The sequence below is a fragment of the Photobacterium sp. WH24 genome (genome assembly GCF_019204055.1).
Lineage (GTDB): Bacteria > Pseudomonadota > Gammaproteobacteria > Enterobacterales > Vibrionaceae > Photobacterium > Photobacterium arenosum.
Genome location: NZ_JAGSOZ010000005.1, coordinates 113406 through 228748, shown reverse-complemented (window position 1 = coordinate 228748; position 115343 = coordinate 113406). Strand labels below are relative to the sequence as shown.

The 115343-nt window shown below is 52.7% G+C and carries 103 protein-coding genes, 3 tRNA genes and 1 other RNA gene (2 of these 107 cut by a window edge); 62 read left to right on the top strand and 45 right to left on the bottom strand.

Features of this window, described 5'->3' with window-relative positions:
• The 3 genes from KCG43_RS08625 to tldD form a co-directional block, all read left to right on the top strand.
• Nucleotides 1–1496, top strand: partial view of a YhdP family protein gene (locus KCG43_RS08625; protein WP_370630672.1) — the end only. Its footprint begins 2413 nt before the window's first position; the window shows 1496 of its 3909 coding nt (coding positions 2414–3909); the start codon falls outside the window, past its left edge; it ends in the stop codon at nt 1494–1496.
• Nucleotides 1497–1578: 82 nt separating this feature from the next.
• A complete protein-coding gene (locus KCG43_RS08620; protein WP_192015856.1) occupies nt 1579–2409 on the top strand; it encodes a carbon-nitrogen hydrolase family protein in 831 nt (276 codons plus the stop codon).
• Nucleotides 2410–2413: 4 nt separating this feature from the next.
• Complete coding sequence (gene tldD, locus KCG43_RS08615) at nt 2414–3859, top strand: metalloprotease TldD (RefSeq protein ID WP_192015855.1); 1446 nt, start codon at nt 2414–2416, stop codon at nt 3857–3859.
• Between the two features lie 70 nt (nt 3860–3929).
• Here tldD and yjgA read toward each other — a convergent pair whose 3' ends face one another.
• Nucleotides 3930–4454 carry a ribosome biogenesis factor YjgA gene (gene yjgA, locus KCG43_RS08610; protein WP_192015854.1) on the bottom strand — a complete coding sequence of 175 codons (525 nt, stop codon included), beginning with the start codon at nt 4452–4454 and terminating at the stop codon, nt 3930–3932.
• A 117-nt stretch (nt 4455–4571) separates the two neighbouring features.
• Here yjgA and pmbA point away from each other — a divergent pair, with 117 nt between their 5' ends.
• Nucleotides 4572–5915: a metalloprotease PmbA gene (gene pmbA / locus KCG43_RS08605; protein WP_192015853.1), complete on the top strand. Its 1344-nt coding sequence runs from the start codon at nt 4572–4574 to the stop codon at nt 5913–5915.
• 67 nt (nt 5916–5982) lie between these two features.
• Here pmbA and mgtE read toward each other — a convergent pair whose 3' ends face one another.
• The 12 genes from mgtE to KCG43_RS08545 form a co-directional block, all read right to left on the bottom strand.
• Nucleotides 5983–7341: a magnesium transporter gene (mgtE, locus tag KCG43_RS08600; protein ID WP_192015852.1), complete on the bottom strand. Its 1359-nt coding sequence runs from the start codon at nt 7339–7341 to the stop codon at nt 5983–5985.
• Between the two features lie 281 nt (nt 7342–7622).
• Nucleotides 7623–7898 (bottom strand): HPr family phosphocarrier protein, encoded by a 276-nt coding sequence (locus KCG43_RS08595; RefSeq protein WP_192015851.1) that lies wholly within the window; start codon nt 7896–7898, stop codon nt 7623–7625.
• Nucleotides 7899–7900: 2 nt separating this feature from the next.
• On the bottom strand, nt 7901–8764 hold the full coding sequence (rapZ, locus tag KCG43_RS08590) for an RNase adapter RapZ (protein ID WP_192015850.1): 864 nt from the start codon (nt 8762–8764) through the stop codon (nt 7901–7903).
• Between the two features lie 22 nt (nt 8765–8786).
• Nucleotides 8787–9239, bottom strand: a complete 453-nt coding sequence (gene ptsN / locus KCG43_RS08585; RefSeq protein ID WP_192015849.1) for a PTS IIA-like nitrogen regulatory protein PtsN — start codon at nt 9237–9239, stop codon at nt 8787–8789.
• A gap of 1 nt (nt 9240) precedes the next feature.
• Nucleotides 9241–9528 carry a ribosome hibernation promoting factor gene (gene hpf, locus KCG43_RS08580; RefSeq protein WP_027253714.1) on the bottom strand — a complete coding sequence of 96 codons (288 nt, stop codon included), beginning with the start codon at nt 9526–9528 and terminating at the stop codon, nt 9241–9243.
• 28 nt (nt 9529–9556) lie between these two features.
• Nucleotides 9557–10999 (bottom strand): RNA polymerase factor sigma-54, encoded by a 1443-nt coding sequence (locus KCG43_RS08575; RefSeq protein ID WP_370630676.1) that lies wholly within the window; start codon nt 10997–10999, stop codon nt 9557–9559.
• 163 nt (nt 11000–11162) lie between these two features.
• Nucleotides 11163–11888, bottom strand: coding sequence for an LPS export ABC transporter ATP-binding protein (lptB, locus tag KCG43_RS08570; protein ID WP_027253712.1), 726 nt, complete (start codon nt 11886–11888; stop codon nt 11163–11165).
• Nucleotides 11889–11900: 12 nt separating this feature from the next.
• Complete coding sequence (lptA, locus tag KCG43_RS08565) at nt 11901–12401, bottom strand: lipopolysaccharide transport periplasmic protein LptA (protein WP_192015847.1); 501 nt, start codon at nt 12399–12401, stop codon at nt 11901–11903.
• Nucleotides 12382–12945: an LPS export ABC transporter periplasmic protein LptC gene (gene lptC / locus KCG43_RS08560; RefSeq protein WP_192015846.1), complete on the bottom strand. Its 564-nt coding sequence runs from the start codon at nt 12943–12945 to the stop codon at nt 12382–12384. The genes lptA and lptC overlap by 20 nt, the downstream gene beginning before the upstream one ends.
• On the bottom strand, nt 12942–13502 hold the full coding sequence (gene kdsC, locus KCG43_RS08555) for a 3-deoxy-manno-octulosonate-8-phosphatase KdsC (RefSeq protein ID WP_218384352.1): 561 nt from the start codon (nt 13500–13502) through the stop codon (nt 12942–12944). Before kdsC ends, lptC begins: the two co-directional genes overlap by 4 nt.
• A complete protein-coding gene (gene kdsD / locus KCG43_RS08550; protein ID WP_192015844.1) occupies nt 13502–14473 on the bottom strand; it encodes an arabinose-5-phosphate isomerase KdsD in 972 nt (323 codons plus the stop codon). The genes kdsC and kdsD overlap by 1 nt, the downstream gene beginning before the upstream one ends.
• 14 nt (nt 14474–14487) lie before the next feature.
• Entirely contained in the window at nt 14488–15456 is a 969-nt protein-coding gene (locus KCG43_RS08545) for a calcium/sodium antiporter (RefSeq protein ID WP_192015843.1), read from the bottom strand.
• Nucleotides 15457–15875: 419 nt separating this feature from the next.
• Here KCG43_RS08545 and mlaF point away from each other — a divergent pair, with 419 nt between their 5' ends.
• From mlaF to murA, 7 genes are read left to right on the top strand one after another with little or no spacing between them, the layout of a single operon-like run.
• Nucleotides 15876–16688 carry a phospholipid ABC transporter ATP-binding protein MlaF gene (gene mlaF / locus KCG43_RS08540; protein WP_218384349.1) on the top strand — a complete coding sequence of 271 codons (813 nt, stop codon included), beginning with the start codon at nt 15876–15878 and terminating at the stop codon, nt 16686–16688.
• A gap of 58 nt (nt 16689–16746) precedes the next feature.
• Nucleotides 16747–17529, top strand: coding sequence for a lipid asymmetry maintenance ABC transporter permease subunit MlaE (mlaE, locus tag KCG43_RS08535; protein WP_046220587.1), 783 nt, complete (start codon nt 16747–16749; stop codon nt 17527–17529).
• A 2-nt stretch (nt 17530–17531) separates the two neighbouring features.
• On the top strand, nt 17532–18011 hold the full coding sequence (mlaD, locus tag KCG43_RS08530; protein ID WP_218384347.1) for an outer membrane lipid asymmetry maintenance protein MlaD: 480 nt from the start codon (nt 17532–17534) through the stop codon (nt 18009–18011).
• An 11-nt stretch (nt 18012–18022) separates the two neighbouring features.
• The gene (mlaC, locus tag KCG43_RS08525; protein WP_192015840.1) at nt 18023–18658 is read left to right on the top strand and encodes a phospholipid-binding protein MlaC; all 636 of its coding nucleotides are present in this window, start codon (nt 18023–18025) and stop codon (nt 18656–18658) included.
• Nucleotides 18659–18660: 2 nt separating this feature from the next.
• Nucleotides 18661–18972, top strand: a complete 312-nt coding sequence (locus KCG43_RS08520) for a lipid asymmetry maintenance protein MlaB (RefSeq protein ID WP_192015839.1) — start codon at nt 18661–18663, stop codon at nt 18970–18972.
• 26 nt (nt 18973–18998) lie between these two features.
• On the top strand, nt 18999–19253 hold the full coding sequence (gene ibaG, locus KCG43_RS08515; protein ID WP_027253701.1) for a BolA family iron metabolism protein IbaG: 255 nt from the start codon (nt 18999–19001) through the stop codon (nt 19251–19253).
• A 10-nt stretch (nt 19254–19263) separates the two neighbouring features.
• On the top strand, nt 19264–20520 hold the full coding sequence (murA, locus tag KCG43_RS08510; protein WP_192015838.1) for a UDP-N-acetylglucosamine 1-carboxyvinyltransferase: 1257 nt from the start codon (nt 19264–19266) through the stop codon (nt 20518–20520).
• A gap of 85 nt (nt 20521–20605) precedes the next feature.
• Here the strand turns inward: murA and degS are convergent, their stop codons facing one another.
• The 3 genes from degS to zapG all read right to left on the bottom strand — a co-directional run bounded on the left by degS (nt 20606) and on the right by zapG (nt 23723).
• Entirely contained in the window at nt 20606–21670 is a 1065-nt protein-coding gene (gene degS, locus KCG43_RS08505; RefSeq protein ID WP_192015837.1) for an outer membrane-stress sensor serine endopeptidase DegS, read from the bottom strand.
• Between the two features lie 161 nt (nt 21671–21831).
• Entirely contained in the window at nt 21832–23202 is a 1371-nt protein-coding gene (locus tag KCG43_RS08500) for a Do family serine endopeptidase (protein ID WP_303457607.1), read from the bottom strand.
• An 83-nt stretch (nt 23203–23285) separates the two neighbouring features.
• Nucleotides 23286–23723 carry a Z-ring associated protein ZapG gene (gene zapG / locus KCG43_RS08495; protein ID WP_192015835.1) on the bottom strand — a complete coding sequence of 146 codons (438 nt, stop codon included), beginning with the start codon at nt 23721–23723 and terminating at the stop codon, nt 23286–23288.
• Between the two features lie 209 nt (nt 23724–23932).
• On the opposite strand from zapG, the gene zapE reads away from it, so the two are divergent.
• From zapE to sspB, 8 genes are all read left to right on the top strand, one after another.
• A complete protein-coding gene (gene zapE, locus KCG43_RS08490) occupies nt 23933–25036 on the top strand; it encodes a cell division protein ZapE (protein WP_218384345.1) in 1104 nt (367 codons plus the stop codon).
• Nucleotides 25037–25255: 219 nt separating this feature from the next.
• Nucleotides 25256–25684, top strand: a complete 429-nt coding sequence (gene rplM, locus KCG43_RS08485) for a 50S ribosomal protein L13 (protein ID WP_027253695.1) — start codon at nt 25256–25258, stop codon at nt 25682–25684.
• A 15-nt stretch (nt 25685–25699) separates the two neighbouring features.
• Nucleotides 25700–26092: a 30S ribosomal protein S9 gene (gene rpsI / locus KCG43_RS08480; protein ID WP_027253694.1), complete on the top strand. Its 393-nt coding sequence runs from the start codon at nt 25700–25702 to the stop codon at nt 26090–26092.
• Nucleotides 26093–26576: 484 nt separating this feature from the next.
• Nucleotides 26577–27167, top strand: a complete 591-nt coding sequence (petA, locus tag KCG43_RS08475; RefSeq protein ID WP_120513397.1) for a ubiquinol-cytochrome c reductase iron-sulfur subunit — start codon at nt 26577–26579, stop codon at nt 27165–27167.
• The gene (locus KCG43_RS08470) at nt 27167–28432 is read left to right on the top strand and encodes a cytochrome bc complex cytochrome b subunit (protein WP_218384343.1); all 1266 of its coding nucleotides are present in this window, start codon (nt 27167–27169) and stop codon (nt 28430–28432) included. Before petA ends, KCG43_RS08470 begins: the two co-directional genes overlap by 1 nt.
• Entirely contained in the window at nt 28429–29166 is a 738-nt protein-coding gene (locus KCG43_RS08465) for a cytochrome c1 (RefSeq protein WP_192015832.1), read from the top strand. Before KCG43_RS08470 ends, KCG43_RS08465 begins: the two co-directional genes overlap by 4 nt.
• Nucleotides 29167–29252: 86 nt before the next feature.
• Nucleotides 29253–29891 carry a stringent starvation protein SspA gene (gene sspA, locus KCG43_RS08460; protein ID WP_192015831.1) on the top strand — a complete coding sequence of 213 codons (639 nt, stop codon included), beginning with the start codon at nt 29253–29255 and terminating at the stop codon, nt 29889–29891.
• Nucleotides 29891–30385 carry a ClpXP protease specificity-enhancing factor gene (gene sspB, locus KCG43_RS08455; RefSeq protein ID WP_192015907.1) on the top strand — a complete coding sequence of 165 codons (495 nt, stop codon included), beginning with the start codon at nt 29891–29893 and terminating at the stop codon, nt 30383–30385. The genes sspA and sspB overlap by 1 nt, the downstream gene beginning before the upstream one ends.
• A 91-nt stretch (nt 30386–30476) precedes the next feature.
• On the opposite strand, the gene KCG43_RS08450 is transcribed toward sspB, so the two are convergent.
• From KCG43_RS08450 to KCG43_RS08435, 4 genes are read right to left on the bottom strand one after another with little or no spacing between them, the layout of a single operon-like run.
• Nucleotides 30477–31010, bottom strand: coding sequence for a BON domain-containing protein (locus KCG43_RS08450; protein WP_237794624.1), 534 nt, complete (start codon nt 31008–31010; stop codon nt 30477–30479).
• 2 nt (nt 31011–31012) lie between these two features.
• Nucleotides 31013–31603, bottom strand: a complete 591-nt coding sequence (locus tag KCG43_RS08445) for a phosphoheptose isomerase (protein ID WP_027253687.1) — start codon at nt 31601–31603, stop codon at nt 31013–31015.
• A 3-nt stretch (nt 31604–31606) separates the two neighbouring features.
• The gene (locus KCG43_RS08440) at nt 31607–31981 is read right to left on the bottom strand and encodes a YraN family protein (protein ID WP_192015829.1); all 375 of its coding nucleotides are present in this window, start codon (nt 31979–31981) and stop codon (nt 31607–31609) included.
• The gene (locus KCG43_RS08435) at nt 31959–33791 is read right to left on the bottom strand and encodes a penicillin-binding protein activator (RefSeq protein ID WP_218384339.1); all 1833 of its coding nucleotides are present in this window, start codon (nt 33789–33791) and stop codon (nt 31959–31961) included. The genes KCG43_RS08440 and KCG43_RS08435 overlap by 23 nt, the downstream gene beginning before the upstream one ends.
• A gap of 61 nt (nt 33792–33852) precedes the next feature.
• Here KCG43_RS08435 and rsmI point away from each other — a divergent pair, with 61 nt between their 5' ends.
• The 16 genes from rsmI (at nt 33853) to lpxC (ending at nt 52300) form a co-directional block, all read left to right on the top strand.
• On the top strand, nt 33853–34713 hold the full coding sequence (rsmI, locus tag KCG43_RS08430) for a 16S rRNA (cytidine(1402)-2'-O)-methyltransferase (RefSeq protein WP_192015827.1): 861 nt from the start codon (nt 33853–33855) through the stop codon (nt 34711–34713).
• Nucleotides 34714–34812: 99 nt separating this feature from the next.
• Nucleotides 34813–35194, top strand: an RNA gene (gene rnpB / locus KCG43_RS08425) — RNase P RNA component class A.
• Nucleotides 35195–35589: 395 nt separating this feature from the next.
• A complete protein-coding gene (rsmH, locus tag KCG43_RS08420) occupies nt 35590–36537 on the top strand; it encodes a 16S rRNA (cytosine(1402)-N(4))-methyltransferase RsmH (RefSeq protein WP_192015826.1) in 948 nt (315 codons plus the stop codon).
• Complete coding sequence (gene ftsL, locus KCG43_RS08415) at nt 36534–36854, top strand: cell division protein FtsL (protein ID WP_218384337.1); 321 nt, start codon at nt 36534–36536, stop codon at nt 36852–36854. Before rsmH ends, ftsL begins: the two co-directional genes overlap by 4 nt.
• On the top strand, nt 36854–38626 hold the full coding sequence (locus KCG43_RS08410; protein ID WP_218384335.1) for a penicillin-binding transpeptidase domain-containing protein: 1773 nt from the start codon (nt 36854–36856) through the stop codon (nt 38624–38626). Before ftsL ends, KCG43_RS08410 begins: the two co-directional genes overlap by 1 nt.
• On the top strand, nt 38613–40127 hold the full coding sequence (gene murE, locus KCG43_RS08405; RefSeq protein WP_218384333.1) for a UDP-N-acetylmuramoyl-L-alanyl-D-glutamate--2,6-diaminopimelate ligase: 1515 nt from the start codon (nt 38613–38615) through the stop codon (nt 40125–40127). The genes KCG43_RS08410 and murE overlap by 14 nt, the downstream gene beginning before the upstream one ends.
• Nucleotides 40128–41558, top strand: a complete 1431-nt coding sequence (gene murF / locus KCG43_RS08400) for a UDP-N-acetylmuramoyl-tripeptide--D-alanyl-D-alanine ligase (RefSeq protein ID WP_218384331.1) — start codon at nt 40128–40130, stop codon at nt 41556–41558.
• Nucleotides 41559–41560: 2 nt separating this feature from the next.
• On the top strand, nt 41561–42643 hold the full coding sequence (gene mraY, locus KCG43_RS08395) for a phospho-N-acetylmuramoyl-pentapeptide-transferase (protein ID WP_027253679.1): 1083 nt from the start codon (nt 41561–41563) through the stop codon (nt 42641–42643).
• On the top strand, nt 42644–43990 hold the full coding sequence (gene murD / locus KCG43_RS08390; protein ID WP_218384329.1) for a UDP-N-acetylmuramoyl-L-alanine--D-glutamate ligase: 1347 nt from the start codon (nt 42644–42646) through the stop codon (nt 43988–43990). It abuts the gene before it with no gap.
• Nucleotides 43984–45192, top strand: a complete 1209-nt coding sequence (gene ftsW, locus KCG43_RS08385) for a cell division protein FtsW (RefSeq protein WP_192015820.1) — start codon at nt 43984–43986, stop codon at nt 45190–45192. The genes murD and ftsW overlap by 7 nt, the downstream gene beginning before the upstream one ends.
• Entirely contained in the window at nt 45179–46240 is a 1062-nt protein-coding gene (gene murG, locus KCG43_RS08380; RefSeq protein ID WP_192015819.1) for an undecaprenyldiphospho-muramoylpentapeptide beta-N-acetylglucosaminyltransferase, read from the top strand. Before ftsW ends, murG begins: the two co-directional genes overlap by 14 nt.
• Before the next feature lie 16 nt (nt 46241–46256).
• Nucleotides 46257–47714, top strand: a complete 1458-nt coding sequence (gene murC / locus KCG43_RS08375) for a UDP-N-acetylmuramate--L-alanine ligase (RefSeq protein WP_192015818.1) — start codon at nt 46257–46259, stop codon at nt 47712–47714.
• Nucleotides 47715–48013: 299 nt separating this feature from the next.
• Nucleotides 48014–48766: a cell division protein FtsQ/DivIB gene (locus tag KCG43_RS08370; protein ID WP_218384327.1), complete on the top strand. Its 753-nt coding sequence runs from the start codon at nt 48014–48016 to the stop codon at nt 48764–48766.
• Between the two features lie 26 nt (nt 48767–48792).
• Nucleotides 48793–50049: a cell division protein FtsA gene (gene ftsA, locus KCG43_RS08365; protein WP_027253673.1), complete on the top strand. Its 1257-nt coding sequence runs from the start codon at nt 48793–48795 to the stop codon at nt 50047–50049.
• A 33-nt stretch (nt 50050–50082) separates the two neighbouring features.
• Nucleotides 50083–51267 carry a cell division protein FtsZ gene (ftsZ, locus tag KCG43_RS08360; RefSeq protein WP_027253672.1) on the top strand — a complete coding sequence of 395 codons (1185 nt, stop codon included), beginning with the start codon at nt 50083–50085 and terminating at the stop codon, nt 51265–51267.
• A 115-nt stretch (nt 51268–51382) separates the two neighbouring features.
• Nucleotides 51383–52300, top strand: coding sequence for a UDP-3-O-acyl-N-acetylglucosamine deacetylase (gene lpxC, locus KCG43_RS08355; protein ID WP_192015816.1), 918 nt, complete (start codon nt 51383–51385; stop codon nt 52298–52300).
• A 64-nt stretch (nt 52301–52364) separates the two neighbouring features.
• Here lpxC and KCG43_RS08350 read toward each other — a convergent pair whose 3' ends face one another.
• Nucleotides 52365–52823 carry a DUF721 domain-containing protein gene (locus KCG43_RS08350; protein ID WP_192015815.1) on the bottom strand — a complete coding sequence of 153 codons (459 nt, stop codon included), beginning with the start codon at nt 52821–52823 and terminating at the stop codon, nt 52365–52367.
• 402 nt (nt 52824–53225) lie between these two features.
• On the opposite strand from KCG43_RS08350, the gene secA reads away from it, so the two are divergent.
• Together secA and mutT are read left to right on the top strand one after the other, a co-directional pair.
• On the top strand, nt 53226–55943 hold the full coding sequence (gene secA, locus KCG43_RS08345) for a preprotein translocase subunit SecA (RefSeq protein ID WP_192015814.1): 2718 nt from the start codon (nt 53226–53228) through the stop codon (nt 55941–55943).
• Nucleotides 55944–56061: 118 nt separating this feature from the next.
• Nucleotides 56062–56460, top strand: coding sequence for an 8-oxo-dGTP diphosphatase MutT (mutT, locus tag KCG43_RS08340; protein ID WP_192015813.1), 399 nt, complete (start codon nt 56062–56064; stop codon nt 56458–56460).
• Nucleotides 56461–56498: 38 nt separating this feature from the next.
• Here the strand turns inward: mutT and yacG are convergent, their stop codons facing one another.
• The 7 genes from yacG to KCG43_RS08305 all read right to left on the bottom strand — a co-directional run bounded on the left by yacG (nt 56499) and on the right by KCG43_RS08305 (nt 62526).
• The gene (gene yacG, locus KCG43_RS08335; RefSeq protein ID WP_192015812.1) at nt 56499–56702 is read right to left on the bottom strand and encodes a DNA gyrase inhibitor YacG; all 204 of its coding nucleotides are present in this window, start codon (nt 56700–56702) and stop codon (nt 56499–56501) included.
• 7 nt (nt 56703–56709) lie between these two features.
• Entirely contained in the window at nt 56710–57474 is a 765-nt protein-coding gene (gene zapD / locus KCG43_RS08330) for a cell division protein ZapD (protein ID WP_218384326.1), read from the bottom strand.
• A 38-nt stretch (nt 57475–57512) separates the two neighbouring features.
• Nucleotides 57513–58124, bottom strand: a complete 612-nt coding sequence (coaE, locus tag KCG43_RS08325; RefSeq protein WP_218384325.1) for a dephospho-CoA kinase — start codon at nt 58122–58124, stop codon at nt 57513–57515.
• On the bottom strand, nt 58121–59008 hold the full coding sequence (locus tag KCG43_RS08320) for an A24 family peptidase (RefSeq protein ID WP_218384324.1): 888 nt from the start codon (nt 59006–59008) through the stop codon (nt 58121–58123). Before KCG43_RS08320 ends, coaE begins: the two co-directional genes overlap by 4 nt.
• 86 nt (nt 59009–59094) lie before the next feature.
• Nucleotides 59095–60330, bottom strand: a complete 1236-nt coding sequence (locus tag KCG43_RS08315) for a type II secretion system F family protein (protein WP_192015808.1) — start codon at nt 60328–60330, stop codon at nt 59095–59097.
• Nucleotides 60330–62030 (bottom strand): GspE/PulE family protein, encoded by a 1701-nt coding sequence (locus tag KCG43_RS08310; protein ID WP_218384323.1) that lies wholly within the window; start codon nt 62028–62030, stop codon nt 60330–60332. Before KCG43_RS08310 ends, KCG43_RS08315 begins: the two co-directional genes overlap by 1 nt.
• 1 nt (nt 62031) lies before the next feature.
• Nucleotides 62032–62526, bottom strand: coding sequence for a prepilin-type N-terminal cleavage/methylation domain-containing protein (locus tag KCG43_RS08305; RefSeq protein ID WP_304622553.1), 495 nt, complete (start codon nt 62524–62526; stop codon nt 62032–62034).
• A gap of 421 nt (nt 62527–62947) precedes the next feature.
• Between KCG43_RS08305 and glpT the strand changes: the two genes are divergently transcribed.
• Complete coding sequence (gene glpT / locus KCG43_RS08300; protein WP_218384322.1) at nt 62948–64309, top strand: glycerol-3-phosphate transporter; 1362 nt, start codon at nt 62948–62950, stop codon at nt 64307–64309.
• Between the two features lie 95 nt (nt 64310–64404).
• Nucleotides 64405–65463 (top strand): glycerophosphodiester phosphodiesterase, encoded by a 1059-nt coding sequence (gene glpQ, locus KCG43_RS08295; protein ID WP_237794642.1) that lies wholly within the window; start codon nt 64405–64407, stop codon nt 65461–65463.
• A 69-nt stretch (nt 65464–65532) separates the two neighbouring features.
• On the opposite strand, the gene nadC is transcribed toward glpQ, so the two are convergent.
• Nucleotides 65533–66429 (bottom strand): carboxylating nicotinate-nucleotide diphosphorylase, encoded by an 897-nt coding sequence (gene nadC, locus KCG43_RS08290; protein WP_218384320.1) that lies wholly within the window; start codon nt 66427–66429, stop codon nt 65533–65535.
• Between the two features lie 148 nt (nt 66430–66577).
• Here nadC and ampD point away from each other — a divergent pair, with 148 nt between their 5' ends.
• From ampD to lpdA, 5 genes are all read left to right on the top strand, one after another.
• Nucleotides 66578–67132: a 1,6-anhydro-N-acetylmuramyl-L-alanine amidase AmpD gene (gene ampD, locus KCG43_RS08285; RefSeq protein WP_218384319.1), complete on the top strand. Its 555-nt coding sequence runs from the start codon at nt 66578–66580 to the stop codon at nt 67130–67132.
• A gap of 321 nt (nt 67133–67453) precedes the next feature.
• Entirely contained in the window at nt 67454–68227 is a 774-nt protein-coding gene (pdhR, locus tag KCG43_RS08280; RefSeq protein WP_027253657.1) for a pyruvate dehydrogenase complex transcriptional repressor PdhR, read from the top strand.
• Between the two features lie 101 nt (nt 68228–68328).
• Nucleotides 68329–70992, top strand: coding sequence for a pyruvate dehydrogenase (acetyl-transferring), homodimeric type (gene aceE / locus KCG43_RS08275; RefSeq protein WP_218384316.1), 2664 nt, complete (start codon nt 68329–68331; stop codon nt 70990–70992).
• 13 nt (nt 70993–71005) lie between these two features.
• Nucleotides 71006–72904: a pyruvate dehydrogenase complex dihydrolipoyllysine-residue acetyltransferase gene (gene aceF, locus KCG43_RS08270; protein ID WP_218384314.1), complete on the top strand. Its 1899-nt coding sequence runs from the start codon at nt 71006–71008 to the stop codon at nt 72902–72904.
• 187 nt (nt 72905–73091) lie between these two features.
• Nucleotides 73092–74516, top strand: coding sequence for a dihydrolipoyl dehydrogenase (gene lpdA / locus KCG43_RS08265; RefSeq protein WP_192015800.1), 1425 nt, complete (start codon nt 73092–73094; stop codon nt 74514–74516).
• 211 nt (nt 74517–74727) lie between these two features.
• Here the strand turns inward: lpdA and KCG43_RS08260 are convergent, their stop codons facing one another.
• Complete coding sequence (locus tag KCG43_RS08260) at nt 74728–76641, bottom strand: methyl-accepting chemotaxis protein (RefSeq protein WP_218384312.1); 1914 nt, start codon at nt 76639–76641, stop codon at nt 74728–74730.
• Between the two features lie 115 nt (nt 76642–76756).
• Here KCG43_RS08260 and KCG43_RS08255 point away from each other — a divergent pair, with 115 nt between their 5' ends.
• From KCG43_RS08255 to KCG43_RS08220, 8 genes are all read left to right on the top strand, one after another.
• Nucleotides 76757–79015: a patatin-like phospholipase family protein gene (locus KCG43_RS08255; protein ID WP_218384311.1), complete on the top strand. Its 2259-nt coding sequence runs from the start codon at nt 76757–76759 to the stop codon at nt 79013–79015.
• A 215-nt stretch (nt 79016–79230) separates the two neighbouring features.
• On the top strand, nt 79231–81828 hold the full coding sequence (gene acnB, locus KCG43_RS08250; protein ID WP_192015905.1) for a bifunctional aconitate hydratase 2/2-methylisocitrate dehydratase: 2598 nt from the start codon (nt 79231–79233) through the stop codon (nt 81826–81828).
• 330 nt (nt 81829–82158) lie between these two features.
• The gene (locus KCG43_RS08245) at nt 82159–82527 is read left to right on the top strand and encodes a YacL family protein (RefSeq protein ID WP_192015797.1); all 369 of its coding nucleotides are present in this window, start codon (nt 82159–82161) and stop codon (nt 82525–82527) included.
• A 193-nt stretch (nt 82528–82720) separates the two neighbouring features.
• Complete coding sequence (locus KCG43_RS08240) at nt 82721–83059, top strand: P-II family nitrogen regulator (protein WP_120513354.1); 339 nt, start codon at nt 82721–82723, stop codon at nt 83057–83059.
• A 29-nt stretch (nt 83060–83088) separates the two neighbouring features.
• Complete coding sequence (locus tag KCG43_RS08235) at nt 83089–84318, top strand: ammonium transporter (RefSeq protein WP_218384310.1); 1230 nt, start codon at nt 83089–83091, stop codon at nt 84316–84318.
• A gap of 165 nt (nt 84319–84483) precedes the next feature.
• Nucleotides 84484–85497: a Fe(3+) ABC transporter substrate-binding protein gene (locus KCG43_RS08230; protein ID WP_218384309.1), complete on the top strand. Its 1014-nt coding sequence runs from the start codon at nt 84484–84486 to the stop codon at nt 85495–85497.
• Nucleotides 85498–85650: 153 nt separating this feature from the next.
• Nucleotides 85651–87279, top strand: coding sequence for an iron ABC transporter permease (locus tag KCG43_RS08225; RefSeq protein WP_192015794.1), 1629 nt, complete (start codon nt 85651–85653; stop codon nt 87277–87279).
• On the top strand, nt 87279–88316 hold the full coding sequence (locus KCG43_RS08220; protein ID WP_192015793.1) for an ABC transporter ATP-binding protein: 1038 nt from the start codon (nt 87279–87281) through the stop codon (nt 88314–88316). The genes KCG43_RS08225 and KCG43_RS08220 overlap by 1 nt, the downstream gene beginning before the upstream one ends.
• Nucleotides 88317–88325: 9 nt before the next feature.
• Here the strand turns inward: KCG43_RS08220 and KCG43_RS08215 are convergent, their stop codons facing one another.
• Nucleotides 88326–88934, bottom strand: a complete 609-nt coding sequence (locus tag KCG43_RS08215; RefSeq protein ID WP_192015792.1) for a TetR/AcrR family transcriptional regulator — start codon at nt 88932–88934, stop codon at nt 88326–88328.
• A 208-nt stretch (nt 88935–89142) separates the two neighbouring features.
• Between KCG43_RS08215 and hpt the strand changes: the two genes are divergently transcribed.
• A complete protein-coding gene (gene hpt, locus KCG43_RS08210) occupies nt 89143–89676 on the top strand; it encodes a hypoxanthine phosphoribosyltransferase (RefSeq protein WP_192015791.1) in 534 nt (177 codons plus the stop codon).
• Between the two features lie 66 nt (nt 89677–89742).
• On the opposite strand, the gene can is transcribed toward hpt, so the two are convergent.
• Complete coding sequence (gene can, locus KCG43_RS08205; protein WP_192015790.1) at nt 89743–90393, bottom strand: carbonate dehydratase; 651 nt, start codon at nt 90391–90393, stop codon at nt 89743–89745.
• 173 nt (nt 90394–90566) lie between these two features.
• On the opposite strand from can, the gene KCG43_RS08200 reads away from it, so the two are divergent.
• A complete protein-coding gene (locus KCG43_RS08200; protein WP_192015789.1) occupies nt 90567–91490 on the top strand; it encodes an ABC transporter ATP-binding protein in 924 nt (307 codons plus the stop codon).
• The gene (locus KCG43_RS08195) at nt 91487–92257 is read left to right on the top strand and encodes an ABC transporter permease (RefSeq protein ID WP_218384308.1); all 771 of its coding nucleotides are present in this window, start codon (nt 91487–91489) and stop codon (nt 92255–92257) included. Before KCG43_RS08200 ends, KCG43_RS08195 begins: the two co-directional genes overlap by 4 nt.
• A gap of 100 nt (nt 92258–92357) precedes the next feature.
• Here KCG43_RS08195 and panC read toward each other — a convergent pair whose 3' ends face one another.
• From panC to thpR, 8 genes are all read right to left on the bottom strand, one after another.
• The gene (gene panC, locus KCG43_RS08190; protein ID WP_192015787.1) at nt 92358–93233 is read right to left on the bottom strand and encodes a pantoate--beta-alanine ligase; all 876 of its coding nucleotides are present in this window, start codon (nt 93231–93233) and stop codon (nt 92358–92360) included.
• Between the two features lie 12 nt (nt 93234–93245).
• Nucleotides 93246–94040: a 3-methyl-2-oxobutanoate hydroxymethyltransferase gene (gene panB / locus KCG43_RS08185; RefSeq protein ID WP_192015786.1), complete on the bottom strand. Its 795-nt coding sequence runs from the start codon at nt 94038–94040 to the stop codon at nt 93246–93248.
• A gap of 25 nt (nt 94041–94065) precedes the next feature.
• Entirely contained in the window at nt 94066–94551 is a 486-nt protein-coding gene (gene folK, locus KCG43_RS08180) for a 2-amino-4-hydroxy-6-hydroxymethyldihydropteridine diphosphokinase (RefSeq protein WP_192015785.1), read from the bottom strand.
• Nucleotides 94548–95912 (bottom strand): polynucleotide adenylyltransferase PcnB, encoded by a 1365-nt coding sequence (gene pcnB, locus KCG43_RS08175; protein WP_218384307.1) that lies wholly within the window; start codon nt 95910–95912, stop codon nt 94548–94550. The genes folK and pcnB overlap by 4 nt, the downstream gene beginning before the upstream one ends.
• Before the next feature lie 81 nt (nt 95913–95993).
• Nucleotides 95994–96902, bottom strand: coding sequence for a tRNA glutamyl-Q(34) synthetase GluQRS (gluQRS, locus tag KCG43_RS08170; RefSeq protein ID WP_192015784.1), 909 nt, complete (start codon nt 96900–96902; stop codon nt 95994–95996).
• 82 nt (nt 96903–96984) lie between these two features.
• Entirely contained in the window at nt 96985–97434 is a 450-nt protein-coding gene (gene dksA / locus KCG43_RS08165; RefSeq protein WP_027253634.1) for an RNA polymerase-binding protein DksA, read from the bottom strand.
• Between the two features lie 137 nt (nt 97435–97571).
• Nucleotides 97572–98279 (bottom strand): DNA/RNA nuclease SfsA, encoded by a 708-nt coding sequence (sfsA, locus tag KCG43_RS08160; protein WP_192015783.1) that lies wholly within the window; start codon nt 98277–98279, stop codon nt 97572–97574.
• Entirely contained in the window at nt 98276–98896 is a 621-nt protein-coding gene (gene thpR, locus KCG43_RS08155; protein ID WP_218384306.1) for an RNA 2',3'-cyclic phosphodiesterase, read from the bottom strand. Before thpR ends, sfsA begins: the two co-directional genes overlap by 4 nt.
• A 127-nt stretch (nt 98897–99023) precedes the next feature.
• Here thpR and hrpB point away from each other — a divergent pair, with 127 nt between their 5' ends.
• A complete protein-coding gene (gene hrpB, locus KCG43_RS08150) occupies nt 99024–101516 on the top strand; it encodes an ATP-dependent helicase HrpB (RefSeq protein ID WP_218384304.1) in 2493 nt (830 codons plus the stop codon).
• Between the two features lie 64 nt (nt 101517–101580).
• Nucleotides 101581–104007 carry a penicillin-binding protein 1B gene (gene mrcB / locus KCG43_RS08145; RefSeq protein WP_370630675.1) on the top strand — a complete coding sequence of 809 codons (2427 nt, stop codon included), beginning with the start codon at nt 101581–101583 and terminating at the stop codon, nt 104005–104007.
• A 33-nt stretch (nt 104008–104040) separates the two neighbouring features.
• On the opposite strand, the gene KCG43_RS08140 is transcribed toward mrcB, so the two are convergent.
• The 4 genes from KCG43_RS08140 to KCG43_RS08125 form a co-directional block, all read right to left on the bottom strand.
• A complete protein-coding gene (locus KCG43_RS08140) occupies nt 104041–105309 on the bottom strand; it encodes an HD-GYP domain-containing protein (RefSeq protein WP_218384299.1) in 1269 nt (422 codons plus the stop codon).
• Between the two features lie 236 nt (nt 105310–105545).
• Nucleotides 105546–105621, bottom strand: a tRNA-Thr gene (locus tag KCG43_RS08135).
• 155 nt (nt 105622–105776) lie between these two features.
• Nucleotides 105777–105852, bottom strand: a tRNA-Asn gene (locus KCG43_RS08130).
• Between the two features lie 49 nt (nt 105853–105901).
• Nucleotides 105902–105977 (bottom strand) — tRNA-Phe (locus KCG43_RS08125).
• 417 nt (nt 105978–106394) lie between these two features.
• Here KCG43_RS08125 and KCG43_RS08120 point away from each other — a divergent pair.
• The 5 genes from KCG43_RS08120 to KCG43_RS08100 all read left to right on the top strand — a co-directional run bounded on the left by KCG43_RS08120 (nt 106395) and on the right by KCG43_RS08100 (nt 115093).
• Nucleotides 106395–108455 carry a prolyl oligopeptidase family serine peptidase gene (locus KCG43_RS08120; RefSeq protein ID WP_218384297.1) on the top strand — a complete coding sequence of 687 codons (2061 nt, stop codon included), beginning with the start codon at nt 106395–106397 and terminating at the stop codon, nt 108453–108455.
• Between the two features lie 132 nt (nt 108456–108587).
• Nucleotides 108588–110747: a TonB-dependent hemoglobin/transferrin/lactoferrin family receptor gene (locus KCG43_RS08115; RefSeq protein WP_218384295.1), complete on the top strand. Its 2160-nt coding sequence runs from the start codon at nt 108588–108590 to the stop codon at nt 110745–110747.
• Between the two features lie 11 nt (nt 110748–110758).
• Nucleotides 110759–113062, top strand: coding sequence for a proprotein convertase P-domain-containing protein (locus KCG43_RS08110; RefSeq protein ID WP_218384293.1), 2304 nt, complete (start codon nt 110759–110761; stop codon nt 113060–113062).
• Between the two features lie 7 nt (nt 113063–113069).
• Nucleotides 113070–114518, top strand: coding sequence for a DUF1566 domain-containing protein (locus KCG43_RS08105; protein ID WP_218384291.1), 1449 nt, complete (start codon nt 113070–113072; stop codon nt 114516–114518).
• Between the two features lie 11 nt (nt 114519–114529).
• On the top strand, nt 114530–115093 hold the full coding sequence (locus KCG43_RS08100; protein WP_218384289.1) for a DUF1566 domain-containing protein: 564 nt from the start codon (nt 114530–114532) through the stop codon (nt 115091–115093).
• Between the two features lie 71 nt (nt 115094–115164).
• Here KCG43_RS08100 and KCG43_RS08095 read toward each other — a convergent pair whose 3' ends face one another.
• On the bottom strand, nt 115165–115343 hold the 3' portion of the coding sequence (locus KCG43_RS08095) for a methyl-accepting chemotaxis protein (protein WP_218384287.1). It continues 1447 nt past the right edge of the window; the window shows 179 of its 1626 coding nt (coding positions 1448–1626); the start codon falls outside the window, past its right edge; it ends in the stop codon at nt 115165–115167.

The window sequence follows — 115343 nt, the reverse complement described above, 5'->3', positions numbered from 1 at the left end:
CGCCGTTAGCTGCTATCCGCAGTGAGCTGCCTTATCCGTTGGTTTTTACACCACAAAGTCCCACCAGTGCGGTGCTGACGGCTTCCGGCAATACTTCCCGGCTGGAAGCCAGCCTCACGGTGCCGGATGCTCAGTACCGGGCTGAGATTGCCTTGCAGTCACAACCGCGGATTGTACGCAGCGAACTGACAGTCGGCCTGGCCGAACGACGCAAACTGCCGGCAAAAGGCCACGGGATTCGTATTCAGGCCAATAGCATTGATGCCGACGCATGGGACAGCCTGGTACAAGAGATCATTGACAAGCAGCGGAACAGACCGGCAGCACAAACCGGTATTGAACTGCCATTACCTACGCGGATCAATGCCAGCATCCAGCAGCTTAAGCTGGCTGGGCTCAACTGGCACAATCTGGACTTGGCGGTACGCAAGCAGCCATCGCAGTGGCATGCGGTACTCGGCAGCCGCGAAGTCAGCGGCGAGCTTTTCTGGCCCGACTATAAGCCTCTGACGGTGAACCTGGAGCAGCTTCACCTCAATTTACCGGAAGATAAAAAGCCGCTGGAAACCCTGTCGGCTGAGCATAGGTATGTGCCGCAGCGAGCTATTCCACCTGTCACGGATTTTGACCGTAACATGATGGCTTACCTGCCGCAGATGAATGTCAAGGTTAAAGACTTGTGGCTGCAGGGATACCGGCTGGGCGCATTAAGTGGTCGGTTGCGACGCGATGCCCAGACGCTGATTCTGGAAGAGCTGCAGCTGGATTCCGGCACGACGTCGCTGAGTCTGGATGGCCACTGGACTATGAATCAGTACCAGAATGAAACACAGGTTGCCTTTGATATCGCCGGTGAGGACAGCTCTGAGCTGATGGGGCGGCTGGGGATCTCCGGCGGGATCCAGGATGCCCGCTTTACCAGCTACGCCTCGATTCAGTGGCAGGGGGCGCCATGGTCGATGCACCGTGAAACCCTGACCGGTGAACTCAAAACCGAAACCGGCAAAGGGGTGATCCGTGATGTAGGCGGTGCCGGCCGGATTCTGGGGTTATTCAGCCTGGATTCTATCATGCGCAAGATGCAACTCGACTTTACCGGGGTGTTTGATGACGGGCTGGCTTTTGACTACATCAAAGGGTCCGGGCGGATCGAAAATGGCCGCTTTGAAACGGACGATGTGGAAATGAAAGCACTGGCGGGCGATATGTACATTCAGGGAAGTGCTAATCTGGTTAATGAGACAGTGAATGCCAGAGTGAAATTTATTCCTGATCTGACATCCGGTATCCCGGTGCTGACAGCGTTTGCCGTCGCACCGCAGACGGCCATTGTCGTGTTTGCCATTTCGACCGCCCTGTCGCCTGTGGTGGATGTTTTTACCCAGATTAACTATGTCGTCAGCGGCCCGATAGAGTCACCCACAGTGACAGAACAGTCGCGCTTTACCGGTGAGTTTAAGGTCCCTGCCGCCCTGAAGCAGCAGGTTGAGCAATAATAAGCAAGGTGTTTCCGGCTTTGCCTGAGTGGTGAAGCTGAGGTAATAATAACAAGAAAATCAATTTGTAATGGAGTGCGTGATGGCTAGAGTGGGTGTAGTACAGATGAATTCCGGGCCTGATCCTGAACTGAATCTGCAACAGCTGAAAAAGAAGTTGAAGGGGCTGCAACTGCAGGGAGCGAAACTGATCGTCACTCCTGAAAACTGCCTGATTTTCGGTACACGTGCTGACTACGAACAACATGCCGAACCGCTGGGAGAGGGTGTGCTGCAACGCCAGCTCGCCGCACTGTCCCGCCAGCTGGGCATCTGGTTACTGATAGGATCTATGCCTATCCGGCGTGAAGACGGCAGCATGTCGACCACCGCCTTGCTGTTCGACGATCAGGGCCAGTTGCAGGCCCATTACGATAAATTGCACATGTTCGATGTTGAAGTCGCCGATCGTCACCACAGCTATCGCGAGTCAGACACCTTCCGGCCGGGAGAGGCGGTTAAGGTGGTGGAAACACCTTTCGGCAACATTGGACTGTCGATCTGTTATGATGTCCGCTTCCCACAGCTGTACAGTGCATTGCGGGCACAGGGGGCCGATATCATAGTGGTGCCAGCAGCGTTTACCAAAGTTACCGGCAAAGCACACTGGGATATTCTGCTGCGCGCACGCGCCATTGAAACCCAGTGCTGGATTGTCGCTGCCGCGCAGTGGGGTGAGCATAACCAGGGGCGGGAAACCTGGGGCCACTCGATGATTATCGATTCCTGGGGACAAGTCGTCGCCTGCCAGGAGCAGGGTACAGGTGTGATCACCGCAGATATCGATCTGGGTCTGAGCGCACAGATACGAATGAATATGCCATTGCTGCAACATAGCCGTTTTCAGGTGCAGCAGTGCAACACAGAAGAGTAAGGCAATGATGCTGGAAACCGTAGAACAGACCATGCTGGCCCAATCCGGGCTTGAGCGTGACGATCTCAGCCAGATTCTGGGGCTGATGGCCGCCCGGGACGTAGATTATGGCGATATTTATTTTCAGTCCAGCTGGCACGAATCACTGGTACTGGAAGACAGTATCATCAAAGACGGCTCCTTTAATATCGACCGTGGTGTGGGCGTTCGTGCGGTATCCGGTGAGAAAACCGGTTTTGCCTACTCAGATCAAATCAGTAAGCTGGCACTGACTCAGAGTGCCAAAGCGGCGCGCGGTATTGCCCGCAGTGGCGGCTCTGGTAAGGTACAGGCCTTTGCCTCATCGCCGGTAAAGCCGGTTTATGCCGGGGTCAATCCGCTGGAGAGCCTGGAGCGCCAGGAAAAAATTGCCCTGCTGCAGGAAGTGGATGCCTATATCCGTGCCAAAGAGCCCCTGGTGAAAGAAGTCTCTGTCAGTATTAACGGTGTCTATGAGCAGGTGCTGGTCGCCGCGATAGACGGCACCTATGCGGCAGATATTCGTCCCTTGGTGCGTTTTTCTGTCAGCGTGCTGATCGAGAAGAACGGCAAACGCGAAAGCGGCAGTGCGGGCGGCGGTGGCCGGTTCGGTTATCAGTACTTTATGACTGAAAACGACGGCAAGTCAGTCGCCTTGCAATATGCTGACGAAGCCTTGCGCCAGGCACTGGTCAACATAGATGCCGATCCGGCTCCTGCCGGTACTATGCCAGTGGTACTCGGTGCAGGCTGGCCGGGCGTCTTGCTGCATGAAGCCGTTGGTCATGGTCTGGAAGGCGATTTCAACCGCAAAGGATCTTCTATGTTCTCGGGCCAGATGGGGCAGCAGGTGACCTCAAGCCTGTGTACCATAGTGGATGACGGCACTCTGGCAGATCGGCGCGGCTCGCTGAGCATTGATGATGAAGGCACCCAGGGCCAGTACAATGTGCTGGTGGAAGGCGGCAAGCTCAAAGGCTACATGCAAGATAAGCTCAATGCCCGCCTGATGGGTGTAGCGCCAACCGGTAATGGCCGTCGTGAGTCTTATGCGCACCTGCCTATGCCCCGTATGACCAATACTTACATGCTGCCGGGCGAACATACGCCGGAAGAGATCATCGCCAGTGTCGAGAACGGGATCTACGCCCCGAATTTTGGCGGCGGTCAGGTCGACATTACGTCCGGTAAATTTGTGTTCTCAGCGTCGGAAGCTTACCTGATCGAAAAGGGTAAAATTACCCGTCCGATTAAAGGCGCGACCTTAATCGGCAGCGGCATTGAAGCGATGCAGAAAGTCTCTATGGTGGGTAACGATCTGGAACTTGACCGTGGGGTGGGCGTCTGCGGCAAAGCAGGGCAAAGCGTACCTGTTGGTGTCGGGCAGCCAACCCTGAAGCTGGCGTCGATGACAGTCGGCGGCACTCAGTAAGTGCATCTGTGCTGACTGAGGCCAATAAAAATGCCAGCGTTTGCTGGCATTTTTGATCATTGAGCGCTGATCAGTCTTTGATGTAGAGCGCTTTCAGTACCTGAAAGATTTCGCGGTAGGCTTTGGCCGGCTTGTTGGCGGCTTTTTCTTTAACGGCCATGCGCACCAGCTGACGCAGTTGCTGGCGGTCAGCATCCGGATGGGCCTCCATCACTTCATTGATCACGCTATCGCCGTCATCAATCATGCGGTCACGTAAAGACTCCAGCTTGTGCAGCTGAGCCGTTACCTGGGCATGTTTATTATTCAGCTTGTCCAGTGCAGCCTGAATTGGTTCTAGCTCAATGTTGCGCATCTGTTTACCGATAAACTGCAGCTGGCGGCGGTAAGCTTCCTGCTTAAATCGCTGGGCGTCTTTGATTGCCATACGAAGCTCGTCGCTCAGCGGGATTTTCGCTAATGCACCGGGTTTGAGCTTGACCAGCTCTTCGCCCAGCTTTTGCAGGGCTTCCATGTCACGTTTCATCTCGGATTTACTCACCCAGATGATTTCTTCTTCCTCTTCCCATGGGGCTTTTTTATTTTTACGGCTCATATCAGGCTCATGACAGACTTCAATGTCTCTATTTTATCAGTTTCAAGTTGAATTTGGGCGCATTTTAATTGCCTTGAGTGTTATCCTTAGGGGAAACCGTGTAAATAAAGTATGACTATGGATGTGAAACAACAAGTCGCCCAGCAGCGTAGCGAGCTGGAACAGGCGGTCGCCCGTGCTCTTGAGCTTGCCGGCCAGCAGGCTGATGCTGCCGAAGTGGCGATTAATAAATCCACAGGGATCAGTGTCTCTACCCACTTGTGTGAGGTTGAGAATGTCGAATTTAACAGCGATGGTGCGATGGGGATTACCGTCTACCGCGGCCAGCGCAAGGGCAGTGCGTCAACTTCAGATTTGAGTGAAGCGGCGATTGCACAAACCGTGGCAGCGGCGCTGGAAATCGCACGCCATACCTCGGAAGATCCCTACGGTGGGCCGGGACCGGCTGAGCTGATGGCCAAAAACATCCCGGATCTGGATCTTTTCTACCCGGATGAACCTGAGCCGGATCATGCCGCTTCTATCGCGATTGCCGCCGAGCAGGCTGCGCTGGATGCTGACAGCCGTATCAAGCAGAGTGACGGTGCCAGCTACGACAGTCACTATGGTATCCGGGTATATGGTAATACGCACGGTATGCTGGCCAGCTACCCGAGTAGTCGCCACAGTATCAGCTGTTGCGTGATTGCCGAGGGCAAGAATGGCGACATGGAGCGCGACTACAGTTATACCCTGGCCCGGCGTACCAGCGACTTGTGGACGCCTGAGAAAGTCGGTCAGCTGGCGGCAGAACGGACTGTCAGCCGGATTGACCCGCAGAAGCTATCTACCCGTCAGGCTCCTGTGATGTTTGCCTCTGATGTTGCGACCGGCCTGTTCGGCCATCTGGTGATGGGGATCAGCGGGTCGAATTTATACCGTAAGTCGACTTTCCTGCTGGATATGCTTGATGAGCAGATCTTTCCGTCCTGGCTTAACATCAGCGAGCGTCCGCACCTGCTGCGCGGCCTGGCCAGTACACCATTTGACAGCGAAGGTCTGGCAACCCATGACAGGGAAATCATTCAGGACGGGGTACTGAAAACCTATCTGATGACCAGTTATGCTGCCCGTAAGCTGGGGCGTCAACCAACCGGCCATGCCGGTGGTATCCACAACTGGCAGGTATCCAGTACCGGTGAAGATTTCAATGCCATGCTGCGCAAACTGGGTACCGGGTTCCTGGTCACAGAGCTGATGGGGCAGGGCGTGAATATCGTGACCGGTGATTACTCCCGCGGTGCTGCCGGTTTCTGGGTTGAAAATGGCGTGATCCAATACCCGGTCAGTGAAGTAACCATTGCCGGAAATCTGAAAGACATGATGGCAAACATAGTGGCTATCGGGACAGACACTGAAACCCGCAGCCAGATTCAGACCGGCTCCATGCTGCTGGAATCGATGAAAATTGCCGGTGAGTAATTACTCACCGAGTGTGAGAGATAAAAAAAGGTCTGGCTCGTGCCAGACCTTTTTTGTTTGTGCCTTATCAGGTGAGAAATACAGTTGCCAAGCCGAGAAACACAGACAGGCCGATGATATCGGTAATGGTCGTTAACGCCATGCCGCCCGCGAGCGCCGGGTCGACATTGAGTTTCTTCAAAATAATAGGCACCCCGACCCCCGCGATACCGGCGATCAGCAGGTTGGTCAGCATAGCACCGGCGATAATCGCGCCGAGCATCAGGTTGCCTTTCCACAGAACCACCACGCCACCAATGATCCCGGCCCACAAGAGGCCATTTATTAAGCCTACCCGGGCTTCTTTGCTGAGCAGCCAGCGGGTGTTGGAATCGCCGATATGACCGACCGCCAGACCGCGAATCACCAGTGCCACAGTCTGGTTGCCGGCAACCCCGCCCATGGAGGGCACTATCGTCATCAGAACGGCGATGGCGGCCATTTTATCGAGCGTGTCTTCAAACATGTTGGAGACAGAGGCGGCGGCCAGCGCGGCCAGGACATTCACACCCAGCCAGATGCTGCGCCGGCGGGCGGATTTCATGACAGGCGCAAAGGTGTCTTCATCGTCGTCCATACCGGCCATACTCATCATGGAGTGTTCGGCATCTTCCCGGATTATATCGACCACATCATCAATGGTGATCCGGCCAACCAGCTGGTTGCCGGCATCGACCACAGGCGCCGAGAGCCAGTTACGGCGCTCAAACAGATTGGCCACTTCACTGTCGTCCATCTCGACATTGATGGCTTCATCCGGATCGTCCATCACCTCATGAATTTGTACGTCAGGCTGAGTGGTGATCAGCGTGGCCAGCGAAAGGTGGCCAATCAGTACATTGTGTTCGTCAACCACATAGAGCGTATCTGTGGCTTCAGGAAGCTCGCCCCGCATGCGCAGATAGCGCAGGACCACATCGGCGGTGACATCGCCGCGGATGGTCACGAAGTCGGTACTCATGATACCGCCAGCGCTTTCCTCCGGATAAGCCATCGCCAGCTCGACGCGATGGCGATCAGCGGCATCCATTTGTGCCAGTACTTCACGGAAACGGCTGTCAGGCAGGCTGCGCAGCACGTAAGCCACGTCATCACTTTCCATGCCTTCAGTGACGGCCGCCAGTTTTTCCGGCGCCATCATGGCCACGATACCGTCTTTTACATCTTCAGACAGTTCGTCGAGGATCTCACCCTGCTCCTCAGGATCGGTCAGTTGCCACAGCACCTGGCGCTCTTTCGGCGGGCAGGCTTCAAGCAGGTGGGCGATATCCTCAGGCTCCATATCCTGCAACATTCGCCGGACGTGAACGAACATCCCTCGATCCAGGGCCTGGTTAACCTGCTGCAGTGTCTGGTGGGTTTGATCTTGCTCGAAAATGTCCGCCATAGAGAGAACTACCTTGCTTCGTGAATACACCCAGCTCTGTTGCGACAGCGGCAGCCGGGAAATGGCGCAATAAGCTGAATATTAACGTAATAGCGCGGTCTTTGTCTCACTGGATCTGAGATCTTGCTAAGATTTCACTTGGCTGTAAGAAAGGGAGGCTGAGGTACAAAAACGGTGATTTATCGTCGGTTGCCGGGTGTTTTGTCGTTGATCGGGACGGATACAGGCAAGATAGGGGCAGATCCTTTCAGCAGGCTGACGATTGAGCACCCGGGCGGGTATCAGTTGTCTTCATCAAAACCGTTTTCGATCAGCGAGGCGACCGCTTCCAGTGCGACGCTGGCGTCGCCCCCTTCGGCGCTGACGATGATCTTCTGGCCTTGTGCAGACTCCAGCATCAATAATCCCATCACACTGTCGGCGGTTGCGGACTTGTCTTGGTTGGTGACAGTGATAATAGCGTCAAAACTCTGTGCCAGTTCGACCAGTTTAATTGCTGCCCTGGCATGCAGACCAAGGCGGTTTTTAATGAATAATTCTCGACTGACAGTATTCATGCTCAATGCTTCAGGTGACCTTGTTTTTCCAGGGTGCGGTGACGAATCTGAACCTGTTGTCCCCGCTGGCGGAAATAATCAGCCAGTTGCTGGGCAACGTACACAGAGCGGTGCTGACCGCCGGTACAGCCGATAGCAACAGTGACGTAACTGCGGTTGTTTTTTTCAAGCAAAGGCAGCCAGCTTTCAAGAAAGTGCCGGATCTGGTAAATCAGTTGGCTGACTTCATGGTGGCTCGCCAGGTAGTCCTGCACTTCAGTGTCAAGACCGGTTTGTGGTTTAAGCTCAGGTACCCAGTGGGGGTTGGGTAAGAAACGGACATCAAAAACGTAATCCGCATCGGTCGGCAAGCCATGTTTGAAGCCAAAGGACTCGAACACCATTACCAGTTCGCGGGCTTGGCGTCCCAGCACTCGTGCACGCACGGTTTCACTGAGATCATGGATAGACAGCTGAGTGGTGTCCAGTACCAGATCGGCGGCTTCTTTCAGATTTGCCAGCCAGGCGCTTTCGGCCTGAATTGCTTCTTCCAGGCTCATATTCTGCCGTGAGAGCGGATGCAATCGCCGGGTTTCGCTGTAGCGTTTGACCAGGGTGTTGTCATCGGCATCAAGAAACAGAAGGTTGACATCAGCCTGCTGACGGACGGCTTCGAGGGCTGAGCTGGTAATGTCATGATCGGCCGGCATGTTACGGACATCAACACTGACCGCCACTTTCTGGGTATGAGGATCCAGGGTTTGGATAAGATCAGAAAGCAGATGTACCGGTAGATTATCGACACAGTAATAGCCGAGATCTTCCAGTACCCTGAGCGCCACTGATTTACCTGAGCCTGAGCGGCCGCTGACTATCATCAATTTCATGACAAACCCTTCCTGATGGCTGTTATGACGGCTCTGAGGTCATGATCTGGTAAAGCTCTTCATCGCTTTTGGCAGCTCTGAGCTGCTTGAGAACCGCTTTATCGCTGAGTTTTTCTGCCATGCCGGACAGCGTCTTCAGGTGTTCTTTGCACTGGGCATCGGGCACCAGAAGCGCAAAAAGCAGATCGACGGGTTGATTGTCAATCGCATCGAACTGGATAGGTTGCTGACACTGGATCAGCACCGCAATCGCTTGTTCGCTGTCGGTGACACGACCATGAGGAATGGCAATACCATTACCAATACCTGTACTCCCCATTTTTTCACGGTTGAGCATACACTCGAACAGTGGTTGAGGGTTCTGGTTTAAATGTTGGCCAGCAATTTCGCTGATGATTTCCAGCGCACGTTTTTTACTGGAGCAGTGGACTGCACTCTTGGTGCAGTCCAAGCTTAATACTCGACTCAGTTGCATGTTAATGACTATTGAGTTTGTCTTTATGTTTGTTCAGTTGACGGACCAGTTTATCAGTTAATTGATCAATTGCCGCATACATATTTTCAGAATCTGCTTTCGCGTGGATTTCTCCAGCGTTAATGTGCAGTGTTGCCTCGGCAATCTGCTGCATTTTTTCTACATTCAGAACAACATGCACGTTATTAATTTTGTCGAAAAAGCGTTCCAGCTTATCGAACTTTGTTGTCACATACTCACGCAGGGCTGGGGTAATTTCAATGTGGTGACCAGTGAGATTAATTTGCATAGACATCTTCCTCCTTAATCGCCGGCAATCAGAGCAGGCGCTTTCTTTGGCTTGACGGCGGGATCCCCAGCGATTCACGGTATTTGGCTATTGTGCGTCTAGCCACCATGATGCCTTGATCCGCCAGTAATGTCGCAATTTTGCTATCACTCAAGGGTTTGGCCTGATTTTCGGCCGCAACCAATTTCTTCACCAGCGCGCGAATAGCCGTGGAGGAGCATTCTCCGCCGTTATCCGTACTGACATGGCTTGAGAAGAAGTACTTCAACTCAAAAATACCGCGTGGGGTATGCATAAACTTCTGGGTGGTCACCCGGGAGATCGTTGATTCGTGCATTTCAACGGCCAGGGCAATATCGTTGAGGACCATAGGCTTCATGGCTTCCTCACCGTATTCAAAAAAATCTTGCTGATGTTCAACAATGCAGCGGGCCACTTTCAGCAGGGTATCATTGCGGCTCTCCAGGCTTTTGATCAGCCATTTGGCATCCTGAAGGTGGCTACGGATAAACTGGCTGTCGGCACTGTTGCGCGTTTGTTTGCTCATCGCGGCGTATTGTTCGTTGACGCGAAGGCGCGGCACACTGTCCGGGTTGATAGTCACCACCCATTTGCCTTTATCTTTGAACACAGAAACGTCAGGAATGACGTACTCGGTTTCCGAGGCCACCACGCGGTTGCCCGGACGGGGCTCAAGCGTGTGAATCAGCGCCATGACATTTTTCAGCTCATCTTCTTTGAGCTTAGTGTCGCGCATCAGCTGGCGATAGTCGCGGTTACCCAGTAAATCCAGGTGCTCAATCAGCACCATTTTCGCTTCACTCAGCCAGGGCGTATCTTCCGGGTAAGTGGCCAGTTGTAGCAGCAGGCACTCGCGCAGATCGCGTGACGCCACGCCCAGTGGATCAAATTGCTGGACGCGTTTGAGGACGGCTTCGACTTCATCGAGTTCGACGTTTTCATCGCCCATGCTTTCCAGAATATCGTCGCAGGTGCTGGTGAGATAGCCTTTCTCGTCAACGGCATCAATGATGGCAAAAGCAATCGCGCGGTCGGTGTCGCTGAACGGTGTCAGCTCCAGCTGCCACATCAGGTAATCCTGCAGGGTTTCTGTGGTTTCGCCCTGATAGACAGGCATGTCGTCATCCGGTGCAATCCCGGCACTGCCGGTACCGGCGCTGTAGACATCATCCCAGGTGGTATCAACGGGCAGCTCGGCCGGCATTTCCCTTTGTTCAATGACATCTGAGGTATCGAAGGAATCGCTGCTGATGTCCTCATATTGCTCTGCGGCATCGTTTTTGCCGTCGGTGTGAACGTCCTCAGCATCAGATGACGGGGTGTCGCCATCCGGGTGGCTTTCGTCAAGCTCCAGCAGGGGGTTGGCATCTAAGGCCTCCTGGATTTCCTGTTGCAGATCCAGGGTAGAAAGTTGCAGCAGACGAATGGCCTGTTGCAGTTGCGGCGTCATTGCCAATTGTTGGCCAAGCTTGAGCTGGAGCGAAGTTTTCATGCGTGTACAGACACCTTGTGATTATTGTATGAATCGCTTGTTTTGGGGTCTTTAGGCCAGTCGAATCAAAACCTTCGACCAGCCTTGGCAGCTTACCTCGGTTGTGTCCTTTTATCTATAACTATAGACGGAACTGGTCTCCCAGATAGACGCGTTTCACGTGTTCATCATTGAGAACATCAGACGGTGTACCGTGAGCAATCAGCTGTCCCTGGCTGACGATATATGCGTGCTCGCAAACGTCCAGTGTTTCCCGCACATTGTGGTCTGTGATTAACACGCCAAGACCGCGATCTCTGAGGTGTTCGATGATCTTCTTAATGTCGATCACCGAAATGGGATCGACCCCGGCAAAGGGTTCATCCAGCAAAATAAACTTAGGGTTTGCCGCCAGTGCGCGGGCTATCTCTACCCGGCGCCGCTCACCGCCTGACAATGCCATGCCCTGACTGTTGCGAATATGCTGAATATGGAACTCATCCAGCAGTTCCTCAAGCTTGTCCTGGCGTTCGGCTTTGCTCAGATCGGAGCGGGTCTGCAAAACCGCCATCAGGTTGTCATGTACACTCAGCTTGCGGAAGATAGACGCTTCCTGAGGCAGATAGCCAATCCCCATACGGGCACGGTTATGCATCGGCTGCAGGCTGATGTCGTGGCCGTCTATGGTGATCTGGCCTTCATCACGGGCGACCAGACCGACAATCATATAAAACGACGTGGTTTTGCCGGCACCGTTCGGGCCAAGCAGACCGACAATCTTGCCAGATTCCACTTCCAGGCTGACATCGGAAACGACTTTGCGGCCGTTATAGCTTTTCGCCAGATGGGTTGCGGTTAACTTTGACATTCGTTCTCTTATTTATTGTTTTTGTTTGATCTGGTTCGGCTGCAGTATGGTGGTCACGCGCTGTTGATCACCACTGGTTGCCACCAGCTTCTGCTCATCAATTTTGTAACTGATGGTTTTGCCCTTAATTTCGCTGCCTTCCTGAATCAGCACGGCTTTGTCTGTCATCTTGAGAAATTCGCTTGCCGTTTCATAGCGCATTTGCATGGCAGAGCCGTTGATCGGTTTGCCGTCATCCATCTTCTGATAAAACGTGGCCGGAGAACCATAGGCATCTATGGTTTGCTGATCGCCATTCTGAGTCTGGCGCGTGACAATGATTTTGTCGGCCCGGATATCAATACTGCCCTGACGCAGCGAGACGTTGCCGGTAAAGGTCACCACATTTTTCTGGATGTCCAACTCCTGGCTGTCCGAGTTGATATATATCGGCTGCTCGGTATCGTTGCTTAATGCCCAGCCAGAGGTGCTGACTATCAGGCACAGCAGGGCGCTAATTTTGCAAAGCTTCATATCTACCTTTCACATTATTCATCAGGGTCGCCACACTGCGTTCCATGTTCCCTTTCATCCCAATACCTTCATTCTGAAAGGCACTGCCGGTAATAGTGACCGGATCGGGGGTGTCGAAATCTTTGCTGATTAAATCTAATCGCAGTGTATCTGTTTTTATCGCATTAATGGCGGAGTCAGGTAACAGATTGAAGATCCGCACATTACCAGACATCTGCAGAATGTGTTCTTTATCTAGTGTGGCGTGATTTGCACTGATGCGCCATTCACTTTCTGTACCTTCTTTGTATACCCAAATCACAGGTTGCTGGAATTCGGTATTACCACTGAGGTTGTAATACTCCAGCGTGTCTGATTCGATGCGGTAGCTGCGAATACCCGCTTCGTTGTACGAGGTATTTTTCACCCCGGTACCGGTAAAGATCGGCTTTTCGTTATCGGGTGCGGTCAGCGTGTCCTGCTGCCAGTGCTTTTGCAGCAGGTAGTAACCGGTCCATGCACACAGTATGGCCAGCACCACACAGAATAGCCGGTTTAACGTCATATACTCAGGCCCTTATGCTGATCCAATTCGCCGCGCGCCTCAAGTATCAGATCGCAGACTTCCCGTACCGCGCCATAGCCGCCTTTGATGCGGGTGGTCAGATCGGCACGCTGTGACAGCAGCGGGTGGCCATCGGCGACGCAAACGGACAGCCCCACTTCGGCCATCACTGGCCAGTCAATGAGGTCATCGCCGATATAGGCCGTATATTCAGCCGCAATACCCAGTTTATTAACGATATCCAGATAGGCTGCCAGTTTGTTGTCCTGGCCCTGATAGATATGCTGGATACCCAGTGCCGACATGCGGTTTTCAACAATCTGCGAGCGGCGACCTGTGATGATGGCGACGTCGACGCCGGCGGCCATCAGAGATTTGATGCCATAGCCGTCTCGGGTATGGAAGGTTTTCAGTTCTTCGCCATTGTTACCCATGTAAATACGGCCATCGGAAAACACGCCATCAACATCGCAGATCAGCAGACGTATGTTTTTTGCCTGCTGAAAAAGATGCTGCGGGACCGGGCCGTACAGGGTGGATTGCATTGCTGTTGTCATTACATTACTCCGGCTCTGAGCAGATCATGCATATTCAGAGCACCTACCAGCCGTTGGTCATCGACAACCAGCAGGCCGTTAATTTTTCTTTCTTCCATCAGTTTAAGCCCTTCAGCGGCCAGTACCTGAGAGGAAATGGTTGCCGGATTCGCAGACATGACTTCACCTATACGCGTCTGATGGATATCAATGCGTTTATCGAGCAAGCGGCGAAGGTCACCATCGGTAAAGATGCCGCTTAACATTTGGTTATCGTCAACGATGGCCGTCATACCCAGTCCCTGGCGGGAGACTTCGAGCAGGGCATCTTTTATGCTGGCATCCTGATGGATAACGGGCAGGCGCTCACCGCTGTGCATCACATCGGCAATACGCAGCAGCAACTTACGACCCAGCGCGCCGCCGGGGTGAGAGAGAGCAAAATCGTCAGCAGTAAAACCGCGCGCTTCCATCAGCGCAATGGCCAGCGCATCCCCCATGGCCAGGGTGGCCGTGGTACTGGAGGTGGGGGCCAGGTTCAGCGGGCAGGCTTCCTGATTGACCGTGATTTGCAAATGCACCTGAGCCAGCCGTGCCATGGTGGATTCGGGTTTGCCTGTCATGCTGATTAAAGCAATGCCCTGGCGTTTAATCACAGGCAATAGCGTCAGGATTTCACCGGCTTCACCGGAATTGGAAATGGCCAGCACGATATCACGCTTATCCAGCATGCCCAGATCACCGTGACTGGCTTCTCCTGGGTGGACAAAAAATGCCGGAGTGCCAGTGCTGGCAAGGGTGGCGGCAATCTTACAGCCGATATGGCCGGATTTTCCCATCCCCATGACGATCACTTTTCCCTGGCAGCGGCTGATGAGCTGACAGGCTTCGCTGAAACTGCCATTGATATATTGCGACAGGCCTTTGAGGGCTTCCGCTTCAATGTCAATCACACGTCGGCCAATCTGGCCGTAGTCAAAGGAATCAGGCATAGTTTCGCTCTCGGTTAAGCCGCCATATTATAAAGCAGATAGCTCTGATAGGCGACAAAGCATAAAATCAGAATCAAGCCTTCCAGGCGGTTGATACGACGGCGTCTGCCCAGTGCCATCAGAACCAGCAGGACAGAGATACCCAGCATCACGTAAAAGTCACGCCCCATTGCCAGCGGACTGATCACTGAAGGGTTGAGCAGGCCAGGCAGCCCCATCACAGCCAGAATATTGAAGACATTAGAACCGATGATGTTACCTACGGCCATGTCGTCTTCGCCTTTGTGGATGCTGGCAATCGACGCCGCCAGTTCCGGCAGGCTGGTACCGACGGCAATGATCGTCAGGCCGATAACCAGATCGCTCATGCCGAAGTATTTGGCAATAGTCACGGCAGAATCAACCAGCATGTTGGCCGCATAAGGCAGTAATAGCAATCCAATCACAATCCATACTGACGCCGCCATATTGCTGACGCCCTGAGGAATTTCAGATTCCTGCTCTTCCAGCAGTATGTCTTGAGCGCCATTATTTCCGCTGCGGCTGATCTTCAGCATTGCCAGAATGAAAATAACAAACAGAACAACCAGTAAGACGCCTTCAAAAAAGCCTAAATAACTGTCCCACAGCAGTACACCGGCAATCAGTGTGACCACCATCATCAGCGGGAGTTCACGGCGAATGATGCCGGAACTGATGGATAAAGGCTTGATAAGGGCGGTTAACCCCAGGATTAACGCAATATTTGCAATGTTTGAACCCAGTACGTTACCGACGGCAGTGTCAGTTTTTCCCGCCAGTGCGGCAGTGGCAGAGACCATCATTTCCGGGGCGGAAGAGCCCATCGCCAATATGGTCATACCGATAATGAGCGGGGCAACCCCTAAATTCCTTGCTAAGGCTGCTGCTCCAAACACAAGTCGATCCGCACTCCATACCAGTAACGTAAGTCCGATACCGAGTAACAAGATGGCTTCAAGCATTATAAACCCTTATAGATTTTTCAATGAGCTGGTTTTTAAGGGGGTAATTTTGACGTTTCACTGACGAAAATGGAAGGAAAAGCCGAGAGTATTTGCTTTTGGGGCTGTGATCTTTATATGGGAAATAGGCCACTGATGCAAAGTGAGTGTGTTTATGGCACTGAATACACAGCGGGATTGGTTTCATTCAGGACTTTTATGTTATAAAAAACAAGATTCATAACCTGAACGGGTCTGTGCTATTCGGGCAACGGCCAAGAACGAAAAATCACAACGAGCTGACAGGTATTACCTTGAGTTGGTCAGGGAATCTACCTATGATCAACCACATGCAATATAACTAATTAATTACATTCAATTATGCTTGTATCGACGTGCATTCCGGATGAATCACTGATGCAAGGGTATTTAGGAAGGTTATGACAGCAACCGAAGCGCTAATTCGAATTAACAACCTGACGTTTTCCCGGGGTGAACGCAAAATCTTCGATGATGTGTCACTGGAGGTGCCGAAAGGCAAGATCACTGCCATCATGGGGCCGTCCGGCATTGGTAAAACGACCTTGCTTCGTCTGATTGGTGGACAGATTATGCCGGATCAGGGGGAGGTTTGGTTTGATGATAAAAATATCCCAGCCTTGTCGCGCAACGACTTGTACCGGGCGCGTAAGCGGATGAGTATGCTCTTTCAGTCTGGTGCGCTGTTTACCGACATGACAGTTTTTGACAATGTGGCGTTTCCTTTACGTGAGCACACAGATCTGCCTGAAGAGTTGCTGCGTACTTTAGTGCTGCTCAAACTCGAAGCTGTCGGGTTACGGGGAGCGGCTAATTTAATGCCTAACGAGCTGTCCGGTGGCATGGCTCGTCGTGCGGCGTTGGCGCGTGCGATAGCACTCGATCCCGACCTCATCATGTATGACGAACCTTTTGTCGGGCAGGATCCCATTACCATGGGAGTACTGGTCAAGCTTATCCATAGCCTGAACGAGGCCCTGAGTATTACCTCAGTTATTGTGTCACACGATGTGCCCGAAGTGATGAGTATTGCCGACCATGTGTATTTGTTGTCAGGTGGCAAAATCATTGGCAGCGGCACCCCGGATGAACTGAACGCCAACCCCGATGAGAGGGTTCGCCAGTTTCTTGATGGAAACGCTGACGGTCCTGTGCCGTTCAAATTCCCTGCACAGGCACTGGAGCAGGATCTTTTCAGTCAGCTCTCGTCATAACCGCGCGCTCTATTAAGAGCCAGTGCGTTATCGCGAATAAGAAAGGTAATTCCATATTATGTTAACGGATTTTATCGTGCAGCTGGGCCAGAGTACGCTGTCCAGTTGTCGCACCATGGGACGGGCGACCTTGCTGTTATCCGGCGCACTGGTGAGTAAACCGCAACCTGCCAAAATGTTCCCATTGCTGTTAAAACAGCTTTATTCCGTTGGGGTGCTCTCAGTCGCTATCATTATGGTATCGGGCTTATTTATCGGTATGGTACTGAGTCTGCAAGGGTTTATTGTGCTGGTGGATTTTGGTGCAGAAACCAGCCTGGGCCAGATGGTGGCACTGTCGTTGTTGCGGGAGCTGGGGCCTGTGGTCACCGCCTTGCTGTTTGCCGGCCGGGCCGGCTCGGCCTTAACTGCTGAAATTGGCTTGATGAAAGCCACTGAGCAGATTTCCAGCATGGAAATGATGGCTGTCGATCCGCTTCGCCGTGTGGTCGCGCCGCGTTTCTGGGCGGGTGTTATTTCCATGCCGCTGCTGACAATGCTCTTTATTGCTGTTGGCATCTGGGGCGGCCAGCTGGTGGGTGTGAACTGGAAAGGTATTGATTACGGCAGCTTCTGGTCTGTGATGCAGTCATCGGTAGAGCTGGGCTATGACATAGGCAACAGCCTGATTAAGTCGCTGTGTTTTGCCGTCACCGTCACCTGGATTGCCGTTTTTAATGGTTTTGATGCCGTACCGACATCAGAAGGTATCAGCCGGGCAACTACCCGGACAGTCGTGAATTCTTCATTGGCGGTATTAGGTTTAGATTTTGTGCTGACAGCACTCATGTTTGGGAATTAATCATGCAACAGAACAGGCAACTAGAACTTTGGGTCGGCAGCTTTGTATTAGCAGGCATTGTGGCGCTGCTGGTGCTGGTATTTAAAGTGGCGGATGTTAAAAGCTTCGGTAATTCTGAATCTTACGACCTGAAAGCGCGGTTTGAAAATATTGGCGGACTGAAAGTTCGCTCACCGGTCAAAGTGGGTGGTGTGACCATTGGCACAGTGAGTAATATCTCGTTGGATACAGAGTCTTATGTCCCCGTAGTGACACTCGCTATTGATAAGAAATACGGTTACTTTCCAGAAACCAGTTCCGCTGCCATTCTTACATCAGGCTTACTGGGCGAGCAGTACCTCGGGTTGTCTCCGGGCTTTATCGACGAAGGTATTGTGATGCTGGATGACGGTGACTTCATCGAAGACACCAAATCGGCACTGGTGCTGGAAGACATGATTGGCCAGGTACTGTACAGCATAGGCAACGACGGCGATAAATAAGGAAGAGTACAATGAAATTTTTGAAGATTTTATGCCTTACGATAGCGTGTATACCGCTCTTTGCCAGCGCCGCTACCGTAGATAAAACCGACCCCTATAAAATGATGCAGGCCGTGTCGCAACAGACATTTGCCCGTCTTAAGTCTGAGCAGGCTCAGATTCAGCGTAACCCTGACTATTTACGCACTGTAGTCCGTCAGGAACTGCTGCCTTATATCAACACCCGTTATGCCGCTTATAAAGTGCTTGGGCCGCAGTTGAAGCAGACAACCAAAGAGCAGCGCAATAACTTTGTTAATGCATTTACTGATTATCTGGTCGCCTCATATGCTCAGGTGCTGACTCAGTACACGGATCAGGAGATTCGGATGGAGCCGGTTAAGTCGGTGCCGGCCAGCAGCTCTATCGTGTCTATCCGTGTCGATATTCTGGATGCGCAACGTCCGCCTATTCGTCTGGATTTCAAACTGCGTAAGAATAAGCAGACCAATGAATGGCAAGGTTACGACATGGTGGCCGAAGGGGTCAGTATGATTTCAACCAAACAGAGTGAATGGAGCGGGCAACTGCGCACTCAGGGTGTCGACAAGGTCACGCAGGATTTACGTGCTCTGGCGGCTAAGCCAATCAAACCTGAGGAAAAATGACCATGGGGAATCCCGCCGTCCATTGGCAGGTGCAGGAAAATGGCTATTACCGCTTGTCAGGAGTGCTGGAACGTGACACAGTGCCAGCCTTTTGGCAGCAAAGACGTGAATGGATGCCACAAGATGCTAAGGTCACGATCGAACTGTCTGACCTGACTCGGGTAGACTCTGCGGGTATGGTTATGCTGCTGCACTTGCACCGGGAACTCACTCAGGCAGGACGTCATCTGGTGCTGCAAGGCGTGCCGCAACAATTGTTAACCCTGCTCCGCCTTAGTCATGTCGACACTGTGCTGGCTGCCTGTATGGAATGATCAACAGCTCAAGTAGAGGATAGCTTGTGGAAATATCTGAAATTAAACAAATTCTTGAAAATGCGTTGGAGCTGGATGAAGTCATAGTGAATGGCGAAGGCAGCCACTATCAGGTGATTGCTGTCGGTGCAATGTTTGACGGTATGAGCCGTGTGAAAAAACAGCAGGCAGTCTATGCACCTTTGATGTCGCATATTGCCAGTAATGCCATTCATGCCTTGTCAATCAAAGCCTACACTCCTGAAGAGTGGGCGCGTGACAAGAAGCTGATGTCTTTGTAAGAGATAACCAATGCAGAAGTTTCGAATTCAGGGCAATGGCCCACTCCGCGGTGAAGTCGCGATTTCGGGCGCAAAAAATGCTGCCCTGCCAATTTTGTTTGCCTCACTGCTGGCAGAAGAGCCGGTAGAAGTCGGCAATGTTCCAAAGTTGCGTGATATTGACACCACCATGGAACTGCTGAGCCGTTTAGGCGCAAAAGTGGAGCGCAATGGCTCTGTGTATGTCGATGCCAGCAATATCAATGAATATTGTGCCCCTTACGATCTGGTGAAAACCATGCGTGCTTCAATTTGGGCGCTCGGACCTCTGGTTGCCCGCTTCGGTAAGGGCCAGGTGTCGCTGCCAGGTGGTTGCGCTATCGGTGCCCGTCCGGTTGATTTGCACATTCATGGCCTGGAACAACTGGGGGCAACTATCACCCTGGAAGAAGGCTATGTGAAAGCCGAAGTGGCTGGCCGCCTGCAAGGCGCCCGCATAGTGATGGATAAAGTCAGCGTTGGTGCGACTGTGACCATCATGTCGGCGGCGACGCTGGCACAAGGCAAAACCGTGATTGAGAATGCCGCCCGTGAACCGGAAATTGTCGATACTGCCGATTTCCTCAATACTCTGGGTGCAAAAATCTCGGGTGCCGGTACAGATACGATAGTTATCGAAGGTGTTGAGCGTCTGGGCGGTGGTTATCATGAAGTGCTGCCGGATCGCATTGAAACCGGTACCTTCCTGGTCGCTGCGGCTATTTCTGGCGGAAAAGTGGTGTGTCGTAACACCCGTCCTTCGCTACTCGAAGCCGCCCTGGCGAAGCTGGAAGAATCCGGTGCCCTGATTGAGACCGGTGACGATTGGATCAGTCTGGACATGACGGGTCGCGAGCTGACCGCAGTCAATATCCGCACTGCGCCACACCCTGGTTTCCCGACCGATATGCAGGCACAGTTTTCTTTGCTGAATCTGGTCGCCAAAGGTACCGGCATCATTACCGAAACGATCTTTGAGAACCGTTTCATGCACATTCCTGAGCTCATCCGCATGGGCGCGCATGCTGAAATCGAAGGTAACACTGTGATTTGTGGTGATACTGACGGCCTGAGCGGTGCTCAGGTGATGGCAACCGATCTGCGCGCCTCAGCCAGCTTGGTCATCGCCGGTAACATTGCCAAAGGTGAGACGATTGTTGATCGTATTTATCACATTGACCGTGGCTACGAGCATATCGAAGAGAAGCTGCGTGGTCTGGGAATGAAGATTGAGCGCTTCAGCGAGTAAGCTGCCAAAGTAATCTGGATGTCCAGTCACTGCTTTCAGTGTCTGGACATTGTCTACTGATCCTATCTAGCTATTCTTTTTCTGCTTATCTGTCCGGCTCATCGCCAATCAGCACAGTTAACTTCTTCGGTTTACCGTTGCGTAGCACCGTCATATCGACGTAGGTGCCAGGGCGCAGCTCTGTGACTATATCCAGCACATTGCGCATATCGGTAACCGGCTTGCCGTCAATCTCGACTAGGATGTCCTGAACCTTAAAGCCCGCTTTGGACGCAGGACCATCAGGATCCATGCCCATCACTATGATCCCTCTTACCTGCTCCGCATCATACAATCGAGCCATAACCGGATTGATTTCGCGGCCATCAATACCGATATAGCCACGGATCACCCGACCATCTGCGATGAGTTTATTCATGATCTTTTGTGTGAGCTGATAGGGAATGGCAAAGGAAATACCGTAGGTTTCAATGTCGGTCGCCTGCTGAAAAGAAGCGGTGTTGATACCGACCAGCTCGCCACGGGTGTTGACCAGTGCGCCACCTGAGTTGCCTTCGTTGATCGCTGCATCGGTCTGGAGAAAATCCTGCCGGCCATAGAAACTCATGCCGGAGCGACCGGTGGCAGAGATGATCCCGTAGGTGGTGGTCTGTCCCAGATTATAGGGGTTACCGATGGCCAGAACCACGTCGCCCACAGCAGGGGGATAATCCGGGTTTAGTGGAATGACAGGCAGATTTTCGGCCTGGATTTTTAATACCGCGATATCGGTGCGTCTGTCTTTACCAATCAGCTGGGCCGTAAAAATGCGGCTATCCTGCAGTGCCACGATCACCTGATCCGCTTCGGCAACCACGTGATAGTTGGTCACTATATAGCCTTTATCACTCATGATAACGCCAGATCCAAGGCCCTGAGTACTCAATTGCAGGCGGTCTTCAGCATTGTAGCGGCGGTTATAGATATTAACGACAGCAGGGGAGGCACGGCGGACGGCATAACTGAAGGAAATCTGCTGCGGAACATCAGGCTGGCCATTGAGAGCGGCATCCGGAGAAAACATCTGGCTGCGCAGACTGGGGAAAGCAAGTAGCAAGACTCCAGCCGTCAGCACGCCCATTAAGGCGGATCGACTTAAAAATGCCAGCATTGATGCTCCCCTGATTGGCTCAAGCTTTACCATTAAAGCAAAAGGTTAAAAACCGATTGAGAATAGCATTTACATCCAGTTATCAACAAGTCGAAGCGGGAAGGAGATGACAGAAATGCCGCAGGAAAAACAGTCCGGGCAATTGCCCGGACCAGATTGCGTCAGCGGATAATGAGGTAAAGCTCGTTATTGCCTCGTCTGATTTCCAGCGCCAGCACGGAAGGCTTACTATCGAGGGCTTTGCGCAGCTGCCCAAGATTACCGATAGGCTGGCGGTTGAGACCGATAATGATGTCACCTTCTTTCAGTCCATAGCGGGCCGCCAGTGACTGTGGATCTATTTTGGTGACTTTCACCCCTTTAGTGTTGTCGTCAGCCGTGGTGTTACTGAATTCGGCACCGGCCAGGCTTTCATGCAGGTGATCGGCCTTGAGGTTGCTCATCTCGGCTTCTTGTAAGGTGACGTTGAACTCTTTCTCTTTTCCGTCACGCAGTACGCCTAAGTTGACGTCTTTACCAGCGCCGAGCGTGGCGATTTTGGCGCGTAACTCGCTGAAGGTGCGAATTTCTTTGTCGTTGACTGACACTATGATGTCACCCGCTTTCAGGCCGGCTTTCTCAGCCGCGGAGCCGGGCATGACCTGATTGACGAAGGCACCGTGATTGGTTTCGTAACCAAAGGCTTCAGCCAGTTCTGATGTCAGCTCACCGCCCTGAACGCCCAGCACGCCTCGTTTCACTTTGCCAAATTCCAGAATCTGGCTGGTCAGGTTTTTCACCATATTGGCCGGAATGGCAAAACCAATACCGACGTTACCGCCATTGGGGCCCAGAATCGCGGTATTGATACCGATGAGCTCACCATTAAGGTTGACTAACGCCCCCCCCGAGTTACCGCTGTTAATGGCGGCATCGGTCTGAATAAAGTTTTCGAAATTCTCGATGTTCAGTCCGCTGCGGCCCAGCGCTGAAACAATTCCTGAAGTGACTGTCTGACCCAGCCCGAACGGGTTGCCAATGGCCACGGTGAAATCACCGACGCGCAGTTGATCTGAGTCGGCAACGTTGATGGCTTTCAGGTTTTTGGTGTTGTCCAGGCGCAGCAAGGCAATGTCTGACATGCCGTCACTGCCTATCAGCTCGGCTTTGAGTTCGCGACCGTCATGCAGCTGAACCAGGATTTTATCTGCGCCATCAATGACATGGTGGTTGGTAACTACATAGCCTTTATCTGCATCAATAATGACCCCGGATCCCAAGCCGCGGAATGGACGCTCCTGAACCTGTTCGCTGGGGAAGTCAGGGCCGAAGAAATAGCGGAATGCTTCGGGAACTCTTTGCTTGGCAACATGCTTGCCTTCTACTGCGATACTGACCACAGCAGGAGTCACTTGTTCCAGCATGGGGGCAAGGCTGGGAAGTTGCTGATCATTAACAGCCAAAGGAAGCGCAGCGGAAGCAGTGATTGGGGACATCACTGCGCTAATACTTAACGCCAGCGCAGTCATTACAAGTAAAGGTTTTTTCATCATTACTCAACTCCGGTTTAACAAGTGCTAATTGTGACTTGTAAACCGGAGCAAAGTTCCAATAAATGTCAAATTTGTAACAATTCTTAACTGGCTTTGGCTGCTTCTGCCTGCTTCTGTTCAGCTCGCAACAGGCCGGATGCGCCGTTGGCATAATCCCGAGGCTGATGCGTGTCCAGCTCTGGTGTTTCGGTTTCTGGCTCATCAGCGATAGGAGTGAGTGTGCTGATACGCTGAGAGAAGGGGTTATCCTGTTCCGGCAGATTTGGCATCAGCTCTGCGGAGGTTTTTGCCATGTGCTCGTACAATTTACTGTAATCTTTTGCCAGGTTGTCCAGCAGGTCAGAGCTGCGGGCGAAATGATCAACCAATTCCTGGCGATACTGCTCCAGTTGGTATTTGGTTTTATCGAGCTCTTTTTGTAATTCTTTCTGTTGTTTCAGGTTTTTGTTCCCCAAACGGGCGGCAAAGGCACCGACCAGCGCGCCGGCTGCGAAAATCAAAATCGCGTAGATCCAAGCCATGAAAAACTCCTTGTGACTGTGAGTACAACAGGTTGACCTGTTTTGTTATTTCAAAAGCGTTATGTGCTTATTGGGTGGTTATCTAGTTACTATACATGCACATGAAGTGTCGTGGTACTATCTACGACCAAAGATGGACATATTAGAAGCTGTGAGTCCGGCAAATTTGTCACCGGGTGCACGGCTATCGGTGACTGAGCAGGATGAGGATGACTCCCGAACAACGCTATCAAGAAGATCTGAAAAAACCGGGCTTTTTGCCTGACGCTGCCCAGGCAATGGCAGTTTATCACCTTAATGATCTTTATCATCGCATGCAGGCTCCGCAACCAGAGCCAGTAAAACCTTCTCTGGTGAGCCGGCTGTTCAAGCGCCAGGCCGCTGAACCGGTTAAACCGGTCAAAGGCTTGTACTTCTGGGGAGGCGTCGGGCGTGGCAAAACCTACCTGGTTGACACCTTTTTCGACTGCCTGCCGACTGAACGAAAAATGCGGATGCATTTTCACCGTTTTATGCACCGCGTCCATAAAGAAATGCAGTCGCTTGGCAGCCAGAGCGATCCGCTGGAAAGAGTGGCGGACAGGTTTAAGCAGGACGCAGACATCATCTGCTTTGATGAGTTTTTTGTGTCAGACATTACCGATGCCATGATACTGGGCACCTTGTTCGAGGCCCTGTTCCGCCGCGGTATTACCCTGGTGGCTACCTCGAATATCCCGCCGGATCAACTGTACCGAAATGGCCTGCAGCGTGCGCGTTTCCTGCCTGCTATTGCGTTAATTCAAGAACACTGTGAGGTGGTGAATGTAGATTCGGGTGTCGACTACCGTCTACGGACACTGGAGCAGGCTGAAATATACCACTGGCCGCTCGATGCCAGCGCAGAAGAGAATATGCACCGCTATTTCATGCAGTTGTCCGCTGATCCCCGGCATGAGGGGCAGGACATACTGATCAATGACAGGCCGATTGCCACCCGCCATGAAGCGGAAGGGGTGGTGCATTTTACCTTTGATGCGCTGTGCCACGGGGCGCGCAGTCAGTCAGACTATATGGATATCGCGCATACTTATCACAGCGTTCTTTTGTCTGACGTACCTGTGCTGACCGAAAAAGACGATGACGCTGCCCGCCGTTTTATTGCCATGGTCGATGAGTTTTACGAGCGTCATGTCAAGCTGATCATTTCGGCGGAAGCAGAAATGGACAAGCTGTATCAATCCGGTCGCCTGAACTTTGAATTTAAGCGGTGTTGCTCGCGCCTGATTGAAATGCAGAGCCATGAATATCTGGCCAGGCCGCATCTGGCTTAAAGGGAGCGCTATTTTAGCTGGAAAATTAGCTGAACTTTTTTGGAAAAAAAGATGATTTTTTCCCCATGCTTCCGTATACTCTCGCGACCCACCGTACCTGTGACGGCGTTATGCCGGGAGTGCCAACCACTCGAAGGGGTGATGACTGGGCTCTATATACAGAGAGAGCGCTTTGCGTTCTTGGAAAGTGAAACTATTTAAAATTGGGTAAGAATTAGCATGAAAACTTTCGTTGCTAAACCAGAAACTGTAAAACGTGACTGGTATGTTGTTGACGCTGAAGGTAAAACACTGGGTCGTCTGGCAACTGAAATCGCATCTCGTCTGCGTGGTAAGCACAAGCCTGAGTACACTCCTCACGTTGACACCGGTGACTACATCGTTGTTATCAACGCTGAGAAAGTAGCAGTTACTGGCGCTAAGCGTACTGATAAGATGTATCACCGTCACACTGGCTACATCGGCGGTCTGAAAACTATCAGCTTCGACAAGCTGCTGGAGAAAAAGCCAGAAGCGATCATCGAAATTGCTGTTAAAGGCATGCTTCCTAAAGGTCCTCTAGGCCGTGCTATGTACCGTAAACTGAAAGTTTACGCAGGTAGCGAGCACAACCACGCTGCACAGCAGCCACAAGTTCTAGACATCTAATTGGGGAACATGACAATGGCAGAGAATCAATACTACGGCACTGGCCGCCGCAAAAGCTCAGCTGCTCGCGTTTTCGTAAAACCGGGTACTGGCAACATCGTAATCAACAAGCGCAGCATCGAAGAGTACTTCGGCCGCGAAACAGCTCGCATGGTTGTTCGTCAACCTCTTGAGCTGGTTGATATGACTGAGAAACTGGATCTGTACATCACTGTTAAAGGTGGTGGTATCACTGGTCAGTCTGGTGCGATCCGTCACGGTATCACTCGCGCTCTTATGGAGTACGATGAGACTTTACGTCCTGCTCTGCGTGCCGCTGGCTACGTTACTCGTGACGCACGTCGCGTTGAACGTAAGAAAGTTGGTCTGCGTAAAGCACGTCGTCGTCCACAGTTCTCTAAGCGTTAATTCAACGCACCAGAGATTTCTCTGGTTACTGTGTACATCAAAGCCCAGCCATTGTGCTGGGCTTTTTGCGTTTACTCGCAAAGAGAAATTGCAGAGTGCCGGTGTGCTGTCAGCGTGCAAGTAGTGCTATGGGCACCAGCCAGGCTAGGGGTGATTTATCCTGAACGGGAGCCTTTGTTAAGGCGCTTAATGCTGTTTTGTCGGCGACATTCAGGGATCTTGTCAAAAAAAATTGAATAATTGACACCATAGTTTGCATTTTTTCATCTTGACGACCAAGGAAATTAACCCCACAAATCTCTCACATTTGCGGTGTTTACCTTGTCTTAAAGTGGGGTTTTCTTTATCATTTGCCGCGATAAATAGCAGCATGAAAATTCTTAATCAATAAGCTGTTGAGTCTTTCCGTAGAAAGTTAGCCGTAAGCTCCAGGGACGCAGATGGAAAGAATAATCCTGAGCGGGAGCACATGGGAGAATGTTGGATGAGCAAAGCGCCAGTAAGTAACGGCCGACGCCGCTTCCTGACTGCGACGACCTCGGTTGTTGGAGGCTTAGGTGCAGTCGCTGTCGCCGTACCCTTTATCAAATCCTGGAATCCTAGCGCCAAAGCCAAGGCTGCGGGCGCGCCAGTTGAAGTTGATATCAGTAAATTAGAAGAAGGCCAGATGATCCGCGTAGAGTGGCGAGGCAAACCTGTATGGGTTGTACGCCGTAGCCAGGCTATTTTGGATGAACTGCCGACACACGATGATCGACTGCGTGATCCGCAGGCCACTGAACCTCAGCAGCCTGCTTACGCACAAAACCAATACCGTTCAGTTAAACCTGAAATCTTTCTTGCCGTCGGGATCTGTACCCACCTTGGCTGTTCTCCAACTTACCTGCCAGATAGTTTCAATGAGCAGGTCAGTGGCGTACCAGCAGGCTTTTTCTGTCCTTGTCACGGCTCTAAGTTTGATATGGCTGGTCGGGTTTTCCAAGGGGTGCCAGCACCGCTTAACCTGGTGATACCGCCTCATATGTTCCTGAACGACAACACGATTTTAGTGGGTCAAGATGAGGAGACGGCATAATGGAAGGCTTGCTGGGTTGGATTGAAAAACGTCTGCCAGTGATGAATGCTTATAAAAAGCATATGTCTGAGTACCCGATGCCGAAGAACTTTAACTTCTGGTATCTGTTTGGCTCACTGGCCATGCTGGTCCTGGTTAACCAAATCCTGACAGGGATCTGGCTGACCATGAACTATGTCCCATCAGGTGATGGTGCATTTGCTTCTGTTGAATACATCATGCGTGATGTGGATTACGGCTGGTTGTTGCGTTATATGCACTCCACAGGCGCTTCGGCGTTCTTTGTTGTGGTATACCTGCACATGTTCCGTGGTCTGATTTACGGCTCTTACAAGAAGCCGCGTGAATTGCTGTGGCTGTTCGGCATGCTGATTTTCCTGGTACTGATGGCTGAAGCCTTTATGGGTTACCTGCTGCCGTGGGGTCAGATGTCTTACTGGGGTGCGCAGGTCATCATTTCTCTGTTTGGTGCTATTCCTGTCATCGGTGATGATCTGACGCTGTGGATTCGTGGTGACTACGTGATCTCCGGTGCAACACTGAACCGTTTCTTTGCATTGCACGTTATCGCACTGCCAATTGTCCTGCTGCTGCTGATTGTTCTGCACATTCTGGCGCTGCACGAAGTGGGCTCTAATAACCCGGATGGTATTGAAACCAAACTCCCGAAAGGCGAGAAAGGTGGCAACTCCGAGTCTCGGTTCAAGTTCCACGAGTACTACAGTAATAAGTACGACATCATTGATTCAGTGCCGTTCCATCCTTACGGTACGGTAAAAGATCTTGTTGGTGTGGCTATCTTCGCTTTCTTGTTCAGTTATGTGATTTTCTTTAACCCTGAGATGGGCGGCTATTTCCTTGAGCCACCTAACTTTGAAGCGGCTAACCCGCTGAAGACACCGGAACACATTGCACCTGTATGGTATTTCACGCCTTTCTATGCGATTTTGCGTGCGGTTCCTGACAAACTGCTGGGTGTAATTGCGATGGGCCTGTCAATTGTAATGCTGTTTTTGCTGCCTTGGTTGGATCGCTGCAAAGTGCGTTCTTACCGTTACCGCAGCAAGCTGCACCTGGCTAACATCGCTCAGTTCACTGTCTGCTTCATTGCATTGGGTATTCTGGGTGCGCTTCCAGCCACTGCGGTATACACCTTGATGGCGCAGATCTTCAGTCTCGGTTACTTCATGTTCTTCGTGCTGCTGTATGTCTACAGCAAGAATGAGGCGACGAAACCGCTACCAGAGAGGGTCACATTCAAATGAAAAAGCTGATGGTTATGCTGCTGGCTCTGTTGCCGTCTCTGGCAATGGCTGCGGGTGGTAATGTTCACCTTGATGCGGCAAACAATGATTTGTCGGACGAAGCTTCACTGCAGCGCGGTGCACGTACTTTTGTTAACTATTGTTTTGGTTGTCATGCCACTCAGTATCAGCGTTACCAGCGTGTAGCGGAAGATCTGGATATCCCGGCAGACCTGATGATGGAAAACCTGATCTTTGATGAAAATGCTAAGATCGGCGATCTGATGACCAATGCGATCTCAGAAGATTACGCCGCGACCTCATTTGGTGCCCCGGCGCCGGATTTGACTCTGGTAGCCCGTGTACGTGGTGCTGACTGGTTGTATACCTATCTGCGTTCTTTTTATGCAGATCCAAGCCGTCCGTTTGGTGTGAATAACCTGGTCTTCCCAAGTGTGGGTATGCCACACGTGCTGGAGGAGCTGCAGGGTACACCACGTAAAGTGTTTGAGACACGCACCATTGATGGTCAGGAAGTACAGGAGTTTGTTGGCCTGGAAACTGAAGGTAATGGTGAACTGAACCCTGAAGAATATGACGCAGTGGTTCGTGATTTGGTTAACTTCCTTGAATATTCGGCAGAACCTATGAAGCTGGAACGTCAGCGTCTGGGTCTGTGGGTGATGGGCTTTATCGTTATCTTCTTTGTTCTGGCCTTGCTGCTGAAGAAAGAATATTGGCGCGATGTCCATTGATCGGGTAATCTAGTGCGTTAAGAAACTCGCAATGGGGGCAAGAGCCCCCGTTGCTTTTTGTGTATATGAGTATACTGGAGGGGTTGATGGCTGTAGCTGCCAATAAACGCTCTGTGATGACGCTGTATTCTGATGCTTCGGATATGTATAGCCATCAGGTGCGTATTGTACTTGCAGAAAAAGGTGTAAGTGTTGAGATCGAGCTGGTTGAGCCAGACAACCTTCCTGAGGATCTGCTTGACCTGAATCCATACAATTCTGTTCCAACTCTGGTGGATCGTGAACTGGCTCTGTATCAGGCCGGCATTATTATGGAATACCTGGATGAGCGTTTTCCTCACCCACCTCTGATGCCTGTGTATCCGGTTGCTCGTGGTAATAGCCGCCTGATGATGTATCGCATTGAGCGTAACTGGTATTCATTGGCGGAAAAAGTGCAGAAAGGCACAGCTGATGAAGCGGAAAAAGCGCGTAAACAACTGCGTGAAGAGCTGCTGGCTCTGTCACCGGTATTCGCTGAGTTCCCTTACTTCATGAGCGAAGAGTTCAGCCTGGTCGACTGTTACCTGGCTCCATTACTGTGGCGTTTACCTTCAATGGGTATTGAGCTTAACGGTGCTGGTTCGAAAGAAGTAAAGGCTTACATGACGCGCGTTTTCGAACGTGATTCATTCCTTGCATCACTAACAGAAGCTGAGCGCGAAATGCGTCTGGCTGGTCAGTGATGGAGATGGCCGAGATGACCCCGCGCCGACCCTATTTGGTGCGGGCTTTCTATGACTGGCTTGTGGATAATAATCTGACTCCACATCTGGTCGTTGATGCAACACTGCCTGATGTGCAGGTTCCGCAAGAATTTGTCAGCAACGGACAAATTGTGCTGAACCTTGCGCCACGTGCTGTGGGTAACCTTGAACTGGGAAATGATGCTGTTCGCTTCAGTGCCCGCTTTGGTGGACGTCCACATGCCGTGTCAGTGCCTCTTGCGGCTGTTTTGGCACTTTATGCACGGGAAAATGGAGCAGGCACTATGTTTGAACCAGAACCCGGCTATGAATTGGCAAACGGTGAACAAGAGGGGATTTTTGACGCAGCAGATGCTGTCGGCGATGAAGAGCATTTATCACCGGTCAGCCTGACTGATGCTGTCGAAGAGTTTGCCTCAGAGGAAGAACCACCTCGTCCACGCGGTCGTCCAAGCCTCACAGTGGTGAAGTAATCCACTTTGACGGACATAAAAAAACGCAGTGTTTCTTTCGAAGCACTGCGTTTTTCTTTATCTGATGTTTCCTGAATACTGATGAAGTGGCTCAGTCCGTGTATTCAAACGCTTTGATCACGTGTTTAACCCCTTCCACATTGCGTGCGACATCCGCAGCAATATTGCCTTGCTCTCTGGTTACAAAGCCGAGCAGGTAAACCCGCTGGTTTTCCGTTGCCACCTGTACCGCTGAATCACGCAACTTTTTACTGGCGATCAGCTGTGCTTTCACTTTGGTGGTTAACCAACTGTCCAGACCGACATCTGATAGTGTAGGGAGCGGACCAATCTGAAGCTGGTTATAGACTTCTTTCACGCTAGCCAGTTCTTGTACAGCGCCAGCTAATTGCCCGGCAGTCGTTTGATCCACTGCCTGGCCAACCAACAAAACCCGGCCTTCGGTCGATATCGCATTGACCCTGACTTTACCCAGATAAGGTGGCTTGTTGACTAAACCACCAACTTGCATGGCAATATGTTGATCTTGCCATTGTTGCTGCCCGCTGCGGGGATCGGTTTGCAGTATCGTACCGCAACCCTGCATCGACAAAGACAGAATCAAGATGAGAAGCAAGCGTTGCATGATCACCCTTCGTGTTGCGGGAAAAGAATCTGATCAATCAGATCACACAGGCAATGTACCGTCAGCAGATGGCCTTCCTGAATGCGGGCGGTTCGCTGCGACGGAATTCTGATCTCGACATCCTGCACACCCAGCAGCCCGGCCATTACGCCGCCGTCTTTACCCGTCATGGCTATGATGTTCATGTCGCGGGTCAGGGCGGCTTCCATTGCTTTGATGATGTTTTTGCTGTTTCCGCTGGTAGAGAACACCAGCAGTATGTCACCCGGCTGACCCAGGGCGCGAATCTGCTTGGAGAAAATTTCGTCCTGATGATAGTCATTTGCGACAGCCGTCAGGGTGGTGGTGTCTGCGGTGAGTGCGAGTGCCGGCAGACTGGGACGTTCGGTTTCAAAGCGGTTAATCAGGCAGGAAGCGAAATGCTGGGCATTAGAGGCGGACCCCCCGTTACCACAACATAGGATCTTGTTGCCGTTTAGCAGGCTTTGCACCATCACCTGGGCAGAGCGGGAAATGGCATCAGGCAATGCTTCAGCCGCTGCAATTTGTGTCTGGATGCTTTCGGTAAAGTTTTCTTTAATGCTCTCTAGCATGTTTTACTCTTCAACTAAAGTGTTGGTCAGCCACGAGATTGCGTGGTCAGTCCCTTCTATGGTGACAACATCGAAACGCAGCAGGCTGTGTTCGGTGGAAATGCCTTTTGAATGCAGCCAGTACAGTGCGGCACGCTTGAGGCGTTGCAGCTTGCGCCAATTGACGGCCTCAGCCGCAGAACCGAAACGGTTATGGGCACGGTACTTTACCTCGACAAATACCCAGCAATCACCGTCTTTCATGATGAGATCAAGCTCACCACCCCGGCAGTGAACATTGCGGGCAATGGCAGATAGCCCCTGGCGTTGCAGATACTGCTCGGCCAGCGACTCGTAATGGTACCCCTGACGGCGCTTATTGAACAGGTGCAATGCCATTGGGTGTGAATACCGCCCAGTCTAACTGACGCTGAACAACACAATGATCATCTATGCTCAGCTGGCCGGTTTTACCTTGGGTGCTGTAATGCTCAACCACTTTCATCTGAGGCAGCTCAGTGATCATCCGGTACGCATCCATCCCAAAAGCATGAAGCCGGATGGCACTGTTCTTTTGCCCCGGCCACAGCTGTTCAAATTGCTCTGTGAAGGACTGATCCGGCGCTGCGAGCAGAGGGATATCACTAAATTCAATCCCGGACAGTTCGCTGACGTTGGCGTTGTTGTCCGGGTTAGTCCGTGAACTGGCATACAGTTTTGGCGGAGTGACATCTGGATTGATCGCCACTTCGATAAATGGCTTGAGCAGGGTCACTTCATTCCGGTTGGCAATCAGGTACACCGCATCGGTATCGCGACGGCTGCGGGCCTGGGTTTCCAGTGACATACCCAGTACCTGCTCCATTTGCTGGCTGCGGGTCCGGCTGTCGGTTAAGCCAAACACTGCCGCCATCTGGTTCTGAATTTCACGACTGGAGCCAAAGGTCTGACGTTCTGCTTTAGTACCGGTCAGCGTTTCCCATTTCGTCATGAACGCCTGGCTGACCCGTCGGCCAAAGTCATTGGCCGGTGCCATGACCATGGGGCTACGGTGACCTTTGGCATATAAATGCTGCGCGGCTTGCTCGGCTTCCTGCTCGGGAGATAAGGAGAAATAGCAAGTATTGGGTTGGCTTAGATCCAGGTTCTGCGGCTCATTAAGCGCCAGCTCTGTGATATTACCGCCTTCGGTGGACTGGAATTCGGTGATTTTTTCTTTCTGAAGCGGGCCAATCACCAGCTGAATGCCGTCTTGCTGAAGTTTGTTGACAATACTGAACATAGGTTCGGATTCAGTATCGTAAATCGACAGTTCGGTATTCGGGTTACGCTCGGTATCTTCCAGCATGGCATTGAGGAAGCCATCGCGAACGGCTTTGCCCTGACTTTCAAACTTGCCTGACAAAGGCAGCAGGAGTGCGACTTTTTCCAGCTCTATCATTTCCAGACTCATGATAGCCTGCAGTTCTTTCGGCAGGTAGCTGTTGGCCGGGTGCTCTGGATGGTTTTGCAGCCATTGCTCGACCTCGGATTTCAGCCTGACAGGGCGCTGAGCTGAGGTGTTTTTAATCATACTGAGTTCCACCCAGCCTTGCAGTACGGTTTCATCGGCACTGATGCTGGCGGCTTTAAGCTGGTGGTTATTATACTGAGACAAGTCTTGCCACAGATTCTGCCAGTTGACCTCTCTCTCACTGCTGTTGAGATACTGTGACAGTGAGGTGCGCTCTCTGGCGGCGGCAAAGTGTTGTTCCGTCTGCGTTAACAGCTCGGCACGCAGCAGGTGATAGCGTCGGTACTGACTGTCGGCCAGGGTCCACCAGGGCAGGAAGTTAAGCGTTTCCAGCGCGGTTTTGGGCTGACCTTGCTGGTAGCGCAGGGTTGCACGCGCTAGCTGCCATTCAGCCATTTGCACCGGAGACAGGTTCATGCCAGCCAGTTTATTGGCTTGCTGATCCGCCTGCGGCCAGCGGCCCTCTTTGATCAGTGCTTTAAGAGCCAGTATATGCCAGTCAATGCTAGCTGCACCTTCAGACGACTCTGCTTTGAGCAGGTAGCTGGCAGCGGAGTCAGAAGCAGGCGCCGTGATATCCGCAGAGTAAGACGTTGTCTGAGTGCCTGGCGCTGAACAGCCGGCCAGAATCACGGCAAGGGCTACAGGGGCCAGAATACGTGTTACACTTTTGCGCTTATGGGTAAAATTAAGCATTGAATTCATTCAACTGTGACAAATTACTCTCTATATTAATTGCAGATGAGACCATAGACAAATGAGTGAGACCAATTCGTGCTCGGTGGATGTCGCAACTTTGTACATCGTTCCGACCCCGATCGGCAATTTAGCAGACATTACCCACCGCGCGCTGGATGTTCTGGCCAATGTGGATTTAATTGCTGCTGAGGACACACGCCATACCTCACGCCTGCTGTCCCACTTTGCCATCTCTACCCGCACCTTTGCCCTGCATGATCATAATGAACAGCAGAAAGCGGATGTGCTGATTGAAAAATTGCGTCAGGGCAGCAGTATCGCACTGGTCTCTGATGCCGGTACACCTCTCATCAGCGATCCAGGATACCACCTGGTGACTCGCTGTCGTCAGGCGGGTGTTAAAGTTGTGCCACTGCCGGGGGCGTGTGCTGTGATCACCGCGCTGAGTGCCTCGGGCCTGCCGTCGGACCGCTTCAGTTTTGAAGGCTTTCTGCCTGCCAAAAGCAAAGGGCGGCAGGATACCTTCCGTCTGCTGATTGAAGATCCGCGTACCCTGATATTTTATGAATCACCGCATCGTATTCTCGACTCGCTGGCGGACATGCAGGCCGTACTGGGCCCTGATCGCCACGTGGTGCTGGCACGCGAGCTGACCAAAACCTTTGAAACCATTCATGGCGCACCGTTAGGTGAGCTGATCCCCTGGCTGGGTGAGGACAGCAATCGTATCCGGGGGGAAATGGTGCTCTTGGTAGCAGGGCACAGGGCCGATAAAGATGCCTTGCCTGCTGAAGCGCTGCGAACGGTAAAGATTCTGGTTGCTGAGTTGCCGTTGAAAAAGGCCGCGGCCATGGCAGCAGAGATTCACGGTGTTAAGAAAAATGCGCTCTATAAATGGGGCCTGGACAATCTGGAATAAGCACAGAGCCGTTCAGCGCTGGCCGTTTTCTCGCCAGAGAAAGTAAGAAGTCTAACTTTCTCTGGTAACTCGGCCGGGAGTTTTATACAATCCGCCGCCTGAGTTGACCAGGTAACCGCTGCTTCGTTGATGTCCTTTGGGAGACTGACGAGGGGGAGGAAAGTCCGGGCTCCACAGGACAGGGTGCCAGATAACGTCTGGGGGGCGTGAGCCTACGACCAGTGCAGCAGAGAGCAAACCGCCGATGACTCGCTTGCGAGAACAGGTAAGGGTGAAAGGGTGCGGTAAGAGCGCACCGCGCGACTGGCAACAGTTCGTGGCACGGTAAACTCCACCCGGAGCAAGACCAAATAGGTCCCTAATGGCGTGGTCCGCGCTGGGGACGGGTAGGTTGCTTGAGCCTGCGAGCGATTTCAGGCCTAGAGGAATGGTTACCACCGCGCAAGCGGTACAGAACCCGGCTTATCGGTTAACTCACTTATTTTGGAAAGGTGGTGTTCGCAACATATGCGGGCATCACCTTTTATCGTTTCAGGGCCTGGGAACCAGAAAGTACGGCTGCATCAATTGTTTGTCAGAATCGCAGTATCTGTCTTGACAACTTTTTTGCTGCCTTCGTACACTTCGTGTTGGTTTTTTGTGGGAAAAAATGACGATTTTGTGGCAAAAATTGCAATTTCCCTGTTGCTTGCCCGACAAGGGCAGGTATAAATGAAAGAGGTGCACATGCATCGAAATCCGACGATTTCGGTGTGTTGCCACTGCTGCCTGTAGCGCAACAGGCAGAGCAGCGGAAAACCAACGACCCAGTAATCTCTGGTGGAGGCATCCGGCCGGTGTCTTCAGTTCGCTTATTATTCAGCTGAATCAATTATTATGTCCGAACAATTTGCTCACGTTTCCGTGCTGCTCCATGAGTCTGTCGATGGTCTAGCCATCAAACCAGACGGTATTTACATCGACGGTACCTTTGGCCGTGGAGGCCACAGCCGTCTGATCCTTTCCCACCTTGGCGAACATGGCCGTTTGTACGGTATTGACCGCGATCCCCAGGCGATTGCAGAAGCCGCCAAGATCAACGACCCGCGTTTCTCTATTATCCATGGCCCGTTTTCCGGTATGGCCGGGTACATGGAAGAGCTGGGCCTGACCGGCAAGATCGACGGTGTGCTGCTGGATCTGGGGGTCTCTTCTCCTCAGCTGGATGATGCCGAGCGTGGCTTCAGCTTTATGCGCGACGGCCCGCTGGATATGCGTATGGATCCGACATCCGGTATTTCTGCTTCTGAGTGGCTGGCCAGCGCCGAGGCGGACGATATTGCCTGGGTCCTGAAAGAGTTTGGCGAAGAGCGTTTTGCCAAGCGTATCGCCCGCGGCATAGTGGAATACCGCAGCAATCCGGACAATGTGCCGCTGGAGCGAACCACCCAGTTGGCTAAACTTATCGCTGACGTTTCACCATTCAGAGACAAGCATAAACATCCGGCCACCCGCAGCTTTCAGGCGATACGCATTTATATCAACAGTGAGCTTGAAGAGATAGATACCGCCTTACACGGCGCGCTGGAAGTGCTGGCTCCTGGTGGCCGTCTGTCAGTGATCAGTTTTCACTCACTTGAAGATCGCATGGTGAAGCGTTTTATTCGTAAGCAGAGTAAAGGGCCTGACGTACCTGCCGGCTTGCCCCTGACCGAAGATCAGATCAAAGCGCTGGGCAGTGCCGATCTGAAAGCCGTAGGTAAAGCCATTAAGCCGACGGCCGCGGAGACTCAGCATAACCCGAGAGCGCGCAGTTCTGTGTTGCGTCTGGCTGAACGCCTATGAGTACCCAGCCAGCAGCGGCAGACAGCCTGATTCGTCAGATCGGCCATGATCTGTTATCCGTCGGCCGTGTGCCTTTGGTGTTGCTGGTGCTGGTTCTCATTTCTGCCTTGGGGGTGGTATATATCACCCACCAATCCCGCCAACTGGTCGCGCAACAGGAGCAACTGCTCATTGAGCGGGACGATCTGGATATCGAATGGCGTAATCAGCTGCTGGAAGAAAACTCGCTGGCTGAGCATAGTCGAATTGAAACCCAGGCTGAGAAGGCGCTTGATATGAAGCGTCCTAATGCAGCGAATGAAATTGTTGTCCCGTAATGAAAAAAGCCGCCTCTTCACCTGAACCGCAGACGCCGCGCCCTTCGGCATCCACACCTGCGTTTATTCCCTGGCGTTTCGCCCTGATCTGTAGCTTGGTTGGTTTGGCACTGGTGGGTCTGATAGCCAGAGCCGCTTATATTCAGGTACTGGAACCCGGCAAGTTGATCCAGGAAGGGGATCTGCGCTCGTTGCGTGTGAAAGCCATGCCGTCGGCACGGGGCATTATTTCCGATCGCAATGATGAACAGCTGGCCGTCAGTGTGCCTGTTCAGGCCGTTTGGGCTGATCCGGTGGATATTTATAAGCATGGTGGTCTCTCGGAGCCGGCTCGCTGGCATGCGTTGGCAGATGTCTTGGGGTTGGATCGTCAGGACATGCTTGCCCGGCTGGAAGAGAATAAATCCCGTCGATTCATTTATCTGCAGCGTCAGGTCAGCCCGGCGATGGCGGCCTATGTCGGTAAGCTGAAATTACCCGGCATTGGCCTGAAAGATGAATCCCGCCGCTTTTACCCGGCGGGTGAAGTGAGTGCTCACCTGATTGGGGTCACGGGCATTGATGGTCGCGGACTGGAAGGTGTCGAGCGGACCTATGATGGCTGGCTGACCGGTGAGCCGGGCAGACGCACAGTACGTAAAGACAGGTACGGCCGTGTGGTTGAAAATATTTCGCTCAAGCAGCGCGAGCCGGGCAAACCGCTGGCACTGAGTATTGACCAGCGATTGCAGGCGGTGGCTTACCGGGCCGTGAAGCAAGCGGTGGTAGATTACAACGCCACCTCAGCAACCATTGTCATGGTCGATGTGCGGACCGGCGAGATACTGGCCATGGTCAATGCGCCCTCGTATAACCCCAATAACCGCGATCAGCTGCAAAGTTTCCGCATGCGTAACCGTGCTATCACAGATGCGATGGAGCCAGGCTCCACCATCAAACCTTTTATCGTATTGGCTGCGCTGGAGAATGGCGTTGCTGATGAGAACACAGTCATCGATACCGGTAACGGGATTATGCAGGTAGGTGGCAGCCGGGTGCGGGATGTGTCACAGGTCGGCAAGGCCGATTTGGCGAGAATCCTGAAAAAGTCCAGTAATATAGGTGTCAGTAAATTATCTTTGTCTATGCCTGTTGATGCGGTGCTGGGTATGTACAGCGGTGTGGGTTTGGGTGAAGAATCGGGCATTAACCTGATTGGCGAAGCGCTGGGATTGTTCCCGGATCGCCGCCGCTGGTCTGATTTTGAGCGGGCTACCCTGGCCTTCGGTTACGGTATTTCAGTCACCCCCATTCAGTTAGTACGTGCTTACGCCACCTTGGGGGGCTTAGGTATCAACCGGCCGCTGTCGATTTTGAAAACCGAAGCTGTGGTGCCGGGGCGGCAGGTGGTGTCGGCAGAAAACACCCGTAAAGTGCTGAACATGCTTGAAGGTGTTACGCAACCTGATGGCAGCGCCAAGCACGCGGCTGTATCTGGTTACCGGGTGGGCGCTAAAACCGGTACTGCTAAGAAAGCGGCGGCCGGTGGCTATAGTGATGAATATATCGCCATGACCGCAGGGCTGGCACCTATCAGTGATCCTCGTCTGGCTATGGTGGTGGTGATCAATGAACCTCAGGGTGATGCTTATTATGGTGGTCAGGTCGCCGCCCCTATTTTTGCAGAAGTGATGGGCAGTGCCCTGCAAATTCTCAATGTCAAACCTGATGCCGGAAAAGGCGATCAGTTGAATATCGTCCATAACAGAGGCAAGTCTGATGCCGGAACCTGATGTTTCAATTTCTTTGGGGGAGCTGTTAGCTTCCTGGTTTGCGCCTGAGGTCTTAGCCGCTTCAGTCTCTGCAGTGCAGGTCAAAGATCTGACCCTCGACAGCCGCGTTGTGGTGCCGGGCAGTATCTTTATTGCCATTAAGGGCCATGCGGTCGATGGTCGCCAGTATATTGATGCCGCGATCCAGGCCGGTGCGTCGGCTGTGCTGGCTCAGGCTGAAGATAACCAGCCAGATGGCGAGATACATTATCACAGTGGTATTCCTGTGATTGCGGTGTGTGATTTGCCGGCAAGGCTGTCCGCTCTGGCCGGTGCAGCTTACGGCCAGCCCGATCAACAGCTGCAGCTGGTGTCGGTCACAGGCACCAACGGCAAAACAACAGTCAGCCAGCTGCTGGCACAATGGGCAGGGTTGCTCGGCCGTACCGCCGGGGTGATGGGTACTACGGGCAATGGCCTGCTGTCCAGGCTGACACCGGCCATGAACACCACTGGCAGCGCCATTGATATTCAGAAAACCCTGGCTGAGCTGGTCAACCAGGGCGCAGATTTTGCGGCGATGGAAGTTTCCTCGCACGGTCTGGTGCAGGGGCGGGTGAAAGCCCTGCATTTTGCGGCCAGTATTTTCACCAATCTTAGCCGGGATCATCTTGATTACCATGGTGATATGGCAAGTTATGCGGCAGCTAAGCAAAGTTTGTTCACGGAACATAGCGCAGGTATTGCTGTCATTAATGCTGATGATGATGTTGGCAGACGCTGGCTGAACGAGTTGCATGACGCGGTTGCCGTCGCGACAGAGTCATCGCATCTGTCCGGGCACAGCGGTAAGGCGTTGTGGCTGACGGCTGTCAGCTATTCCACTCAGGGGGTGACTGTGTCTTTTGATTCCAGCTGGGGGCAAGGCGATTTTACCGCTCCGCTGGTTGGTGCTTTCAATGTCTCTAATCTGCTGTTGTCGCTGGCGACGTTACTGGCGCTGGGTTACCCCCTGAGTGTCTTGCTGGCCACGGCTCCCCGCCTGCAGGCGGTGATAGGTCGGATGGAAGTTTTTCAGGCCGCTGACAAACCTATGATGGTGGTTGATTATGCTCACACCCCGGATGCGCTGGAGAAAGCACTGGCAGCGTTACGCCTGCACTGTGAAGGCAAGCTCTGGTGTCTGGTCGGCTGTGGTGGTGAGCGTGATCGCGGTAAGCGGCCTATGATGGCTGCCGTGGCTGAGCAGTTAGCCGATTATGTGATCCTGACGGACGATAATCCGCGCAGTGAATCACCCCGGGAGATAGTGAGTGATATGCTGGCCGGACTGGCGCAGCCGGAACGCGTTCAGGTTATTCATGACCGGGCCGAAGCCTGCCAGCGGGCATTCAGTCAGGCGAAGGCGCAAGATATTGTACTGGTGGCCGGTAAAGGCCATGAGGATTATCAGGTACTGGCGGGGAAAACCATTCACTATTCAGATCGTGAAACCGTACAGGCCTTGTTGGAGACACACTAAATGATTCAGGTGACACTGAGCGAACTGGCAGCGGCGCTTAACGCCCGCTTGATTGGCCAGGATGTCAGTATCGATGCAGTTTCAACGGATACCCGGACAATAGTGCCGGGTACCTTATTTCTTGCGCTGAAAGGTGAGCGCTTTGATGCCCATGACTTTGCTGCGGATGCAAAGGCCAAGGGAGCATCCGCCTTGTTGGTGAGCCGTGAGCTGGATGTGGCTTTACCACAACTGCTGGTTAACGATACCCGCCAGGCTCTGGGCCAGCTGGGCTGCTGGCTGAAAGCAAAAATGACGCGCGAACATGGTCTCAAAACAGTGGCACTGACCGGAAGCTGTGGTAAAACCACGGTCAAGGAGATGGTGGCAGCAATTCTTTCACAATGTGGCCGTGTGCTGGCCACTGCCGGTAACTTTAACAATGATATCGGTGTTCCCCTGACGCTGCTGCGACTGACTCCGGCACATGAGTTTGCGGTGATTGAGCTGGGGGCCAATCATGAAAAAGAAATCGCTTACACCTCTGCACTGGTGAAACCCGATGCGGCACTGGTCAATAATCTGGCGGCGGCGCATTTAGAAGGTTTCGGTTCGCTGGAGGGAGTTGCAAGAGCCAAAGGCGAAATTTTCGAAGGGCTGATTCCCGGTGGCACGGCTGTGATCAATCTGGACTCACATGCCCTGGAGCGTTGGCAACCATTGCTGACCGACAAGCAGCTGGTAGGTTTTATTGCGGCGGACAAGGTACCTTTAGCTGCTGATGATTCTGACAGCAATTCTGTCGCAGGGTTCTCAGCCAGCGAGATTAGCGTTAACGGCCACGGCTGCCCTTGTTTTACAATGCACACACCTGCTGGTGATATTTCACTCACTTTGCCTCTGGCTGGCCGTCATAATGTAGCCAATGCGCTGGCTGCGGCGGCGTTGACTATGGCGATGGGAGCCACGTTGGCGCAAGTGGCGTCGGGATTAGCGCAGATGGAAGCCGTTAAAGGACGTGCTTTGGTACTGGAACCCAGGCAGGGATTGCGTCTGATTGACGATACCTACAACGCCAGTGTGGCCTCAGTGAAAGCCGCTATCGACTTGCTGGCGGATTTCAATGGGCAGCGCTGGCTGGTATTTGGCGATATGGCCGAAATGGGGCAAGAAAGTGAGCGGATGCATCGCGAGATAGCCGATTACGCTCAGCAAAAACAGCTGGATCGCGTCCTGACAGTAGGTAAAGCCAGTGCTATCGTGAGTGAAGTGAACCTGGGACAACACTTCAGTGATAATTTGGCATTGAAGGCCGCGTTGATCGCTCAGGTACAGCAATTTCATCATGAATCCGCACAGGATTCTCAACAACAACAAGAAATAACAGTGTTGGCAAAAGGGGCACGCAGCGCCCGTATGGAAGAAATTATTGCCGCACTGCAGGACTTATAACAATGATTTTTTGGTTAGCAGACTTATTAGAGTCGACTTTTCCTTTTTTCCGTCTGTTTGAATACTTGACGTTTCGCGCCATTATCAGCGTGTTGACAGCTTTGTTTATTTCATTATGGATGGGGCCTCGCCTGATTGCCCGTTTGCAGATGATGCAGATTGGCCAAGTGGTGCGCCATGACGGACCCGAGTCTCATTTCAGTAAGCGTGGCACGCCGACCATGGGCGGTGTCATGATTCTGGCGGCGATCACCATCACAGTACTGCTGTGGTCTGATATCAGCAACCCTTATGTCTGGGCTGTGCTGACCGTTATGCTCGGCTACGGTATCGTCGGCTTTATTGATGATTACCGCAAAGTGGTTCGTAAGAATACCGATGGTTTGATCGCCCGCTGGAAATATTTCTGGCAGTCGGTGATTGCCCTGGTTGTTGCCTTTGCCCTGTATGCCTACGGGAAAGACACGGCAGCGACCCAGCTGGTGGTGCCTTTCTTTAAAGATGTCATGCCCCAGCTTGGCGCGCTGTACATAGTGCTCACTTATTTTGTCATTGTCGGCACCAGTAACGCGGTGAACCTGACTGACGGCCTTGACGGTCTGGCCATTATGCCAACTGTGATGGTGGCGGCCGGTATGGCCTTTATTGCCTGGGCGACCGGTAATGTGAACTTTGCCAGCTACCTCAATATTCCGTATATCAGTAACGCCAGTGAACTGGTGGTGGTGTGTGCGGCCATAGTTGGTGCCGGTCTGGGCTTTTTGTGGTTTAACACCTATCCGGCACAGGTCTTCATGGGCGATGTCGGCTCGCTGGCGCTGGGTGGCGCTCTGGGGACGATTGCGGTACTGGTTCGTCAGGAGCTGTTGCTGGTGATCATGGGCGGTGTTTTTGTCATGGAAACTGTGTCTGTGATCCTGCAGGTGGGCTCTTACAAGCTGCGAGGCCAGCGAATCTTCCGTATGGCGCCGATTCATCATCACTATGAGCTGAAAGGTTGGCCCGAGCCACGTGTGATAGTGCGCTTTTGGATCATCACCCTGATGCTGGTGCTGTTTGCGCTGGCAACACTGAAGGTGCGCTAAATGAATCACTTGGCACAGGCAGGTAACGTTGTGGTCGTGGGTCTGGGTGTAACCGGACTGTCGGTGGTGAACTACCTGACAAGGCAGCCGTCACCGCCGGCAATTCAGGTGATTGATACCCGGGCCCATCCCCCGGGAGAGGATCAATTGCCAGACGGTGTCAGCCTGAGTGCCGGTCAGTGGCAGATGGACTGGCTGCTGGCGGCGGATCTGATCGTCGCTAATCCGGGGGTCGCCCTGAGTACGCCTGAGTTGCAAACCGCCATCGCGGCCGGCATTCCTGTGATTGGTGATATTGAATTGTTTGCCCTGGCAGCCGATAAGCCGGTGCTGGCGATTACCGGTTCAAACGGTAAAAGCACAGTCACCAGCCTGGTCGGTGCCATGGCCGCTGAAGCGGGTATCAAAGCGGGAGTAGGCGGCAACATCGGCCTGGCTGCCCTGGATATGTTAGAACAAGGTAATGAACTGTATGTGCTGGAGCTGTCGAGTTTTCAGCTCGAAACCACAGCTTCGCTCGAACTGGCTGCAGCGGCCTACCTGAACCTGTCTGAAGATCATATGGACAGGTACGACAGCCTTGCCGACTATGGTCAGGCCAAGCAACGTATTTACCGTCATGCCCGGCTGGCCATTAGCAATCGTGACGATGCGGCGACATTGCCGGATGGCTCATGGCAAGGTATGCGAACCAGTTTTGGCTTTGATGGGCAAGACTACGGACTGATTCAGCACCAGGGTGAAGAGTACCTGGCGGTGCATGGCATGCCTGTGATGCCAAGCCGGGACATTGCCCTGGTCGGCCGCCATAATGTGGCTAACAGCCTGGCAGCGCTGGCGCTGGCAGACGCGGCGGGTATTGACCGTGACGCTGCCTGCCGGACACTGCGCCGTTATACTGGTTTGCCGCACCGTTGTCAGCGTGTGGTACAGGCGCACGGTGTTGACTGGGTCAATGACTCGAAAGCCACCAATCTCGCCAGTACGCTGGCTGCGCTGAATGGTCTGTCCATTCCGGGCAAAGTGCATTTACTGGTGGGCGGTGACAGCAAGGGGGCGGACTTTACGCCGCTCAAACCTGTGCTGGAGACCCTCAACGTTCAGCTGTACTGTTTTGGCCGTGACGGTCACCGGTTCCTGACCTTGTCACATGCCCCGGTCGTGGTGGAAACCTTAGATCAGGCGATGGCACTGGCAGCGTCGGAAGCGAGATCCGGAGACATGATATTACTGTCTCCGGCCTGTGCCAGCCTGGACCAGTATTCTAATTTTATGGCACGTGGCGACGCTTTTGCTGAGCTGGCTCACAGCCTGAAAGATCAGGTGCAGGGAGTGCAGGCATGCTGAAAGGGGTAAAAGATACCCTGTTTGAAATCAGCCAGTGGTTTAGCCGGCCGGCCCCGCCTTGTCAGTATGACAGACAACTGGTGTGGATCAGTCTGTCCCTGATGGTGACCGGTCTGGTTGTGGTCAGCTCCGCCTCTGTGCCTGTGGCCACACGCCTGACAGACATGCCGTTTTATTTTGCGCTGCGCCATGCCTTTTTTCTGTTCTGTGCCCTGATTATTGCCGCTTTCATGGTCCAGGTGCCGCTGGAGCGCTGGCGTCAGCTGAGTGTGCCTATGTTGCTGGTATCGCTGGCCTTGCTGGTGATTGTGCTGGTCGTTGGCCGTTCGGTTAACGGTGCGGTTCGTTGGATTCCGCTGGGGATCTTTAACCTGCAGCCAGCGGAAGTGGCTAAACTCTCGCTCTTTGTGTTTCTGTCCGGGTATCTGGTGCGCCAGTATCATCAGGTCAGACAAAGTTTTTACGGCTTTATCAAACCGCTGGCCGTGCTGGCGCTCATGGCTATTTTACTGCTGCAACAGCCGGATCTGGGTTCCTTTGTCGTGATGTTTGTCACTACAGTCGGCATGCTGTTTATTGCCGGGGCTAAGTTGTGGCAGTTCCTGGCCATGCTCTCGATGGCGTTACTGGGCATAGTAATGCTGATTGTGTTCGAGCCTTACCGCATGCGCCGGATCACCGCTTTTTTGGATCCCTGGGAAGATCCCTTTGGCAGTGGTTACCAGCTGACACAATCTTTGATGGCATTCGGCCGGGGTGACTGGATGGGACAAGGCCTGGGCAATTCCATTCAGAAACTGGAATATTTACCCGAAGCTCATACTGATTTCGTGTTCGCTGTACTGGCCGAAGAGCTGGGGCTGCTGGGGGTGACTCTGGTGCTTTTGCTTATCTTTACCTTGGTGTTCAAGGCACTGTTCATCGGAAAGAAAAGTCTGGAGTCTGGCCAGTTGTTCGGCGGTTTTCTGGCATTCGGCATCGGGTTCTGGTTTGCTTTCCAGACCTTGGTCAATGTCGGGGCGGCGGCCGGTATAGTACCGACCAAAGGGTTAACTCTGCCTTTGATCAGTTACGGCGGATCGAGCTTGTTCATTATGTCGACGGCCGTGGCCATTTTGCTGCGCATTGATCATGAACAACGGCATCAGGCTCGTTTCGGATCAGCGCAATCAAGTGATGAAAATGACAATGAAGAAAAATAAGCGTTTGCTGGTGATGGCTGGCGGCACGGGCGGCCATGTATTTCCTGCGTTAGCCGTGGCCCGTAAGCTGCAGCAGCAAGGCTGGGAAATTCGCTGGCTGGGTACGGCAGATCGCATGGAAGCCGACCTGGTGCCCAAACACGGGATTGAAATAGACTTTATTAAAGTGAAAGGATTACGCGGCCAGGGGATCAAAAAACTGCTGGCGGCGCCTTTTCAGATTGTGGGCGCGATATTGCAGGCCCGCCGCTATATCCAAGCCTGGCAACCGGATGCGGTGCTTGGCATGGGCGGTTATGTCAGCGGTCCGGGTGGCGTAGCAGCCTGGTTCAGCGGTATTCCGGTAATTCTTCACGAGCAAAACGCGGTTGCGGGCCTGACAAACCGCTGGTTATCGCGCATTGCGGCCAGCGTGTTACAGGCTTTCCCCGGCGCGTTTCCAGGCAAACCTGTGGTTGGCAATCCGGTTCGCCGCGATGTGACTGAGCTGGCAGCGCCAGCGCAGCGACTGGCTGAGCGAGAGGGTCCGGTACGGATCCTGGTAATGGGTGGCAGCCAGGGCGCACGAATACTGAACCAGACTGTACCGGCCGCCGCTGCGCAACTGGGCGGAGATGTCGACATCTGGCATCAGGCAGGTAAAGGAAATCAGGCCAGCACTGAGCAGCTATACAATAAGTGTGGTGTGCAGGGATATAACGTCACTGAATTTATTGATGATGTTGCGGCGGCTTATGACTGGGCCGACCTGGTGGTTTGCCGATCTGGGGCGCTGACCGTCTCTGAGTTGTCGGCGGCTGGCGTCGGAGCGATATTCGTGCCTTTCATGCATAAAGACCGCCAGCAGGCCCTGAATGCGGATCATCTGGTGGAGTGCGGCGCCGCACACATGATAGAGCAGCCGGATCTGACAGCCGATCGTCTGGCACAGCTAATTACAACCTTAGATCGCCCGGCTTTGCTGAGCATGGCCGAGGCGGCGAGACAGGCTGCGATCCTTGATGCGGATGTCCGAGTGGCTGATGTGATTAAGGCGCAGGCTAAGTAAAGAAGAGAACAGAGTGATGAGTAAACTGGATAACCAGCAAATAGCCAAAATCAGAACCATGGTGCCAGAGATGCGCCGCGTTGAGCGTATTCACTTTGTTGGTATCGGCGGGGCCGGAATGAGTGGCATCGCCGAAGTATTATTGAATGAAGGCTACCGTATCAGTGGTTCGGACATTACCCCAAACTCAGTCACTGAGCGTCTTGGCGAGCGTGGTGCAGAGCTGTTTTTTGGTCACGCGAGTACGAATGTTGAAGGGGCCAGCGTGGTGGTGGCCTCGACCGCAATATCGGCGGAAAACCCCGAGCTGAAAGCGGCTCGTGAGTTACGTATTCCCGTGGTCCGCCGTGCGGAAATGCTGGCCGAGCTGATGCGCTATCGCCATGGCATTGCGATTGCCGGTACGCACGGTAAGACAACCACAACAGCACTAACTACACAGATTTATTCCGAAGCCGGACTGGATCCGACCTTTGTTAATGGCGGCCTGGTGAAGAGTGCCGGTACCAATGCACGCCTGGGTTGCAGCCGCTATCTGATCGCTGAAGCCGATGAGAGTGATGCCTCTTTTATCCACCTGCAGCCCATGGTGTGTGTGGTCACTAACATTGAAGCTGACCATATGGAAACTTATGGCGGTAACTTTGAAAACCTGAAGCAAACCTTTATTGATTTCCTTCATAACCTGCCGTTTTACGGGCTGGCCGTGATGTGTATTGATGATCCTGTGGTACGGGAATTGCTGCCACGTGTGGGGCGTCAGGTCATTACCTACGGTTTTGCCGAGGATGCCGATGTTCGGTTGGTGAATTATCGTCAGCAGGGCCAGCAAGGACATTTCTCGATTCTGCGAAAAGGGAAACCGGAGCTGTCAGTCACACTCAATATTCCGGGACAGCACAATGCCCTCAATGCCGCCGCGGCCGTTGCTGTGGCGACGGAAGAAGGCGTAGAGGATGACGCTATCCAGCGCGCGCTGGTTGAATTTGAAGGAACCGGCCGCCGTTTTGATCACCTGGGTGAATTTGACAGCGGCAACGGCAACGTGATGCTGGTGGATGACTATGGTCATCACCCGAGTGAAGTGGATGTCACCATTAAAGCCGCTCGTGCTGGCTGGCCGGGTAAACGTCTGGTGATGGTATTCCAGCCTCACCGTTATACCCGCACCCGCGACCTGTATGATGATTTTGCCAATGTGCTGGAGCAAGTGGATGTACTGCTGATGCTGGATGTGTACAGCGCAGGTGAAGTCGCGATCCCCGGTGCTGACGGACGTTCACTGTGCCGTACCATTCGCGGACGGGGTAAGCTCGATCCGATTTTTGTGCCCAGCACAGCGGCATTACCGGGAGCTTTGGCCAATGTTATTCAAGAGAATGACCTTGTTCTGACGCAAGGTGCTGGTGACGTTGGTAAAATTGCCCGACAGCTGGCCGCGATGGCGCTCAGCGTGCATGAAATGAAGAAATGATATGCCGGTGTGGCATTTAAACGCTAAAATCTGGATTATTTTGTGTCACTTTCTTGCACTTCTTCGCTAAGCTTGAAGAGAAAGCCAGAATAATCCTGCTTTTGCATGCACTTTGATGTCTAAGCACAGGAAATTGCGAACAATGGTTGGAGAGCATCGAGTTGGTCGGTATAATCGGCCAGCTTTGTTGTTATATCCTGATTCTGGTGAAATTTTGTGGCTGATAAGTCATCACTTGTCTTGTCTGGTCCATAAAATAACGGCAGACTGACATGATTCAGGAAATAAAGTGTTAAACCATGACAGAAACAGCCTTGAAACAGAGTAACTTGATTGGCAGTACTTTGTCCCAGTGGCGGGGTTTAAGCTTTCTGGTGCTGGTCATAACCGCTATGGCTTGGTTGTTTGTCGCGGTAGTGCACTGGATGACAGATGCAAACCGATTGCCGTTATCCCAATTGATTATTCAGGGTGAGCTGCATCATCTGACCACAGATCAGGTCAGACAGGGCATTCTTGAAATGGGCTCACTGGGCAGTTTTATGCTTCAGGATGTGGACGAGCTTCAGCATGCCCTGGAGTCTTTACCCTGGGTTGCCCAGGCATCGGTACGAAAGCAATGGCCGGATACCGTAAAAGTGTATCTGGTTGAGCATCAACCAGCTGCTGTCTGGAATGACAAGTATCTGGTTAACCTGCAAGGGCAGGTGTTTCATGCCCCGTCTTCCGATGTGTCGGGCGAGCCTATGGTAACGCTGGAAGGACCGGATGGCAGCAGTGAGGAAATGCTCAAAACCTGGCGTGAAATGCAACCCGAGTTGCAGCGCGGCGGTTTAGAAATTGTCAGGCTGTCGTTAAATGAGCGGCGGTCATGGCGAATCTGGCTAAGCAATGGAATCCGGCTGGAGTTGGGTCGGGAAGCCAGAATTGAGCGTATCAAACGGTTTTTATGGTTATACCCGGATCTGGAACAGCAGGGTAAAGCCGTTGATTATGTTGACCTCCGCTACGACACAGGTGTTGCTGTTGGATGGCAACAGAATAATGAATAAGTGGTTCAGGAAAAGAGCGTGCGCTAATGACGAAGGCTACAGATAAAAAACTCATTGTTGGCCTTGATATCGGTACTTCCAAAGTATGCGCTTTGGTCGGCGAAGCATTACCTGACGGCCAGGTGAATGTCATTGGTGTGGGCAGCAGTCCGTCTAAAGGCATGGACAAAGGCGGCGTCAATGATCTGGAATCTGTCGTCAAATCTGTGCAAAGGGCGGTTGACCAGGCAGAATTAATGGCCGACTGCCAAATTGCCTCTGTTTATTTGTCGCTGTCTGGTAAACATATTCGTTGCCAGACCGAAAAAGGCATGGTGCCGATTTCTGATAAAGAAGTGACTCAGGATGACGTGGATAACGTCATTCATACTGCCAAATCGGTGAAAATCAGCGATGAGCATCGCACTCTGCATGTGATTCCGCAAGAGTTCGCCATTGACTACCAGGAAGGTATCAAGAACCCTGTGGGTTTGTCCGGCGTCCGGATGGAGGCCAGCGTTCATATGATCACTTGCCATAATGATATGGCACGTAACATAGTGAAAGCCGTAGAGCGTTGCGGCCTGAAAGTGGATCAACTGATCTTCTCCGGGCTGGCTGCCAGTTATGCTGTACTGACGGCAGATGAGCGTGAACTGGGTGTGTGCGTGATAGATATTGGTGGTGGCACCATGGACATGGCTGTCTGGACAGGTGGTGCATTGCGGCATGCGGAAGTGATTCCTTACGCAGGCAATGTGGTCACCAGCGATATCGCTTATGCCTTTGGCACACCGCCAGGTGATGCTGAGGAAATCAAAGTGAAGTACGGTTGTGCACTGAGCGAGCTGGTCAGTAAAGATGCCAAAGTCGACGTACCGAGTGTGGGAGGTCGGCCATCGCGCAGCCTGCAAAGCCAGACATTGGCCGAAGTCATTGAACCGAGATACAGCGAGTTGCTGGGTCTGGTTAATCAAAAGTTGGTGGAAATACAAGAACAATTGCGTAATACGGGTGTTAAACACCAGCTGGCCGCTGGGATAGTGTTAACCGGTGGAGCCTCACAGATGGAAGGGCTGGTCGAATGTGCTGAGCGGGTATTCCGTAATCAGGTACGTTTAGGCCGACCGCTGGCATTGAGTGGTTTAACGGACTATGTCCAGGCCCCGCATTACGCGACAGCAGTAGGCTTACTGCATTACGGAAAGGACAGTCAGACATTTGAAGATGGTGAACTTGAACCAAAACGGTCAGTTGCAGGTCTGTTCACTAAAATTAGTGGTTGGCTAAGAAAAGAATTTTAAACCTGATGCGAACAGGAAGAACGGAGAGAACACATGTTTGAACCGATGATGGAATTGTCTGATGAAGCGGTAATTAAGGTCATTGGCGTTGGCGGTGGTGGTGGTAACGCTGTCGATCACATGGTTCGTGAATCGATCGAAGGCGTACACTTTATCAGTGTTAACACTGATGCGCAGGCTTTGCGTAAGAGTAACGTCGGCACAGTGATCCAGATTGGTGGTGATATCACCAAAGGTTTGGGCGCAGGCGCTAACCCTCAGGTTGGTCGTGATTCAGCCCTGGAAGATCGTGAAGCGATCAGGGAAGCATTAGAAGGTTCTGATATGGTCTTCATCGCTGCAGGCATGGGGGGCGGCACAGGTACAGGTGCGGCGCCTATCATTGCTGAAGTAGCGAAAGAGCTGGGAATTCTAACGGTTGCTGTTGTCACTAAGCCATTCAGCTTTGAGGGCAAAAAACGTTTGGCGTTTGCGGAACAGGGCATTGAAGAGCTGTCCAAACACGTTGATTCGTTGATTACGATTCCAAACGAGAAGCTGCTGAAAGTGCTGGGGCGTGGTATCACGCTGTTAGACGCTTTTGCAAAAGCAAACGACGTACTGAAAAACGCCGTTCAGGGTATTGCTGAGCTGATTACCCGCCCGGGTATGATCAACGTCGACTTTGCAGACGTACGTACTGTGATGTCCGAAATGGGTCATGCCATGATGGGTAGCGGTGTTGCGACAGGTGAAGACCGAGCGGAAGAAGCAGCAGAAATGGCGATTTCCAGCCCGCTGCTGGAAGACATCGATCTGGCTGGTGCCCGTGGTGTTCTGGTGAACATTACTGCCGGTCTGGATATGCGTCTGGACGAGTTTGAAACTGTCGGCAATACAGTGAAAGCTTTTGCTTCTGATAACGCAACTGTGGTGATCGGTACGTCTCTGGATCCGGATATGACCGATGAGCTGCGTGTGACAGTTGTGGCAACCGGTATTGGTAAAGAGTCTCGTCCGGATATTACTCTGGTCACCAGCTCAGCCAAGCCTGCAGCACAGGAAAAGCCTGTGATCCAGGAGAAGGAAGAGCCGATCGCAGCTAAAACGCCGGCACAACCCGCTGTTGCTGAGAAAAGTGTTCAGTCAGGGTCAGCCGCTACGGCAGCCAAGCCTAAGCAGCAAGCCGATCATGACTATCTGGATATCCCAGCATTTTTGCGCAAGCAGGCAGACTAAGTTTAAAAAATTTGGGTTAGGTCACGTTTGGTGGTAATATGAGCGCCTGGCCGCCCTCAAGTTTGCAGATTGGTGGCCGATAAATAGTCATCAGTCAGTTGAGACGAGTAAGCAGATGATCAGACAACGTACACTAAAAAGCATCGTTAAAACGATTGGAGTGGGTTTGCATTCCGGGCGTAAAGTGACGCTTATTCTGCGGCCTGCTGCCGCAAATACTGGTGTAATCTATCGTCGTACGGATCTAAATCCGCCGGTGGATTTCCCGGCTAATGCAGATTCTGTGCGAGATACTATGTTGTGCACCGCACTGGTGAATGATCAGGGCGTACGCATCTCAACTGTCGAGCACCTGAATGCTGCCCTTGCTGGTATGGGTATTGATAACGTTATTGTGGAAGTGGACGCACCGGAAATTCCTATTATGGACGGTAGCGCCAGCCCCTTTATTTATCTGTTGCAATCTGCCGGCATTGAAACGCTGAATGCGCCTAAGCGTTTTCTGCGTTTGAAAAAAACTGTTCGCGTTGAAGATGGCGATAAATGGGCGGAGCTGCGACCGTATAACGGTTTCCGTCTGGATTTCGCGATTGAATTTAATCATCCGGCGATTGATTCCGAGCAGCAGCGTCTGGTACTGGATTTTTCCAGCCAGTCGTTTGTGAAAGATATCAGCCGTGCCCGTACTTTCGGTTTTATGCGTGATATTGAGTATCTGCAGTCTCAGAACCTGTGTCTGGGTGGCAGCTTCGATAATGCTATCGTGCTTGATGATTATCGCATTCTGAACGATGAAGGTCTGCGTTTCGACAATGAGTTGGTGACGCACAAAGTACTCGACGCTATCGGCGACCTGTATATGTGTGGTCACAACATTATTGGTGAAATGGTGGCTTATAAATCCGGTCATGCCCTGAACAACATGCTATTGCGCGCTGTACTTGCTGATCAGGAAGCCTTTGAATGGTCAACATTCCAGGACGAAGCCGAAGTACCGGTAACCTTTGCCCAGCCTGGCATGGTACTGGCGTAAAGCTAAGCAATTAAAGAAAAAACGTCAGACTCTGTCTGGCGTTTTTTTTCACCTGTAGTGTCGGTTACTGGTTGTTTTGTTTGGCGAGAGCAGCCAGTCGCTCCAGACGGGCTTTGACTTTGGCTGGGGCATCCTGAGCGGTTTCCATCAGAGACTGCGCAGCTTTTTGTGAAATGGGCTTACGTTTCAGCACAGAGGTGCTGTTGGTTTTCACTGTCGTTGCCGCCAGAACCGGATTGACACTGACCCTGATATCCTGAAGCTGAGGCAGCATATGCTCACGGAGCCGTTGTATCAACTGGTTCCGTTCATAATTCAGCCGCATTGACCAGGCCGCCGATGCGACTTCAATCACTAATATTCCTTGCCGGTAGTTGCTGACACGGCAGAGTTGCGCGCAATTGAGATGCTGCTGTACCTGCACATTGAGCTTATGCAATGCCATGGCTCTTTGCTGGATATTGCCCAATGCCGTTTCATCATCCAGCAGGCTGGCTGTTGTTTGTGGGCGGTGATCTCTCATTTTGACGCCGTAAAAATGAATTTAATGAATGTAAAGAACGCACCGAACGGAGTGAGATCTAAATTTTACTATCTGATCACTAAGTTATCGCCTTAATGATAGGCGGACCAGAGAATATTTTTTATCATAACAAATTAAGGGAGCGGCCTGCGCTTTTTCTGGCGTTGAGGTGCATGGTTCCAATTCGTAAAGCATGATATTGTGCCTTGATTGCCCTTGAAATTTAGCAAGGGAAACACAATATCTCCATCACAGACATTTGTTTTCAACCCAGCTTGAAGTTAACGAATAGTATTGGGAAGGGCGGAGCATGGAAGGGCTTCGTTTTGATTGCAATTAATTGAGTACTCAGCCTGCGCTTGTGCTGGGATCTGACATCACAAAGAGTAAAACGGCATAGCCATGTTATCAAAACTACTGACTAAAGTTATCGGCAGCCGCAACGACCGTACCATTCGACGTTTGCGTAAAATTGTTGATGAGATCAACAAGCTAGAACCACAATTTGAAAGCCTGCAGGATGAAGAGCTGAAGGCTAAGACGGCAGAGTTCCGTCAGCGTCTGGAACAGGGAGAATCGCTGGATCAGCTGCTGCCTGAAGCCTTCGCAACCGTACGCGAAGCCTCTAAGCGTGTGTTCGGCATGCGTCATTTTGATGTGCAGCTTATCGGCGGCATGGTGCTCAATGACTGCCAAATTGCAGAAATGCGCACTGGTGAAGGTAAAACACTGACAGCCACTCTGCCGGCTTATCTCAACGCACTGACGGGCAAAGGCGTTCACATTGTGACAGTGAATGATTATCTGGCCAGCCGTGACGCAGAAACCAATCGGGCACTGTTTGAATTCCTGGGAATGACAGTGGGCGTGAACCTGTCTCAGATGCCGCCACCGGTGAAAAAAGAAGCCTATGCGTGCGATATATTGTACGGCACCAACAACGAGTTTGGCTTCGATTACTTGCGTGACAACATGGCTTTCCGACCGGAAGACCGAGTGCAGCGTGAACGTTTTTTTGCGGTTGTGGATGAAGTGGACTCCATCCTCATCGATGAAGCCCGTACCCCTCTGATTATTTCCGGCCCTGCTGAAGACAGCTCTGAGCTCTATACCCAGATCAACACACTGATCCCTGAGCTTGTCAAAGAGGACAAGGAAGACAGCGAAGAATATCGTGGTGAAGGCCACTACACGGTTGATGAGAAATCAAAGCAGGTTCACCTGACAGAAAATGGTCAGGAGTTTGTCGAAGAATTGCTGAAGCAACGCGAGTTGATGCAAGAAGACGACACCTTATACTCACCTGCCAATATTTCTCTGCTGCACCATGTGAATGCTGCACTGCGTGCGCATGTGTTGTTTGAGCGTGATGTTGACTATATCGTCAAAGATAACGAAGTCATCATTGTTGACGAACACACGGGTCGTACCATGCCGGGCCGTCGCTGGTCTGAAGGTCTGCATCAGGCGGTTGAAGCCAAAGAAGGCGTTAAAATCCAGAATGAAAACCAGACGCTGGCCTCTATCACTTTCCAGAACTATTTCCGCCTGTATGAAAAACTGTCTGGTATGACGGGGACAGCGGATACCGAAGCCTTCGAATTCCAAAGCATTTATGGCCTGGAAACTGTGGTTGTGCCAACTAATAAGCCTATGATCCGTGATGATATGGGTGATTTGGTTTACATGACCGAAAGAGAAAAATTCGTCGCTATCACCGAAGATATTCATGCCCGTGTTGCCAATGGTCAGCCAGTGCTGGTGGGTACGGTCTCGATTGAAAAGTCTGAGCTGCTTTCCAGCCAGCTGAAAAAAGCCGGTATAGCGCATCAGGTTCTGAATGCCAAATTCCACGAAAAAGAAGCGGATATCGTTGCTCAGGCAGGTAAACCTGGCTCGGTGACTATCGCGACCAATATGGCTGGTCGAGGTACCGATATCGTATTGGGTGGCAGTTGGCAGAGTGAAGTCGAAGCCCTGAAAGAGCCGACTGAGGAGCAAATTGCTGCTGTTAAGACGGCATGGAAAGAGCGTCATGCTGCGGTGCTTAACTCGGGTGGCCTGCATATCATAGGCACTGAACGCCATGAATCGCGCCGGATCGACAACCAGCTGCGTGGCCGTGCCGGTCGTCAGGGGGATGCCGGTTCTTCACGTTTCTACCTGTCGATGGAAGATGGCCTGATGCGTATTTTCGCCTCAGACCGGGTGTCCGCGATGATGAAAAAGCTGGGCATGGAAGAAGGTGAAGCTATCGAACACCCATGGGTGACGAAAGCCATCGAGAATGCGCAGCGCAAAGTTGAAGGCCGTAACTTCGATATCCGCAAACAGTTGCTGGAATTTGATGATGTGGCGAACGACCAGCGTAAAGTGGTGTACGAACTGCGTGATGAACTGATGCACGCCGATGATATCAGTGAAATGATTTCGCATAATCGCGAAGATGTGCTGAACAGCGTGATAGATACCTATATTCCACCGCAGTCACTGGATGAAATGTGGGATATCCCTGGCCTGCAAGAGCGCCTGAAAGCAGACTTTGACCTGGATTTACCGGTTCAGCAGTGGCTGGACAGCGATGATAAGTTGTATGAGGAAGCATTACGCGAGCGCATTGTTGCTGAAGCTGTCAGTGTGTACAGCAGCAAAGAAGAAGCTGTTGGCGCCCCAGTGCTGCGTAACTTTGAGAAAACCGTGATGCTGCAGAATCTGGATACACTCTGGAAAGAGCATCTGGCGGCTATGGATCATCTGCGTCAGGGGATTCATTTGCGCGGTTACGCTCAGAAGAACCCGAAACAGGAATATAAGCGTGAGTCTTTCGAACTGTTCCAGGGCATGCTTGAAAACCTGAAAACCGACGTCGTGGCTATCCTGAGCAAGGTACGGGTGCAGCAGCAGGATGAAGTGGAACGTGTCGAAGCGGAACGCCAGCGCATGGCCGAAGAAATGGCCCGTCGCCAGCAATTCAACCATCAGGAAGCAGCCAGTGCCGTGGCCGAAACCAGTCAGGGCGGGGAAGATTCCCCGGCCGGTGAGCGTAAGGTTGGCCGCAACGAGCCGTGTCCTTGCGGTTCTGGCAAGAAATACAAACAATGCCATGGCCGAATTAGCTGATTTGGGAAGGTAATTATTCAAAGGCCGCGAATGCGGCCTTTGTTTTTTTCTGTCAAAGGTTAAAATCAGTCAAGTGCTCTGCTGACAGAGCGAAATAGTATTTGAACAGGTAAGCAGCGTGAATAAAAAACGAGTCTGGATATCGGCGGGCATTATCCTGAACCGCCAGCAGGATAAAGTATTCATCACCCGTCGTGCCGAAACGGCCCATAAAGGCGGCTTCTGGGAATTTGCCGGCGGTAAGGTAGAGCTGGGAGAAACGGCAGAGCAAGCGGTTATTCGTGAACTGAACGAAGAAGTGGGGATTACAGCCACCGAGCTGGAGCACTTTATTGAGTTAGAGCATGACTATCCGGAAAAAGCCTTAAAGTTCGATTTTTTCCTGATCAAGGCCTTTGATGGCGAAGCGTACGGCCGTGAGGGACAACCCGGCCAATGGGTGACATTGGATGCGCTGCGGGAATTCACTTTCCCCGAAGCCAACTATCCGGTTATTGATAAGCTGCTGGCCCGATAAAACCAGCAGATTTGGTAGCGGGCTGTTGACCCGCTATGTTACGCGTTATCTTCTGACCAGCCGTCTGAGTCTGACATGTCAGGGGCGCCGGGTATGGCTTTTTCTTCTGCCGCCCATTCCCCTAAATCGATAAGCTGGCAACGTTTGGAGCAAAAAGGACGGTACGGACTGACTTCTCCCCATACAACGTCGGCCTGGCAGGTAGGGCATTGGACTATCGTGGGTGTTCTTTGTTGCGACACGGGAACCTCAGCAAATCGCTAGTGTGAATTCAATTCTTTCGCTAACCGGATTACTCGTCGTGCTCTGCCCTTCATCAAAGGGCATGAATCGGATGGCAAACCGGCTGCGGTGACCGGATATCATAGGGTAAACCCCATAGCTGGGGCAAATTTGCAATCGTAACAGGCTGGCATTTTCCGCCTCATGCTGGAAAAAACCGTTGCGGGCTATCTGAGGTTTAAAGTGGCCGGATTCCCTGGTGACTCTCAGCCATAGCTGAATCGCCTGAGCCATTGGCTTGAGTTGATCTAACCAGTACGCCATATCTGCCTGTTTGCCGTCCTGCGACAGATGTAACCAGTGATGCAGGCTGGGCAAATCGAAACAGCAGCTGCCGCCGGGCAGCGAGAAGCGCTGTTTGATCCCGGCCAGAAAGCGATCTTCACGTAAGATCTGGCCCAAACGCGGAGCTGTGATCAGGTTGTGATGGATGGAAGCCATTTGATCCAGCAGCGACAGCACTGCACTTTGATCTACACCGTCGACATCCAGCCAGAGCTTGAGCTGAGATTGCTGCTTATCCAGATCTTTGGCCAGCTCACTTTTCACCTGGATCTGATCAAGAATATCCAGCACATCAAACAAAGCACGGAAAAAAAGCTGATATTGCCAGGGATCTTCCGATTCACTGGTGTGATTCATTTGGAGCAATAAATACTCCAGTCGCAGGTAAATACGGACTTTTTCGTTTAACGGGTGTTCAAAACGGGTTGTCTGCCGGTTAGTCTGCATAGTGCGGGCCTGTTATTCATCTCTTGATCAGCGCTGTATCAATTGCGATCAGCCTGCTCACTCAGGAGCAGATATTGCTGATGCAGCCGGGCAACTTCACCGCGTAACTGGTGGCTGTCACCATTGTTATCAATCACATCGTCAGCCGCCGCAAGCCGTTGTTCCCGGGTGGCCTGGGCCGCCAGAATTTTACGGGCCTGATCGTCGTTGACCTTATCTCGAACCGTGGTACGGGCTATCTGTATGTCTTCCCGAACATCAATCACCAGCAGTCTGTCGGTCATGGCTTGCAGCTGATTCTCCACCATTAAGGGTACAACTAACAGACAATAAGGCGAGGTGGCTTTATTGATATCCTGTTTCATTTGCTGGCGAATCATGGGATGCAGCAGGCTATCCAGCCAGGCTTTTAACGCTGGCTCATTAAAGATAGCTTCTCTGAGTTTACTGCGATTGAGCTGGCCATCTGTCAGCAGGATGTCATTCCCGAGGCGTTCAGTAATGGCTTTCAGGCCTGCTGAGCCTGGTGCCACGACGTCTCTTGCAATCAGATCGGCATCAATAATATCAATGCCATAGTTGGCAAACAGGTTAGCTACTGTGGTCTTACCGCTGCCAATGCCGCCAGTCAGGCCGACTACCAAAGTCATAATGGATATCCTAAATATGTCCCTACATACCAGCTAAGAACGGGGGCACCCCAAAGCAGGGCTATCCACCCGGCCAGAGCAAGATAAGGACCGAATGAAAACGGCGTCTGCATACCCGCTTGGCTGTCACTGTGTTGCATACGCAGCAAAATGATGCCACAGATAGCGCCGAGCAAGGAAGAGAGCAGGACAATAAAAGGCAGCAACTGCCATCCGGCCCAGGCTCCCAGTGCGGCCAGGAGTTTGAAATCGCCGTAACCCATGCCTTCCTTGCCGGTGAGCAGCTTGAATACCCAGTACAGGCTCCAGAGCGACAGGTAACCGACCATGGCTCCAATCACGGCAGATTCCAGACTGACCGGGCTGACATCCAGCAGGGCCAGTAGCAAACCTGCCCACATCAGGGGCAGAGTGAGCTGATCCGGCAGCAGCATTTTATCGATATCAATGAAAGTCAGGGCGATCAGGGCACAACCGGCGCCAATCACTGCCAGGCTCCAGGCCGAGAATGGCAGCACCAGTGCGGCGGCCAGCGCTGTGAGTGCCGTCAGAAGCTCGATGGCCGGATACCGGGCACTGATTTTTGTTTTGCAGTTACTGCACCGGCCACGGAGCAAGAGCCAGCTAACGACTGGAATGTTTTCCCAGGCGCGGATCTTATGCTGGCAGTGCGGGCAACTGGAAGCCGGCACACTGAGATTAAAAACGGGCTGGGGGCCAATTTCCGCATGTTCTGAAAAGCACTCGGCGCAATCTGCGCGCCATTGTCTTTCCATCATGACAGGCAGGCGCAGGATGACCACATTCAGAAAGCTGCCGGCGATCAGGCCGAAAATAGCGGCCGCCAGAGGGTAAAGCCAGGGATAGTAGGTCAGTAACGCCATGAGATTACTCATTTTCCATCAAGATATCCGAAGAACCGTTATTTTAGCCTGATTTTGCCGTCAGTAGCGAGCCGCAGACAAATAACTCAACCAACGGCTTTCATCAGATCAAACACGGGCAAGTACATGGCCAGCAGCAAGGTACCGATAATTATCCCTATGACAAGTATCAGCACAGGCTCGAGCAGGGTTGTCAGCGTTTTCAACTGCTGTGACAGTGCATTGTCATAGTAAGCCGCCAGCTCGAACAGCAGAGTATCTATTTTCCCGGTTTCTTCACCGACCATGATGAGCTGTATCAGACGTTCAGGAACAAGGGCGCGCTGTTTGCCCATCCCTTGCCGGATTGCGGAGTGGAGCGGTTGCCCGCCGGCGACCAGCCGGGCAGCCTGACGGTAGGTGTGCTCCAGCACTCTGTTACCACAGGTGCTCGCGGCAAGATTCAGCCCGTCCAGCAAAGGGACTCCGGCCTGAAAAGTGGTGCCCAATGTGCGGGTGAATCGCGCTTGCGCTGCCAGATGCAGGCAGGTGCCTGCTAGTGGAAACAGCAGTGCTACGTGGTGAAAACGGTATTGCCAGCGCAGGCTGCGGCGATACTGCCAGCGGCAGAGTCCGGTTATCAGGGCCACGCTGGCCATAAGTTGCAGGCTGTACCGGCCGGCGTAGTCCGACAGCGTCAGCACTGCACGGGTCAGCCAGGGGAGCTGGTGGCCCATGGTGGCAAACAATCCGGCAAATTGCGGAATGATCCACACCAACATCAGGGCAGTTACTGCCATGGCCACCACACAAACCGCAGCAGGGTAGAGCAGGGTATGGAACAGGGTACGCTGCAGCTGATGATACTGTTCGCGGTACGAGGCAATCTGTTCGAGAATTTGCGGCAGTTGCCCGGCGAACTCACCGGCTTTGAGCAGGCTGGTGACTATGGCATCGCAACAGGGTGTGTGGCGGGCAACGGCTTCAGAGAGCGGAGTGCCGGATGTGACCTGCTGCTGGATACGGTTCAGTATGGCGGCGGCTTCCATCCGGCTCTGCTCTTTGGTCAGAATGGCCAGTGCTGCGCTCAGCGGCAGAGAAGCACTCAGTAAGCTGGCTAGCTGCCGGAACATGTTGGTCAGATCCTGCTGCCGGAAACGATGACGGCGATAGATTAACCAGCCGGGTCTGATGCGGCGGATGGACTGAGGTGTAATCGATTGAATGCGAAGGGAGTCTTCGATCTCTCCGGGCTGGAAAGCGACACGCACGCCGCTGACGCTGCGACCATTGCTCTGGCGTCCTCGCCACCGAAAGTAACCTAATCGTTCTGCCGGTACCATCAGGCGCTCCCGGCATCCGGCTGCAGACTGTCACATGCCAGCACCCGCTGCAGCTCGCTCAGGCTGGTGAGGCCCTGACAGAGCAAACGGATCCCGGCCTGCTCCAGTGACAAGCCGTCAGCCTGCTCAGTCATAAAATCGTAAAGCGCGGCTTCACTTAACGGGTTTGTCTGGCTGGCTTTGCAAGATACCAGTTCAAACAACCCGGTTCTGCCTAAGTAGCCCTGATTACAGTGCTCACACCCCTGAGGGTTGGCGGCGAACACTGGCGTTGATGCGTCTATGGCCAGTCTTTGGCGTTGGCTGATCGCTAGGTCAGTCTGTTGCTTACAGTGCGGGCACAGGCAGCGGACCAGCCGCTGGGCGATGATCAGACTGAGTGAGGCGCTGAGTTCATAAGGCGCGATCCCCAGATGCTGTAATCGGTTCAGGGTATCGGCCGCGGAGTTGGTGTGCAGGGTGGACAGAACCAGATGGCCGGTCTGCGCGGCGCGTACCGCCATGGTCGCGGTTTCCTGATCCCGGATCTCACCTATCATGATTACATCGGGATCCTGGCGCAGAAAGGTGCGCAGTGCTGTGGCAAAATCCAGCCCGATGGCGGGGTGAATGTGAAGCTGGTTGATGCCGGGTAATTGAATCTCAACCGGATCTTCCGCGGTACAAATGTTGCGGTGTTCCTTGTTCAGTAAGTTCAGGGCGGCATACAGCGACAGTGTTTTTCCGCTGCCGGTCGGGCCGGTCACCAGGATCAGGCCCTGTGGCTTAGTCAGTGCCTGCTCAAAGACATTACGCTGGCCGTCGGTATACCCCAGCCTGTGCAGCGCCAGCGGAATATGGTTGCTGTCGAGTAAGCGCAAGACGACTTTTTCTCCCCACTGCGCCGGCAGCGTCGAGACCCGCATATCTACGGTCAGATCTTGATTGAGCGGCAGCCTGAAGCGGCCGTCCTGAGGCAGGCGCCGCTCTGCTATGTTGAGTCTGGCCAGTATTTTGAGTCTGGCGGCCAGCCGGGCAGCCAAATCTGAAGGGGGAGTGGCATGAATCAGAAGCAGGCCATCGCAGCGAAACCGGATCCGGCACTGTTTTTCTAACGGCTCGATGTGAATATCAGAGGCCTGCCGCCGTACCGCATCCAGCAGCAGGTGGTTGAGATAACGGCTGACAGGGGCGTCGTCGTTGTCGGCTGCTTGTTCGCTCGGCGGAGCCTGGGCGGCTGAGAGCTGCGCTATCTCATTGTCGTTGAGGCTGGCAGTATGCAGCGTGCTGGTAATCGGGTCACCGTAAATCCGCCTGATGGCGTTTTCCAGCTGCCTGAGCGGTAAAATCACCGGTGAAATCTGATAGCCGGAGGCAAAGCGGCATTCGTCCTGACTGCGGGTGTCAAAGGGGTTGGCGATCCCTAAGGTGAGCACATCCTTGTCCAGTGCGAGGGGAAGCACGCTGTGTCTTTCTATCAGGGGTCTGAGGCTCAGCCTTTTACAGACCGACTGATAATCGTAATGGTGGACATCGTCCATGGGCAGTCCAGCAAGATGGGCCAGCTGTTTGGCCAGATCCCGGTCGCTGAACACCCCAGAGCTGACGATGGCCGCGATATCGTTCAGGTGATGATGGCGCATTTCGGCCAGGATCCGATCGGCTTCAGCCGGATTGATGAGGCTGGATTGCAGCAAAGTGTTGACCAGAGCGCTGCTCATATTATTGCCCCGGACAAAATTGCGACTGGTTATCACCGCTGCAAAGTGTGCGCCAGACAATGCCGTGGGCGTCGCTCTGTGGCTGTAACCGGATTTCCGCATTTGCCGGCAGGCTGCCTTTGCGCTGTCCTTCCGGAATACGCGCTACTATGGCTGCGCCGTCAGTGATGGTTGGTGTGGTCCCTGACAGGCTTGCCGTCACCGTTGAGAAAATTTCAAAACTGTCACCGTTGCTTTTGCTGAAAAGTTGTCTGGCAGGTACACCGTTACTGCCGCTGTGACAGTCGACCAGCTGGGCGGTACCTGATGTTTGCCCTGTCATCAGGCATAAACTGACCGCGGTTTTCATCGCCGAGGAAGCATGCAGCATTTCAGTTGCATGGGCACGCTGGGTGTATCCCTGATAAGCCGGCATGGCAAAAGCCGCCAGTATGCTGATGATAGCCACCACTATCATCAATTCAATCAATGTAAATCCACTGTGTCTGGTCATCATGCTATCCGCCTGAAGAAACTGTGCGAATGAAAATAAGTCATGTTATTCATATGGATAGCAGTGAATCTTGGTTTCTCGGTGCTATTCAACCCCTTAGCTGCAACAGCCAGGGCTTACAACCGATCGCTGGAGGCTGCTCGAAGAAAACGGTGTCGGGCAGGCGGTATCAAGGGCCGGATTGACATTAGTCAGACTGACTTGCTCGAATGTGCTCATGGTGCGAAATGAGCATAAACACAGTGCAATTGCAGTAAATCACTTAAAAACCACTATTTTTGTTGGGTGTCTATCAAGACAATACTCAGATCACAGATAGCAAATGAGCACAAACGAAAAGATTTACTTTCATCGGTTTGATGAATACGCTCACTCGCTCATTAAAAAACCATCGCAATAATCATAACAACGAGGTTCCCTCTGAATGTTTGGAATTTTCACTCCCAAAGCGCATCAGCCTCTGCTACCGGCAGACAAGGTTGACAGCACCTACAAACGGCTGCGGTGGCAGCTTTTTATTGGAATTTTTTTCGGGTATGCAGGTTATTACCTGGTACGTAAGAATTTCAGTCTGGCGATGCCATACCTGATTGAGCAGGGCTTTAGCCGTGGTGATCTGGGTGTCGCGCTGGCCGCTGTCTCTATTTCCTATGGCCTGTCGAAGTTTCTGATGGGCAGCGTGTCTGACCGCTCCGATCCGCGCTATTTCTTAAGTGCCGGCCTGCTGATGTCGTCGCTGGTGATGTTTTGCTTCGGTTTCATGCCCTGGGCAACGAGCAGCATTACCGCCATGTTTATCCTGCTATTCCTGAACGGCTGGTTCCAGGGTATGGGCTGGCCAGCGTGCGGCCGGACTATGGTGCACTGGTGGTCCCGTAAAGAGCGGGGCGAAATTGTCTCGGTTTGGAATGTCGCTCATAACGTGGGCGGCGGCCTGATTGGCCCGCTGTTTTTGCTGGGGTTATGGGCTTTCCAGGATGACTGGCGCGCGGCCTTTTATGTACCTGCCTTTTTTGCTGCCCTGGTGGCTGTTTTCATCTGGCTGACGGTGCGTGATACGCCTCAGTCTTGCGGCCTGCCGGCGATTGAAGAATACAAAAACGATTACCCGGACGATTACGACAAGTCTCATGAAAAAGAGATGTCGGCCAAAGAAATTTTCTTTAAGTACGTATTTTCCAACAAGCTGCTGTGGTCTATCGCGATTGCCAATGCCTTTGTGTACCTGATCCGTTACGGCGTACTCGACTGGGCACCTGTGTACCTGAAAGAAGCCAAGGAATTCACTGTGGATAAATCATCCTGGGCGTATTTCCTGTATGAGTGGGCCGGTATTCCGGGCACGCTGCTGTGCGGCTGGATTTCTGACAAACTGTTCAAAGGGCGCCGTGCGCCTGCCGGTATTCTGTTCATGGTGCTGGTTACTGTGGCAGTACTGGTTTACTGGTTTAACCCGGCAGGCAATCCAACTGTTGATATGCTGGCACTGATTGCGATCGGTTTCCTGATTTATGGTCCTGTGATGCTGATTGGTCTGTATGCGCTTGAACTGGCGCCGAAAAAAGCGGCGGGCACAGCGGCGGGTCTGACCGGCCTGTTTGGTTACCTGGGTGGCGCTGTCGCGGCGAATGCGGTACTGGGTTACACAGTGGATCACTTTGGCTGGGATGGCGGTTTCATCGTGCTGGTGGGCTCTTGTATCGCATCCATCATCTTCCTGATGTATGCCTTTGTCGGTGAGCGGGCGCACCATAAACAAAAAGCACGCGAACAAGCACTTGCTTAAATTCATGCTTTAATCTTTATATTATTCAGGCCGTTTCATAACTGTGACGGCCTGACTCTTTTCGGGTGTCTATGTACCAACATATGGATAATAAAATGAAACTGAACGTTATTGGCTTAACCCTGGCTGCACTGACTTACTCTTCCTTCTCTCTGGCGGATCCGCTGGTGATTGCACACCGTGGCGCGTCGGGCTATCTGCCTGAGCACACGCTGGAAGCCAAAGCAATGGCCTATGCCATGAAGCCGGACTATATCGAGCAAGACGTGGTGATGACCAAAGACGACCAACTGGTTGTTTTGCATGATCATTATCTTGATCGTGTGACAGACGTAGCGGAGCGTTATCCTGATCGTGCCCGTGCCGACGGCCGTTACTACGCGATCGATTTTACCCTGGCTGAAATTCAAGGTCTGCGTCTGACCGAAGGCTTTAATATAGATAAAGACGGCAACAAGGTGGCGGGTTTTCCTGACCGTTTCCCGTTGTGGAAGTCGTCCTTTACTGTGCCGACACTGGCGGAAGAAATTGAGCTGATCCAAGGCCTGAACAGCACGTTGGGTTACAACATAGGGATCTACCCTGAGATCAAAGCCCCTTGGTTCCACCGCCACGAAGGCAAGGATATCTCCAAGGCCTTACTGAAAGTGCTGAAAGCCTACGGCTACGACAGCAAAGACGACAAAGCTTTTGTGCAGTGTTTTGATCCGATTGAACTCAAACGCATCAATGATGAACTGATGCCGGCCATGAAGATGGATCTCAATCTGGTACAGCTGATGGCCTACACCGACTGGAACGAGACCATGGTGTATCAAGGCAAGGATGCAACGCCGTACAACTATGACTGGATGTTTGAAAAAGGCGGCATGGCAAAAGTGGCTCAGTATGCCGATGGTATCGGGCCATGGAAACCTATGCTGGTGGATGATAAATCAACCCAGGATAAGCTGATCATCCTGCCGCTGATGAAAGAAGCTAAGTCTGCCGGTCTGGTGGTTCACCCCTACACTTTCCGTGCCGATGAAGGCCGTATTGCCCCTTATGCGGATAACTTCGATGACATGCTGGACGTGTTTTATAACAAAGTGAAAGTGGATGGCGTATTCACTGACTTCCCGGACAAAGCAGTGTCTTTCCTGAACCGCGGCTAACAGGGACTCATCCTTAATAAGAAAAGGGAGCGCTCTGGCGCTCCCTTTCTGTTTCTGAATCATCTGAGCTTATTTAAAGCGCATTGACAAGTCCATGGCACGCACATGCTTGGTCAGCGCGCCGACCGAGATATAATCGACACCGGTTTCAGCAAAGTCGCGCAGTGTTTCATCGGTGACATTGCCCGACACTTCCAGAGCGACCTGTCCCTGATTTAACGCAACCGCTGCGCGCATCATATCCGTGGTGAAGTTGTCCAGCATCACGATGTCAGCACCGGCATCAATGGCCTGTTTCAGTTCATCCAGACTCTCGGTTTCCACTTCCACCGGCTTGCCCGGATTGAGCTGCCTGGCCGCCTCAACGGCTTGTCTGATCCCGCCACAGGCAATGATGTGGTTTTCTTTGATCAGATAGGCATCGAATACTCCGATACGGTGGTTGAAGCCGCCGCCACACGCAACAGCGTACTTCAGTGCGTTGCGCAGGCCGGGTATGGTCTTACGGGTATCGAGCAGACGGGTTGGAGTGCCTTCCAGCAGATCGGCGTAATGTGCCACCTTAGTGGCGCAGCCGGATAAGGTCTGGATGAAGTTCATTGCATTGCGCTCGCCAGTCAGCAGAATACGCGACGGACCCTGCAGCACGCACAGCACCTGATTGGGCTCAACCGGATCGCCGTCGCTGACCTGCCAGTCTATGGTTACTTGCTCACCCAGTTGACGGAACACTTCGTCGGCCCAGAGCTGGCCGCAGAACACCCCGGATTCACGGGTAATAATGGTGGCCGTTCCCTGGCTGTCCGCCGGGATCAGGCTGGCAGTAATGTCGCGGGCCGCATCAATCTCGCCGCCCAAATCTTCGCGCAGCGCATCGGCCACATTGCGGCGGATATCTTCGGGAAGCTGCTGGCGCAGGTAGGCCAGGCGAGACTGCGTATCATGTTTTTGTTCCGTAGGGCTCATAACTTATATACCGTGTTGGCTGAGGCTGTCGAAATGAAGCCGATCATACTGTGAGATGCTGGCAAGGGGAAGGCATTCTCGGGTTGAGTGAGAGCGTCTACAGGTTTTATCCTTAGTGTCAGGTAAATCAAGCAAACAGGCAGCAGGCATGAATTTCAGAATTAACGACCAACACTGGCTGGACAAAGTGAAACGGGTGCCTTCTCCGTTCTGTGACCGCCGGCAGGATGAAACCGATATCTCTTTGCTGGTGATACACAATATCAGCCTGCCGCCAGAGCAGTTTGGCGGTCCTTATATAGAGCAGCTTTTTACCGGACAACTGGATCCGGACGGGCACCCGTATTTTCGGGAAATTCATCAGTTACGGGTATCCGCCCATTGCCTGATCCGCCGCGATGGCGAAGTGATTCAGTTTGTGCCTTTCAATGCCAGAGCCTGGCATGCCGGTGTGTCTGAATTTGCCGGCAGAGAGAAATGCAATGATTTTTCTATCGGCATTGAACTGGAAGGCACAGATACCCTGCCATATACCCCGGAGCAGTATGATGCTCTGCGCCGACTCACCCGCATTTTGTTAGCCCGTTATCCGCAACTGTCCCGCGCCCGCATCACCGGGCATGAATTTATTGCTCCCGGCCGCAAGACCGACCCTGGACTGGCCTTTGACTGGCGGTGTTATAAAAGCGGGTTAAGCGATTAAAAAAAATTTGAGCTGTTTTACAAAAAGTGACATTTTTGTATGTGACGAAAATGTTAACAAATTGGTCTGACCATTAACTTTCTGTAGGAATCTTGTTCGCAACATGCGGGATTATGGTCTAAAGTTGCGATAATTTTTGGCTTTCATGGTCCGAATTGCGGGGATTTATTGCTCGAAGTACCATGACATGAATCAAGTTGTCGGTAGACATCCTCAATTATTTCTGTAAAATTTCTGTATATAGTTAAATTGGTATGACCAATTAACCGGTCGTAGGGTCGAACTGTAAGATAAAAAAATACAAGAAGCAGATACTAATAAATGACTTATAAGCGTATTCGCCAAGCCAAGCTCTCAGACGTCATAGAGCAAGAACTTGAGCGACTGATCCTGGAGGGGATATGGTCCCCCGGAGACCAACTGCCGCCTGAACGAGAGTTAGCGCGGCAGTTTGACGTTTCGCGTCCTTCGGTACGCGAAGCGATTCAACGCTTAGAAGCCAAACATCTGCTGACCCGTCGTCAGGGCGGGGGCACCTTTGTGTCGGATCAGTTATGGCAAAGCTTTTCTGATCCCCTGCTGGACTTACTGGCAGCCCATCCTGAAACACAGCTCGATTTACTCGAATCCCGCCATGCCCTTGAAGGGCTGGCTGCTTACTATGCCGCTCTTCGCGGCAATGAAGACGATTTCGACCGTATCCGCGCCTGTCACAGCCGGATACAGGAAGCCCAGCAACAGGGTGATCTCAAGTCTGAAGCTGCCGCTGTGATGCAGTATCTGATTGCGGTGACCGAATCCGCTCATAATCTGGTACTGCTGCATATCATCCGCAGTCTCGCCCCCTTGCTGGAACAAAACGTATTACAAAACTTTGAACTCCTGAACCGTCGCCCAGAGGTGGTGGAGAAGGTGAGCAAACACCGAGCCGATATTGTGCATGCGATCGTTTCCGGGCAGCCGGAAATGGCGCGTGAAGCATCGCATGCACATTTGGCTTATATCGAGGAAACATTGTTGGATTTAACGCTTGAAGATAGCAGACGTGAACGCTCTCTTCGCAGGATTCAACAACGCAAGGACGGGCTGGATTAATACTTCCCTCATATAAGCCGAGGTCGGTATCAAACAGTCGCGACATTGTTAGGGGCGATAAAACCCTGGTTTTGTAGAATATCAACGAAAGGATAGATCGCATGTCTGAAGTCATGAAGCATGACGTGGACGCACTGGAGACTCAAGAATGGCTAGCAGCCCTGGAGTCCGTCGTTCGTGAAGAAGGTGTAGAGCGCGCACAGTACCTGCTGGAGCAAGTGCTGGAAAAAGCGCGTCTGGGTGGAGTAGACATGCCAACGGGCATTACCACTAACTACATCAATACCATTCCTGCAGCACAAGAGCCTGCGTATCCTGGTGATACCACTCTGGAACGTCGTATCCGTGCAATTATCCGCTGGAACGCCGTAATGATCGTACTGCGTGCCTCTAAGAAAGATCTGGAACTGGGTGGCCACATGGCTTCGTTCCAATCTTCTGCGGCTTTCTACGAAGTGTGCTTTAACCACTTCTTCCGTGCAGCTAACGAAACAGACGGCGGCGACCTGGTGTACTATCAGGGCCACATCTCTCCGGGTATCTACTCTCGTGCCTTCGTTGAAGGTCGTCTGACTGAAGAGCAACTGGATAACTTCCGTCAGGAAGTCGACGGTAAAGGTATTTCTTCTTATCCGCACCCTAAACTGATGCCTGAATTCTGGCAATTCCCAACCGTGTCTATGGGTCTGGGTCCGATTGCTTCTATCTACCAGGCGCGTTTCCTGAAGTACCTGAATGGCCGCGGTATGAAAGATACCTCTGCTCAGCGTGTGTATGCATTCCTGGGTGATGGCGAGATGGATGAGCCAGAATCACGCGGTGCGATTTCTTTTGCAGCCCGTGAGAAACTGGACAACCTGTGCTTCCTGGTTAACTGTAACCTGCAGCGTCTTGACGGCCCGGTTATGGGTAACGGCAGCATCATCCAGGAACTGGAAGGTCTGTTCAAAGGTGCAGGCTGGAACGTAGTTAAAGTAATCTGGGGTAACAACTGGGATTCTCTGCTGGCAAAAGATACCACAGGTAAACTGCTGCAGCTGATGAACGAAACCATCGACGGTGACTACCAGACGTTCAAATCCAAAGACGGCGCTTACGTGCGTGAGCACTTCTTCGGTAAATACCCTGAAACAGCAGCCCTGGTTGCTGACATGACTGACGACGAAATCTTTGCGCTGAAGCGTGGCGGTCACGAGTCATCAAAACTGTACGCGGCATTCAAAAACGCGCAAGACACCAAAGGCAAGCCAACTGTTATCCTGGCTAAAACCGTTAAAGGTTACGGCATGGGTGAAGCGGCCGAAGGTAAGAACATTGCGCACCAGGTGAAGAAAATGGACATGACCCATGTTCTGCACCTGCGCGATCGCCTGGGTCTGCAAGATCTGGTGTCTGAAGATGACGTGAAGAACCTGCCTTACCTGAAACTGGAAGAAGGTTCGAAAGAGCACGAATACCTGCACGCTCGTCGTAAAGCACTGCACGGTTACACGCCTAAGCGTCTGCCGAACTTCACCCAAGAGTTCATTGTGCCTGAGCTGGCAGAGTTCAAACCGCTGCTGGAAGAGCAGAAGCGTGATATCTCAACCACTATGGGCTTTGTGCGTGCACTGAACGTGCTGCTGAAGAACAAGAACATCGGTAAGAACATCGTTCCTATTATTGCTGACGAAGCGCGTACTTTCGGTATGGAAGGCCTGTTCCGTCAAATCGGTATCTACAACCCAAGCGGTCAGACTTATACCCCTGAAGACCGTGGCGTTGTGTCTTACTACAAAGAAGACACCGCAGGTCAGGTACTGCAGGAAGGTATTAACGAGCTGGGCGCTATGTCTTCGTGGGTAGCTGCGGCGACCTCGTACAGCACCAACGACCTGCCAATGGTTCCTTTCTACATCTACTACTCTATGTTCGGCTTCCAGCGTGTTGGCGACATGGCGTGGATGGCGGGTGACCAGCAAGCACGTGGCTTCCTGCTGGGTGCAACAGCCGGTCGTACAACCCTGAACGGTGAAGGTCTGCAGCACGAAGATGGTCACAGCCACATTCTGGCCAACACTATCCCGAACTGTATCTCTTACGACCCGACGTTCGCGTACGAAGTGGCCGTTATCATGCAAGACGGTATCCGTCGCATGTATGGCGATCAGGAAAATGTGTTCTACTACCTGACGCTGATGAACGAAAACTACGCAATGCCAGCTATGCCGGAAGGCGCTGAAGAAGGTATCCGTAAGGGTATCTACAAGCTGGAAACTTACGCGGGCGATAAAGCGAAAGTTCAGCTGATGAGCTCAGGCACCATCATGACTGAAGTACGTAAAGCCGCTCAAATCCTGAGCGACGATTACGGCATCGCGTCTGACGTCTTCTCTGTAACCTCATTCAACGAACTGGCCCGTGACGGTCAGGACGCAGAGCGTTACAACATGCTGCACCCGGAAGCTGAGCAGAAAGTCACTTACATCGCGGAAGTGATGGGTACTGAACCTGCCATTGCAGCAACTGACTACATGAAGAACTATGCGGATCAGGTGCGTGCCTTCATCCCGGCTGAATCTTATAAAGTGCTGGGTACTGATGGCTTTGGCCGTTCTGACAGCCGTGAGAACCTGCGTCGTCACTTCGAAGTGAACGCTGGCTACGTGGTTGTTGCAGCTCTGAACGAGCTGGCCAAGCGTGGTGATGTTGAGAAATCTGCCGTTGCGGAAGCAATCAAGAAATTCAACATCGATGTCGACAAGATCAACCCGCTATTCGCGTAAGAGGCAATAAATAATGGCAATCGAAATTAATGTACCTGACATCGGTGCTGATGAGGTTGAGGTTACTGAAATCCTGGTCAGCGTTGGCGACAAGGTGGAAGAAGAGCAATCTCTGATCACTGTTGAAGGCGACAAGGCTTCTATGGAAGTACCGGCTTCTCAGGCGGGTATCGTAAAAGAAATCAAAGTAGCGGAAGGCGACAAAGTGTCTACCGGTTCTTTGATCATGATCTTCGAAGCGGAGGGTGCGGCGCAAGCGGCACCTGCTCCAGCTGCAGAAGCCGCGCCTGCTGCAGCCCCTGCCGCTCCAGCCGCCGCTGAACTGAAAGAAGTTCACGTGCCTGATATCGGTGGCGACGAAGTTGAAGTCACTGAAATCATGGTGGCGGTTGGCGACAGTGTTGAAGAAGAGCAGTCTCTGATCACGGTTGAAGGCGACAAGGCTTCGATGGAAGTACCGGCGCCATTCGCGGGCACGGTAAAAGAAATCAAGATCGTATCCGGTGACAAAGTGTCGACGGGTTCTCTGATCATGGTCTTTGAAGTGGCCGGTTCTGGTGCAGCAGCACCGGCTCCAGCGGCTGAAGCAGCTCCTGCTCCGGCAGCAGCACCAGCCGCGGCGGCTGACAAAGAAGTGAACGTACCGGATATCGGTGGTGACGAAGTTGAAGTGACTGAAATCATGGTTGCCGTTGGCGACATGGTGGAAGAAGAGCAATCTCTGATCACAGTGGAAGGCGACAAAGCTTCAATGGAAGTGCCTGCACCATTCGCGGGTAAAGTGAAAGAAATCAAGATCGCGAGCGGCGACAAAGTCTCGACCGGCTCTCTGATCATGGTATTCGAAGTGGCTGGTGCCGCTCCGGCTGCAGCACCTCAGGCCGCAGCACCTGCTCCGGCAGCAGCAGCACCAGCGGCGGCTCCGGCTGCGAAAGCTGAAGCTCCTGCAGCGAGTGGCGATTTCGTTGAAAACAACGAATACGCACACGCTTCTCCGGTTGTTCGTCGTCTGGCTCGCGAGTTTGGTGTTAACCTGGCGAAAGTCAAAGGTACCGGCCGCAAGAACCGCGTTCTGAAAGAAGACGTTCAGAGCTATGTGAAAGACGCGCTGAAACGCCTTGAGTCTGGTACAGCAGCTTCTGCATCCGGTAAAGGTGACGGTGCGGCACTGGGTCTGCTGCCTTGGCCGAAAGTAGATTTCAGCAAGTTCGGCGAAACGGAAGTGAAGCCGCTGTCTCGCATCAAGAAGATCTCTGGCGCCAACCTGCACCGTAACTGGGTGATGATCCCGCATGTTACTCAGTGGGATGACGCAGACATCACAGCGCTGGAAGCTTTCCGTAAAGAGCAGAATGCGATTGAAGCGAAGAAAGACACAGGCATGAAGATCACCCCGCTGGTGTTCATCATGAAAGCTGTTGCCAAGTCTCTGGAAGCCTTCCCGGCGTTCAACTCTTCTCTGTCTGACGACGGTGAGAGCCTGATCCTGAAGAAATACGTTAACATCGGTATTGCGGTAGATACACCAAACGGTCTGGTTGTGCCTGTGTTCAAAGACGTGAACAAGAAAGGCATCTACGAGCTGTCTGAAGAGCTGATGGTGGTCTCTAAGAAAGCCCGTGCCGGTAAACTGACGGCTGCTGACATGCAGGGCGGCTGCTTCACTATCTCAAGCCTGGGTGGCCTGGGTGGTACGGCATTCACTCCAATCGTGAATGCCCCTGAAGTGGGCATCCTGGGTGTGTCTAAGTCTGAGATGAAACCAGTATGGAACGGCAAGGACTTCGAACCTCGCCTGATGCTGCCGCTGTCACTGTCTTACGATCACCGTGTGATCGACGGTGCTGAAGGTGCACGCTTCATTACTTACCTGAACGGCATGCTGTCCGACATTCGTCGTCTGGTGCTGTAAAAGGTGTGACCCGAGATTCCTTGCCCGTATGAACGGGCAAGGAATTGTTGCCTGGCTCACAGGGAATGCCATTTTCCTTTTCAGGGTGATAACAGGTCTGTAAACTGTTGCGCGGTCTGAAAATAAAAAAATAACGCATTCTGCCTTACAGCCAGTTAGGGATAGATGACTTACAACGAGGTCAATAATGAGTAAAGAAATTAAAGCCCAGGTCGTAGTTCTAGGCTCAGGTCCTGCCGGTTACTCTGCCGCTTTCCGTTGCGCAGACTTAGGTCTGGAAACGGTTCTGATTGAAAAATACAGCACTCTGGGTGGCGTGTGTCTGAACGTGGGTTGTATCCCATCGAAAGCACTGCTGCACGTGGCGAAAGTCATCGAAGAAGCTAAAGCCATGGCCGATCACGGCGTGGTATTTGGTGAGCCACAAACCGATATCAACAAGATCCGCATCTGGAAAGATAAAGTCATCAACCAACTGACCGGTGGTCTGGGTGGTATGGCGAAAATGCGTAAAGTGACTGTCGTGAACGGCTACGGTAAATTTACCGATCCGAACACTATCGTTGTAGAAGGCGAAGAAGCCACTACGGTGAAATTTGACAACGCTATCATCGCAGCCGGTTCCCGTCCGATTGAACTACCTTTCATCCCGCATGAAGATCCGCGTATCTGGGACTCAACAGACGCGCTGGAACTGAAAGAAGTACCAGAAAAACTGCTGGTCATGGGCGGCGGCATCATTGGTCTGGAAATGGGTACTGTGTATGACGCACTGGGCTCTCAGATCGACGTCGTTGAAATGTTTGATCAGGTGATCCCTGCGGCAGACAAAGACATCATCAAAGTCTTCACCAAGCGTATCAGCAAGAAGTTCAACCTGATGCTGGAAACCAAAGTGACTGCGGTTGAAGCGAAGGAAGACGGCATTTACGTGTCAATGGAAGGCAAGAAAGCACCGGCTGAGCCTGTTCGTTACGACGCGGTTCTGGTGGCGATCGGCCGTACACCAAACGGTAAGCTGATCGACGCTGAGAAAGCGGGCGTGGCGGTTGATGAGCGTGGTTTCATCAACACCGACAAGCAAATGCGTACCAACGTGCCACACATCTTCGCGATTGGCGATGTGGTGGGTCAGCCAATGCTGGCACACAAAGGTGTGCACGAAGGTCACGTAGCGGCAGAAGTGATTGCCGGTAAGAAGCATTACTTCGACCCGAAAGTGATTCCTTCAATTGCTTATACTGAGCCTGAAGTTGCCTGGGTGGGTAAGACAGAGAAAGAAGCGAAAGCAGAAGGCATCAACTACGAAGTTGCTACTTTCCCATGGGCCGCTTCTGGCCGTGCGATCGCGTCTGACTGTGCTGACGGCATGACCAAGATGATCTTCGACAAAGACACTAACCGTGTTATCGGTGGTGCTATCGTAGGTACTAACGGCGGTGAACTGCTGGGCGAAATCGGTCTGGCTATCGAGATGGGTTGTGATGCCGAAGACATCGCACTGACTATCCATGCTCACCCGACTCTGCACGAGTCTGTGGGTCTGGCTGCGGAAGTGTTCGAAGGTTCGATCACTGACCTGCCAAACGCCAAAGCGAAGAAGAAAAAGTAATTTTTTACCTTTTCTGACTGCATGAAAAAAGCGCCCTTGAGGCGCTTTTTTACGTTTCGAACCAGAGTAATGGCATTCGGTTCCTCCCTCCTCGTAGAGGGAAACGCCAGGAAAAGGAATTCAGGCTCGCTGTTTTTGTTTCTCCCCCTCGTAGAGGGGGAGGTGAGAAGGGAGTGTTCTGGACACGGCGCTTGAAGGCATGCAGATCTGATTACTGTTTAAAGCTGCTGACCATACGCTCCAGACGGAGCGACAAAGCGTGCAGATTCTGACTGGACGTGACCATCTCATTCGCCGTGTCTGAGGTACGCTGGGTATTCTCGTTGATATCTTCGATATTGATGTTGATATCAGACACAACGGTGGACTGCTCCTCGGTTGCGGTGGCGACCTGGGTGTTCAAATCGGAAATCTGCAGGATCTGATCGTTGATGAGCAGCAGTGCTTTGGTGGCATCATCAGCGGCCTGGGTGCCGGCTTCGGTTAATTGCTGGCTGTTCTGCATCGCCTGGACGGCGTGTTGCGCTTCCTGCTGCAGGCGGTTAATCATGGTCTGGATTTCATCAGTTGAGGCCGCAGTGCGGCTGGCCAGGTTACGTACCTCGTCGGCGACCACGGCAAAGCCCCGTCCTTGTTCGCCGGCCTGCGCAGCTTCAATCGCGGCATTGAGTGCCAGCAGGTTGGTCTGCTCGGAGACGCCGCGAATCACTTCCAGAATACCGCCAATGGCGACGGTATTATCTGCCAGTGTCGCGACCACTTTTGCCATGTTGTGCATATCGCCGGCCAACTGTTCAATGCTGTCCTGGGCGCTCTGGACCACTTGCTGACCATTGCTGGTGGCCGAGGTGGCCTGCGAAGCGGATTCCGCCGCATAAGCCGCATTACCGGCAATCTCATTGACGGTGGCGCCCATCTGATTAATGGCTGTGACCACCTGCAGGGTACGATCACGCTGATTCTGGCTGTGATCCAGTGTGGCTTGTGCCTGAGCAGAGACTTGCTCGGCGGCCTCACGGAGCTCTGTGCCCGTGGCAGCGACGTCGACAACCAGTGCATGGATCTTGCTGGCAAAGGCATTGAAACCATTGGCCAGTTCAGCAATTTCGTCTTTACCTGACACAGGAATGCGTCGGCTCAGATCGCCATCACCTTCGCCCAGTTCGCGGAAGGTATCAGCGGCCTGGCGGATCGGCCGGGTGATGGTCTGGCTCAGGTATACCGCCAGGCCAATAAATGCCAGGGTGGTCAGGACAGCCAGAAGCATCACATAATTGCGGGTCTCATTTAACTGGGCAAACACTTCTTGTTCAGGCACCTGAGCAATCACAAACCAGTCCATCGCCGGAATATAGCTGGAAGCCAGCAGCAGCTTCTGACCCTGGTAATGGGCGGTAAACAGATTGAAAGGGCTCTTTTCCAGTAACACCCGGCTGTCTGAACCAAAGCGATCGGTAAAAGGCGTTTTTTCCGGGTTGCGGTTGTTCGGATCAAGCTGCACCACGCCGCGTGCATCCGTCAGTACCACAAAGCCGGTTTGCTCCAGTTTGAACTGCGAGAGCAGATTAGCCATATCATTGAATGAGCGGGAAAAGCCGGACATTCCTGTGCCGTTCAGCTGCTGGTAATTGACAAAAAGTTTCAGCTCACCGTTCGCTTCCCTGAACACCTGGGTCATTCTTGACTTGTTGCTATCACGGAAGTTGTAGAACCAGCTATCCTGAGTACGATTCAGGCGGCGCAGGAATCCGTTCTGGTTCCAGTAATCCCCGGTTTCCCGGTTGGCAATAGAGGCATCGTTCAGACCATACTGGCGCTTGAGGCTGTTGAGCTGGTCAATAAGCTGCTGTTCGTCGTCGGCGCTGACAGGCTGCGTCAGCAGGTTTAGCATGGCCGTATTGTTTGCCAGCTGTTCAGTGGCGTTTTGCAGCAGCCTGACTTCTGATTCCACTTGTCCGCTGAACTGGGCCAGCCGGGTAGGCAGTTCATTGCTGAGCAGTCGCGACTGAATAATGTCCTGCGAGGTGCTGAGACTGAGGTAACTGACTAATGCGCTTGAGGCAATGACGGCTATGCTCATTGCCAGTGTAAGTTTTTGCCTGATGGAAAGCTGCTTGAGGTTCATGCATCAATTCTCTGTTGCTACCGGGATTTCTGCGGTATAAGTGTGCGAATTAATTGTCTTTTTTAGCCGGTGTCACCCACATCGGCTCAGTGATCAACATGGTGTTTTTAAAGGGATGTTTCGTTTTTTTGCATTATTTATTGTGATATCGGCCGTATTTACTTCAGCTTTAGTGAAAGCGGAGCAAAAAAATGCTGATCGCCTGAAGGTCGGACTTGTCCTCGGCGGTGGCGGTGCCAAAGGGGCGGCCCATGTCGGGGTGCTGAAGGCGCTGGAAGAGCTGCAGATCCCGGTGGATTACATTGTGGGGACCAGCATGGGCGCTTATGTCGGGGGCTTGTATGCATCGGGAATGAGCGCCGATGAGGTTGAAGCCATCCTCAATACCGTGGACTGGGAGTCGGGTTATGAAGACAGGGTGCAGCGCAGTGAGCGGCGGGTTCGTGAAAAGCAGCAAGAGGACAGGTTCCAGATAGTCATGGATCTGGGGTTTAAATTCTGGGAGATCAAAGTGCCGAAAGGGTTTGTACAGGGACAAACCATGGGCGAGATACTGCGTACCACATCCGGCAATTTGCCCTGGATGGTCAGCTTTGATGCCTTGCCTGTACCATACCGTGCGGTTGCCACTGATATTGAAAATCTTAAACCCGTTGTGTTGTCCGGTGGCGATCTGGCTGAGGCGATGCAGGCGAGTATGTCTGTTCCCGGTTTGCTGCCACCTGTGATGCTGGAAGGCAAATTGCTGGTGGATGGCGGCATCACCAATAATCTGCCCATTTCTGTGGTGAAGGAGATGGGCGCCGATCTGGTGATCGCGGTTGATATCAGTAACGATTTCAAAACTGCCGATGAGCTGAGCGACTATCTGGTGGTCATGGATCAGCTGACCGATTTTATGGTGCGGGATAATTCTGCCCGGCAGGAAGCACAGTTGTCCGATACCGACCTGTTGCTGCGTCCTGATGTCCGGGGCATCAGCACCACAGACTTTCACCGCATGCCGGAAGCCTTTGACAGCGGTTATCACAGTGTTCAGGCTGTGCGCTTCCAGCTGTCAGAACTCGGCAACGCCAGTATTTATCAGACATATATTGATTACAAACAGACTGCCCGGCGCGAGCTGGAATTTTTGGAAGAAGGCCGGATCGACGAAATTGAATTGCTCAACAACAGTCCTTATGCCGATGAAGTCTTGTTAGAGCGGCTGCAACTGAAACCCGGCATGAAGGTAAATACCGAGCAGCTGGAGCAAAGTGTGCGCGATCTGTATGCGCTGGACAGGTTTGAACGGGTAGATTACAGGTTTGAGCGTTTAGGCAATCGCCATATATTGATCTTTGAAGTGAAGGCCAAAAGCTGGGGGCCCAACTTTATCGACATGCGCTTCGCCTTAGAAGATGATTTTGCCAATAATACCGACTTCTCCATTGGGTTGGGGTTAACGGCGACCGGTCTGTCAGAGAAAGGGGCTGAATGGCGCAACGAACTCGAATATGGCTCTGATAAGCGTATCGCCAGCGAACTGTATGTGCCTTTTACCAGCGATCAGGAATGGTTCGCCGTGATGGGCATCGACTACGATGTAACTAATACCCATGTCGCTGTTTCGGGGGAAGAACCGAGCCTGAAGAACATTGATGATTTTCTTGCTGCGCGCTTCATTGATGTGAGTATCGACAGCTCACTGGGGTGGCAGCCTGCCCTTTGGCAAGAGTTCAGGCTGGGTTATCTGTTTGGCAACGGAGAGACACAATTTCCCGGTATTCTGAATTTGGGCGATCAGGATCGCAGCAGCCGGCGTCTTTATCTGAGGTACAACCTTGATACCCTGGACGATTTCACCCTGCCGAACAATGGCCACTTTTTTCTCGCCGAGATTGCCTCTTCGGATGACAGTGTGCGTTTTCAGGGTGAGCACAGTGCAGACACATCTTTGCATTTCGATTTGGGCTGGAAGGGAGCGTACACTTTTGGCCGCCATACCTTGATGGGCAAGGCGGAATACGGCAACGTGCATTCCGATGAGGATTTACGGCTAGATCCCAAAGAGCTGGGTGGTTTCCTGAATCTATCCGGCATACCGAAAAACAGTTTGTCGGGTAACAATAAAGTATTTTCTGCCCTGGTGTACCGATACCATCTGCTGGATAACGACTTTGGCCTGTTTAACTCAGCGGTGTATCTGGGGGGCTCTGTCGAATGGGGCGGCGTGTTCAATAATCCCAATCTTTCTGTCTCAGAAATACCGGGATACTATGCAGGTAGCATATTCACTGGTATTACTACGCCATTTGGGCCATTCATTCTGGCTTATGGCAGGACGGAAGAAGATTTAAGTTCTTTCTATCTGTTTTTTGGAGGAGCCCTGTAATACTGGGATTTTTCCTGTTTTGTGAATGTTGTAAAAGTCCGCCTGATTTTAATGTTTAGTTAAAAATGGTATGCTCCGTAACCGGTTTTGGTCTCTCCTGCACGTCAAAAAGGTCTGAATCAAGTCAAGCATAATGCGTGCGTGATAACCGGAGAGGGCAATCACTTCCAAGGATGTTTAGCCGGTTGGCTAAACCGAAAAATGAGGAATATGTCGTGCTTGAAGCCTACCGTAAACACGTCGAAGAGCGTGCTGCTGAAGGGATTGTCCCTAAGCCTCTGGATGCCGAGCAAACTGCTGCTCTGGTTGAACTTCTGAAAAATCCACCTGCAGGCGAAGAAGCCTTCCTGGTCGACCTGCTGGAAAACCGCATCCCGCCAGGTGTTGATGAAGCTGCATACGTGAAAGCGGGCTTTCTGGCCGCGATTACCACAGGTGAAGCGACTTCTCCCATTGTCAGCAAAGAAAAAGCGGCTGAATTGCTGGGCACCATGCAAGGTGGTTATAACATTGAGCCCCTGATCAGCCTATTAGACAATGCCGAACTGGCACAGATTGCGGTGAAAGCCCTGTCTCATACGCTGCTGATGTTCGATGCTTTCTATGATGTCGAAGAAAAAGCAAAAGCCGGCAATGAATTCGCCAAGCAAGTGCTGCAATCCTGGGCGGATGCCGAGTGGTTCCTGTCTAAGCCTGAACTGGCTGAAAAAATTACCCTGACTGTTTTTAAAGTCACCGGTGAAACCAATACCGATGACCTGTCGCCGGCGCCTGATGCCTGGTCTCGTCCGGATATTCCTCTGCACGCGCTGGCGATGCTGAAAAATGAACGTGACGGTATTGAACCGGATCAAGCCGGTTCAGTTGGTCCGGTGAAACAAATTGAAGCCCTGAAAGAGAAAGGGCATCAGCTGGTTTACGTCGGTGATGTGGTCGGTACGGGTTCATCCCGTAAATCGGCGACTAACTCCGTACTCTGGTTCATGGGCGATGATATTCCGAATGTCCCCAATAAGCGCGCTGGCGGTTATGTACTGGGCGGTAAGATTGCGCCTATCTTCTTTAATACTATGGAAGATGCCGGTGCACTGCCGATTGAAGTGGATGTGACGGCGCTGAACATGGGTGATGTGATCGACGTTTACCCATTCAAAGGTGAAGTGCGTCGTCACGGCAGTGATGAAGTGGTCTCTACCTTCTCGCTGAAAACCGACGTGCTGATTGATGAAGTGCGTGCCGGCGGCCGTATTCCGCTGATCATCGGCCGTGGTCTGACTGACCGTGCCCGTGAGTGTCTGGGCCTGGAAGCGTCGACGGTATTCCGTCGCCCGCAGCCAGTGGCAGATTCTGGTAAAGGGTTTACCCTGGCTCAGAAAATGGTTGGTAAAGCCTGTGGCGTTGAAGGTATCCGTCCGGGCACCTACTGTGAGCCTAAGATGACCACAGTGGGCTCTCAGGACACCACAGGTCCTATGACCCGTGATGAGCTGAAAGACTTGGCCTGCCTGGGCTTCTCTGCTGAGCTGACCATGCAGTCATTCTGTCACACCTCGGCTTATCCTAAGCCAGTTGATGTCAACACCCACCATACGCTGCCTGACTTCATCATGAACCGTGGCGGTGTCTCGCTGCGTCCTGGCGACGGTGTGATCCACTCCTGGCTGAACCGCATGCTGCTGCCTGATACTGTCGGTACCGGTGGTGACTCGCACACCCGTTTCCCTCTGGGAATTTCGTTCCCGGCCGGTTCTGGTCTGGTGGCGTTCGCTGCGGCAACCGGTGTGATGCCGCTGGATATGCCAGAGTCTATCCTGGTGCGCTTTAAGGGCGAAATGCAAGAAGGTATCACGCTGCGTGATCTGGTGCATGCCATCCCTTACTACGGTATCAAACATGGTCTGCTGACCGTAGAGAAAGCCGGTAAGATCAACGAATTCTCCGGCCGCGTGCTGGAAATTGAAGGTGTTGAGCACCTGACGGTTGAGCAGGCTTTTGAGCTGTCTGATGCCTCGGCAGAGCGCAGTGCGGCGGGTTGTACAGTAAAACTGTCGCAGGAGTCTGTGGCTGAGTATCTGGAATCCAACATTGTGATGCTGAAGTGGATGATTGCCGAAGGTTATGGTGATCGTCGTACCATTGAACGCCGTATTACTGCGATGCAGGAATGGCTGGATAATCCGTCTCTGATGGAAGCAGACAAAGACGCCGAATATGCTCATGTGATCGAAATCGATCTGGCTGAGATCAAAGAGCCAATTCTGTGTGCGCCTAACGATCCGGACGATGCACGCCTGCTGTCTGATGTGCAGGGTACGGAAATCGACGAGGTCTTCATCGGTTCCTGTATGACTAACATCGGCCATTTCCGTGCCGCCGGTAAGCTGCTGGATAAATTTGGTGGCCAGCTGAACACGCGTTTGTGGGTGGCACCACCCACTAAGATGGACCGTGATCAACTGACTGAGGAAGGTTATTACGGTATCTTCGGTCGTGCTGGTGTTCGTATAGAAACGCCGGGATGTTCGCTGTGTATGGGTAACCAGGCGCGTGTGGCTGATAAAGCAACTGTGATGTCGACCTCTACCCGTAACTTCCCGAACCGTCTGGGGACAGGTGCCAATGTGTACCTTTCTTCAGCTGAGCTGGCAGCGGTGGGTGCTATCCTGGGTCGTATCCCGACTGTGGAAGAGTACATGGAGTACGCCAAGCAGATTAATGCAACGGCAGCAGATACTTACCGTTATCTGAACTTCCACCGTATGGGTCAGTACACTAAGCGTGCGGATGAAGTGATTATCCAGGCTGCGGTGTAATCATACCCGACCAGAATAGATACTTGTGAATAAGACAGGGAGCCAATGGCTCCCTGTCTTTTTTTGTCTTTTTATCCTTATGTCTTTTGTGTTGCGCTACGTTTCGCCGTGTGCCTTCTAAGCCTGTGGCTCGGCAAGGTTGTGACTTCCCACACACGCCTTATAGGCAGTTCATAGCGGCTTCAGGTTGCATTTTTACCGGGTTCCTGACAAGGTGCGCGGCGGAATTATTCCGTCTTCCTTCACTGAATGCAGTATGCGGACAATAGTTAAGTAAGATGGCGCCTGACGGCAGACACCAATCACTAATCACAATAATAAAGGGCAGGTATGGACTACGAATTTAAGAAAAACATGCTGGATGGCAGCTATCATGTGGTTTTTTCTATGGGACATGAAGCGCTTGGCCGCTGGCTGGTGGAAGAAGTGCAGGCTGATGAGGCAAAGATAGCCTTGATCCTGAATCAACTTGGTGCATTAAAGGGTACGACGAGCGAGTGGCGGTTAAGCGGGGAAGAAATGACACTGATCCTGGAGGATAACGAAGCCATTGTTCAGGCTAATTATTTGTTTTTTCAAGATGAAGAGCAGCTTGATGAAGACATGAGCCATTATGACGATGAAGCGGTTTCTTTGTGTGGATTTGAGGATCTTGAGCAAGTCTTGCATGCTTGGCGTGCATTCACTCGCGGACGATAGGCGTCAGATTCAGTGTAAATTCCTGCTTTGCTTCTTTTCGGGGAATTAACCGCACCACTATGGTGCGGTTTTTTTGTGCAATTTTTATGTTTATTAATTAAGTTAATGTTTATTAAGGCTTTTTAAAGTTGGCACGAAGCTTGTTTATTAATCTGTGTATGTTAGGGATGCACAGGTTTAAGGAGCAAGGTTAATGAAACTCATCAATGCAATAATCAAACCTTTTAAGTTGGATGATGTGCGTGAAGCGCTGGCGGACGTTGGGGTTGAGGGGATGACCGTTTCTGAGGTCAAGGGATTTGGCCGTCAGAAAGGGCACACTGAACTGTACCGCGGTGCGGAATATCAGGTTGATTTTCTGCCTAAGGTCAAGCTGGAAATTGCCACTCAGGCGGAGAACCTGGAAATCATTCTTGAGGCGATTACCAAGGCAGCACACACCGGCAAAATCGGTGACGGTAAGATTTTTGTTTACGATCTGGACCATGCGGTACGTATCCGTACCGGTGAGACAGACGCAGAAGCATTATAACAACGAGATGTGATAAGAGGACGACAACCATGGAATTATCAACAACGGTGACAGAGCTGCGTTACGCGCTCGACACATTCTTTTTCCTGATCTCAGGTGCCCTGGTCATGTGGATGGCAGCGGGTTTTGCCATGCTGGAAGCCGGTCTGGTACGCTCAAAAAACACCACAGAAATTTTAACTAAAAACTTTTGTCTGTACGCCATTGCCTGCACCATGTACCTGATTGTGGGTTATAACATCATGTATGTGGATAACGGCGAAGGTGGCTGGCTACCTTCATTTGGTACCTTATTCGGTACTCAGGCGGAAGGGGCTGACCACTCGCTGGAATCTGACTTCTTCTTCCAGGTGGTCTTTGTCGCGACAGCCATGTCTGTGGTCTCAGGGGCTGTGGCCGAACGCATGAAGTTGTGGGCATTCCTGATATTCTCAGTCGTTCTGACAGCTGTTATCTACCCGGTTGAAGGCTACTGGACTTGGGGCGGCGGCTTCCTGTCAGCCGCTGGTTTTAGTGACTTTGCCGGCTCAGGAATTGTGCATATGGCGGGTGCGTCTGCGGCACTGGCTGGTGTGTTGCTGCTGGGAGCCCGTAAAGGCAAATACGGCAAAAATGGAGAAATCCTGCCAATTCCCGGTTCAAACATGCCGCTGGCGACCCTGGGTACTTTTATCCTGTGGTTTGGCTGGTTCGGTTTCAACGGCGGTTCGCAACTGATGATTTCCGACTTCGAGAATGCGACGGCTGTGGGTAAAATCTTCCTCAACACCAATGCAGCAGCGGCTGCAGGTGCTATCGCCGCACTGGCAGTGTGTAAAACCACCTGGGGTAAAGCTGATTTGACCATGATTCTCAATGGTGCACTGGCGGGCCTGGTGGCGATCACCGCTGATCCGCTGTCTCCATCACCTATGTCAGCGGTTATTATCGGTGTGATTGCCGGTGCACTGGTTGTCTTTAGTATCATCGGTCTGGACAAGCTGAAAATCGATGATCCTGTCGGTGCGATTTCAGTGCACGGCGTGTGCGGTTTCTTCGGCCTGATGGTGGTACCGTTCAGCAACACAGGTGCCAGCTTTGGTGCTCAGTTACTGGGTGCGGTTGTTATCTTCGCCTGGGTATTTGGTGCGAGTCTGGCCGTATGGGCCATCCTGAAAGCTACCATGGGGATCCGTGTCAGCGAAGAGGAAGAAATGGCCGGTATGGATTTACACGACTGTGGCATAGATGCTTACCCTGAGTTTGTCAGCGTGAAGTAATTGCTTTAAAGTTGAGCTAATTCACATAATTATCAAAAACGCTGCCAGCAGGCAGCGTTTTTTTGTGTTCATTTGTTTCAACACATTGTTGACTGAAGCAGCTACAGTATAATTGAGCGATACTGATAAACGTTATCATTCATTTTTGTATTAAGGGAATGCTCAATGAAAAAACTGTTAGCTTCTGCTGTATTACTGGGGTTGTCGGCACCTCAAATGGTTCTGGCTGCCGAAGAAGTCAACGTCTACTCTCTGCGCCAGCCGTTTTTAATTGAGCCGATGCTGAAAGAATTCACAGATGAAACTGGCATTAAGGTCAACGTAAAATTTGCCAAAGATGGCATTGCTGAAAAACTGGCTCAGGAAGGCGAATACAGCCCGGCCGATGTGATTCTGACCGTTGACATCAGCCGTCTGGCAGAATTGAGTGATAAAGGCCTGGTTCAGGCCGTTGACAGTGAAGTGATCGACAAGAATGTCCCGGCTCAGTACCGCGACTCTGACGATGAGTGGTTTGGCTTGACGTTACGTACCCGCAGTGTGTACTCGTCCAGAGAGCGTGTCGGCCGTCTGCCAGCGAGTTTTGATTATCTGGATCTGGCGAAACCTGAGTGGAAAGGCAAAATCTGCACCCGTTCAGGTAAGCACCCTTACAATATTTCTCTGGTTTCTTCGATGATTGCGCATTACGGGGAAGCAGAAACCAAAACCTGGCTTGAAGGGGTAAAAGCGAACCTGGCTCGCAAACCTCAGGGTAACGACCGAGGCCAGGTGAAAGCGGTTAAAGAAGGCCTGTGTGATCTGGCAATCGGCAATAGTTACTATCTGGGTAAAATGTTAAGCGATGAAAACCAGAAAGCGTGGGCAGAAGCGGTTTACATCAATTTCCCGGGTCAGCAGGCTAACGGTACCCATGTCAATATCAGTGGTATGGCGATGGCTAAGCATGCGCCTAATAAAGCCAATGCTCAGAAACTGATGGAATTCCTGACATCAGACAAAGCTCAGCACATGTACGCTGATGTGAACTTTGAATACCCGGTTAAAGCGGGTGTCGAGCGCTCTGAGCTGGTGGCGTCCTGGGGAGATTTCAGTGCTGATACTCTGCCTCTGGAAAAGATCGCTGATTATCACAATGCAGCAACCAAATTGCTGGATGAAGTACAGTTTGATCTGTAAGTAGAAGAAAAACAGGGGTCGGTAGGCCCCTTTTTATCGATTGTCTGGTATCTTTGGGGGCGTTTTTTTTCGCGAACCGCTTGGACGCATGTGTTGCCCCTTCGTTGGGCAAGGCTTCTCTCGTGTCAGCTCAAGGATACTAAGTTGTCGGCAATGAAAGACAGATACCCTATTTGGAAAACCAGCGGCTGGACGTTTGGTGTTTTACTGGTTTTACCCATTTTAGCCATTTTCTATACGGCACTGGGGGAATCGGATCAGGTGTTTGCACACCTGATGAGCACAGTGATGGGGACCTATACCCTCAATACACTGGTGCTGGTCACCGGCACCGCGTTACTGGCGGCTTTGTTTGGCTTGCCCGCCGCCTGGTTTATGGCCATGTGCCGGCTGCCCGGTGAAAAGTGGCTGCAATGGGCCTTAGTACTGCCACTGGCGATGCCGGGCTACATCATAGGCTACATCTACACTGACTGGTTCGACTATGCCGGACCGGTACAAATTCTGCTGCGCGATTGGTTTGGCTGGCAGAGTTATCAGGATTACTGGTTTCCGGATATCCGAACCTTAGGCGGTGCGTGTCTGGTACTGGCTTTGGTGCTATATCCTTATATCTACCTGCTGGCCCGCACGGCTTTTATGGAGCAGAGTGCCAGTTTACTGCAATCTGCGCGTTTGCTGCGCTGTTCGCCGCTGGAAAGCTTCCGGCGCATTTCTTTGCCTCTGGCTCGGCCTTCCATTGCCGTCGGCCTGTCTTTGATTGCTATGGAAACCCTGGGCGATTTTGGCACTGTCAGTTACTTTGCCGTCCATTCGCTGACAACAGCGGTATACGACACCTGGCTGGGCTATTCCAATCTTAACGCGGCGGCAAAAATTTCAGCCATGATGCTGCTGGCTATTTTTTTGCTGATCAGCGCAGAGCGATTCAGTCGTCGCCGGCAAAAACTGTTTCAGCAGCACAGTGAGCCGAATGAAGATGTCCGTTACCGTTTGTCCGGCTGGAAGAAGGTGCTGGCACTGAGCTGGTGTTGGGGGCTGATTGGACTGGCTTTCATCCTGCCGCTGCTGCAGCTGCTCTATTATGCCTGGCAGTATTTTGCCCAGAGCTGGAACTCTGAGTTCAGACAGTTCAGCATGAACAGCCTGATGGTTGCTGTGAGTGCTGCTTTACTGGCTGTTGCTGTCGCACTGCTGGTCAATTTTTATCATCGTCTGGATGGCCGCCGTACCAGCATCGCGCCGATGCGTTTAAGTGTGATGGGCTATGCCGTGCCGGGTACTGTGCTGGCAATCGGCGTGATGATCCCACTGACCACAGCCGATCACTGGCTTAATGACTTCACTCAGTTCATGGGATGGGGACGGCCCGGACTCTTTTTCTCCGGCTCTGTGTTTGCGATGATTTTTGCCTTTGTGGTGCGTTTTGGTGCAGTAGCCGTTGGCAGTATTGAAAGCAGCCTGGCCAAAATACCTCCGTCACTGGACATGGCTGCCAAGACCATGGGGTGCGCGCCCATGTCTATGCTGAGGCGTGTACATTTGCCGCTCATCCGGCGGGGCTGCCTGATAGCGGGTCTGCTGGTCTTCATCGAGTCCATGAAGGAGCTGAACGCCGCGCTGTTACTGCGGCCATTTAACTTTGAAACTCTGGCAACCTATGTCTTCAACTATGCCTCTGATGAGCAGCTGGAGCTGGCCGCAATGCCAGCCATTCTGCTGGTGCTTGTCGGCTTGGTGCCTTTGGTTGTTGTAAACCGTTCATTGGAGCAATCACACTGATGAGTCATGCGTTATCTGTCCATAATCTGACCTGTCGTTATAACGGTCATGCTGTACTGGAAAATCTGTCTCTGGTGGTGGAAGACAATGAAATCATCTGTTTGTTAGGAGCTAGCGGCTGCGGGAAAACAACCCTGCTTAAAGCCATTGCCGGCTTATTACCGCAAGAGCAGGGTGAGTTGCGGATTAATGGCCGTACTGTGGTGGATAAAGTGAACTGGGTGCCGCCGGAGAATCGCAATATAGGGATGATCTTCCAGGATTATGCGCTGTTCCCCCATCTGACTGTGGCGGAAAATATAGCCTTTGGCCTGCGAGACTGGGAAAAAAACAATGCGCAGACCAAAGTGGAAGAAATGCTGTCGCTGGTCAGGCTGGAAAACCTTGGCCAGCGTTATCCGCACCAGCTATCTGGCGGTCAGCAACAGCGTGTTGCGATTGCGCGGGCTCTGGCTTGCGAGCCTGATCTGATATTGCTGGATGAACCGTTTTCGAATATCGACACTCAGGTTCGCCATGGGCTGATTCGGGAAATACGACGAATCTTCAAGGCGCAAGGGGTAACGGCTATCTTTGTGACTCATAGCCGGGAGGAAGCCTTTGCTTTCGCGGACAAGCTGGCAGTGATGCACAATGGCGTGATAGAACAGTTTGGTACCGCAGCGGAGCTTTACTATCAACCTTGTAGCCGTTTTGTCGCTGATTTTCTGGGGGCGGGGTCTTATTTGCCGGCCACTATCGGGCAGGATGGCTTACTGACACCCTTTGGCTGTGTTGATCTGGCAAAAGCCGTCACATTTGGCGAAGGCAGGCATGTTGAGTGGCTTGTCAGGCCACAGAACCTAAAGCTGGCACCGACCGAAGACGGTGATGGGATTATTCTGGAACAGCAGTTCATGGGCGACAGCTGCCGCTATACGGTAGACTACGAGGGGCACCACTTGATAGTGAATACCCCTATGATCCTGCAAACTGGTCAACGCGTATCCGTAGAGTTGGACTTGTACCAGCCCAGAGTACTTGCTGCTGCCAGTTAACGGCAGCAGTTATACCTGCGGGAACATTAGGCTGATGTAAGCGTCGGCCTGTGTTTGCATGCTGTTTTTATCTGGCTCAATGTTGGCGCGTAAATACAGCACGTAACATAAACCATGAAGCAGCCAGGTCAGATCATAAGAGGTGATCTCCGTACTTAGCTGACCATCCTGTTTACCCTGCTCAAAGATATTGGTCAGTTGTTTCAGGTTCGGACGGTTTGCATCAAGAAACTGCGGCCAGGTTTCAGTCCTGACAGAAGTACTCCATTCAAACCATACCTTTAACCAGTCCTGCTGTTCGATAACCGCATCAATCATATAGCCTGTGATGCAGCTCAGGTGACTATGAAGGGTATCGTGCTCTTCTCCCAGGCACAGATTCAGCAGTTCATTAAAATTTCTTTCCACCTGTGACAGAACTTGCTCAACAAGTGCCTCACGGGTAGGAAAATAATTGAAAACCGTTGCCACTGAGACATTAGCCATATCAGCAATGTCGGCATGTCCTGCTCGTCCGATACCTCGGCGGGCAAACACTTCCAGCGCACACTTGAGAAGTTGTTGTTTTCGTTTCTCAGGTGAGAGACGCGTCCTCGTTTTTTTAACTATGGTGTCCATGCTACAAATTCCCTAGCCAATCGATTTATATGCACTTTGCTTAATAACTCTACCTCAGCAATGGATTTGGTTCAATCTGATTTATACCCGTTGTGTCATATGGCTCGAATAATTGAAGCAATAACTTTTCTTGTTCAAGGATGGTAGAATAGCTTTTTAGTAATCACTGAGACCCATGTGCATGCCAAATGCGCATATGGAGAGATAAATGAAGCATACCATTGAAGTCATGATTTCTGAGCAGGATGTTCAGGCAAGGATTAAAGAGCTCGGAGAGCAGATCACCGCCTATTATCAGGGCTCAGAAAACCTTGTCATGGTGGGATTGCTGCGAGGTTCCTTTGTCTTTATGGCTGACCTGGCCCGTGCGGTTGATCTGCCGCACGAAGTGGATTTTATGACGGCTTCCAGTTACGGAAACGCGATGGAAAGCAGCCGTGATGTCCGTATTCTGAAAGATCTGGATGATGAAATCGAAGGCAAAGACGTGCTGCTGGTTGAAGATATTATTGATACCGGCAACACGCTGAATAAAGTCCGGGAAATACTGGCCCTGCGTAATCCGAATTCCATCCGTATCTGTACTTTGCTGGACAAGCCTGAGCGCCGTGAAGTCGCCGTGGATGCCGAGTGGATTGGTTTTGAAATTCCCGATGAATTTGTGGTCGGTGTCGGCATAGATTATGCGCAGAAATACCGCCATCTGCGGTTTATCGGAAAAGTGATTCCGCTGGAAGACTGATAACTCTCGGTTTTTAGCTGCGTGATGCAAGTAAAAGCGACCAGATGGTCGCTTTTACTTTATGGGTTATTCTTTGGGCAAAATCGTTGCCATTGCACTTTGGTAGGAAACTTCCAGAGACTCCCGGCTGGTGGCGGTAACGCCCAAATCCGTCAGTTTGCCGTCACCAATACCGTACACCCAGCCATGAATTTTAACTTTCTGGCCGCGTTCCCAGGCTTGTTGCATGATGGTCGAGTTGCCCAGGTTGTATACTTGCGAAGCCACGTTGATTTCACATAGCTTATCGGCCCAGGCCTCACGGGGCAGAGTCCCCAGATCGCTGCGGTGTTTAAGGTACAGATCGCGAATATGAAGCAGCCAGTTATTGATGAGCCCTAAGGGCGGATTATCAATGGAGGCTGCCACACCGCCGCAACCATAGTGGCCGCAGATAATGATGTGTTTGACCTTGAGCACATCGACAGCATACTGCACCACTGACAGGCAGTTCAGATCAGTATGGATGACCTGGTTAGCCACGTTTCGGTGCACGAAAAGCTCGCCAGAGTCCAGGCCAGTCAGGCGTTCTGCCGGAACCCGGCTGTCGGAGCAGCCGATCCAGAGATATTCTGGGTGCTGTGCTTTCGCTAGATGTGAAAAGAATTCCGGGTTTTCTGCTTTAATCTTTTCCGACCAGGAAAAGTTATTTGCAAATAGCTGTTTAATTTCTGCCATGACAACACCTTAGTTTGCTACATTGGGTTGTTTATCTTTGGTCAGGCTATGGCTGCTATGATGCGCTTGCAAAGCCAAAGATAAACAGGTCATTACTATACACTTGCGAGGCGGCTTGCAAATCCGATTTGTTGATTTTTTTACTCTTTATACCAAATAAAAAAGCGTATTGTATGAATGCATTAGAAATTACTGATTTAAACAAGGCTTATCCAGGGGTGCAGGCCCTTAAGGATATGAGCCTGACAGTCGAAGAAGGGGACTTTTTCGCTCTGCTGGGGCCTAATGGTGCCGGTAAATCGACCACGATTGGTGTGATCAGCTCCCTGGTCAATAAAACCTCCGGTCAGGTGAAAGTGTTTGGCTATGACATCGATAAGCAGTTGGTTGAAGCGAAAAATCAGCTCGGTCTGGTGCCGCAGGAGTTTAACTTCAATCAGTTCGAGACTGTCGAGCAGATAGTGATTAATCAGGCCGGTTTTTATGGCGTCCCCAAGGCGCTGGCCAAAGAGCGGGCAAAGAAGTACCTGACACAGCTGGATTTGTGGAACAAGCGCAATGAGCGTGCCCGTAGTTTGTCTGGCGGTATGAAGCGTCGCCTGATGATTGCCCGTGCCCTGATGCACGAACCCAGGCTGTTAATTCTCGATGAACCGACTGCAGGGGTGGATATCGAGCTGCGTCGTTCGATGTGGACTTTTTTACGAGAAATTAACCGTCAGGGTGTCACTATTATTTTGACTACGCATTACCTGGAAGAAGCCGAAATGCTGTGCCGTAATATCGGCATCATTAATCATGGTGAGCTGATTGAACACACCAGCATGAAATCTCTGCTGGCCAAGCTGGAGGTGGAAACCTTCATTCTTGATGTTGTCCTCAATGGCAGTAAACCTGAACTTGATGGTGTGGCATGGAAAATGCCGGATAACCACACGCTGGAAATCGACATTCACAAGGGAACAGGTCTGAACTCTGTATTCAGCCAGCTGAGTGCTCAGGGGATAGAGGTACTGTCTATGCGTAATAAAGCCAACCGTCTTGAGGAGTTGTTCGTGACGCTTGTAGCTCAGAGCCAAGGAGAGCAGTCTGCATGAGATACCAGTATTGGATTGCTTTTCAAAGTTTAATCAGTAAAGAAGTGAACCGTTTTGCCCGTATCTGGGTACAGACACTGGTGCCGCCAGCCATCACCATGACGTTATACTTCATCATTTTCGGTAGCCTGATCGGCAGTCGGATCGGTGAGATGGGCGGTTTTACCTATATGGAATACATAGTGCCCGGTTTGATCATGATGTCAGTGATCACTAACTCATATTCAAATGTGGCGTCTTCTTTCTTTAGTGCCAAGTTTCAGCACAATATTGAAGAATTGCTGGTTGCGCCTGTGCCCAACTTTGTCATTATCGCCGGCTATATTGGCGGTGGTGTACTGCGCGGACTGGGTGTCGGGGTGATAGTGACGGCTGTGTCACTGCTGTTTGTCGATTTGCAGATAGCGCACCTGGGGGTGATTATTGTCACTGTCATCATGACCTCCATCGTTTTCTCTCTGGGGGGACTGATCAACGCGGTGTTTGCCAAAACCTTTGATGATATCAGCATTATTCCCACTTTCGTACTGACGCCTTTGACCTACTTAGGCGGGGTATTTTATTCCCTCAATCTGTTGCCTGAATTCTGGCAGTGGGTGTCCAAACTCAACCCTATCGTCTACATGGTCAATGCTTTTCGTTATGGCTTCCTCGGGGTATCCGATGTCGGTATAGGCACAGCGTTTAGCGTGCTTCTGGCCTTTGTGCTTGCTTTGTACGGCCTGGCCCACTATCTGATATCAAAAGGGATAGGCTTACGCTCCTGAGTCGATACAGCGGGTTTAATGCCCAATAAAAACGCCCGGTTACCGGTAAGTAACTGGGCGTTTTAGTCAGATGCTTATCGCAGATGTCTGTCTGGTTTTGTTAGTGAGTGGTGTCTGCTGAGACAGAGGCCAGCTCAATGACCTGATTATCAATCAGACGCGCTTTCCCCAGGAAAGCAGACATCAGGATCACCGCCTGTGTGGTCTCTTCGCCGACAACCTGCAGCGTACGGGCATCACGGATGTAAATTTCATCCGGTTCCAGACCGGCAGCACGCAATTGATCATTGGCATCCAGCACCACTTCATCAAAGTCACGGCGTCCGCCGCGGATCTGGCTGCTGATCCAGCGCATGGTTTTGGCCAGTACCGGTGCGCGCTGACGCTCATCTACGGTGAGGTATCCATTACGAGAGCTCATAGCCAGGCCATCCATTTCACGCACTGTCGGTACACCAATGATCTCAATCGGCATCGCGAGATCGTTGACCATTTGACGGATCAACGCCAGTTGCTGATAGTCTTTTTCACCAAAGCAGGCCACATCTGGCTGCACAATATTAAACAGCTTGGCCACTATGGTGGCGACGCCACGAAAATGACTTGGGCGCAACGCCCCTTCCAGCATGTGAGACAGGCCCGGCACTTCGACAAAGGTTTGTCGGTCCATGCCATTGGGGTAAATGATATCCGGAGTCGGTGTGAAAACCAGTTCGACGCCCTCACCATTCAATTTGGCCAGATCCTCTTCCAGAGTACGAGGATAGCTATTCAGATCGTCAGCTTTATCGAACTGCATTGGGTTAACGAAAATACTGACAATAATGATATCGGCTTGTTCGCGTGCTTTGCGAACCAGAGTCAGGTGCCCCTGATGCAGATTTCCCATGGTCGGAACAAAGGCGATACGGCGGCCTTCACGGCGCCAGGCCCGAACCTGTTCACGAACAGGGGAAATGTCAGCAAAAGTCTGCATGGTGGGTTTTCCTTACTCAAAGGTATGCTCTGGACCCGGGAATGTTCCCGTTTCCACTTCTTTCAGATACTGTGAAACCGCTTTGCGGATATCGCCAGTCTGAGCAAGATAGTTTTTAGAAAAACGCGGCATATAGTTGGCAGAAATGCCTAACATGTCGTGCATGACTAAAATCTGGCCGTCAGTCACGTTACCGGCTCCGATGCCGATAACAGGAATATCTAAGGCTTCGGTGATGCGTTTGGCCAGTGAGGCAGGGACACACTCCAGCACGACAATTTGTGCGCCTGCCTTTTGCAGCGCAATGGCGTCGGCCAGCATCTGATCAGCGCGTTCTTTATCGCGTCCCTGAACTTTGTAGCCACCAAAGATATTGACCGATTGAGGTGTCAGGCCCAGATGGGCGCACACAGGTATGGCACGTTCGGTCAATGTTCTGACTGTGTCGGCCAGCCAGTTGCCCCCTTCCAGTTTTACCATGTTGGCACCGGCGCGCATCAGCTTGGCGGCATTGTCACAGGCCTGCTCAGGGGTGCCATAGGTCATGAAAGGCAAGTCCGCCAGAAGCAGGGCATTGGGGCTGCCGGCACGCACACAGCGGGTGTGGTAAGCCATTTCATCAATAGTCACAGGCAGGGTATCTGTCTGGCCTTGCAGTACCATACCCAGGGAGTCACCGACCAGAAGGACAGGCACTTCCTGTTGCTCAAACAACTGGGCAAAACTCGCATCATAAGAGGTGAGTGAGGCAAACTTACGACCTTCCTGCTTCCACTTCATCAGGTCGTTAATAGTGATTTTCTTCATTGTTATCTCCCTTCTCCCGGATGTGTCAGGATGACCACACACGCAGGCCGTTTCGGTCCACCTCGGGTAGCAGGTCAGTCAGCGCTGTACCGTCAGGCAGGACGAGTTCAGGGGCAATTTCAGCCAGTGGATAAAGCACAAACTCACGGGCTTTCATGCCATAGTGCGGAATAGTTAAACGTTCACAGTGATGCTGCAAATTGCCATAAAGCAGGATATCCAAATCCAGAGTGCGCGGCCCCCAGCGTTCTGCTTTACGGACTCTTCCATGCAACTGTTCAATCTTCTGCGTCAGATCGAGCAGCGCCAGTGGTGTCAGTTCAGTATCAACGGCAACCACAGCATTGATGTAATCGGGCTGATCCTGCGGCCCCATAGGGGTACTGCAGTACAGCGAGGACTCAGCGACCACGCTTAGGTCACAGGCCTGACGTAACGCCGTCAGTGCCTGGTAAGCCTGGTTCACCGGATCATTCAAATTGCTGCCGATGGCAATATAGGCACGAATCATGAGGCCGATTTTGCCTGTGGTTTCTTTCGTCGTTGCGGACGACGGCGACGACGCTGATTACCGCCACCCAGTTCCTGAACCATTTTATTGCGTTCATCACGTTCAGCAAACTGGAACTTGTGCCACCAGGTTGCCAGTTCAGCCACATCTTTCCCTTCAAACTGGCCACGCATTTCGAGAAAATCGTAGGCTGCCCGGAATTTAGGGTGTTCCAGCATGGCAAAGGCGCGTTTACCGAAACGGCGGCTGAAGCGGTGCTGTTGCTGCCAGATATCACGCACAGTCGTGGTCAGGCGGCGAGGGATGGCAATGTTTTTCACCTGCTCATCCAAAATGTCATTGGCCGCTATCATGAAGGCATCGTAGTCGCTCAGACCACTGGTGCTGGCAATTTCTTCTGCCCGGACATTCATCGGATACCAGAGCATGGCCGCAAACATAAAGGCTGGATTGACGCGCTTACCTTCTGCGATTCTGACGTCAGTGGCAGCCAGGATGTGCTCAAGCATCTTCTCGGTCAGGCTGCTGTGATCTTCGGTAAAATGCTCGGCCAGAATCGGGAACAGCTGCTGGAACAGATTGTATTCGCGCAGCATTTTGTAAGTCTCAAGCCCTTTACCGGCCTGCAGCAGTTTGAGGCTCTCTTCAAACAGACGTGCGGCAGGAATGTCTTTCAGCAGGGTCGACAGTTCCAGAATCGGGGCTGCAGTGCGGGCTTCAATCTGCATATCCAGCTTGACGGCAAAGCGTACGGCACGCAGCATCCGCACCGGATCTTCACGATAGCGGGTTTCTGGATCGCCGATCAGGCGGACCAGGCGGTTTTGCAGATCAACCACACCGTTCGCGTAATCACTGACTGTGAAATCTTTGATGCTGTAATACAGGGCGTTAATCGAGAAGTCACGGCGTTCTGCGTCTTCATCAATGGTGCCATAGACATTGTCACGCAGCAGCATGCCTTCATGGTTGCGTGAGGCAATGGCCTGCTTGCCGGCTGGCAGCTTAACGGCGCCTGCATCATGGTGGCCGCGGAAAGTGGCCACTTCAATCACGTCACGGCCAAAAAGTATATGGGCGAGACGGAAGCGGCGGCCGATCAGGCGGCAATTGCGGAACAGCGCCTTAATTTCTTCCGGCGTTGCATTGGTCGCAATATCAAAATCTTTGGGTTCTTTGTCCAGCAGCAAATCCCGAACACCACCGCCGACCAAATAGGCGTCAAAACCGGCTTTATTGAGGCGGTAGAGTACCTTCAGCGCATTTTCGCTGATGTCTTTGCGGGAGATACCGTGCTCCTGGCGTTGATAAACTTGCAAGCTTGGCTCCTTGTTACCCAGAGCTTTTTGCTCTCGGGTCAATACTTTACGGCAAAAGCTGGCGACTCGACTAAAGATAACACACCTCGTAATTGTGATAAGGCCGGACTGAACAGCCGCATATCATATACCCAAGTCACCTCTAGATGCTAGGTTCAGCGTGATCGCTGTTGTTGGCGGCAGGTTCGCGACATCCCAATGCGCGATCCCCCAACGGAGAATGTCGTCGCGATCAGCGCACTGCAATTCTGCCGGCGGGCACATCCCCAGAAACCTCATAGCGTGCCACAGCTGCGGTCCTGGCCGACGCGTGTCGATAGCCGGCGCGTGATTTTGTTTGGACAGTTTATTGCCGTTTTCCGTTACGGCAAGTGGCAGATGTAAATAGCTTACCTCGGGTTGTCCTAATCGGTGATACAGGCCTATCTGGCGTCCTGTCGGTTCAATCAGATCGGCTCCTCTGACGACCTCTGTGACGCCTTGCGCTATATCATCCAGCACGACAGCCAGGTTGTAGGCATACAGGCCGTCACGGCGGCGGATGATGAAATCTTCGCTGGCCAGCGCTTCGGGTATTGCGATCCAGCCGTGCAGCTGGTCATGAAAACCTGTGATGGCCTGGTCGACTTTCAACCTTACCGCACTGTGAGCGGCATCCAGGCCGGCATTGCGGCAAGTGCCGGGATAAAAGCCACCGGCTTCTTTGATCGCTTTGCGGCTGCAACGACAATAATAGGCGTCGCCCTGAGCCAGCCAGTGTTCTATCTGAGCCTGGTATAGGGCGTGGCGCTGACTCTGGTAAATGACACTGCCATCCCAGGTCATGCCAAAGGCGTCCAAGGTGCGCAGTATGTCGTCTGCGGCACCGGGCATTTCACGCGGGGGATCCAGATCTTCGATTCTGACCAGCCATTGACCTTGCCGGGAGCGCGCCTGCAAATAGCTGCCCAATGCTGCCACCAGTGAGCCGAAGTGCAGCGGACCGGAAGGTGAGGGGGCGAATCGTCCAGTATACGGAGATAATCTTGTCATGGTGTTGGATAGCAGACAGTCAATAACAATAAAAAAGGGAGCCTTGGCTCCCTTTTGTCAGATTATGGTTACAAAGGGCAGTTTAGCCAGCCATTTGCTTTTCTTTGATCTCTGCCAGTGTCTTACAGTCGATGCACAGGTCGGCTGTCGGACGGGCTTCCAGGCGGCGAATACCAATTTCCACGCCACATGAATCACAGAAACCAAAATCGTCATCTTCGATACGTTGCAGCGTTTTTTCGATTTTCTTGATCAGTTTACGCTCACGATCTCGGTTACGCAGTTCCAGGCTGAATTCTTCTTCCTGTGCTGCACGGTCAACCGGATCCGGAAAGTTAGCCGCTTCATCCTGCATATGGTTAACGGTACGGTCAACTTCTTCACGCAATTGGTTGCGCCAGGCTCCGAGAATTTTGCGGAAGTGCTCTAACTGCGCTTCACCCATATATTCTTCGCCGGCTTTTTCCTGATACGGGTCAACCCCAGCAATAGCCAGGATGCCTAACGATTTTTTAACCTTGCTCTCTGGCATATAGCATCTCCTAACATATACCGAATAACCGTCACTGGTTAATTTTGGCGGGTATCTATAGCAGAAAGGATATAACGTGGCAATTACTGCATATCTTCAATTTTATACCATTGTGAAGAAAGCATCATTTTTCCGCGTTACTGAGCAAATTCTATCCGCTGGCTCAAAGTCAGAGCCGTCGGGCTGATTTCTGCACGGTAACAGAGGACTTCCACCCCTGCTTTTTCTGCCTGTTCCAGTAACTCATCATAGACCGGGTCTATATGGCGTGCCGCGGCGACATTTTCAATCCCAGAGTGCAGGACTGCGAAAAATAACACAGCGCGCTGACCTGTGGCGGCGACCTCTGCCAGCTCCCTTAAATGTTTTTGTCCCCGGGTGGTAACAGCATCCGGGAAATACCCGCGGCCATCATCTTCCAGCAAAGTGACACTTTTTACTTCAATGAAACAAGATGGCAGCGAGGGATCATCCAGAACAATATCTACCCGGCTGTTTTCAGTACCATACTTCACTTCTGTGCGCAATGAAGCATAGCCGGATAATTCCGGAATGTGGTTATTTTTGAGTGCTTCGACCACAATTTGATTCGCTCTGGCAGTATTGATGCAAATCCAGTGTCCGTCCTGCGTTTGTGTTAATTCCCAGCTGTGGGCGTATTTCCGCTTAGGGTTGTCCGAGGTGGAATACCAGATGGTGGAGCCGGGATCGGCGCACCCTGTCATGGCACCCGTGTTGGCACAGTGAATGGTCGTGGTGGTGCCATCGGGCAACGCGATATCGGCCAGAAAGCGTTTATAGCGTTTAATGAGTGTGGCTGACTGCAGGGAAGGTGTGTAATTCATTCGCTGTCCTGTACGGCGATCTCCGGTTGAATAAGTGGCCACTGGTTCGCGAGCCGGTAACGGACGCCTGGCCCGTCGGGTTCAGAAATATACAGACCAAAGCGCTGAAAGTGAAAAAGAAAATCCGGTTGTTCGTCAGGAATAACAGGGCGCTGACGCAGGTTTTTCCTGAGCGTGATGTGCGGGGTATAGCGTCTGGCATCCTGTATCAGCCCAAGATCAAGGGCCAGCTGGTTCAGTTGCTCGGCGAGCCGGCCTAAAGGCTCGGGGCAGATATCGCCGCCCAGCCAGAGTACGCGACTGCGTTTCCAGTAACGCAGCAGGTTGAAATGCATCGAGAAAGCCGGGATGGTGAGCTGGTTGACAGCAGCGACGAGCTGGCGGGTTTGCTCATCGGTGATCTGCCCGAGGAAGGCCAGCGTCAGATGCAGGTTGGCATCCGGTATGGTACGCCCTTTGCCGGGTAAGGCGTCTTTCAGCTGACACAAGCCTTGGTACGGCGCCAGATTCGCCGCGGGGGGGGCCGTCAGCGGCAGCGCAAAAAACATCCGTTGGCTGCCTGGCTGCGGTGGAAAATCAGGCTGCCTGAAGTAATGTGACCCAGAGTCATGCGACATAGTGACCTCCTTCCGGTTGGATAGCACCGTTATCCCTGTTTGAGTACAATAAGTCCGATTGTTTCTGAGCGTTCTGTATTATCTGCAACACAGGCGCCTTCATAGAAGATGACACAAGGTAAAGATATTGTCACAACTCCCCATTGATGCGGTGCTGCCTGATTTGCACCAGGCGCTTGAGCGCAGTGAACAGATCATCCTCAAGGCACCGCCAGGTGCGGGTAAATCTACCCGGTTGCCGCTGTCACTGCTGGCTGCGGGCGCAGTGGCCGGTAAAATTGTCCTGCTGGAGCCGCGCCGGTTGGCTGCCCGTAATATTGCCTCCTACCTGGCGGCTCAGCTGGGCGAGGAAGTCGGACAGACCATAGGGCTCAGGGTGCGGGGCGAAACTCGGGTCAGTGGCAGGACCCGGCTGGAGATAGTGACTGAAGGGGTAATGACCCGGATGTTGCAGCAAGATCCTGAGTTATCCGGCATAGAACTGCTGATTTTCGACGAGTTTCATGAACGAAGTCTGCATGCCGATACAGCGTTAGCACTGGCGCTGGAAGTGCAGGAAGCCTTACGTGACGATCTGAAATTACTGGTGATGTCGGCCACCCTGGATCATCAGGCTTTGCAATCTTTACTGCCTGATGCCGAATACCTGGTATCAGCCGGTCGCAGCTATCCGGTGGACTACAGATACCAGACTCAGGCTACCAGCGTCCAGCAGGGTAATGGTGTTTCGATTGAATGGACCGGGCGCGAGATCCTCCGGCTGATGACGGCTGAGCCAGGCTCTGTGCTGGTCTTTCTGCCCGGTGCCGGAGAAATTCGCCGGCTTGCCGAGTGGTTGCAAGCGGCTGTCAGCCCGGATGTTATTATTGCGCCACTGTATGGCCAAATGGACAGTAAAGCCCAGCAGCAGGCCATACAGCCTGCCATCAAGGGCAAACGGAAAATTGTACTGGCAACCAATATCGCAGAAACCAGCCTGACCATTGAAGGTATTCGTTTGGTGGTGGATTGCGGTTTAGAGCGGATTGCCCGCTGGGACGCCAGAACCGGTATCAGCCGTCTGGAGTTAGTGCGTATTGCCCGTTCCTCGGCGGAACAGCGAGCCGGACGTGCCGGGCGGCTTGAGCCAGGTATTTGCCTGCGGCTGTACAGCGAAGAATTACTGGCCCGTCAGCCCGCCGTGCCCGAGCCGGAAATCCTGCGTACCGATCTGAGCCATCTGGCGATGGAGCTGGCCCAGTGGGGATGTGCTTCCGCCGGTGAACTGCGTTGGCTGGATGTGCCGCCTGAGGGCGCGCTGCAGCAGGCTCAGGCATTACTGATCGCGCTGGGGGCGATGGACACACGCCATCAGCTCACCGGCAAAGGACAGGCCATCCAGCAACTGGGTACTGAGCCCAGGCTGGCGGCGATTCTGGCGCATGCCAGCTCGCTTGAGGTGAGTGCGCGCGTGACCGCCGCTATGCTGGTGGCGCTGTTAGAAGAGCCGGTCAGAGGGATGAACAATCCAGATCTGGCATTTCAGCTGCACCTGCTGGAGTCGGATCAGCTCCCCCGCAGTGCGTACTACAGGCAGCGAGCCAGACAGCATTTTTCAAAACTCGGGACGACGGATCAGGATAAGACGCTCGGATGGCGGACTGACAGTCGCTGGCTGCCTGTGCTGATGGCGGCGGGCTTTCCCGATCGTGTTGCCGTGTCCCGGGGGCAGGATGGTCGCTTTCAGCTGGCTAACGGTCAGGGCGTGGTTATCGATGATGACCATCCGCTGGCAGGGGAGTCTGCGCTGGTGGTGGCTGATGTGGTGAAAACCAGGCAGGGTGACAGCCGGGTATTTTCCGCTGTGGCGGCCGATATCGGGCAATTGCAGCAGGCGATGCCGCAATTGTTCCATGAGAAGGAATGGCTCGACTGGGATGACAAAAAAGGCCGTCTGGTCGCTGAGAAGCAATATTGCTGTGGCAAGCTGATTATCAAACGTACCGCGCTGGCAGAGCCGGATCCGGCCCGTGCCGGGGAAGCCTTGCTGAATGCCATTCGCCGTCAGGGGCTGAAGGTACTGCCCTGGAACGCGCGCAGCGAAGGCCTGCTGACTCGCGCCCGTTGCGCGGCCAGCTGGCTGCCGGAGATGGCACTGCCGGCCATGGATGAAGAAAGTTTGCTGCTGGCTCTGGAAGACTGGCTGCTGCCTTTCATGACAGGGATCCATAGCATGAAGGCGCTGGTGAAACTGGATCTGACCGCCGCTCTGGAAGCGTATCTGGGCTGGGAGCAGGCCAAAGCTCTGGATGCGGCACTGCCAACCCATTATCAGGTGCCGACCGGGTCACGTTACCCGATACGGTATCAGCCTGGGCAGGCCCCTGTACTGGCGGTACGTATGCAGGAAATGTTCGGTGAGCAGGTCTCACCCAGAATAGCCCAGGGAAAGGTTGCGCTGGTACTTGAGCTGCTTTCCCCGGCCCAGCGTCCGTTACAGATCACTTCGGATCTGGCCGCATTCTGGCAAGGTGCCTACAAAGAGGTACAAAAAGAAATGAAGGGCCGTTACCCTAAGCATGTTTGGCCTGATGATCCCGCCAGTCATGCCCCGACACGAAAAACCAAGAAATATATGTAGTCGGCCAGCATGTGCTGCGCTGAAACTGACAGCCTGATAGCGAAGACATCACTAAGACATCATGATGATCAAAGAGTCCAAGCACCGCCTGGCCGCGCCCAAAAAGCCAACGGAAAAACAGCCAAGAGCCACCAGGAAAACCGCTCCGGCCAGCAAAAAAGCCAAAACTCAGCCGCGCAAAAAAGCGGCTAAGACACCGCCTAAACGCACCCCACCGAAAAGCCGCCTCGCCCGCATAGGGCGCTGGGTTCTGTTCTCCGGACTCAAGCTGGGGCTGGCGGTTCTGGCCGTGGTGGTGGTAGTGGGTATCTATCTGGACACCCTGGTACGGGACAAATTTGAAGGCCAGCTCTGGGACTTACCCGCCGTTGTGTACGGCCGGGTGCTGGATTTGCAACCCGGTCAGGCCATCACCCTGAGCGAAGTGAAACGTGAGCTGGACGCCTTGCAGTATCACAAAGTCCGTACCCCGCAGCGTGCCGGGGAGTATTCTGCCTCGTCGACCCGCATCGAGATGGTGCGCCGTCCGTTTGAATTCGATGACGGTTATGAAAGTCAGCGCCACGTAATGCTGACATTCGGTGACAGCGGGCTGAGCAAGATTGACGATCTCGGGCGGGAAAAGACGCTGGGGTATCTTCGTGTCGAACCCAAAATGCTGGGGATGCTGGGCACTAAAGAAGGGGAGCAGCGGATCTTCACGCCACGGGAAGAGTTTCCTGAAGTGCTGATTGATGCCCTGCTGGCGACTGAAGATCGGGATTTCTATCACCACGGCGGGGTGTCACCACTGGCTATCCTGCGTGCGGCGCTGGTGAACCTTAAAGCCGGACGTACCGTGCAGGGCGGCAGTACCTTAACTCAGCAGCTGGCAAAAAATATCTTCCTGACCCGCGAACGCTCGCTGTGGCGCAAGATCCAGGAAGCCTATATTGCGATCATTATCGATTATCGCTACAGCAAAGATCGTATCCTGGAAGCGTATCTGAATGAGGTGTATCTCGGCCAGAGCGGCAGCCGGGAAATTCATGGTTTTGGCCTGGGCGCACGCTTGTACTTTGGCCGGCCTTTGCAGGAACTGCGCATTGATCAGCTGGCGATGCTGGTGGGCATGGTCAAAGGCCCGTCGTACTACAACCCGTGGCGACATAACGATCGCGCCAGAGACAGGCGGGATCTGGTGCTCAGACTGATGCTGGATCAAAATATCCTGACTGGCGCTGAGTATGAGCAGGCCGCGTCAAGAAAGCTGGATGTGCAAAAGCAGCCGGTGATCGCCAGCCGCCAGCCTGCGTACTTCCAGCTTCTGCAACGGGAACTGAAAGAGAAAGTCGGTAACCGTTTCACTCCCGGGGTCGGTTTGCGGATCTTCAGCACTCTGGATCCTGTGTCGCAGCAAGAAGCAGAAAATGCGGTTGCTCAGTGGATCCCGCTACTGGAGAAAAAAGCCGGAAGTCCGATTGAAACGGCTATGGTGGCGGTGGACCGTCACAGTGGTGAGATCCGGGCCATGATAGGCGGCAGCCGTCCGGGTTATGCCGGATTCAACCGGGCACTCGACAGTCGCCGGCAGATTGGTTCGCTGGTGAAACCTGCCGTTTATCTGAGCGCCCTGCGCCAGCCTGATAAGTTCAGTCTGGCAACGACACTGGACGACAAGCCGATTTTGCTCAAAGGCAATCAGGGCAGTGAGTGGCGCCCGCAAAACTATGATCGTAAATATCGCGGCCAGGTGCCTTTGTATGACGCCTTATCGCGTTCGCTGAATGTCCCTACGGTGAATCTGGGCCTGCAGGTCGGGCTGGACAATGTGATAGCCACTCTGGCTGAACTTGGCGTCGCCAAAGAAGCCGTGCCACGCCTGCCTTCAATTTTGCTGGGCGCCTTTACCCTGTCGCCATTTGACGTCAGTCAGATGTACCAGAGCCTGACCAGCGGGGGACGCCGCGCCGACCAGACGGCTTTGCGCGCTGTGGTCGAGCGTCAGGGCAAGGTGCTTTACCGTCATCTTCCTTCCGGCCGTCAGGTGGTGCCTGAGCAGGCGGCCTGGCTGACGACTTATGCGATGAAGCGGGTTGTCAGTCAGGGGACAGGGCGTTATCTGCAACCCAGATTTGGCTGGGCAGCACTGGCTGGCAAAACCGGTACCACAGATGATACCCGCGACAGCTGGTTTGTCGGGGCCGACGGCAGGGAAGTGGTCACTGTGTGGATTGGCAGGGATGACAATAAACCGGTGAAGCTGACCGGATCCAGCGGCGCATTACGCCTCTACAGTGGCTATCTGGAGCGGCGCCAGCCTGAGCGGCTGCAGCTTAGCTGGCCGCAGAAACTCAGTACGCTTAAGTATCACAGATTGCAGAACGGCACTCTGGGCCTGGATTGCCAGGGCGAGCAGTCACTGCCTGCCTGGGATCCGACCGGTTCGTTGTCTGCACATTGCCGGAAGGGTAAACCTGAAGGCTGGATCAAAGACATGTTCAGCTGGTAAAGCGCATCGGCGGAAGGGCTGTATTGTCAGCCCTTATCCGTTTTCCGGTTCGAAGTAGTAAGAAATACGGGCTCTGGGATTGAGGTACTGGCGTATAGGTTCGGGCAGTTTCTGCGGATGCAGCGCCCGTTCTATCGTCAGTTCACTTTGTTCCAGATCAAGCACTGGTGCTTCATTGGACGGCACGCTCGGATCGTAAATCAAAATGTTGGGGTAAAGCAGGCGTTTGGCATTGATGGAAATGACCATGCCGACCTGCTGATTGGAAAGCTGCACGACACTGCCCGGCGGATAGACGCCCATCATACGCACCATTAACGCGATGAATTCCTCACTGTATTGCCCCTTCTTGTGTTTAAACAGATAGGAAAGCGCACTGTAGGGGATTTTGGCTTTGCCGGGATCCATAGGATGGCACAAGTTGTCGTAGGCGTTAACGACAGCAACCAATTGTGCAAAGCGATTTATTTGATGGCCCTGTAAGCCCAGCGGATAGCCACTGCCGTCCATCAGCTCATGGTGCTGACTGAGAATAGGTTTGGCAGCATCCGGGAAGTTTTCACCCAGCTCTGCCAGTTCAAGGCTGTACTTCGGGTGCAGTTTGAGGAAATTCGTTTCTGGCTCTGTCAGAGCAGTTATTTTGCGCAGAATGTGCGTCGGTATTTTTTGTTTACCTATGTCGTGAAACAGGGCACCAAGGGCAATGGTTTTGATATCGCTGGCTGGCATACCGTTTGACTTGGCCAGCAACATGGAAAGTACGGCCACATTCAGCGAATGGTAGTAAATATCTTCCGATTCTTTCGCATCGCTCATCAGGTGCAGTACCAGATTGTCGTTGTCCAGTAAGGCTTCTACCATATCGTTGACAAGTTCTTTTGCATCGGCAAACGCCGTCACAGGACGGTTTTTTATTTTTTGCGAAATAGCGCGTAACTTGGACAAAGAACGCTGAAAGCTTTTCTCGCAACGGTTGAGGTTGCGTTTGTAATTCTTCAGATACTCAATTCGCCGTTGCTTTTCTTTCCACAACTTATCGGCTTGTTTATGGATAAAGCGGGCTTCTTGCTCTGAGATGTCATCCTGTTCGGTATTGAGCGTATTTTTCGGAAGAGGGTGGGTATCACTTTTATCCGGATAGAGAATGACAAATTTAAGCCCGAGGTTTTTTATCAGACGGATCTGCTGGTTATCTTTAATCTTGAAGTGATTAAGCATGAACGGATGCTCCGTCCACTGTAACGGCAGTTTGATATACAGACCTGGAGTTAAACACTCGGTAGGAAGTTCTATGCTTGTCATTACCTTTTTCTATGCATTTACTATTTCAGGCAGGCAATGCACGGTGTGTCCTGTGCCTGTCATGTTTTGACAGTCGGGTAAGGGAGAGGTTATTCCGTGCTGTGTGAAATGTGTATCACAATAGCGTTCTGAAATCGATTATTAAGAATACCGTTAATAAAAAATGGGCTTAATGTCGTGAAAAATGTGCAAGAGGAATAGATAAAAAAAACCTCGCAATTGCGAGGTTTAAAAGATGGTGCCGACTACCGGAATCGAACTGGTGACCTACTGATTACAAGTCAGTTGCTCTACCTACTGAGCTAAGTCGGCTTTATTATTGTTAAGTTATTTTCAAATAACAAAACTGGCTCCCCCTGCTGGACTTAATGTGGCCGACTAGGTGCGGCCGGCCAGGCCAGCGACATTAAGCACACAGTGCTTACCAGTTTGGAGGAGATACACTGCAATTAAACAATGTATTTAATTGGCTCCCCCTGCTGGACTTGAACCAGCGACATACGGATTAACAGTCCGCCGTTCTACCAACTGAACTAAGGGGGAATTGTTTCTTATCAAGATGTTGCCAAATGAACACCATAATATTTAATAATGGTGCCTCGAGGCGGAATCGAACCACCGACACGAGGATTTTCAATCCTCTGCTCTACCGACTGAGCTATCGAGGCAACGGGGCGCATTAAAAAGGTTTTGCGTTTTTCCGTCAATGGTTTTTTGAAAAAAAACGAACAAGATCCCTTTTTTTGTACGGATTGCGTGGATTTTAATCTCCCTTGCCCGCTGAATAATGAAAATCACCAGATTTATACTTCGTCATGCTGGGACTCACCCGGCGATTACTATGGTTCAATTTTTATTATCCCGCGCTTTCTTCTGTTTGTTCTTCTTTATTCGGTATGTTTTTTGGTCAGCATCTTGTTGCCTAGATGATTTAGTGTGATCTGAATCACTCCCTGTCTGTTTTTATAAATACAAATGAAACTGATAATTGATCTCATTACTGTTTGTGTGCATGATGTGCGCCCTGTTTAATGGGCGGAAAATGACTTTCCCAGATGAAGTTGTAAGTAGGTTGTGGTGTCGAGATGAAAAGTTGCTTGGTGGGTATCACTTTGTGCGGTATAGCGAGCCTGCTTTCGGCTTGGCCGGTATTCGCTGTTGATGTGAAGGCGAGCTCCGAACCGGCCCCGTCTTACGGCTGGCTGCGGGATGATTCCCGTCAATCGGCACAGGTACTGGCTTTTCTGCGGGACCAAAATCAGCAGACAGAGCAGGCATTACAGCAACAGGCCTCGGTGGAACAGTCATTGCTGGATGAGTGGCAGGCCCGTCAGGCCAGCGTGGCCGATCGGCCATGGCAGCTTGCCGGGTCATACAACTATCGTCTCAGCACAGCGGATCAGTCCCGGTTGTTGCTGCGTCAGGATGCCCGGACAGGTGAAGTGAGCACAGCTGTTGATCTGACACCGCGCAGCCAACAGGCGGACTACTATCAGCTCGGCAGCTGGCAGGTGAGTCCGGATCACCGTTATGTGGCCGTCACTGAAGATCGCCGGGGCGATCGTAATTACCGGCTGAGCGTTATTGAGCTGTCCAGCGGGCAGACTGTTGCAACGCTTTCAGAGTACGCCGCGACGGATCTTGTATGGAGTGCTGACAGCCAGAGCCTGTATTTCGTCGAAAATGAAGGCGGGACTTACCGTCCGTATCAAGTGGTGCGCTGGTCGCTGCCGCAGGCACACAAAGCGATGCTGTTTCGCGAGCACAATCCGGCGTGGCTGGTATCTGTCTATGCAGCGACAGATGATCAGTATGTGATCATTCAGTCGAATAACCATGACAGCAGTGAACAGATGCTGGTGGACAGTAACAGCGGCAAGCGTCTGGCTACACTGCGCCCTCGCGAATCTGGTATTGAATATTATGCCGATGTGCGCCACGCCTCCCTGTTTCTGGCCAGCAACCGTGACGGCGACCTTCGTCTTTTTCGCGCAGCATTGAACGAGGGTGATGCCACGAACTGGCAGCTATTCTGGCAGCCGGCAGCCAACCAGCACATTAAGAACTGGTTGCTGTTTCCCGAACACATAGTGCTGGAAGTGACCGAGAAGAGTACCAGTCGGGTGATCGTCCTTGATTATCAGGGCCAGAGCCTGTTTGACACCATCATCACTCCGGCAGGCGGTGTGGCCTGGCTGTCTGGTAACAGCAACCGCTATGGCCGCTCTGTGATGATCCGCAGCATGTCGCTGACCCAGCCACCGCGGTGGCTGGCGCTGGATCTTACCCGAATGCGCATTGCGACTCTGACGGAAGATCGTTATCGCGGTATAGATGCGGCCGCGTATCAGACTGAACAGATTCAGGTGCGTCACGGCGGCGTTTCCGTTCCTGTGACACTGGCTTACCGTACTGACCGGATCAATGAAAAATCCCCGGTTTTTCTTTATGGCTACGGTGCTTATGGCACTCCGGTGCGTCCTTACTTCATGCCACAAATCATCAGCCTGCTGGATCGCGGAGTGATATATGCGATCGCCCATGTCAGAGGCGGTGGGTATCTTGGCCCGCAATGGTATGCGCAGGGCAAAGGGCACAATAAACCCCACAGCTTCGACGATTATCTGGCTGTGGCGCAAGTGATCAAAGCCTACCGCCAGGGTCGCGACAGGCCCATTCTGGCTTTGGGCGGCAGTGCAGGCGGTACCCTGATCGCCGGTGCGCTGAACCGGCAGCCGGAATTGTTTGCCGGTGCCGTACTGCAGGTTCCTTTTGTTGATGTGATAGCCACCATGTCGGATCCAAGCCTGCCGCTGACCCGGCAGGAGTATGCCGAATGGGGCGACCCCCGTGATCCGGCGCAGCTGGCGGTGATGAAAACATACAGCCCGAATGACAACATTTCGCCGCAGGCTTACCCGCCCATGCTGGTGACCGCCGGACTGTACGACACTCAGGTGCCTTACTGGGAACCTGCCCGCTGGGTGATGGCAATCCGCGACAACAGCCTCAGCCAGGGCCCTTATCTGCTGCAGACCGACCTGTCAGGCGGTCATCGCCAGGATGCCCGGCAGGCGATGCGGCAGCAGGCCAGAGAGTATGCCTTCCTGCTGCATCTGGCACCCACAGCAACACAGTCACCTTAAACCGTTTTGCTATTACAGCCTGTCTGGCTTCGCTGGAAGCCGGAGGGGCTGCTATTACCTGATAAAAACTTAACCGTTCATTTTAATAACAAATTTTAATAACAATTTTTTATAACAACCGGAGTGTGCAACATGCAGTTGAAGCCTGTCCCCCTGGCTTTGTGTGCCCTGTCCAGTAGCGCAGGCCTGATGAGTTTTCACAGCCTGGCCGTCCAGCAGGCGGAAGCCGAAAAAATGACGACTGTGGTAGTCACGGCGACCCGCATCGAGCAGCCGCTGTCTGAAACCAATGGCTCAGTGGCGGTGATCACCAGCGAGGATATTGCACGTGAGGGATCGACCGAGCTGTATGACGTACTGTCTCATGAACCCGGTGTCAGTGTCAGCGGTGGTGCCGGACGTCCGCAAACCATCACGATCCGTGGTATGAGCGGCAACCGGATTGCGGTGATCAAAGACGGCGTCAAAGTTGCGGACGGCTATGGGGCCAGCGATCTGAACGATGTGGCCGGCCATAATAGTTTTGATCTGGGCGATGTTAAGCAGATTGAAGTGGTCAAAGGGGCGGACTCGTCGCTGTACGGCTCCGGTGCCATTGGCGGCGTGGTGGTGCTGACCTCGAAAACAGCGAGTGATTATCTGGGCAGCGAAGATCACTATGCCGGTCTGGAAGGCGGTTATTCGGGGATCAGTGATAAGTACACCTCGACACTGACCACGGCGGCACGGCTGGGCGACACGGCGCATCTGGTGCGGGTCAGTTACTGGCAGGGCAGTGAGAGCAAAAACCATGATCAGTCGCTCTATCTCAGGAATATTGACGGCTTCAATGCGGCTCTGACCAGTGAATGGTTTTTGAATGACAGCTGGACGCTCAAGGGCAAGGCAGATTATTACCAGCAGCAGGTGAGGCGGGAGCAGGGAATACCCCCGACTCAGCCGGACGGCGGCGGCTGGCAAGCCAGCTCGTTTCTGGAAGAAGGGGAGACGAGCACCTTGTCTGTCCGCGCAGGGGCTGAATGGGAAGGGGAAGCCCTGCTGGCCGAGCAGGCCGATATCAATCTGTACTACCGCCAGACAGATACCTTGAGCGATAAAGATATTGCGATGCAGCGGACACAGGAAGGGCTGGTGTTCAAACGGCGTCAGTCTGAAAGCCGTGCATTTAATGATCATCTGATCGGCTTGTCAGCCGATTTGCAGCAGCGGGCTGCTCATGGCGAGGTTGAACACGCCATCGCCTGGGGGATGGAGCTGGAATCTATGTTGCATGAGCGTCCGGTCAGCAAGCGTATTGCCGACTGGAGCGGGGACACGCAGCAAGACTCTGCGCCTTTTGCCTCGGCCCGAACCCACAATCTGGGGGTGTATCTGCATGATGATATTCGCTGGGGTAAATGGAACCTGGCGCCGGGCCTGCGTTTTGATTATCAGCAAATGTCGTCTGAGGTGGAGGAAACCATTGGCGGTTATCCACTGCATGATCTGAGCAGCGGTGAGCTGTCACCCAGTCTGTCGCTGGCCTACCAATGGACGCCAGCCCTGAATTCCTACCTGAGTTACAGCCATGGTTTTCTCGCGCCCTCCTATGCCAAGGCCTACGGTTTTGTCCCGCACTTGTCGAGCGATCTGGGCAATTTTGTGATCCGGCCGAATGCCGATCTGGAGGCGGAAACCAGTGACAACCTGGAACTGGGAGCCAAATACGATGACGGCCAGCTCGCTGTGTACGGCGCGGTGTTCTATTCGGTGTTCGACAATTTTATCAGCGAAAAAACCATTGGCTGGAACGAAGCCGCTAAGTACGTCGAAGTGCAGTATCAGAATCTGGATGGCGTGAAAACCTACGGTGCCGAGATGAGCGTCAGCTACTGGTTCAGCGAGCGCCTGAACCTTGTCAGCAAGCTGGGCATCGTTGACGGCGAGGATGAGCACGGCGAGCCGATCCGCACCCTGACGCCGCTGGAAGGCAACAGCATGCTGCTGTATCTGCAGGACAACTGGCAGAGCTTCGTACGGGTCAATTATGCCGGTGCGATGGACAAAGTACCTAGCTGTCAGGATGAGCTGGGGATCAGCCAGCGCTGTGCCACCACGTCAGGCTGGATGACGCTTGATGCGGGGGCGGGATATCACCTGAGCCCGGATTTTCGCATCAATGCCTCGGTGCATAACCTGTTCGATCATCAGTACACCCGGTATCAGGACGTGGCGGGTGTGAGCGAAGCCCAAACCACCTTTTCAACTGAGCCGGGCCGCTATTTCAGCGTCAACGCCAAGTACAGCTTTTAAGGAAAGCCGCAATGAGACGATATTTTCTGACGACGGCCGCGCTGCTCTGCAGCCAGGCTCAGGCTCAGCATCTGCTCTATCCGATTGATACTGTTGCGATTCATGACAGTGATGCGGCGCTGGCGTATGTGCAGTCTCGCTATCTGCACACAGAGTCGCTGGCGCTGCGTTACACCCGCCAGAGCCTGCTGGGCAGCCATTACAATTTTGTTCAGCAAGACGCTCTGGGCCGGCCCTGTGAAGGTGCGATTGTGGTGACCACAGATCAGCACGGCCAGTTGTACCGTGTTTTCAACACCCTGCTGGATGAAACGGCAAACTGCGCTCTGAATCAGCCGCTGCCACCCCGGCCGCACACCTTGCTGACGCCGCCGGAGGGCGAGAGGGTTCAGACGGCCATGACAGTGTTTGATCCGGATCCGCGCACCGCAACGGGGCGGGCGCTTGAAGCCGGCCATGCCAATGTCGATGAGGTTGTGATTCCGGCAGAAGCCTATCAAAGCGTCACAGGTGTCGAGGTGACCCGCAAGGATGGTCAGCTGTATCTGGCCAACGACAGGGTGATGGCGGTCGATATTACCGACATCACAGATCTGGCGCTCGGGCCGCAGCAGGGGCTGGTGTCGGTGGCTGATAGCGAAGGTTTTGCTTTTACTCGCCAGGACGCGGCGTTTCGGGATGTTAATGCGTTTTACCACCTGGATCATTCGCTGCAGTACCTCGAAAGCCTGGGTTTTCGCGGTGAGTTGGCCGTGTTTCACGCCCCGCTGAAAATCGATGCGCAGGGCCAGAGTACCAATAACTCCACTTACCTGACAGATGCCGGGATCCTGGCGATGGGAGTTGGTGGTGTCCCGGACAGTGAAGATGCCGACGTGGTGCTGCATGAATTCGGGCATGCCATTAACTATCAACTCGTTCCGGACTGGAAAGGCGGAGACAGCGAAGCCATAGGTGAAGGTTTTGGCGATTACTGGGCCGGAGCTTACAGCTTCTGGGGGCAGCGGGATCGCAGCGAACGCTTTGAGCTGGATGTGTTTGCCAACTGGGACGGCGCGGTCGGTGCGCTGAAATCGCGGCGCTCGCTCAATGATCAGGAAGCGCGCTATTACCCTGAAATGGAATACCGGGCGCATGTTTCTGTGTTCGGCACCCTGGGCGATCAGCTGTGGTCGACGCCTTTGTTTCAGACTCTGAAACAGGCCGAAGCCGTCTATGGCGAAGCGGCGTTTGATGAATTCAACCGCGTGGTGCTCGAAGGGATGGCCGGGATGGGCTTTGGCATGAAGATGAACGATCTGGCCCGTTCCACTGTTGACGCAGCGCAGCGCCTCTATCCGCAGAAAAACTATGCCAGCTGGCTGGCAGGCAGATTCAGGCATCATGGCATTTTGCGCGATGCCGTGGTGCTGGATCAGGCCGCTTCGGCGCTGGCGGTGACAGACAATAATCAGACTCAGCTGTCTGTTGCTCTGGTTAACGCCAGCGAGCAGACACTGGCGGCGTTTCGTGCCGAACTGGCGATACCTGCACTGAACTGGCATCAGGTAGTTGCTGCTGATCACCTGGCTGCCGGTGCGATCAGCCGGGTCAATGAGCCGATCCGTATCCCGCAGGCGCTGCAGTGCGGGGAAAGCATTGCGCTGACGGCGGACATCAGTGTCACCGCCGATCCGGCACAACAAACGCAAAGCAGCCAGCAGCAGCTGAGTTTCAGCTATGGCGTGCCTGTCTTGTCGCAACCCCTGCAGCAACTGAATCAGGCGCTGCCGGATGCCCGTCAGATCAACGGAGGCGGCAAGATCCTGCTGGGAGAAGCGCTGTTCGCGCTCAGCGTGCCTGAAGACGCCGCCAGTGTCTCTCATGATTTCGGTATTCAGCTGTCTGTTTCTCATACCCGTTTTTCCGATCTGAAGGTGGTGATCCGTACGCCTTCAGGCCGGAGTTTTTCTCTGCTGGACTACCAGGCTTATCCGCTGACGGACAAAAGCTACACCTTCACTCTCAGTAATACGCCGGCACTGGCGCAGTTGCAGGGCGAACCTATGGCGGGTAACTGGGTGCTGGAAGTGACTGACAGAGTCACGGGACAGAGCGGCCAGCTCAGATCCTGGGGAATCGGGGCAGTAACTGGGTTTGACTGCGGTGAAACCGACAGCGCAGCGAAACCGGAGGATAAACCAACCGCAGACAACACAACGCAGCCTGACAAGCCAAGTGCGTCCGGTGGTGGCTCGCTTGGGCTGTTTAGTCTGTTGTTTGGTGCTGTGATGGCGTTGCTGAGACGCCGTCAATCGAATGTCGAAAATAAGTGAGAGTCAGATGAAATCTTTACAACTAGCAGCATTGCCGGTTGCGCTGACCATGGCCCTGAGCGGATGTAATGGCTCAGGTTCTGGCAGCAGCAAGGCCGATGATCAGGGTTTGCCGCTTTATGACGTCAGCGGGCGCGCATCGTCGTCAAATCTTGGCCTGCCGATGACGGTGTGTGCCGATATCAACCGCGACTGGGCGTGCGGATCCGATGAACCTTCGGTCAGCTCCAATCAGTATAACTTCACCCTGACCAGCGCTGATATCCGGGTGAAAACTTCCCCTTTGCTGGTTCAGAACGGTCCAGCGGTCTCGGCCCGCTCCTCGGTATCGTCACCTCTGAGTCTGGCGGCACCGGCAGCCCGTGAGAATGCTTTCACCCTGATCAATGGAGTGACTACGCTGGTCATGGGTGAAATGCTGGCTGGCGCCAGTCTGGATGCCGCCGTTGCAGCGGTCAGCCATAAGCTCAAAGCTCTGGGGATAACCCCGCCGACGGATCTGCTGGCCAGCAGTGATGTTGTGGTTCTGGCTGAGCTGGACACTCAGCTGGTGGCGCTGTTCGGGCAACTGGGTGCCGGCAGTGACGATTATGCTGCCGCGGTTGCCGGGGCAGCCAAAGGCCTGGTGACTTACGGCCCGGATCTGCTGGCCGGCACGCTGAGTGCCAGCCAGATCCAGGAAATAGTGGCGCTGGGCCGGATGTCCGGCAAAGCGCTCAATGATACCGGCATGGTGCAGCACCTCAATCTGTCGAGCGGGCAAATGTCCGATCAGCCTGACAGCGGTACACCGGGTCAGGATGCCAGCTTCGGCCTGGATGTGACTGACGGCGGTTTTAAATTCACCAAGCTGGACGAGAAGGGGCAGCCGCTGCCGCCAGACAGTGCCCGCTGGCACTGTGTCAAAGATGAGCGAACCGGGCTGATCTGGGAAGTCAAAGCCGATGACAAAACCTCGTTCCGTGACAAGCATCGTGTGTTTGCACTGGAAACCGAGACTATTACTCCCCATGCCAATGAAATTGCACTGGCTTCGTGCAGCGCAGATCACCTGGCAGCCTGTACCACGCAGGCGTACAGCGAGAAACTGAATACCTCCGGCTACTGCGGCCAAACCAGCTGGCGGCTGCCGACCATGAATGAGCAGTATGATCTGCTGGATTTCGGTGAAACGGCGACGGATGCGGCAGGCAACACCTATGGTCTGAAGGTGCAGTTCTTCAACGATCAGACTATCGGCAGCGACGATCTGCCCTATGGTTTCTACTGGTCTTCGACTCTGCTGCGGACTGATCCGGGTTACACCGCCGGCAAAGCGATTACTTACCTGACTCAGATGAGCGGTGCTGACGGTGGAACAGGACTGGGTGAGTTAACGGCATATCAGGCACTCTGTGTGCCGGGTGAAGAGTGTCTGTCACCGAATGTGATGGCCGTTCGTATGGTCGCAGAATAAGGAATCAAACCATGTTGAAAAAAATTGTTGGGGCGCTGTTGTGTACTCTGTGCTCCGCCAATACGATGGCAGCATTTCAGTCCTGCTATCAGGATATCCCGGGCAGCGCGCCGGATATCCGCTTTAAAGAGAATGGCACTGGCACAGTGACGGATTTGCAAACCAATCTGGTCTGGCGCCGCTGCCTGCTGGGGACCCGCTGGGATCAGCAAACGCAAACCTGTGAGGGCACACCGGAAGCCTACAGCTGGAAGAAAGCTTTGTTCCAGATTGATCTTAATGAGAAAGGCGCTGTGATTGATGGCGTGTCAGGCTGGCGAATGCCTAACATCAAAGAGCTGGCCAGTCTGCGCGAAGTGGCCTGTCTGGCTCCTGCGGTGAATCTGAAGGCGTTTCCGGGACTGATCCGTACTGAAGATGAGCAGTGGGCCATGACTGCGACTGTCTGGTCGTCGACACCCCATGCGCAAAGCCAGACCATACTGACCTTTGGTATCAGCGATGGCACTGTGGTGCATTACGGCTATCAGGATTTTGATTTCGGGGTCTTGCTGGTGAGTGATAACGCGCAGTAATTCACCCTGTGATGCCGCAAAACATCCAAACCCCACTGTAGGTGGGGTTTGGTGTGTTCAGGGCTGGCGGGTCAGGATTTTAAACTAAACTTCTGTGTCCACTGCTCCAGTTCCTGATACAGACTGGTGAGCGAGCGGGTACTGCTATGGCTTTGATTAACCACGTCAGACAGCTGGTTGCCGTTTTCTTCAATCATATTGATTCGCGCTGAGATATCGTCACTAACCTGCGTCTGCTCGGCGGCTGCGG

Bases quoted from the DNA above. Each gene is read 5' to 3' on its own strand.
- zapG (WP_192015835.1), bottom strand. From the start codon at position 23,723: ATGGCTTGGATCTACGCGATTTTGATTTTCGCAGCCGGCGCGCTGGTC.
- KCG43_RS08195 (WP_218384308.1), top strand. From the start codon at position 91,487: ATGAGATACCAGTATTGGATTGCTTTTCAAAGTTTAATCAGTAAAGAA.
- ftsL (WP_218384337.1), top strand. From the start codon at position 36,534: ATGAGTACCCAGCCAGCAGCGGCAGACAGCCTGATTCGTCAGATCGGC.
- glpT (WP_218384322.1), top strand. From the start codon at position 62,948: ATGTTTGGAATTTTCACTCCCAAAGCGCATCAGCCTCTGCTACCGGCA.
- mlaD (WP_218384347.1), top strand. From the start codon at position 17,532: ATGCAACAGAACAGGCAACTAGAACTTTGGGTCGGCAGCTTTGTATTA.
- secA (WP_192015814.1), top strand. From the start codon at position 53,226: ATGTTATCAAAACTACTGACTAAAGTTATCGGCAGCCGCAACGACCGT.
- aceF (WP_218384314.1), top strand. From the start codon at position 71,006: ATGGCAATCGAAATTAATGTACCTGACATCGGTGCTGATGAGGTTGAG.
- KCG43_RS08450 (WP_237794624.1), bottom strand. From the start codon at position 31,010: ATGCAACGCTTGCTTCTCATCTTGATTCTGTCTTTGTCGATGCAGGGT.
- rpsI (WP_027253694.1), top strand. From the start codon at position 25,700: ATGGCAGAGAATCAATACTACGGCACTGGCCGCCGCAAAAGCTCAGCT.
- KCG43_RS08410 (WP_218384335.1), top strand. From the start codon at position 36,854: ATGAAAAAAGCCGCCTCTTCACCTGAACCGCAGACGCCGCGCCCTTCG.
- rplM (WP_027253695.1), top strand. From the start codon at position 25,256: ATGAAAACTTTCGTTGCTAAACCAGAAACTGTAAAACGTGACTGGTAT.
- sspA (WP_192015831.1), top strand. From the start codon at position 29,253: ATGGCTGTAGCTGCCAATAAACGCTCTGTGATGACGCTGTATTCTGAT.
- murD (WP_218384329.1), top strand. From the start codon at position 42,644: ATGAATCACTTGGCACAGGCAGGTAACGTTGTGGTCGTGGGTCTGGGT.
- KCG43_RS08350 (WP_192015815.1), bottom strand. From the start codon at position 52,823: ATGAGAGATCACCGCCCACAAACAACAGCCAGCCTGCTGGATGATGAA.
- KCG43_RS08440 (WP_192015829.1), bottom strand. From the start codon at position 31,981: ATGGCATTGCACCTGTTCAATAAGCGCCGTCAGGGGTACCATTACGAG.
- folK (WP_192015785.1), bottom strand. From the start codon at position 94,551: ATGATTCGTGCCTATATTGCCATCGGCAGCAATTTGAATGATCCGGTG.
- lptB (WP_027253712.1), bottom strand. From the start codon at position 11,888: ATGTCAAAGTTAACCGCAACCCATCTGGCGAAAAGCTATAACGGCCGC.
- KCG43_RS08545 (WP_192015843.1), bottom strand. From the start codon at position 15,456: ATGCTTGAAGCCATCTTGTTACTCGGTATCGGACTTACGTTACTGGTA.
- KCG43_RS08520 (WP_192015839.1), top strand. From the start codon at position 18,661: ATGGGGAATCCCGCCGTCCATTGGCAGGTGCAGGAAAATGGCTATTAC.
- sfsA (WP_192015783.1), bottom strand. From the start codon at position 98,279: ATGAATTACACACCTTCCCTGCAGTCAGCCACACTCATTAAACGCTAT.
- mlaE (WP_046220587.1), top strand. From the start codon at position 16,747: ATGTTAACGGATTTTATCGTGCAGCTGGGCCAGAGTACGCTGTCCAGT.
- zapD (WP_218384326.1), bottom strand. From the start codon at position 57,474: ATGCAGACTAACCGGCAGACAACCCGTTTTGAACACCCGTTAAACGAA.
- KCG43_RS08235 (WP_218384310.1), top strand. From the start codon at position 83,089: ATGGAATTATCAACAACGGTGACAGAGCTGCGTTACGCGCTCGACACA.
- panB (WP_192015786.1), bottom strand. From the start codon at position 94,040: ATGAAGAAAATCACTATTAACGACCTGATGAAGTGGAAGCAGGAAGGT.
- KCG43_RS08245 (WP_192015797.1), top strand. From the start codon at position 82,159: ATGGACTACGAATTTAAGAAAAACATGCTGGATGGCAGCTATCATGTG.
- lptC (WP_192015846.1), bottom strand. From the start codon at position 12,945: ATGACGTTAAACCGGCTATTCTGTGTGGTGCTGGCCATACTGTGTGCA.
- petA (WP_120513397.1), top strand. From the start codon at position 26,577: ATGAGCAAAGCGCCAGTAAGTAACGGCCGACGCCGCTTCCTGACTGCG.
- KCG43_RS08230 (WP_218384309.1), top strand. From the start codon at position 84,484: ATGAAAAAACTGTTAGCTTCTGCTGTATTACTGGGGTTGTCGGCACCT.
- murC (WP_192015818.1), top strand. From the start codon at position 46,257: ATGAGTAAACTGGATAACCAGCAAATAGCCAAAATCAGAACCATGGTG.
- kdsC (WP_218384352.1), bottom strand. From the start codon at position 13,502: ATGACAACAGCAATGCAATCCACCCTGTACGGCCCGGTCCCGCAGCAT.
- mlaF (WP_218384349.1), top strand. From the start codon at position 15,876: ATGACAGCAACCGAAGCGCTAATTCGAATTAACAACCTGACGTTTTCC.
- KCG43_RS08310 (WP_218384323.1), bottom strand. From the start codon at position 62,030: ATGAGCAGCGCTCTGGTCAACACTTTGCTGCAATCCAGCCTCATCAAT.
- mrcB (WP_370630675.1), top strand. From the start codon at position 101,581: ATGATCAAAGAGTCCAAGCACCGCCTGGCCGCGCCCAAAAAGCCAACG.
- glpQ (WP_237794642.1), top strand. From the start codon at position 64,405: ATGAAACTGAACGTTATTGGCTTAACCCTGGCTGCACTGACTTACTCT.
- tldD (WP_192015855.1), top strand. From the start codon at position 2,414: ATGATGCTGGAAACCGTAGAACAGACCATGCTGGCCCAATCCGGGCTT.
- KCG43_RS08140 (WP_218384299.1), bottom strand. From the start codon at position 105,309: ATGACAAGCATAGAACTTCCTACCGAGTGTTTAACTCCAGGTCTGTAT.
- KCG43_RS08320 (WP_218384324.1), bottom strand. From the start codon at position 59,008: ATGGCGTTACTGACCTACTATCCCTGGCTTTACCCTCTGGCGGCCGCT.
- aceE (WP_218384316.1), top strand. From the start codon at position 68,329: ATGTCTGAAGTCATGAAGCATGACGTGGACGCACTGGAGACTCAAGAA.
- KCG43_RS08620 (WP_192015856.1), top strand. From the start codon at position 1,579: ATGGCTAGAGTGGGTGTAGTACAGATGAATTCCGGGCCTGATCCTGAA.
- hpt (WP_192015791.1), top strand. From the start codon at position 89,143: ATGAAGCATACCATTGAAGTCATGATTTCTGAGCAGGATGTTCAGGCA.
- ftsA (WP_027253673.1), top strand. From the start codon at position 48,793: ATGACGAAGGCTACAGATAAAAAACTCATTGTTGGCCTTGATATCGGT.
- KCG43_RS08255 (WP_218384311.1), top strand. From the start codon at position 76,757: ATGTTTCGTTTTTTTGCATTATTTATTGTGATATCGGCCGTATTTACT.
- KCG43_RS08435 (WP_218384339.1), bottom strand. From the start codon at position 33,791: ATGCTTAATTTTACCCATAAGCGCAAAAGTGTAACACGTATTCTGGCC.
- KCG43_RS08110 (WP_218384293.1), top strand. From the start codon at position 110,759: ATGAGACGATATTTTCTGACGACGGCCGCGCTGCTCTGCAGCCAGGCT.
- coaE (WP_218384325.1), bottom strand. From the start codon at position 58,124: ATGACTTTGGTAGTCGGCCTGACTGGCGGCATTGGCAGCGGTAAGACC.
- ampD (WP_218384319.1), top strand. From the start codon at position 66,578: ATGAATTTCAGAATTAACGACCAACACTGGCTGGACAAAGTGAAACGG.
- rsmI (WP_192015827.1), top strand. From the start codon at position 33,853: ATGAGTGAGACCAATTCGTGCTCGGTGGATGTCGCAACTTTGTACATC.
- murE (WP_218384333.1), top strand. From the start codon at position 38,613: ATGCCGGAACCTGATGTTTCAATTTCTTTGGGGGAGCTGTTAGCTTCC.
- lpxC (WP_192015816.1), top strand. From the start codon at position 51,383: ATGATCAGACAACGTACACTAAAAAGCATCGTTAAAACGATTGGAGTG.
- rsmH (WP_192015826.1), top strand. From the start codon at position 35,590: ATGTCCGAACAATTTGCTCACGTTTCCGTGCTGCTCCATGAGTCTGTC.
- KCG43_RS08100 (WP_218384289.1), top strand. From the start codon at position 114,530: ATGTTGAAAAAAATTGTTGGGGCGCTGTTGTGTACTCTGTGCTCCGCC.
- mgtE (WP_192015852.1), bottom strand. From the start codon at position 7,341: ATGGCGGACATTTTCGAGCAAGATCAAACCCACCAGACACTGCAGCAG.
- KCG43_RS08120 (WP_218384297.1), top strand. From the start codon at position 106,395: ATGAAAAGTTGCTTGGTGGGTATCACTTTGTGCGGTATAGCGAGCCTG.
- ftsW (WP_192015820.1), top strand. From the start codon at position 43,984: ATGCTGAAAGGGGTAAAAGATACCCTGTTTGAAATCAGCCAGTGGTTT.
- KCG43_RS08260 (WP_218384312.1), bottom strand. From the start codon at position 76,641: ATGAACCTCAAGCAGCTTTCCATCAGGCAAAAACTTACACTGGCAATG.
- dksA (WP_027253634.1), bottom strand. From the start codon at position 97,434: ATGCCAGAGAGCAAGGTTAAAAAATCGTTAGGCATCCTGGCTATTGCT.
- KCG43_RS08465 (WP_192015832.1), top strand. From the start codon at position 28,429: ATGAAAAAGCTGATGGTTATGCTGCTGGCTCTGTTGCCGTCTCTGGCA.
- rapZ (WP_192015850.1), bottom strand. From the start codon at position 8,764: ATGAAATTGATGATAGTCAGCGGCCGCTCAGGCTCAGGTAAATCAGTG.
- can (WP_192015790.1), bottom strand. From the start codon at position 90,393: ATGGCAGAAATTAAACAGCTATTTGCAAATAACTTTTCCTGGTCGGAA.
- KCG43_RS08225 (WP_192015794.1), top strand. From the start codon at position 85,651: ATGAAAGACAGATACCCTATTTGGAAAACCAGCGGCTGGACGTTTGGT.
- KCG43_RS08370 (WP_218384327.1), top strand. From the start codon at position 48,014: ATGACAGAAACAGCCTTGAAACAGAGTAACTTGATTGGCAGTACTTTG.
- sspB (WP_192015907.1), top strand. From the start codon at position 29,891: ATGGAGATGGCCGAGATGACCCCGCGCCGACCCTATTTGGTGCGGGCT.
- KCG43_RS08470 (WP_218384343.1), top strand. From the start codon at position 27,167: ATGGAAGGCTTGCTGGGTTGGATTGAAAAACGTCTGCCAGTGATGAAT.
- degS (WP_192015837.1), bottom strand. From the start codon at position 21,670: ATGCTGGCATTTTTAAGTCGATCCGCCTTAATGGGCGTGCTGACGGCT.
- ftsZ (WP_027253672.1), top strand. From the start codon at position 50,083: ATGTTTGAACCGATGATGGAATTGTCTGATGAAGCGGTAATTAAGGTC.
- kdsD (WP_192015844.1), bottom strand. From the start codon at position 14,473: ATGCCTGATTCCTTTGACTACGGCCAGATTGGCCGACGTGTGATTGAC.
- pdhR (WP_027253657.1), top strand. From the start codon at position 67,454: ATGACTTATAAGCGTATTCGCCAAGCCAAGCTCTCAGACGTCATAGAG.
- KCG43_RS08215 (WP_192015792.1), bottom strand. From the start codon at position 88,934: ATGGACACCATAGTTAAAAAAACGAGGACGCGTCTCTCACCTGAGAAA.
- KCG43_RS08115 (WP_218384295.1), top strand. From the start codon at position 108,588: ATGCAGTTGAAGCCTGTCCCCCTGGCTTTGTGTGCCCTGTCCAGTAGC.
- murF (WP_218384331.1), top strand. From the start codon at position 40,128: ATGATTCAGGTGACACTGAGCGAACTGGCAGCGGCGCTTAACGCCCGC.
- KCG43_RS08445 (WP_027253687.1), bottom strand. From the start codon at position 31,603: ATGCTAGAGAGCATTAAAGAAAACTTTACCGAAAGCATCCAGACACAA.
- thpR (WP_218384306.1), bottom strand. From the start codon at position 98,896: ATGTCGCATGACTCTGGGTCACATTACTTCAGGCAGCCTGATTTTCCA.
- zapE (WP_218384345.1), top strand. From the start codon at position 23,933: ATGACTCCCGAACAACGCTATCAAGAAGATCTGAAAAAACCGGGCTTT.
- mraY (WP_027253679.1), top strand. From the start codon at position 41,561: ATGATTTTTTGGTTAGCAGACTTATTAGAGTCGACTTTTCCTTTTTTC.
- KCG43_RS08200 (WP_192015789.1), top strand. From the start codon at position 90,567: ATGAATGCATTAGAAATTACTGATTTAAACAAGGCTTATCCAGGGGTG.
- mlaC (WP_192015840.1), top strand. From the start codon at position 18,023: ATGAAATTTTTGAAGATTTTATGCCTTACGATAGCGTGTATACCGCTC.
- KCG43_RS08595 (WP_192015851.1), bottom strand. From the start codon at position 7,898: ATGAATACTGTCAGTCGAGAATTATTCATTAAAAACCGCCTTGGTCTG.
- yjgA (WP_192015854.1), bottom strand. From the start codon at position 4,454: ATGAGCCGTAAAAATAAAAAAGCCCCATGGGAAGAGGAAGAAGAAATC.
- ptsN (WP_192015849.1), bottom strand. From the start codon at position 9,239: ATGCAACTGAGTCGAGTATTAAGCTTGGACTGCACCAAGAGTGCAGTC.
- hpf (WP_027253714.1), bottom strand. From the start codon at position 9,528: ATGCAAATTAATCTCACTGGTCACCACATTGAAATTACCCCAGCCCTG.
- lpdA (WP_192015800.1), top strand. From the start codon at position 73,092: ATGAGTAAAGAAATTAAAGCCCAGGTCGTAGTTCTAGGCTCAGGTCCT.
- murG (WP_192015819.1), top strand. From the start codon at position 45,179: ATGAAGAAAAATAAGCGTTTGCTGGTGATGGCTGGCGGCACGGGCGGC.
- panC (WP_192015787.1), bottom strand. From the start codon at position 93,233: ATGCAGACTTTTGCTGACATTTCCCCTGTTCGTGAACAGGTTCGGGCC.
- pmbA (WP_192015853.1), top strand. From the start codon at position 4,572: ATGGATGTGAAACAACAAGTCGCCCAGCAGCGTAGCGAGCTGGAACAG.
- KCG43_RS08500 (WP_303457607.1), bottom strand. From the start codon at position 23,202: ATGATGAAAAAACCTTTACTTGTAATGACTGCGCTGGCGTTAAGTATT.
- nadC (WP_218384320.1), bottom strand. From the start codon at position 66,429: ATGAGCCCTACGGAACAAAAACATGATACGCAGTCTCGCCTGGCCTAC.
- KCG43_RS08305 (WP_304622553.1), bottom strand. From the start codon at position 62,526: ATGATGACCAGACACAGTGGATTTACATTGATTGAATTGATGATAGTG.
- KCG43_RS08240 (WP_120513354.1), top strand. From the start codon at position 82,721: ATGAAACTCATCAATGCAATAATCAAACCTTTTAAGTTGGATGATGTG.
- KCG43_RS08220 (WP_192015793.1), top strand. From the start codon at position 87,279: ATGAGTCATGCGTTATCTGTCCATAATCTGACCTGTCGTTATAACGGT.
- KCG43_RS08315 (WP_192015808.1), bottom strand. From the start codon at position 60,330: ATGGTACCGGCAGAACGATTAGGTTACTTTCGGTGGCGAGGACGCCAG.
- gluQRS (WP_192015784.1), bottom strand. From the start codon at position 96,902: ATGACAAGATTATCTCCGTATACTGGACGATTCGCCCCCTCACCTTCC.
- lptA (WP_192015847.1), bottom strand. From the start codon at position 12,401: ATGAAGCTTTGCAAAATTAGCGCCCTGCTGTGCCTGATAGTCAGCACC.
- KCG43_RS08575 (WP_370630676.1), bottom strand. From the start codon at position 10,999: ATGACGCCGCAACTGCAACAGGCCATTCGTCTGCTGCAACTTTCTACC.
- KCG43_RS08105 (WP_218384291.1), top strand. From the start codon at position 113,070: ATGAAATCTTTACAACTAGCAGCATTGCCGGTTGCGCTGACCATGGCC.
- murA (WP_192015838.1), top strand. From the start codon at position 19,264: ATGCAGAAGTTTCGAATTCAGGGCAATGGCCCACTCCGCGGTGAAGTC.